This is a genomic window from Enterococcus sp. LJL120 (assembly GCF_054871765.1).
In genome coordinates this window covers 115,344-229,361 of the sequence record NZ_JBTXLV010000001.1, presented here as the reverse complement: position 1 = coordinate 229,361, position 114,018 = coordinate 115,344, and the positions used below count along the sequence as shown (strand labels likewise).

General features: G+C 41.3%; 122 protein-coding genes and 1 pseudogene (1 of these 123 cut by a window edge). 20 read left to right on the top strand and 103 right to left on the bottom strand.

What is annotated here, in order from left to right:
- Nucleotides 1–34: 34 nt before the first annotated feature.
- Nucleotides 35–1,240: an MFS transporter gene (locus tag ACYSNU_RS01160; protein WP_461735395.1), complete on the top strand. Its 1,206-nt coding sequence runs from the start codon at nt 35–37 to the stop codon at nt 1,238–1,240.
- 71 nt (nt 1,241–1,311) lie between these two features.
- On the opposite strand, the gene ACYSNU_RS01155 is transcribed toward ACYSNU_RS01160, so the two are convergent.
- From ACYSNU_RS01155 to ACYSNU_RS01130, 6 genes are read right to left on the bottom strand one after another with little or no spacing between them, the layout of a single operon-like run.
- The gene (locus ACYSNU_RS01155) at nt 1,312–1,971 is read right to left on the bottom strand and encodes a 3-oxoacid CoA-transferase subunit B (RefSeq protein ID WP_461735394.1); all 660 of its coding nucleotides are present in this window, start codon (nt 1,969–1,971) and stop codon (nt 1,312–1,314) included.
- Nucleotides 1,972–2,655 carry a CoA transferase subunit A gene (locus ACYSNU_RS01150; RefSeq protein ID WP_265455779.1) on the bottom strand — a complete coding sequence of 228 codons (684 nt, stop codon included), beginning with the start codon at nt 2,653–2,655 and terminating at the stop codon, nt 1,972–1,974.
- Nucleotides 2,656–2,664: 9 nt separating this feature from the next.
- Nucleotides 2,665–3,843, bottom strand: a complete 1,179-nt coding sequence (locus ACYSNU_RS01145) for an acetyl-CoA C-acetyltransferase (RefSeq protein ID WP_461735393.1) — start codon at nt 3,841–3,843, stop codon at nt 2,665–2,667.
- A 24-nt stretch (nt 3,844–3,867) separates the two neighbouring features.
- The gene (locus tag ACYSNU_RS01140; RefSeq protein ID WP_461735392.1) at nt 3,868–5,160 is read right to left on the bottom strand and encodes a CitMHS family transporter; all 1,293 of its coding nucleotides are present in this window, start codon (nt 5,158–5,160) and stop codon (nt 3,868–3,870) included.
- A gap of 10 nt (nt 5,161–5,170) precedes the next feature.
- Nucleotides 5,171–5,470: an AtuA-related protein gene (locus tag ACYSNU_RS01135; RefSeq protein WP_461735391.1), complete on the bottom strand. Its 300-nt coding sequence runs from the start codon at nt 5,468–5,470 to the stop codon at nt 5,171–5,173.
- 2 nt (nt 5,471–5,472) lie between these two features.
- Entirely contained in the window at nt 5,473–6,828 is a 1,356-nt protein-coding gene (locus ACYSNU_RS01130) for an acyclic terpene utilization AtuA family protein (protein ID WP_461735390.1), read from the bottom strand.
- A 223-nt stretch (nt 6,829–7,051) separates the two neighbouring features.
- On the opposite strand from ACYSNU_RS01130, the gene ACYSNU_RS01125 reads away from it, so the two are divergent.
- Nucleotides 7,052–8,392, top strand: a complete 1,341-nt coding sequence (locus tag ACYSNU_RS01125; RefSeq protein ID WP_461735389.1) for a sigma-54 interaction domain-containing protein — start codon at nt 7,052–7,054, stop codon at nt 8,390–8,392.
- Between the two features lie 10 nt (nt 8,393–8,402).
- Nucleotides 8,403–8,885, top strand: coding sequence for a DNA-deoxyinosine glycosylase (locus ACYSNU_RS01120; RefSeq protein WP_461735388.1), 483 nt, complete (start codon nt 8,403–8,405; stop codon nt 8,883–8,885).
- 166 nt (nt 8,886–9,051) lie between these two features.
- On the opposite strand, the gene ACYSNU_RS01115 is transcribed toward ACYSNU_RS01120, so the two are convergent.
- Nucleotides 9,052–10,227 (bottom strand): MFS transporter, encoded by a 1,176-nt coding sequence (locus ACYSNU_RS01115; protein WP_461735387.1) that lies wholly within the window; start codon nt 10,225–10,227, stop codon nt 9,052–9,054.
- A 518-nt stretch (nt 10,228–10,745) separates the two neighbouring features.
- Between ACYSNU_RS01115 and ACYSNU_RS01110 the strand changes: the two genes are divergently transcribed.
- From ACYSNU_RS01110 to ACYSNU_RS01100, 3 genes are read left to right on the top strand one after another with little or no spacing between them, the layout of a single operon-like run.
- Nucleotides 10,746–12,620, top strand: a complete 1,875-nt coding sequence (locus ACYSNU_RS01110) for a beta-glucoside-specific PTS transporter subunit IIABC (RefSeq protein ID WP_461735386.1) — start codon at nt 10,746–10,748, stop codon at nt 12,618–12,620.
- An 11-nt stretch (nt 12,621–12,631) separates the two neighbouring features.
- Entirely contained in the window at nt 12,632–14,032 is a 1,401-nt protein-coding gene (locus tag ACYSNU_RS01105; RefSeq protein ID WP_461735385.1) for a glycoside hydrolase family 1 protein, read from the top strand.
- A 16-nt stretch (nt 14,033–14,048) separates the two neighbouring features.
- A complete protein-coding gene (locus tag ACYSNU_RS01100; protein WP_461735384.1) occupies nt 14,049–14,900 on the top strand; it encodes a PRD domain-containing protein in 852 nt (283 codons plus the stop codon).
- Between the two features lie 255 nt (nt 14,901–15,155).
- Here ACYSNU_RS01100 and ACYSNU_RS01095 read toward each other — a convergent pair whose 3' ends face one another.
- The 10 genes from ACYSNU_RS01095 to ACYSNU_RS01050 form a co-directional block, all read right to left on the bottom strand.
- Nucleotides 15,156–15,386 (bottom strand): hypothetical protein, encoded by a 231-nt coding sequence (locus ACYSNU_RS01095; protein WP_461735383.1) that lies wholly within the window; start codon nt 15,384–15,386, stop codon nt 15,156–15,158.
- Between the two features lie 120 nt (nt 15,387–15,506).
- Nucleotides 15,507–16,265, bottom strand: a complete 759-nt coding sequence (locus ACYSNU_RS01090; RefSeq protein ID WP_461735382.1) for a hypothetical protein — start codon at nt 16,263–16,265, stop codon at nt 15,507–15,509.
- Nucleotides 16,266–16,277: 12 nt separating this feature from the next.
- Entirely contained in the window at nt 16,278–17,447 is a 1,170-nt protein-coding gene (locus tag ACYSNU_RS01085) for a DUF916 and DUF3324 domain-containing protein (RefSeq protein WP_461735381.1), read from the bottom strand.
- Nucleotides 17,448–17,776: 329 nt separating this feature from the next.
- Complete coding sequence (locus ACYSNU_RS01080) at nt 17,777–18,583, bottom strand: WxL domain-containing protein (protein WP_461735380.1); 807 nt, start codon at nt 18,581–18,583, stop codon at nt 17,777–17,779.
- Between the two features lie 18 nt (nt 18,584–18,601).
- Complete coding sequence (locus ACYSNU_RS01075) at nt 18,602–19,423, bottom strand: WxL domain-containing protein (RefSeq protein ID WP_461735379.1); 822 nt, start codon at nt 19,421–19,423, stop codon at nt 18,602–18,604.
- An 87-nt stretch (nt 19,424–19,510) separates the two neighbouring features.
- Nucleotides 19,511–20,314: a WxL domain-containing protein gene (locus ACYSNU_RS01070; RefSeq protein WP_461735378.1), complete on the bottom strand. Its 804-nt coding sequence runs from the start codon at nt 20,312–20,314 to the stop codon at nt 19,511–19,513.
- A gap of 29 nt (nt 20,315–20,343) precedes the next feature.
- On the bottom strand, nt 20,344–21,054 hold the full coding sequence (locus ACYSNU_RS01065; RefSeq protein WP_461735377.1) for a WxL domain-containing protein: 711 nt from the start codon (nt 21,052–21,054) through the stop codon (nt 20,344–20,346).
- Nucleotides 21,054–21,308, bottom strand: coding sequence for an LPXTG cell wall anchor domain-containing protein (locus tag ACYSNU_RS01060; protein WP_461735376.1), 255 nt, complete (start codon nt 21,306–21,308; stop codon nt 21,054–21,056). Before ACYSNU_RS01060 ends, ACYSNU_RS01065 begins: the two co-directional genes overlap by 1 nt.
- A gap of 12 nt (nt 21,309–21,320) precedes the next feature.
- Nucleotides 21,321–25,274, bottom strand: a complete 3,954-nt coding sequence (locus ACYSNU_RS01055; protein WP_461735751.1) for a pectate lyase-like adhesive domain-containing protein — start codon at nt 25,272–25,274, stop codon at nt 21,321–21,323.
- A gap of 34 nt (nt 25,275–25,308) precedes the next feature.
- Complete coding sequence (locus tag ACYSNU_RS01050; RefSeq protein WP_461735375.1) at nt 25,309–26,073, bottom strand: winged helix-turn-helix domain-containing protein; 765 nt, start codon at nt 26,071–26,073, stop codon at nt 25,309–25,311.
- A 1,180-nt stretch (nt 26,074–27,253) separates the two neighbouring features.
- On the opposite strand from ACYSNU_RS01050, the gene ACYSNU_RS01045 reads away from it, so the two are divergent.
- Entirely contained in the window at nt 27,254–28,780 is a 1,527-nt protein-coding gene (locus ACYSNU_RS01045; RefSeq protein ID WP_461735374.1) for a helix-turn-helix domain-containing protein, read from the top strand.
- Between the two features lie 102 nt (nt 28,781–28,882).
- On the opposite strand, the gene lepB (ACYSNU_RS01040) is transcribed toward ACYSNU_RS01045, so the two are convergent.
- From lepB (ACYSNU_RS01040) to ACYSNU_RS01010, 7 genes are all read right to left on the bottom strand, one after another.
- Entirely contained in the window at nt 28,883–29,806 is a 924-nt protein-coding gene (gene lepB, locus ACYSNU_RS01040) for a signal peptidase I (protein ID WP_461735373.1), read from the bottom strand.
- 287 nt (nt 29,807–30,093) lie between these two features.
- Nucleotides 30,094–30,705, bottom strand: coding sequence for a hypothetical protein (locus tag ACYSNU_RS01035; RefSeq protein ID WP_461735372.1), 612 nt, complete (start codon nt 30,703–30,705; stop codon nt 30,094–30,096).
- Between the two features lie 54 nt (nt 30,706–30,759).
- Complete coding sequence (locus tag ACYSNU_RS01030) at nt 30,760–31,500, bottom strand: HAD family hydrolase (protein ID WP_461735371.1); 741 nt, start codon at nt 31,498–31,500, stop codon at nt 30,760–30,762.
- 116 nt (nt 31,501–31,616) lie between these two features.
- On the bottom strand, nt 31,617–32,156 hold the full coding sequence (locus tag ACYSNU_RS01025) for a cysteine hydrolase family protein (RefSeq protein WP_461735370.1): 540 nt from the start codon (nt 32,154–32,156) through the stop codon (nt 31,617–31,619).
- Between the two features lie 54 nt (nt 32,157–32,210).
- Nucleotides 32,211–32,903, bottom strand: a complete 693-nt coding sequence (locus ACYSNU_RS01020; protein ID WP_461735369.1) for a 5'-methylthioadenosine/adenosylhomocysteine nucleosidase — start codon at nt 32,901–32,903, stop codon at nt 32,211–32,213.
- A gap of 49 nt (nt 32,904–32,952) precedes the next feature.
- Entirely contained in the window at nt 32,953–33,270 is a 318-nt protein-coding gene (gene macP, locus ACYSNU_RS01015; RefSeq protein ID WP_265455838.1) for a cell wall synthase accessory phosphoprotein MacP, read from the bottom strand.
- 24 nt (nt 33,271–33,294) lie between these two features.
- Nucleotides 33,295–33,867: an NUDIX domain-containing protein gene (locus tag ACYSNU_RS01010; RefSeq protein ID WP_265455839.1), complete on the bottom strand. Its 573-nt coding sequence runs from the start codon at nt 33,865–33,867 to the stop codon at nt 33,295–33,297.
- A gap of 234 nt (nt 33,868–34,101) precedes the next feature.
- Between ACYSNU_RS01010 and ACYSNU_RS01005 the strand changes: the two genes are divergently transcribed.
- Nucleotides 34,102–34,773, top strand: a complete 672-nt coding sequence (locus ACYSNU_RS01005) for a 5-bromo-4-chloroindolyl phosphate hydrolysis family protein (RefSeq protein ID WP_461735368.1) — start codon at nt 34,102–34,104, stop codon at nt 34,771–34,773.
- A gap of 120 nt (nt 34,774–34,893) precedes the next feature.
- Nucleotides 34,894–36,084 carry a toxic anion resistance protein gene (locus ACYSNU_RS01000; protein WP_461735367.1) on the top strand — a complete coding sequence of 397 codons (1,191 nt, stop codon included), beginning with the start codon at nt 34,894–34,896 and terminating at the stop codon, nt 36,082–36,084.
- Nucleotides 36,085–36,154: 70 nt separating this feature from the next.
- On the opposite strand, the gene ACYSNU_RS00995 is transcribed toward ACYSNU_RS01000, so the two are convergent.
- Together ACYSNU_RS00995 and ACYSNU_RS00990 are read right to left on the bottom strand one after the other, a co-directional pair.
- Entirely contained in the window at nt 36,155–37,435 is a 1,281-nt protein-coding gene (locus ACYSNU_RS00995) for a hypothetical protein (protein ID WP_461735366.1), read from the bottom strand.
- Entirely contained in the window at nt 37,436–37,921 is a 486-nt protein-coding gene (locus ACYSNU_RS00990) for an RNA polymerase sigma factor (RefSeq protein WP_461735365.1), read from the bottom strand.
- 134 nt (nt 37,922–38,055) lie between these two features.
- On the opposite strand from ACYSNU_RS00990, the gene ACYSNU_RS00985 reads away from it, so the two are divergent.
- Nucleotides 38,056–38,541: a cupin domain-containing protein gene (locus ACYSNU_RS00985; protein ID WP_461735364.1), complete on the top strand. Its 486-nt coding sequence runs from the start codon at nt 38,056–38,058 to the stop codon at nt 38,539–38,541.
- Nucleotides 38,542–38,630: 89 nt separating this feature from the next.
- Here ACYSNU_RS00985 and ACYSNU_RS00980 read toward each other — a convergent pair whose 3' ends face one another.
- The 10 genes from ACYSNU_RS00980 to ACYSNU_RS00935 all read right to left on the bottom strand — a co-directional run bounded on the left by ACYSNU_RS00980 (nt 38,631) and on the right by ACYSNU_RS00935 (nt 48,311).
- Entirely contained in the window at nt 38,631–40,028 is a 1,398-nt protein-coding gene (locus tag ACYSNU_RS00980; protein ID WP_461735363.1) for an amino acid permease, read from the bottom strand.
- A gap of 16 nt (nt 40,029–40,044) precedes the next feature.
- Entirely contained in the window at nt 40,045–40,908 is an 864-nt protein-coding gene (locus tag ACYSNU_RS00975; protein WP_461735362.1) for a GRP family sugar transporter, read from the bottom strand.
- Between the two features lie 114 nt (nt 40,909–41,022).
- A complete protein-coding gene (locus ACYSNU_RS00970) occupies nt 41,023–42,171 on the bottom strand; it encodes a glycerate kinase (RefSeq protein WP_461735361.1) in 1,149 nt (382 codons plus the stop codon).
- 113 nt (nt 42,172–42,284) lie between these two features.
- Nucleotides 42,285–43,313, bottom strand: a complete 1,029-nt coding sequence (sapS, locus tag ACYSNU_RS00965) for a two-component system sensor histidine kinase SapS (RefSeq protein ID WP_461735360.1) — start codon at nt 43,311–43,313, stop codon at nt 42,285–42,287.
- A gap of 40 nt (nt 43,314–43,353) precedes the next feature.
- Nucleotides 43,354–44,028, bottom strand: coding sequence for a two-component system response regulator SapR (gene sapR / locus ACYSNU_RS00960; protein ID WP_461735359.1), 675 nt, complete (start codon nt 44,026–44,028; stop codon nt 43,354–43,356).
- 351 nt (nt 44,029–44,379) lie between these two features.
- The gene (locus tag ACYSNU_RS00955; protein ID WP_265455859.1) at nt 44,380–44,586 is read right to left on the bottom strand and encodes a hypothetical protein; all 207 of its coding nucleotides are present in this window, start codon (nt 44,584–44,586) and stop codon (nt 44,380–44,382) included.
- Nucleotides 44,587–44,603: 17 nt separating this feature from the next.
- Complete coding sequence (locus ACYSNU_RS00950; protein WP_461735358.1) at nt 44,604–46,115, bottom strand: phosphohexomutase domain-containing protein; 1,512 nt, start codon at nt 46,113–46,115, stop codon at nt 44,604–44,606.
- Nucleotides 46,116–46,137: 22 nt separating this feature from the next.
- The gene (gene argR, locus ACYSNU_RS00945; RefSeq protein ID WP_461735357.1) at nt 46,138–46,590 is read right to left on the bottom strand and encodes an arginine repressor; all 453 of its coding nucleotides are present in this window, start codon (nt 46,588–46,590) and stop codon (nt 46,138–46,140) included.
- Between the two features lie 337 nt (nt 46,591–46,927).
- Entirely contained in the window at nt 46,928–47,686 is a 759-nt protein-coding gene (locus ACYSNU_RS00940) for an ABC transporter permease (protein ID WP_461735356.1), read from the bottom strand.
- Nucleotides 47,667–48,311 carry an ABC transporter ATP-binding protein gene (locus ACYSNU_RS00935; protein ID WP_461735355.1) on the bottom strand — a complete coding sequence of 215 codons (645 nt, stop codon included), beginning with the start codon at nt 48,309–48,311 and terminating at the stop codon, nt 47,667–47,669. The genes ACYSNU_RS00940 and ACYSNU_RS00935 overlap by 20 nt, the downstream gene beginning before the upstream one ends.
- 144 nt (nt 48,312–48,455) lie before the next feature.
- On the opposite strand from ACYSNU_RS00935, the gene ACYSNU_RS00930 reads away from it, so the two are divergent.
- Genes ACYSNU_RS00930 through ACYSNU_RS00920 form a run of 3 tightly spaced genes read left to right on the top strand, consistent with a single transcriptional unit; the run spans nt 48,456 to nt 50,874 of the window.
- The gene (locus ACYSNU_RS00930) at nt 48,456–49,487 is read left to right on the top strand and encodes a GtrA family protein (RefSeq protein WP_461735354.1); all 1,032 of its coding nucleotides are present in this window, start codon (nt 48,456–48,458) and stop codon (nt 49,485–49,487) included.
- Between the two features lie 33 nt (nt 49,488–49,520).
- Nucleotides 49,521–50,480 (top strand): phosphodiester glycosidase family protein, encoded by a 960-nt coding sequence (locus ACYSNU_RS00925; protein WP_461735353.1) that lies wholly within the window; start codon nt 49,521–49,523, stop codon nt 50,478–50,480.
- A gap of 19 nt (nt 50,481–50,499) precedes the next feature.
- On the top strand, nt 50,500–50,874 hold the full coding sequence (locus ACYSNU_RS00920) for a hypothetical protein (protein WP_461735352.1): 375 nt from the start codon (nt 50,500–50,502) through the stop codon (nt 50,872–50,874).
- Between the two features lie 56 nt (nt 50,875–50,930).
- On the opposite strand, the gene truA is transcribed toward ACYSNU_RS00920, so the two are convergent.
- The 33 genes from truA to rpsJ form a co-directional block, all read right to left on the bottom strand.
- Nucleotides 50,931–51,677 carry a tRNA pseudouridine(38-40) synthase TruA gene (gene truA / locus ACYSNU_RS00915; RefSeq protein ID WP_461735351.1) on the bottom strand — a complete coding sequence of 249 codons (747 nt, stop codon included), beginning with the start codon at nt 51,675–51,677 and terminating at the stop codon, nt 50,931–50,933.
- 141 nt (nt 51,678–51,818) lie between these two features.
- Nucleotides 51,819–52,616 carry an energy-coupling factor transporter transmembrane component T family protein gene (locus ACYSNU_RS00910; RefSeq protein ID WP_461735350.1) on the bottom strand — a complete coding sequence of 266 codons (798 nt, stop codon included), beginning with the start codon at nt 52,614–52,616 and terminating at the stop codon, nt 51,819–51,821.
- Entirely contained in the window at nt 52,606–53,475 is an 870-nt protein-coding gene (locus ACYSNU_RS00905; RefSeq protein ID WP_461735750.1) for an energy-coupling factor ABC transporter ATP-binding protein, read from the bottom strand. Before ACYSNU_RS00905 ends, ACYSNU_RS00910 begins: the two co-directional genes overlap by 11 nt.
- The gene (locus ACYSNU_RS00900) at nt 53,451–54,290 is read right to left on the bottom strand and encodes an energy-coupling factor ABC transporter ATP-binding protein (protein ID WP_461735349.1); all 840 of its coding nucleotides are present in this window, start codon (nt 54,288–54,290) and stop codon (nt 53,451–53,453) included. Before ACYSNU_RS00900 ends, ACYSNU_RS00905 begins: the two co-directional genes overlap by 25 nt.
- 355 nt (nt 54,291–54,645) lie before the next feature.
- On the bottom strand, nt 54,646–55,026 hold the full coding sequence (gene rplQ / locus ACYSNU_RS00895) for a 50S ribosomal protein L17 (RefSeq protein WP_265455878.1): 381 nt from the start codon (nt 55,024–55,026) through the stop codon (nt 54,646–54,648).
- Between the two features lie 21 nt (nt 55,027–55,047).
- Entirely contained in the window at nt 55,048–55,986 is a 939-nt protein-coding gene (locus tag ACYSNU_RS00890) for a DNA-directed RNA polymerase subunit alpha (RefSeq protein ID WP_265455880.1), read from the bottom strand.
- 79 nt (nt 55,987–56,065) lie between these two features.
- On the bottom strand, nt 56,066–56,455 hold the full coding sequence (gene rpsK, locus ACYSNU_RS00885; protein ID WP_265455882.1) for a 30S ribosomal protein S11: 390 nt from the start codon (nt 56,453–56,455) through the stop codon (nt 56,066–56,068).
- Between the two features lie 27 nt (nt 56,456–56,482).
- The gene (gene rpsM, locus ACYSNU_RS00880) at nt 56,483–56,848 is read right to left on the bottom strand and encodes a 30S ribosomal protein S13 (protein ID WP_265455884.1); all 366 of its coding nucleotides are present in this window, start codon (nt 56,846–56,848) and stop codon (nt 56,483–56,485) included.
- 17 nt (nt 56,849–56,865) lie between these two features.
- Nucleotides 56,866–56,982 (bottom strand): 50S ribosomal protein L36, encoded by a 117-nt coding sequence (gene rpmJ / locus ACYSNU_RS00875; protein ID WP_013773089.1) that lies wholly within the window; start codon nt 56,980–56,982, stop codon nt 56,866–56,868.
- 32 nt (nt 56,983–57,014) lie between these two features.
- Nucleotides 57,015–57,233, bottom strand: a complete 219-nt coding sequence (infA, locus tag ACYSNU_RS00870; RefSeq protein ID WP_010756460.1) for a translation initiation factor IF-1 — start codon at nt 57,231–57,233, stop codon at nt 57,015–57,017.
- Between the two features lie 182 nt (nt 57,234–57,415).
- Entirely contained in the window at nt 57,416–58,063 is a 648-nt protein-coding gene (locus tag ACYSNU_RS00865; RefSeq protein WP_461735348.1) for an adenylate kinase, read from the bottom strand.
- Between the two features lie 153 nt (nt 58,064–58,216).
- On the bottom strand, nt 58,217–59,512 hold the full coding sequence (gene secY, locus ACYSNU_RS00860; RefSeq protein WP_265455893.1) for a preprotein translocase subunit SecY: 1,296 nt from the start codon (nt 59,510–59,512) through the stop codon (nt 58,217–58,219).
- Between the two features lies 1 nt (nt 59,513).
- Nucleotides 59,514–59,954, bottom strand: a complete 441-nt coding sequence (gene rplO / locus ACYSNU_RS00855; protein ID WP_265455895.1) for a 50S ribosomal protein L15 — start codon at nt 59,952–59,954, stop codon at nt 59,514–59,516.
- A 32-nt stretch (nt 59,955–59,986) separates the two neighbouring features.
- Entirely contained in the window at nt 59,987–60,166 is a 180-nt protein-coding gene (gene rpmD / locus ACYSNU_RS00850; protein WP_265455896.1) for a 50S ribosomal protein L30, read from the bottom strand.
- 13 nt (nt 60,167–60,179) lie between these two features.
- Nucleotides 60,180–60,680 (bottom strand): 30S ribosomal protein S5, encoded by a 501-nt coding sequence (rpsE, locus tag ACYSNU_RS00845; protein WP_265455898.1) that lies wholly within the window; start codon nt 60,678–60,680, stop codon nt 60,180–60,182.
- Between the two features lie 21 nt (nt 60,681–60,701).
- Entirely contained in the window at nt 60,702–61,058 is a 357-nt protein-coding gene (gene rplR, locus ACYSNU_RS00840; protein WP_265455899.1) for a 50S ribosomal protein L18, read from the bottom strand.
- Between the two features lie 100 nt (nt 61,059–61,158).
- Nucleotides 61,159–61,695: a 50S ribosomal protein L6 gene (gene rplF, locus ACYSNU_RS00835; RefSeq protein WP_265455901.1), complete on the bottom strand. Its 537-nt coding sequence runs from the start codon at nt 61,693–61,695 to the stop codon at nt 61,159–61,161.
- A gap of 30 nt (nt 61,696–61,725) precedes the next feature.
- The gene (gene rpsH / locus ACYSNU_RS00830) at nt 61,726–62,124 is read right to left on the bottom strand and encodes a 30S ribosomal protein S8 (protein ID WP_265455903.1); all 399 of its coding nucleotides are present in this window, start codon (nt 62,122–62,124) and stop codon (nt 61,726–61,728) included.
- Between the two features lie 39 nt (nt 62,125–62,163).
- A complete protein-coding gene (locus tag ACYSNU_RS00825; protein WP_002288673.1) occupies nt 62,164–62,349 on the bottom strand; it encodes a type Z 30S ribosomal protein S14 in 186 nt (61 codons plus the stop codon).
- Between the two features lie 18 nt (nt 62,350–62,367).
- A complete protein-coding gene (rplE, locus tag ACYSNU_RS00820) occupies nt 62,368–62,907 on the bottom strand; it encodes a 50S ribosomal protein L5 (protein WP_265455905.1) in 540 nt (179 codons plus the stop codon).
- 25 nt (nt 62,908–62,932) lie between these two features.
- On the bottom strand, nt 62,933–63,238 hold the full coding sequence (gene rplX, locus ACYSNU_RS00815; RefSeq protein ID WP_461735347.1) for a 50S ribosomal protein L24: 306 nt from the start codon (nt 63,236–63,238) through the stop codon (nt 62,933–62,935).
- 35 nt (nt 63,239–63,273) lie between these two features.
- Nucleotides 63,274–63,642, bottom strand: a complete 369-nt coding sequence (rplN, locus tag ACYSNU_RS00810; protein WP_461735346.1) for a 50S ribosomal protein L14 — start codon at nt 63,640–63,642, stop codon at nt 63,274–63,276.
- A 69-nt stretch (nt 63,643–63,711) separates the two neighbouring features.
- Nucleotides 63,712–63,975 (bottom strand): 30S ribosomal protein S17, encoded by a 264-nt coding sequence (gene rpsQ / locus ACYSNU_RS00805; RefSeq protein ID WP_265455910.1) that lies wholly within the window; start codon nt 63,973–63,975, stop codon nt 63,712–63,714.
- 23 nt (nt 63,976–63,998) lie between these two features.
- Nucleotides 63,999–64,187 carry a 50S ribosomal protein L29 gene (gene rpmC / locus ACYSNU_RS00800; protein WP_265455911.1) on the bottom strand — a complete coding sequence of 63 codons (189 nt, stop codon included), beginning with the start codon at nt 64,185–64,187 and terminating at the stop codon, nt 63,999–64,001.
- Complete coding sequence (rplP, locus tag ACYSNU_RS00795) at nt 64,177–64,611, bottom strand: 50S ribosomal protein L16 (protein ID WP_461735345.1); 435 nt, start codon at nt 64,609–64,611, stop codon at nt 64,177–64,179. Before rplP ends, rpmC begins: the two co-directional genes overlap by 11 nt.
- A gap of 2 nt (nt 64,612–64,613) precedes the next feature.
- Nucleotides 64,614–65,270: a 30S ribosomal protein S3 gene (rpsC, locus tag ACYSNU_RS00790; protein WP_265455914.1), complete on the bottom strand. Its 657-nt coding sequence runs from the start codon at nt 65,268–65,270 to the stop codon at nt 64,614–64,616.
- Nucleotides 65,271–65,283: 13 nt separating this feature from the next.
- The gene (gene rplV / locus ACYSNU_RS00785; RefSeq protein ID WP_265455916.1) at nt 65,284–65,631 is read right to left on the bottom strand and encodes a 50S ribosomal protein L22; all 348 of its coding nucleotides are present in this window, start codon (nt 65,629–65,631) and stop codon (nt 65,284–65,286) included.
- Between the two features lie 23 nt (nt 65,632–65,654).
- Nucleotides 65,655–65,933 (bottom strand): 30S ribosomal protein S19, encoded by a 279-nt coding sequence (rpsS, locus tag ACYSNU_RS00780; protein WP_265455917.1) that lies wholly within the window; start codon nt 65,931–65,933, stop codon nt 65,655–65,657.
- 42 nt (nt 65,934–65,975) lie between these two features.
- A complete protein-coding gene (gene rplB, locus ACYSNU_RS00775) occupies nt 65,976–66,809 on the bottom strand; it encodes a 50S ribosomal protein L2 (protein WP_461735344.1) in 834 nt (277 codons plus the stop codon).
- A 38-nt stretch (nt 66,810–66,847) separates the two neighbouring features.
- The gene (locus tag ACYSNU_RS00770) at nt 66,848–67,138 is read right to left on the bottom strand and encodes a 50S ribosomal protein L23 (protein ID WP_265455920.1); all 291 of its coding nucleotides are present in this window, start codon (nt 67,136–67,138) and stop codon (nt 66,848–66,850) included.
- A complete protein-coding gene (rplD, locus tag ACYSNU_RS00765) occupies nt 67,138–67,761 on the bottom strand; it encodes a 50S ribosomal protein L4 (RefSeq protein WP_265455921.1) in 624 nt (207 codons plus the stop codon). Before rplD ends, ACYSNU_RS00770 begins: the two co-directional genes overlap by 1 nt.
- 28 nt (nt 67,762–67,789) lie before the next feature.
- Nucleotides 67,790–68,419, bottom strand: coding sequence for a 50S ribosomal protein L3 (rplC, locus tag ACYSNU_RS00760; protein WP_265455923.1), 630 nt, complete (start codon nt 68,417–68,419; stop codon nt 67,790–67,792).
- 27 nt (nt 68,420–68,446) lie between these two features.
- Nucleotides 68,447–68,755: a 30S ribosomal protein S10 gene (rpsJ, locus tag ACYSNU_RS00755; RefSeq protein WP_005880808.1), complete on the bottom strand. Its 309-nt coding sequence runs from the start codon at nt 68,753–68,755 to the stop codon at nt 68,447–68,449.
- A 511-nt stretch (nt 68,756–69,266) separates the two neighbouring features.
- Here rpsJ and ACYSNU_RS00750 point away from each other — a divergent pair.
- Entirely contained in the window at nt 69,267–69,506 is a 240-nt protein-coding gene (locus ACYSNU_RS00750; RefSeq protein WP_461735343.1) for a DUF3977 family protein, read from the top strand.
- 28 nt (nt 69,507–69,534) lie between these two features.
- Here the strand turns inward: ACYSNU_RS00750 and ACYSNU_RS00745 are convergent, their stop codons facing one another.
- Both ACYSNU_RS00745 and argF read right to left on the bottom strand, forming a co-directional pair.
- On the bottom strand, nt 69,535–70,104 hold the full coding sequence (locus ACYSNU_RS00745; RefSeq protein ID WP_461735342.1) for a histidine phosphatase family protein: 570 nt from the start codon (nt 70,102–70,104) through the stop codon (nt 69,535–69,537).
- A 570-nt stretch (nt 70,105–70,674) separates the two neighbouring features.
- Entirely contained in the window at nt 70,675–71,694 is a 1,020-nt protein-coding gene (gene argF, locus ACYSNU_RS00740) for an ornithine carbamoyltransferase (protein ID WP_461735341.1), read from the bottom strand.
- Between the two features lie 171 nt (nt 71,695–71,865).
- On the opposite strand from argF, the gene ACYSNU_RS00735 reads away from it, so the two are divergent.
- Both ACYSNU_RS00735 and ACYSNU_RS00730 read left to right on the top strand, forming a co-directional pair.
- Nucleotides 71,866–72,543: a response regulator transcription factor gene (locus ACYSNU_RS00735; RefSeq protein WP_461735340.1), complete on the top strand. Its 678-nt coding sequence runs from the start codon at nt 71,866–71,868 to the stop codon at nt 72,541–72,543.
- Between the two features lie 32 nt (nt 72,544–72,575).
- Nucleotides 72,576–73,466: a sensor histidine kinase gene (locus ACYSNU_RS00730; protein WP_461735339.1), complete on the top strand. Its 891-nt coding sequence runs from the start codon at nt 72,576–72,578 to the stop codon at nt 73,464–73,466.
- 37 nt (nt 73,467–73,503) lie between these two features.
- Here the strand turns inward: ACYSNU_RS00730 and ACYSNU_RS00725 are convergent, their stop codons facing one another.
- The 7 genes from ACYSNU_RS00725 to rpsL all read right to left on the bottom strand — a co-directional run bounded on the left by ACYSNU_RS00725 (nt 73,504) and on the right by rpsL (nt 80,615).
- On the bottom strand, nt 73,504–74,271 hold the full coding sequence (locus tag ACYSNU_RS00725; RefSeq protein ID WP_461735338.1) for an ABC transporter permease: 768 nt from the start codon (nt 74,269–74,271) through the stop codon (nt 73,504–73,506).
- A gap of 13 nt (nt 74,272–74,284) precedes the next feature.
- On the bottom strand, nt 74,285–75,190 hold the full coding sequence (locus tag ACYSNU_RS00720; RefSeq protein WP_461735337.1) for an ABC transporter ATP-binding protein: 906 nt from the start codon (nt 75,188–75,190) through the stop codon (nt 74,285–74,287).
- A gap of 390 nt (nt 75,191–75,580) precedes the next feature.
- Nucleotides 75,581–76,084 carry a GNAT family N-acetyltransferase gene (locus tag ACYSNU_RS00715; protein WP_461735336.1) on the bottom strand — a complete coding sequence of 168 codons (504 nt, stop codon included), beginning with the start codon at nt 76,082–76,084 and terminating at the stop codon, nt 75,581–75,583.
- Between the two features lie 110 nt (nt 76,085–76,194).
- Nucleotides 76,195–77,382: an elongation factor Tu gene (tuf, locus tag ACYSNU_RS00710; protein ID WP_265455940.1), complete on the bottom strand. Its 1,188-nt coding sequence runs from the start codon at nt 77,380–77,382 to the stop codon at nt 76,195–76,197.
- 134 nt (nt 77,383–77,516) lie between these two features.
- Nucleotides 77,517–79,601 carry an elongation factor G gene (gene fusA, locus ACYSNU_RS00705; RefSeq protein ID WP_265455941.1) on the bottom strand — a complete coding sequence of 695 codons (2,085 nt, stop codon included), beginning with the start codon at nt 79,599–79,601 and terminating at the stop codon, nt 77,517–77,519.
- A 63-nt stretch (nt 79,602–79,664) separates the two neighbouring features.
- The gene (gene rpsG / locus ACYSNU_RS00700; protein ID WP_265455942.1) at nt 79,665–80,135 is read right to left on the bottom strand and encodes a 30S ribosomal protein S7; all 471 of its coding nucleotides are present in this window, start codon (nt 80,133–80,135) and stop codon (nt 79,665–79,667) included.
- 66 nt (nt 80,136–80,201) lie between these two features.
- On the bottom strand, nt 80,202–80,615 hold the full coding sequence (gene rpsL / locus ACYSNU_RS00695; RefSeq protein WP_265455944.1) for a 30S ribosomal protein S12: 414 nt from the start codon (nt 80,613–80,615) through the stop codon (nt 80,202–80,204).
- A 378-nt stretch (nt 80,616–80,993) separates the two neighbouring features.
- Between rpsL and rpiA the strand changes: the two genes are divergently transcribed.
- Both rpiA and gpmA read left to right on the top strand, forming a co-directional pair.
- On the top strand, nt 80,994–81,668 hold the full coding sequence (gene rpiA, locus ACYSNU_RS00690; RefSeq protein WP_461735335.1) for a ribose-5-phosphate isomerase RpiA: 675 nt from the start codon (nt 80,994–80,996) through the stop codon (nt 81,666–81,668).
- 118 nt (nt 81,669–81,786) lie between these two features.
- Complete coding sequence (gene gpmA / locus ACYSNU_RS00685; RefSeq protein WP_461735334.1) at nt 81,787–82,473, top strand: 2,3-diphosphoglycerate-dependent phosphoglycerate mutase; 687 nt, start codon at nt 81,787–81,789, stop codon at nt 82,471–82,473.
- A 248-nt stretch (nt 82,474–82,721) separates the two neighbouring features.
- On the opposite strand, the gene lepB (ACYSNU_RS00680) is transcribed toward gpmA, so the two are convergent.
- The 25 genes and pseudogenes from lepB (ACYSNU_RS00680) to ACYSNU_RS00560 all read right to left on the bottom strand — a co-directional run bounded on the left by lepB (ACYSNU_RS00680) (nt 82,722) and on the right by ACYSNU_RS00560 (nt 111,418).
- Nucleotides 82,722–83,780, bottom strand: a complete 1,059-nt coding sequence (lepB, locus tag ACYSNU_RS00680; protein ID WP_461735333.1) for a signal peptidase I — start codon at nt 83,778–83,780, stop codon at nt 82,722–82,724.
- Nucleotides 83,781–83,894: 114 nt separating this feature from the next.
- Nucleotides 83,895–85,022 carry a DUF916 and DUF3324 domain-containing protein gene (locus tag ACYSNU_RS00675; RefSeq protein ID WP_461735332.1) on the bottom strand — a complete coding sequence of 376 codons (1,128 nt, stop codon included), beginning with the start codon at nt 85,020–85,022 and terminating at the stop codon, nt 83,895–83,897.
- Between the two features lie 80 nt (nt 85,023–85,102).
- Entirely contained in the window at nt 85,103–85,789 is a 687-nt protein-coding gene (locus ACYSNU_RS00670) for a hypothetical protein (protein WP_461735331.1), read from the bottom strand.
- A 23-nt stretch (nt 85,790–85,812) separates the two neighbouring features.
- Nucleotides 85,813–86,907 (bottom strand): DUF916 and DUF3324 domain-containing protein, encoded by a 1,095-nt coding sequence (locus ACYSNU_RS00665; protein WP_461735330.1) that lies wholly within the window; start codon nt 86,905–86,907, stop codon nt 85,813–85,815.
- A 173-nt stretch (nt 86,908–87,080) separates the two neighbouring features.
- Nucleotides 87,081–87,899 (bottom strand): WxL domain-containing protein, encoded by an 819-nt coding sequence (locus ACYSNU_RS00660; protein ID WP_461735329.1) that lies wholly within the window; start codon nt 87,897–87,899, stop codon nt 87,081–87,083.
- Nucleotides 87,900–87,969: 70 nt separating this feature from the next.
- The gene (locus tag ACYSNU_RS00655; RefSeq protein ID WP_461735328.1) at nt 87,970–88,785 is read right to left on the bottom strand and encodes a WxL domain-containing protein; all 816 of its coding nucleotides are present in this window, start codon (nt 88,783–88,785) and stop codon (nt 87,970–87,972) included.
- Nucleotides 88,782–89,099 (bottom strand): LPXTG cell wall anchor domain-containing protein, encoded by a 318-nt coding sequence (locus tag ACYSNU_RS00650; protein ID WP_461735327.1) that lies wholly within the window; start codon nt 89,097–89,099, stop codon nt 88,782–88,784. The genes ACYSNU_RS00655 and ACYSNU_RS00650 overlap by 4 nt, the downstream gene beginning before the upstream one ends.
- Before the next feature lie 14 nt (nt 89,100–89,113).
- A pseudogene (locus tag ACYSNU_RS00645) lies at nt 89,114–92,308 on the bottom strand (pectate lyase-like adhesive domain-containing protein); the annotation flags it as partial.
- Nucleotides 92,309–92,347: 39 nt separating this feature from the next.
- The gene (locus ACYSNU_RS00640) at nt 92,348–93,412 is read right to left on the bottom strand and encodes a pectate lyase-like adhesive domain-containing protein (protein ID WP_461735326.1); all 1,065 of its coding nucleotides are present in this window, start codon (nt 93,410–93,412) and stop codon (nt 92,348–92,350) included.
- Nucleotides 93,413–93,681: 269 nt separating this feature from the next.
- Nucleotides 93,682–94,407 (bottom strand): winged helix-turn-helix domain-containing protein, encoded by a 726-nt coding sequence (locus tag ACYSNU_RS00635; protein ID WP_461735325.1) that lies wholly within the window; start codon nt 94,405–94,407, stop codon nt 93,682–93,684.
- Between the two features lie 394 nt (nt 94,408–94,801).
- On the bottom strand, nt 94,802–95,914 hold the full coding sequence (locus ACYSNU_RS00630) for a tyrosine-type recombinase/integrase (RefSeq protein ID WP_461735324.1): 1,113 nt from the start codon (nt 95,912–95,914) through the stop codon (nt 94,802–94,804).
- Between the two features lie 851 nt (nt 95,915–96,765).
- Nucleotides 96,766–97,944, bottom strand: a complete 1,179-nt coding sequence (locus ACYSNU_RS00625; protein WP_461735323.1) for an iron-containing alcohol dehydrogenase — start codon at nt 97,942–97,944, stop codon at nt 96,766–96,768.
- A 79-nt stretch (nt 97,945–98,023) separates the two neighbouring features.
- On the bottom strand, nt 98,024–98,728 hold the full coding sequence (gene deoD / locus ACYSNU_RS00620; protein ID WP_461735322.1) for a purine-nucleoside phosphorylase: 705 nt from the start codon (nt 98,726–98,728) through the stop codon (nt 98,024–98,026).
- 21 nt (nt 98,729–98,749) lie between these two features.
- Nucleotides 98,750–99,568 (bottom strand): purine-nucleoside phosphorylase, encoded by an 819-nt coding sequence (locus tag ACYSNU_RS00615; protein ID WP_461735321.1) that lies wholly within the window; start codon nt 99,566–99,568, stop codon nt 98,750–98,752.
- A 234-nt stretch (nt 99,569–99,802) separates the two neighbouring features.
- Nucleotides 99,803–100,969: a phosphopentomutase gene (deoB, locus tag ACYSNU_RS00610; RefSeq protein ID WP_461735320.1), complete on the bottom strand. Its 1,167-nt coding sequence runs from the start codon at nt 100,967–100,969 to the stop codon at nt 99,803–99,805.
- Nucleotides 100,970–101,071: 102 nt separating this feature from the next.
- Entirely contained in the window at nt 101,072–102,025 is a 954-nt protein-coding gene (locus tag ACYSNU_RS00605) for an ABC transporter permease (protein WP_461735319.1), read from the bottom strand.
- Nucleotides 102,025–103,185, bottom strand: coding sequence for an ABC transporter permease (locus tag ACYSNU_RS00600; RefSeq protein ID WP_461735318.1), 1,161 nt, complete (start codon nt 103,183–103,185; stop codon nt 102,025–102,027). Before ACYSNU_RS00600 ends, ACYSNU_RS00605 begins: the two co-directional genes overlap by 1 nt.
- A complete protein-coding gene (locus tag ACYSNU_RS00595; protein WP_461735317.1) occupies nt 103,178–104,746 on the bottom strand; it encodes an ABC transporter ATP-binding protein in 1,569 nt (522 codons plus the stop codon). The genes ACYSNU_RS00600 and ACYSNU_RS00595 overlap by 8 nt, the downstream gene beginning before the upstream one ends.
- Nucleotides 104,747–105,066: 320 nt before the next feature.
- Nucleotides 105,067–106,179 (bottom strand): BMP family lipoprotein, encoded by a 1,113-nt coding sequence (locus ACYSNU_RS00590; protein WP_461735316.1) that lies wholly within the window; start codon nt 106,177–106,179, stop codon nt 105,067–105,069.
- Nucleotides 106,180–106,243: 64 nt separating this feature from the next.
- Nucleotides 106,244–106,642, bottom strand: coding sequence for a cytidine deaminase (locus ACYSNU_RS00585; RefSeq protein WP_461735315.1), 399 nt, complete (start codon nt 106,640–106,642; stop codon nt 106,244–106,246).
- Between the two features lies 1 nt (nt 106,643).
- Nucleotides 106,644–107,306 (bottom strand): deoxyribose-phosphate aldolase, encoded by a 663-nt coding sequence (gene deoC / locus ACYSNU_RS00580; protein ID WP_461735314.1) that lies wholly within the window; start codon nt 107,304–107,306, stop codon nt 106,644–106,646.
- Between the two features lie 11 nt (nt 107,307–107,317).
- Nucleotides 107,318–108,619, bottom strand: a complete 1,302-nt coding sequence (locus ACYSNU_RS00575; RefSeq protein ID WP_461735313.1) for a pyrimidine-nucleoside phosphorylase — start codon at nt 108,617–108,619, stop codon at nt 107,318–107,320.
- Between the two features lie 116 nt (nt 108,620–108,735).
- Complete coding sequence (locus ACYSNU_RS00570) at nt 108,736–109,773, bottom strand: LacI family DNA-binding transcriptional regulator (RefSeq protein WP_461735312.1); 1,038 nt, start codon at nt 109,771–109,773, stop codon at nt 108,736–108,738.
- A 455-nt stretch (nt 109,774–110,228) separates the two neighbouring features.
- Nucleotides 110,229–110,831 carry a class I SAM-dependent methyltransferase gene (locus ACYSNU_RS00565; protein WP_461735311.1) on the bottom strand — a complete coding sequence of 201 codons (603 nt, stop codon included), beginning with the start codon at nt 110,829–110,831 and terminating at the stop codon, nt 110,229–110,231.
- An 11-nt stretch (nt 110,832–110,842) separates the two neighbouring features.
- Complete coding sequence (locus ACYSNU_RS00560; RefSeq protein ID WP_461735310.1) at nt 110,843–111,418, bottom strand: SGNH/GDSL hydrolase family protein; 576 nt, start codon at nt 111,416–111,418, stop codon at nt 110,843–110,845.
- Between the two features lie 261 nt (nt 111,419–111,679).
- Here ACYSNU_RS00560 and coaA point away from each other — a divergent pair, with 261 nt between their 5' ends.
- Nucleotides 111,680–112,603: a type I pantothenate kinase gene (gene coaA, locus ACYSNU_RS00555; RefSeq protein WP_461735309.1), complete on the top strand. Its 924-nt coding sequence runs from the start codon at nt 111,680–111,682 to the stop codon at nt 112,601–112,603.
- 81 nt (nt 112,604–112,684) lie between these two features.
- Nucleotides 112,685–114,018, top strand: partial view of a glutamine-hydrolyzing GMP synthase gene (gene guaA, locus ACYSNU_RS00550; RefSeq protein WP_461735308.1) — the 5' portion only. 220 nt of this gene lie beyond the right edge of the window; only the first 1,334 of its 1,554 coding nucleotides appear in the window; the start codon lies at nt 112,685–112,687; the stop codon falls past the right edge of the window.

Below are 114,018 nucleotides of genomic sequence, written 5' to 3'. Positions count from 1 at the left end.
ATTAACAAAATTTATAAAGTTATTGGAGACTGCTATGAAAAATTATCAAAAAACTCTCTACGCTTGTTTCACAGGCTATATTGTTCAAGCTATTTTAAATAATTTTATTCCCTTATTGTTTTTGACCTTCCGCAGTCAATACGGAATTTCTCTGACCCAGATTTCATTGCTGATTTCAGGAAATTTCTTATTGCAGCTGGCAGTGGACTTTGCGGCAATCTTTTTTGTCGACCGGATTGGTTATCGGGTTTCGATTGTCTTAGCCCATTTGTTTGCTTTTATTGGCTTAGGAAGCTTGGCCATTTTACCCAATTTACTGCCAGATCCATTTATTGGCTTATTATTATCCGTTTTAATTTATGCGATTGGCGGCGGTCTATTAGAAGTCTTAGTCAGCCCAATTGTTGAAGCCTGCCCGACTGACAATAAAGAAAAAGCCATGAGTCTGCTCCACTCCTTTTACTGCTGGGGTTATGTTGCCGTGGTTTTAGTCTCGACAATTTTCTTTGCGATTTTCGGCATTGCCAATTGGCCGATATTAGCAGTGATATGGGCCTTAATTCCTCTAGCAAATATGTTTATCTTCACCAAAGTACCGCTGGCTCCAGTTGTGCCTGAGGGCGAAGTTAGCTTAAGCAACCGGCAGCTTTTTGGTTTGAAAAGTTTTTGGCTCTTTTTGGTGATGATGGTAGCCGCCGGAGCTAGCGAGCAATCCATCAGTCAGTGGGCCTCGACTTTTGCCGAGCAGGCCTTAGGTGTCTCCAAAGCGCTCGGAGATTTGGCTGGCCCAATGCTTTTTGCAATTATGATGGGACTTTCCCGTTTACTCTATGGAAAATACGGTGAAAAGCTCCAGTTAAATAAATTTATGCAGGCGAGCGGCTTTCTCTGTCTTGCAGCCTACTTGCTCGTTGGACTAAGCGGTAATCCAATATTTGGTTTTATCGGCTGCGCTCTAAGCGGTTTTTCGGTTGGCATTTTATGGCCAGGAACCTTCAGTCTTTCTTCTAAATATATTCGTAACGGTGGAACAGCGATGTTTGCCTATTTGGCTTTAGCGGGGGATTTGGGTTGTTCGATTGGACCGGCGCTAGTAGGAACCGTTGCCCAAAATTCTGGTAATTCATTACAGGCAGGGATTCTCAGCGGCAGTATTTTCCCAATTATGCTAGTTGCCTGTGTCTTTTTAGTTGGTGTGATGAGTCGTAGGCGGGCTAGTGTTGTGTTGAAAAAGGTTTAAATTTTCTACAAAAAAAGATTTACCTAACGTTGCCGGAAACATCTCAGGCAAGGCTGGGTAAATCTTTTTCTTTAGCTGATAGCTGTCAGCTTATTTTTTAAAGCCACCGTAAAATGGGCATCTGTTTTTTCTTGAATTTCCTCTAAACTGGAATTGTCATTGATTTCTGTTAAAGTCAGTTCTCCGTTGATAAATTCAAAAACCGCTAATTCGGTGACAATCATATTAACACAATTCATTCCCGTTAAAGGTAAAGTACAATCAGTTAAAATTTTGACTTTTCCCTTTGCGGTATGTTCCATGGCTACGATGACTTTTTTGGCACCGGAAACTAAATCCATGGCCCCGCCCATGCCCGGCACCATTTTTCCGGGGATAATCCAATTGGCTAGATTGGCTTTTTCATCCACTTGTAATGCGCCTAAGACGGTAAAATCAACGTGACCGCCACGGATTAAGGCGAATGATGTGGCGGAGTCAACAAAGGCTGCTGCTTGAGAAATTTGTGCCGGTTGACCACCAGCGTCGGTGACATAGGCTGGATCAAAATCGCCAGCATTGCCGGCACCGACAATGCCGTTTTCCGTTTGAATCGTCACGTCGACACCTTCAGGTAAAAAGCCGGGAATCATTGTCGGCAGTCCAATGCCTAAATTCACCAGAGCACCATCAATAAATTCTTCTGCCACTCTTTTGGCGATAATTTGTTTTGTTGTCAATTGCTTTTCCATTTAGCTCACCTTCTTTGCTGTGACAAAATCTACTAGGACTCCCGGCGTCACGATATTTTCTGGCTCAATCGCAGACACGAGATGATCGGCTTCAACGATTACTGTTTCTGCCGCTAAAGCCATCAGCGGGCCAAAGGTTCTCGTCGTTCCTCGATACCAGACATTGCCGCTTTCATCTACTTGAAAGCCGCTGATTAAAGCGATATCCGCTTTTAAAGGTCGTTGAATTAAATATTGTTTGCCATCTATTTCCGTTTTACCGATGGTATAACTTTGATCTTCAACGATTGTGCCCACGCCTGTTGGGGTAATGATTCCCCCAAGACCGGCACCGCCAGCGCGAATCATTTCGGCTAGAGAGCCTTGTGGAATTAAAATAACCTCCAGCTCACCAGCATTCATCTGCTGAGCCACTTCAGGATTTAAACCCACATGAGATGCAATTAAAGTTTTAACTTGATGATTATGAATCAGCTTCGCAATGCCGTAAAAGTCCTCCCCTTGAGGGCCAACGGGCATTGAAGCGTCATTGGCAATCACGGTTAGATCTTTAACTCCGCTAGCTGCCAACGCTTCAATAATTTTATGGGGGTTGCCACAGCCCATAAAACCGTTAATCATCAGCGTCGCACCGCTAGGAATTTTTGCCACGACTTCTGCAATCGAAATTTGTTTATTTTTCATTCGTTTCACCTAAACCTTTTCTACAATCAGAGCCGTTCCCATGCCGCCACCGATACATAAAGTGGCCAAGCCTTTTTTAGCCTCAGGTCGTTTTTGCATTTCATGCAGGAGGGTCACAACAATTCTGGCCCCTGATGCGCCGATTGGATGACCAAGGGCAATTGCCCCCCCGTTGACATTGGTGATTTCCGGATTAATTTTCAATTCCTGTAAATCAGCTAGTGCTTGCGCCGCGAAAGCTTCATTTGCTTCAACTAAATCCAAATCAGCCACCGTCAGGCCAGCTTTTTTCAAAGCATTTTTAGTGGCCGGCACCGGTCCCATGCCCATAATCGAAGGGTCGACGCCCCCTTGCCCCCAGCTGATAATTTTTGCCAAAGGTGTTAGTCCGTATGCTTCGACAGCTTCTTTTGAAGCAATGACTAAAGCTGCTGCACCGTCATTAATGCCAGAAGCGTTGCCGGCGGTCACCTTGCCATCTTTTTTAAAGGCTGGCTTTAGATTCGCTAATTTTTCGGCTGTTGTTTTTCGAGGGTGCTCATCGGTATCGACGACAATTGTTTCCCGTCGATTTTTAACAGTTATCGGGACAATCTCATCTTTGAAACGACCAGCTTCAATCGCCGCAAACGCTTTGTTTTGAGAATTAAGGGCAAAATCATCCATTGCCTTTCTGGAGAGCTGCCATTGTTCCGCAATATTTTCTGCGGTGATACCCATGTGATAATCATTGAAGGCATCCCAGAGACCATCATGAATCATTGTATCGACAAGCTCCGTATTTCCCATCCGGGCACCAAAGCGGGCCGTTTCTGAAACATAGGGCGCATTACTCATGCTTTCTGCGCCACCAGCGACAACAATTTGATTGTCACCAGCTAAGATTGAACGCAGACCTTCGATAATTGTTTTCATACCGGAACCGCAGACCATATTGATTGTGGTCGCCGGTACTTCTACCGGCAGGCCGGCTTTGATGGCAATTTGCCGTGCGACATTTTGCCCTTGTCCCGCTTGTAAAGTTGCGCCGAAAAAGACTTCATCGACAGCCTCAACTGGCACCTGACTTTTTTCTAAAACTTTTTCAAGAACAGCCGTCCCTAAATCAACGGTTTTTAAACTGCTTAACGCACCGCCGAAAGATCCGATGGGGCTGCGTAAAGCTGCTACAATATAAACTTCAGTCATCTAAATTTCTCCTTTACGTGCCAACTAAATGGCACCAGTGATAAGTCCTGATACTAAGATAATGATCGAGACCAGATAGGCCCATGGAATGGTTTTTCGTTGATGTTCCCCAAGGTCGATACCAACTAAGCCAATTAATAAGAAAGTTGCAGGTGTTAATGGGCTAATTGGAAAACCAGTCGTCATTTGACCGACAATCGCCGCATGACCGACGCTTAACGGATCAACGCCAACTTGAGCGGCGGTTGATGCCAAGACTGGTAAAATTCCGAAGTAAAAGGAATCTGGGTCAAAGAGTAAACTCATCGGCATCGCTAAAATTCCGACAACTAATGGCAGAGAACCGGCCATTGAAGCAGGTACGATTGAAACTAAACCATCCGCCATCGCTGTAATCATGCCACTGTTAGTCATGATACCAGTAAAAGAACCGGCCGCAAATAGAACGCTGGCCATCGTCAAAGCTTCGTTGCCGTGGGCTTTAATTCGTTGATTTTGTTCAGCAGGTGTGCGGTAGTTCACTAATAAAGCTAAACAGAAGGCAATCATAAAGACAGCTGCCGGTGGTAACACGCCGGAAATAATGGTAGCAATCGCAACGATAATTAAAATCAAGTTAGGAATAAACATTTTGGGCCGAGCAAATTCACTGGCCGTTGAAAATTCTGTGTGATCGAATTCAATTTCTTCAAAGCCACCTTCTGCAATTAAGCGGCGTTTTTCCCGCAGGCCTAAGTAACCAGAAATTACAATGGCCGCAACCATCCCGATACATACTGGGATAAACATCGTACCGTAAAAACTCATCGGCGAGTCAGCTTCCAAAGCACTCGCTGCCCGGATGACTGGTCCACTCCAAGGTAAAATATTGGCACCGGCTGCAATTGCAACGATTGTCGCTAATGTTGAACGGCGCATTTTTAATTTTTCAAAAATTGGTAAAAAGGCTGGTACTACAACTAAGAAAGTCACGGCACCTGAGCCATCCAAGTGAATAAACATGGCTAAAATGGCCATGCCGACTGCAATTTTTACGGGATCTTTTCCCACCACCCTCAAAATCCCCCGGATAATCGGGTCAAAGGTACCCGCATCATTTAAAACACCAAAGAATAAGACCGCAAAGATAAACATAACACCGGTGCCGGATATAGATTGAATCCCATCCAGCATAAACTCGCCGAGTTGCGGGCCGAAGCCCGCAAACAGCGCTGTTAGAACCGGTACGATAATTAAAGCCATAACTGGAATCATTTTTTTGCTCATGATTAACAGTAATAAGACGACAATTGTAATTATTCCCCAAATTGCTAACATAAGGAACCTCCTAAATATCCATTTCTAATAAAGCACTGCTGAGGGCTTTACCGTGGGTGTCAACTGCTAGCGAGCGAGTGACTCCGCCGCCCAAGGTATTGTCTAAAACAAAATTCAAAGCGTTTAATTGCGGTAATTCATAACGATCGACTTTGGTAGTGCCAAATTCACTAAACCATTCCATAACTTTTTCGCTCGTCACCGCGGCTTTAATCACTTCATAATTTCTTTCTTCATAGGCAATCAAAGAAATTGTCGAAATATTTCCTTTGTCACCAGTTCTTGAGTGTGCGATATTATATAATTTCATTTTTATACTTCCTCCCAAACTAATTCTAAACTTGGTAAATCTTCCGGAACTAAAACTGATGCCACTGAGACAATTGAAGTTACTTTGCCACGGGCGCCACCGCCAGCACTTGGTCCGTTAGTATATAGTGCTTCAACTTCTTGACCGACTTTAACGGCTAATGCTTTGTCGTGGGTTCTAGCAGCAATCCGCAAGCGAATTTCAGAAAAGCTCGGGTCACTACCTAAGAATTTATTGCCTAATTTGTCTTTGTAAAGACTATCGACGCCAATGTAATCAATCCGTAATTCTTCATAGTGATAACCTAATAATTCAAAACGTTTTTCGATAATCTCTGCTGCCAGCTGCGCCCGTTTTAAGGCGTTATGACCGCCGTAAGAAATCTCTCCTTCACCGATAAAGCCATCGGTATAACCAACGCTGACTTTTAAGCTGCCAGTACGAGCTTTACCCGTTGCTCCAGCAACTGCAACTCGATCGGTAGCAATTTCCGTCAGCGTAACTTTAGAAAAATCAGCGACTACATCTGGCGTCTGATAATTAGTTGGGTCTTGAATTTCATATAATAATTGTTCTGTGACCGTATCAACGGTCACTTCGCCGCCTTTATCGGACAGCTTTGTAATTACGATTTCGCCGTTTTCGCTCACTTCGGCAATTGGAAAACCTAAATTCCACAAATCCGCAACATCTTTGTATCCAGGATCAGCAAAGTAGCCGCCAGTCACTTGACCGGCACATTCTAATAAATGGCCGACGACCGTGCCTTTGCCGAGAAAATCAAAATCATTAAATTCATGACCAAATTCATGCATCATTGGGCCAATCACCAAAGCAGGGTCAGCAACCCGACCGGTGATAATAATATCCGCACCACCTGCTAAAGCCTCCGTAATTTTTTCGCCGCCGATATAGGCATTAGCTGATAAAATATTTTCTGCTAATTCAGCCAGCGGGCGACCGGTTTCCATCACCGGTTCATTTTTGAATTCAGACAATTTTTCAACAATATCATCGCCGATTAATGCAGCGATTTTCAAGCCTCCAACACCATGCTTTTCTGCTAGTTCTTTAACTTTTCTAGCGGCAAAAATGGGATTTGCAGCCCCCATGTTAGTGATGATTTTAACTGGGTGTTCTTTTAGTAGTGGTAAGATTTTTTCAAAGCGGTATTCCAATAATGGATTGTAGCCTTTTGTTTCGTCGGCCAATTTTTCTTTTTGCGCTAATGCGATGGTCCGTTCAGCCAAACATTCAAAGATAATATAATCTAAGTTGCCCTCCTTGATTAAATCCAAGGCCGGTTCAATCCGGTCGCCACCATAGCCTGCTCCTGAGCCAATTCTAATTGTTTTCATTTAGTTACTTCCTTTCAAGTTTTCTACACTTCACTATTAAGCAAGTAGCGTGCCAACTTTTTTTGAATAGAAATCAGGGTTTGCCGTATAGAATTATTTATAATTTCTAAAAAATTAGAACAAAATGGAAGCGATTACCTTGAAATCCTTTTCAAACCAAGTATAGTAGGAGTATGATTAGAAAATTCTAAAATTCTAGAATTTTAGGAAAGGTGGTTCCCAAATGAAAGTCTCACCAGAAACCCAATTAATTTTAAATGCGATTTATTCGCCTTTGTTGATGATTGACCCTGAAGGCGCGATAACCTTTGCCAACCAAGGCTATCAAAAAATGACCGATTTAATTCCCACTGAAATTATCGGCAAAAAATTAAAAGACGTCCGCCCTGATTCGCGTTTAACCGAAGTTTTAGATTTAAAGCATCCCCTGCTGACGATTCGAAGAGAAATTAAAGGCAAAGAATTTTTCACCAATCTCGTGCCAATTATCGAAAATAATCAAGTCATCGGGGCGATTTCCAGCTCAATTGAATCGACTGATTTAAAAATGTATAAAGAGCGGCTGCAAAAATCAGAAGTCACCATTAAACAATTAAAAAATAAAGTCTATGCCACCCGCTACACCTTTGACAGTATTCAAGGGCACTCCTCCGCCCTTTTAGCTACTATTCAACTGGCAAAAAAAATGGCCAAAAGAGATTCCACCGTCTTGATTCAAGGGGAGAGCGGCACCGGAAAAGAACTGTTTGCCCAATCAATTCACAATAGCAGCGAGCGGCAAAATGCGCCTTTCATCCCCATTAACTGTGCCTCGTTGAACACTGAAATGTTGGAGAGCGAACTGTTCGGCTACACTAGCGGGTCTTTTACCGGTGCTAAAAAAGAAGGTAAGAACGGTGTCTTTGTCGAAGCGGAAGGCGGCACGGTTTTTCTCGATGAAATTGGTGAGATGGATTTATCTGTCCAAACCAAATTACTGCGGGTTTTTCAAGAGCGGCGGATTCGTCCCCTTGGCAGTAGCAAGGAAATTCCTATCAATGTCCGAATTATTTGTGCCTCCAATCGAGACTTAGACGGGTTAGTAAAAAGTAAAAAATTCAAACATGACCTCTTCTTCCGTTTGGCAACTTTTACTTTAAATATTCCCGCCCTTAGAGAGCGCAAAGAAGATATCATCCCGCTGGCCGAATTTTTCCTAGAACGGCAAGGCTCCGCTATCATGATGGACAGCGCCTTTGAAGGCTTTCTGAAAGCCTATGAATGGCCTGGTAATATCCGCGAGCTGCAAAATGTGATTGAATATTGTAGCGTCATGACCACCAATGATAAGCTGACTACTGATTTGCTGCCAAAATATCTCGCCAATTATCAGCAGACGGCTGCGCCAACTACCGAATTGGCCGAAGAAGACATTATTCCTTTAAAGCAATATGTTAAGCAGAAGGAAAATGACTACATCGCAGAGCTTTTCAAACGCAACGGCACTGATATTGAAGGCAAGAAAAAAACCGCCAAGCAATTGGGCATCTCGCTGGCGACTTTGTACAATAAATTAGGCATCTAAGGAGTTCAATATGGAACAAGGTCTAGCACCGATTTACACTCAACAAACAGAAATACTAATTCTCGGCAGTGCCCCCAGCCAAATTTCGTTAAAAAAACAGCAATATTACGGCAATAACGGCAATCAATTTTGGAAAATTCTCTTTGAATATTTTGATTTGCCTTTATCGACCGACTACAATCTGCGGATAGAGGAACTATTGAAGCATCACTTGGGCCTGTGGGATGTCTATGCCAGCTTTAATCGAGCCGGCAGTTTGGACAGCTCCTTTATAGAAACTCAGCTGAATGACTTTCAAAAATTGCGGAAAGCAACTCCACATTTGCGTCTTATTGTTGCCAATGGTCAAAAAGCCTACAGCGAAATTTTGGCCCATGATTTATTTCCTGATTTGCCAGTGGTGAGTTGTCACTCTACTAGTGGGGCCAATAATGGAAATGCAGTGGCGCGGCGGGAACAGTGGTTTGAGGTGTTGGGGAAAAAGCTTACGTGAATTTAACTTGACAGAGCTTAACTTAGTCGAGCTTCATCTATATCATACCTTCACCGAATATATCGCAGGTGAAGAGCAAACTTGAATGTAAAAAAATCATTCAACAATCAGCAAAAACTACTGTTGAATGATTTCGTATTCTTCTCTCAAATCAACTCAAAATTTCTCAATAACTCTCCCAGCCCAATTTCTCGCCAACCTTTCCATACACATAAAATGAACTGCCCGCCAGTAAGGCCATAAATCCTAAAAAGAAATAAGCGGTTGTCATGGAAAAGGAATCATTTAAGGTACCAGCAATGATGGGAAACAAGGTCATGCCAATGGCGTAAATGGCTTGGAAAAAGCCCATTGCCGTTGATTTCTTTTCAGCTGGAACCTCCATCATGGCCTCGGAAGTCAGGAGTGAGAATAAAATACCGGTTGCCATACCAGGAATCAGCTGTAAAAAATAAATCAAGGCAACCGAAGGGCTTAAAGGAACGGCCACGCAATAAACCGCTAACAAAATGAAACTGAGAATAATCCAATTTTTCTTTGGTAATTTGTTGATGAAATCAGTCGAAGCTAAGCGGGCAAAAAAGACGGCGGCAACCATGTAAATTATTGAAGATATTCCCACTAAAAGACTTGAATCACTCAATGTTTGAATAATCTGATTGGTAAAAGACATCGTCGTTGACATCTGAATCCCTTGTTGGATAAGTGCCAATAAAGAAAACAATAACAAACGGCGATTTTTGCCAATCTGCAATAATTCCCCTAATTTGATAGTAGAAGGTTGACTTTTTTGATTGACAACAAAAAGTGAAAAGCCAAAACCGATGAGACCAGCGAGCAAACTAAAGAGACAAATAATTTGCATCCCCAACATGTTAAATAACAATGTGCTGGTGATAAAACCTAACAACATGCCTAGATTATTGGCCATGATGATTTTACTTGTTGCACTCGTTTGTTGCAGCTTAGAAAAATAACTTAGATATAAAACCATAAATGAAATCCAAGTAGCGCTGGCAAATCCAGATAAAATATTTGCCACTAAAAAGCCGATGCCGTCTGGACTAATTATTCGGATTAGTGATGCAAATCCCGCCAGTAAAACACCTATTGTGATGAAGAACTTATGATTGCCCCGCAAATCAGCCATGACTCCGACGGGTAGACGTAATAATAATTGCGAAATTCCGTAAGCGCCAACAATCATACCGACAAAATTTGTCGACACATTGATAGCTGCTAAGTATGGGGTTTGATAAGGAATATAAACATACTGGGCGAACCAGAATAAAATAACTATCAACAATATTAATTTAGGCTGTTTTTGACTTGTGATTTTCATAACAAATTCCTCCTCGATAAACTAGTGACTATCTTAACGGTCAGAAAAAGAATTTGCAAATCTTTTTTTAGGGAAAAATTCACGAAAAAATTTTTTCGGAAAAATCTTGACTATTTTTTGTAAGCGTGTTAATTTTGAATCAAATAAAACAAGATGCAGTTTGACATGTTACTGGTAAAGCAGGCAAGATCGAATGTACCTGAATGATATCCATGGGCGACCGATGGTGTTATTTAAGTATGTTTGATCTTTTTTTGTTAGCTGACATCATTTCCGCTGGCCAACGGAGCAAACCTGATTTTATTTTTTAGAAAAATATCGTTTTGCTTTTTATTTAACAAAAGCGCTTACTGTTTTGCAGCAACAGAAGTTGTAGCAATCTTTGAGAAGGCTTACCAACTTCAGCAAATGCTATACTCGAAAGCATCTCAGCAATGATTTTACTTATTCAAGCAGTCTAAAAAGAAAACAGCTCATGTTTTTACAAATAGTGTCTCTGAAAACAAGGAGGAACCCAAATGAACTACAAAGAAACAGCTCAAACAATTTTACAGCAAGTTGGCGGCAAGGAAAATGTCAGCGGCCTGACCCATTGTTTTACCCGTTTGCGGTTTAATTTGAAGGATAAATCAATTCCTGATAAGGAACAGATTTCCAATATCGAAGGAGTTATCTCAGTTGTCGAGAGCAGCGGTCAATATCAAGTGGTCTTAGGCAATAAAGTCGAAAAAGTCTATCAGGAATTAGAACCCCTTTTAGGTGATTTAGATCAGATGCCGGCGACGGAAGAAAAAGTCGGTTTCGGTACCCGCATTTTAAATGCAGTGGCGGCGATTTTTACACCGACTGTTCCAGCGATTGCCGCTTCAGGGATGTTAAAAGGGATTTTATCGGTAGCGGTAATTATTGCCAATAATTTTTATCAGACGGATATCACAACTTTTTCAACCTATACGATTTTAAATGCGACGTCTGATGCCCTCTTTTATTTTATGCCAGTCATCTTAGGCTACTCGGCTTCAAAAGTCTTCAAGTGTAACGAATACATTGCCATGATCGTCGGAGCAACCCTGTGTTATCCAGCGATTGTTGCGCTAATGACTGGCGATGCGGCGGTCACATTATTCGGCTTGCCTGTGACGCAAGCAAGCTACACCTCTTCAGTGATTCCGATTATTATTGCAGTATTTATTTTGTCTTATGTCCAACGCTTTTTGGATCGCGTTATCCCAGAAGTTTTAAAAATTATCATGGTACCGACCTTCTCACTGTTAGTTATGATTCCAGCAACGCTGTTGATTTTTGGCCCGATTGGCATTTACATCGGTGAATTCATCAACTTTATCTACTATTATATTATGGGACTTAGCCCGATTTTATTGGGTGCCTTTATTGGCGGTATCTGGTGTGTCTTGGTTATCTTTGGTGCTCACCGGGCGATTATTCCAATTGGGATTAATGATGTGGCTCAAACTGGTCGCCAAAATCTTTTGGCTTTTGCTGGTGCTGCTAACTTCTCACAAGCCGGTGCAGCCCTAGGAGTCTTTTTGAAAACAAAAAATAAAGGCTTGAAAACTGTCGCAGCCTCTGCAACAGTCACCGCCCTCTTTGGGATTACCGAGCCAGCGATTTATGGAGCCAACTTGCGTTTGAAAAAACCGATGATTTATGCAGTAATCAGCGGGGCTTTAGGCGGAGCTTTGATGGGCTGGGGTGGTTCATACGGAACAGCCTTTGCCAATCAAGGAATTTTAACCATTCCGGTTTATGCAGATGCGGGAACGAAAGCATTTGTTTGTTACTTACTAGGTTCAGCAATTGCCTTTTTCGGTGCTTGTGCCTTGACCGTCATTTTAGGCTTTAAAGATTTACCAGAAGACGAAAAGAAAAAAGCAGCAACCGTAACAGAAGCAACTTCAGAATATACTATTTCAGATACAGATTTAAAAACCTTGTCACCTGTTAAAGGGATGACAATTCCTTTAACTGAAGTTAAAGATGAAGTCTTTGCCTCTGGTGCAATGGGCCAAGGAATTGCCGTCTATCCAGAAATCGGTGAAGTTTTAGCCCCGATGGATTGCGAAGTCTCAGTCCTTTATCCAAGTTTGCACGCTATCGGTTTGAAATTAGATAATGGTATTGAAATGTTGATTCATGTTGGCATTGACACCGTTGAGCTCAACGGGAAATTTTTTGAAGGCTTTGTTAAAGCGGGTGACCACATTACCAAAGGAACTAAAATTGTCAGCTTTGATCTTGATAAAATCAAAGCAGCCGGCTATGATCCGACAACTTCGATTATTGTCACCAATACAGCGCAGTATCGAGCAGTTGGCTCAAGCCAGCAGGCAACCATTGATTTTGATGAAGACTTATTATTTATTCGAGAATAGGAGATTTTAAGATGAAACGTTTTGCAGATAATTTTTTATGGGGTGCCTCGTCCTCCGCTTTTCAAATTGAAGGCGGCTGGGACGCTGATGGCAAAGGGATGAGCGTTGCTGACTATAATTCTTTTAAGCGCTCTGCTATTCAGGCAGATAGCAAAGTAGCCAGTGATTTTTATCATCACTATCAAGAAGACATTCAGTTAATGAAGGAAATGGGTCTGAAGACTTACCGTTTTTCCCTTTCATGGGCCCGCATTATTCCTGATGGCGATGGTGAAGTCAACCAAGCAGGGATTGACTTTTATAATCAAGTGATTGATGCTTTATTAGCGGCAGATATTATGCCTTTCATTACCCTGTTTCATTTTGATTTACCCTTTGCCTTAGTTGAAAAATACAACGGCTGGGAAGATCGCCGCTGTGTGGAAGCTTTTCAACGTTACGCTCAGGTTTGTTATCAAGCTTTTGGTGACCGGGTGAAGGACTGGCAGGTCAATAATGAGCAGAATTTAATGATTCGAGTCAACGAGCGGATGAACATGTATGATGTAGCCCCAGAAGACGCTGAAAGAGTTCGAGCGCAGATGGATTATCATATGTTTGTCGCCCACGCCTTAGCCACCAGCGACTGTCACAAACTGGTGGAAAATGGTAAAATTGGACCAGCTGTTTCCTCAACAATGACTTATCCTAGTTCCAATCGACCTGAGGATGTTTGGGCTGCAAAAATGAACGATAATTTCAAAACCAATTACGGTTTAGAGATGTATTGCTTTGGAGATTATCCCGGATATTATAAAGAGTATCTAACTAAATGTGGTATCTATCCGAAAACACAACCAGAGGACGCCGCTATTTTAAAAGCGGCCAAGCCGGATTTTATTGCCTTAAATTATTATCGGACGCTAGTTGCCAGCTATCTGCCTGTCGATAAACAGCATCCCTATGGCACAAAAGAAAAAGATATCGATTTTGATTTGTATGGTTTCTTTAAAGTCGAACGCAACGAACATTTGGCCTCTTCAAAATACGGTGCCCAAATCGATCCAATGGGCCTGCGCCTAGTCTTAAACGAATATTATCGTCAATACCGTTTACCATTGATTATTACTGAAAATGGCTTAGGTACTCCTGATGTTTTAACAGAAGATGGAAAAATCCACGATGATTATCGCATTGACTATATCCGTGACCATATTGCCGCTTGTTATGATGCCATTCAAGATGGCGTTGAACTCTTTGGCTATTGTCCCTGGTCTGTTATGGATTTACTCAGTTCTCATCAAGGTTTCAAAAAACGGTACGGCTTTATTTTTGTCAATCGAGAAGACCATGAATTGAAGGACTTGGCCCGCATCAAAAAAGATAGCTTCTATTGGTATCAAGAGGTAATAAAACATAACGGCTTAGAATAAAAATGGAGAACACGCGATGCAAATACTGAAGGTTATGAATAATTCTTTAGTCCTCGCCCTCGATGAGACCGGCACTGAATGTGTCTTAATGGGCAAAGGCATTGGCTTTAAACAGTCCATCGGCAATCCCGTTGACGATGAGAAAATAGAAAAAGTCTTCCTATTAAAAGATAAAAAAGTCCTGCTGAATTTTGTTCAGCTAGCCAGTGAGCTAGATGATATCTATTTTCAGTTGGTGCAAAAGATTGTCGCTTATGCCCATGACACTTTTAAGATGGAAGTCATGGACTATCTCTACCTCTCCTTGTCTGACCACATTGCCTTTGTGGTCAGACGCCTGGAAAACGGAAATATCGGCGAAAATTTCACTTACATCGAAGTAATCAATCATCATCGGGAAGAATATTTGATTGGCAAGTTTGCCGTTCAATTAATCAATCAAGAATTGAACATTCAGCTACCAGAAAGTGAAGCTACCGCCATTGGTCTTCATTTTGTCAATGCCAAGCTCAACTCATCAGCTTTCCAAAAAGAGCAGGCGGTTGCCGCCCTCGTAAAAAATATCGAACGGCTAGTCACCCGCTCCTTAAATCTTGAGTTTGACAAGGACAGCTTTTCTTATTCCCGATTCTTAACTCATCTAACTTATTTTGCCGAACGAGTCTATGAAGAAAAACTTTTTGAAGATAAAGAATCCGAAGTCCTTTTTAAGTCTTTGCAGGAAAACATGCCTCAAGAAAGCCTCGCTATACAAAATATTCAGCAGTTTATCTTAACTAAGTATCACCAAGAGCTTTCCAAGCAAGAAAAAATCTATCTACTGGTTCATTTACATCGGCTTGTCAGTGAAGCCAATAACCACGCTTAAATGAATAATACAGTCTCAGCAGCATCTTTCAGACACATTAGCAAACTAGCCGAATAGTTTGCTGACCATCTTGAAAGAACTGCTGAGTTTTTTGTTTGATTAATATAGAAGATACCCTTCCTGTACGCGATTCGCTAAAATTTCAACGAACAAAAAACAACCACCCAAAAGCCTTAATCAGTAAACTGACCTGCTTTTAAGTGGCTGTTCAACCTTTTTATTTCGTTCATGCAACACCAAAACCGCTACATATGCTTAACCAAAAAATTCATCCATAAAATCATCGTATTCTTTTTGATCGTATTTTTCGAATTTGCCAGCTTCATGTAAAATCTTCTTGATTTCGAAAATCGCTTTGCGTTGTTCGGCCCAAGCTTTGATTCTGCTGTCAGTATCTTCGAATTTTTCTAAAGTAACATCCAATTTGTCGATTGTATCGGCAATTTTTTCTAAAGCTTTTTCTTCTTTTGCATCATAATTTGTCATGATAAAGCCTCCTCAAATTGGTTATCTTACACAAAATAGTATAATGCTTTTGCGCAGATAAGTTAAATAATATGATTCTTTTATGATAAACAGACTATTTTCAAATATTTTTTCTATATTCTAAGTCTGGCGTTCCAAAATAAAACTTGTTTGTGATAAAGCCTCACTGCGGACTCGTAAGTCCTGTGGAAACAGCTCATATTTGAAATCCTCTAAGGTGAAATAAAACATCCGCTCTAAATCGTTGGTAAAAGCTGAGGCAAGGGCTTCATCTGTGTATTGCAGCTTCAAGGTCTCATCATCTTCTGCGACAACCGTATATAAATTCTCCTGTTCCTTAACAGTTGCCAGCTCATCATCTGAAAGACCTTCCTTGTCTACGTCTAGATAGACAGAGACATTTTCTAAACGATAACGATTCGTTCCCGTTGCCTTCAAATCACCTTCAAAAACCATATTGATATAATCGGTATTTTGAACATTTTTGATGGTAAAACTGGTTTGCTCCTCCTTAACATCTAGCTGATAAGTCGGATTATCAGATGCAGTCCACGTTCCCATGATTTTGTTATGAAAGGGGTAAAAACGATAGATGCCAAACGCCAAGAGCAATAGCATCACGGCAATCGCCCCATAAATCAGTCGATAGACTTTTTTTGAAACAGTCGGTAGCTTAGCCAAGTTCTCATCAGAGATAAGTTCTTCATCTTCTGGTATTTCTTCGACTACTTCCGTATCTATCGGGCTGTCATTTTCAGCTGTTGTTCCATCAGACTTTGTTGAATCGGTTGCTGCTGTCTTTTCCTCTTGCAGAAGTTCTGCTTGTTTTTGCTGGTCTTTGGTTACTTCTTCTAATGATTTGTTTTCGTCATTTTTCATTGGTCAGCCCTCCTAGACATCATTTCTTGGGGGGCGTTTTTTTGAGGAATTCGACTTTTTTTGCGGTCCTTTTTTCCCCTGTATTTGTTGGCGCTTTTTACGTTCCCGCAGTTTGCGTCTCCGCAACGCTTCTTCCCGGCGACGACGATCTTTGCGTTTTTTCAAGTAAACTAATAACACAATCAAAAGAATTACTAAGCCTAAGATGGACAATCCGATAATGATATACAACAGCGTATTGTCTTCGTCTAAATCAATCGCTGATTCATTTAATTTTTTAGCTTCATCTGCTGTAATTTCAAAAGTCTGATCCCATTCCCAGTGCTGGCCAGTCGCTTCTGAATCGGCCGTCATCCGCAAGCGGTAAGTTCCCGCTTGGAAACGTTGACCTTCCCAACTAATTACATAATCAAAATGTGAATTAGGTGCAAAGCGATAGCCCGTGACATTGGCTTCATGTAACACTTCATCACTGCCATCACGGTAAACTTGCGCAGAATAAGTAATATCTTCTAAAACATTAGCTTGATTATTTTGCAGTGTCACCAAAACCGCATTTCTACCAGAAGTCTGGCCGGCTGCTACATTGAGTAAATCTAATTCTGCCGGTACTTCAGTATCTGTTTCTTGTAATTTCAAACCGACTGTATAAGCAATTTGATTTTTTATGGAGACACCCGAACCTGAATCAGCCGTTTCGCTTTCTTCATCTTCTGGCAAAGAGACCCGCACGGCGCCTAAAATCATACCATCAAAAGATTCTTCCGGCATATTAACTGACAATTGGGTTGAGACTGTGCTGTTAGCAGGCACGGTAACCGTCTCAGGCACCGTTACCAAATCGCTCATTCCAATCTGCAAAGTATTGTCCCGTTCATATTCCTCTCCCCGCAAGGAGTAATCAATCGAACCGGTCGAATTAGTCGTGGCATTGGTAATCGTCAAAGAAACCGTCTGCTCCTGATCTGAGCTATTGGTTAATTGCAGCTCTAAATCCTGCTGCTGTCCCGGTGTCATCCGCAAATCATAATAGGTGACATCTGATGCTTGATTTTCCGGCAGAATTGCTTTTACTGATACTTGTAAGTTATCAGATGCTGCTTGGGCTAATTGCGGCCAGCTGACAAAAAGCAGCGCCAAAAAGAAAATTCCTGCAAAGGCCTTAAAAATTTTGCTGTTCATGTAGAATGCTCCTTAAGTTAATCACTAGTATGTACAAAGAGATTGCACTTGAGTCAGATGAGACTGTGTCATTAGCCTTTTTACAGAGGAAATTTCAAACTAGATGGTTCGTAAATTCCAGTTCTGTTTTAACTAATGTCTCAGCCTCATTTTTTCTGTCAAAGGAAAAAAATGCTTTTCAGATCAAGAAAATTTAGTTACTTATCTGAAGGAAAGCACTGACTCAAAGCGGCAATCCCATTTCGCAGATTTTTAAAAATAAGTGAGAGAGACTTTTTATTCCATTGCTAGATTAAAATCTCAGCGGAAAACTTATCTTCTATCTGTTTTTATAAAGTATCGTCTAAACTCCAAGTCAGCGTTGAGCTGTAATTGCCGGCAATCATTTCATTCGAAGGCACGAACAATTGAACTTGGTCATTTGTTGTTGCAGTAGTATCAGTCGCAGCTGCATAGGCGTTATTGAATACTAATGAAGAAACAGAACCGTTTGATGTATTGCCAGTAGAAGTTGTTGTCTTCATTAATTCATAAGAGCTGCCTGGTGTTAATTCTACGTAATCACCAGAAATAGCCAAAGCTGACAATAGACTGCCATTAGTTACAGTTGTATTGTATTGTTGGTTATTTGTTGTTGTGAAGCCTGATAGACGAATCCGTGTGTTAGTTAAAGATGTTGTTGGTGAAGTTGGGCTATCTGCAAAAGTTGTCGCAGACAAGCTCACTTTAAAGTTGCTGCTTGCATTACCAGTCATATCTTGAACTTGCACAAATTGATAAATATTTCCGCCAGTACCAACAGAAGTGTCATCGTAAGTATAAGCGTGAATTTTTGAATCAATTACTTGGTCATAGGCTGTTGCTGAAACTGTGCCAAAATCAAAATTAGGTACCCAGTTAAAGCGTAAAGTTGCTGTAGTTGAACCATTTTTACCGTATGTTGCGTCCATCCCAATTTTATCGTTGTAAGTTCCTGGTTTAATAAATCCCTCAAAAGTTGGGTCAGTACCGGCAGTGATGGTCACTTTACCGTCTGTTGTTTGGCTGTCAGTTGAAGCAGCCAAAGCGCTTGGTGCAAAAGCGACAACGCCCAGTACACCTAAAGTTAAGCCTGTAATAATTTTATTTGCTTTCATTTTTTCATTTCCCCTTTTTTATAATGCGTCTGCTAATGTCCATGTGAAGGTTGCGGTGTATTCTTCAGCGTAGGCTACATCAGTTCCTGGTACAAATAGTTTCAAGCCTTCATTGGTTGTTCCTGTAACAGCGTATGGATTTGTAGCTGTTGTGTCATTTGGATTGTACTGTGATGTGCTTGAGAAAACTAAACTAGAGTCAGAACCGTTTGTGTTAGCACCTGTCATAATTGTCAAATCTTCTCCCAAAGTAGCTGAGACAGTTGTGTAACCTGTTGAGCCAATTGTTAAAGCTGTTGCTGTTGCTGTTGAACTCGTGTTAGCTTTTAATGAGTTATAAGCAGTGGCTGCGTAAATTTGTACGCGAGTGTTTGCTAAGTCTGGTGCTGTACTTGCTGTATCAGATGGTGAAAAGGCAGTCGTTTGTTGTAATGATAAGGTCCAGCTGTTGGTTGCTTGGGCCGTTTCATCTCTGACTTGGGCAAAGACAGGAATGTTGGTGCTTGTACCACCGTCAACAGTTCCAGTATTCCAAAGTGAATTGTAATATTTATCTTTTGTACTAACTTCCTGGGTACCAAAATGTAACGTCGGCACAGATTCAATTCTCAATGGCCCATTAGTATGACTGTTTTCACCTGGATCTGGTGTAACTGTATTGCCACCATCTTTATCATCTGGAGCTGTTGGATTGCCCCCTTCTGTACCGCTATCTGCACCTTTAAAAGTAACGTCGCCTTCTGTCGTTGTTTTGCCGACTTCTGCTGCTGCAGCTGGTAAGGCAAAGCTAACTGCCATCAATAAAGCAGCTGAGACTGTAACCCAATGTTTGATTTTCATTCTTCTTCCTCCGATTGATTTATTGTTAGACAGGAGAGCTAAACTTCCTGTGTTACCTTGAAGTTTAGCCGCCCTGATTAACGCCGATTAAAGCGTGTCGTTAATTGCCCAGTTCAGAGTGGTTTCATATTTGCCACTTGAAATAACTTGGTTAGCTGGGATAAACAATTTAACTCCTGGATTGGTTTCATCAGTATTTTTGTTTGCATAGCTTCCTAAAAGAACGTTATAACTACCTGCCCCGCTGCCAGAAGGTGCACTAACTAAAGTTGTCGCTGAGCTAGTCAAATCTGTATAGGCACTTGTTCCTGTGTTAGCTAAAGTGATTGCTGATGTGCTGAAGCCTTCAGTGTTAGTTACAAACATGTTTTGGATTGAAAAGACCACGTTTAATTGGTCAGCACTGTTTGTTGCATTGGTTAATTTTTGATTGTTAGAAACAGTCACATTCCAACCTTGTGTGCCCCCACGCAAATCACGCACTACAAAGAAGCTTGGACGAGTATGAGTGACTGTGGTATTGGCACCACTTGCATCTTGTTCTGTCACTGTTTGGTATTTAGCGTAGTAAGTGTTACCTGCGCTGCTATAGCTAATCGTGTGGCTACCAAAATCAAAGTCTGGCACATAAGCTAAACGCAAAGCGCCGGTTGTTGAACCGCCATCCCCGCCTCCAGGGTTACCTGGATCAACTGGAACTTCACTACCACCATCGCCATCGCCTGGGTCACCAGGTTCAGTGGTGCCGCCACCGCCGCCGCTAGTGTCTGCGTTGAATTCAACAAAACCATTTGTTGTTGTACTACCAGCTGCTGCTGCTGAGGCATTCACGCCACCAGCTAATGTCAAAAGACTCACTACGGCAAGCCCGCCTAAAACTTTTTTCTTCATGTAAATCTCCCCTTAACTTTTCTAAACTCTTATAAAGCTGCTTCAAAATTCCAAGTTAAACTTGTCGAATAACTGCCCGCTTGAATTTTATCTGTATTTGGAATGAACAAGCTGACACTTTGAGCTGCCTCTGAAACAGACCTTCCAAAGGTAATAATCCAAAAACCGGCTGTCTTTCCTTCGGCATCTTTAGCAATCGTGGCACTTTCTTGAGTGTCAGCAGCAATGGTCACTTGCTGTCCTAAAGTAATCGCCTCTTCGCTAAAGCCACCAGTAGAATTGGCTTGGATGTTTTTGAAGGTCATCGTAGCACCCGCAATTTTATTGCCGCTTTGACTAGCAAGCGACTGGCTAAACTTAGCTGTTAAATGCCAACCATTTTTGCTGCCGCTGCGGTCTAAAACTTCTACAAAATTCGGTACTTCATTAGTTGTGCCATCTACTCGAGTGACCGTTGGATTTTTGGCATAATAAGTCATATCGCCTGAGGCAATTTCATGACTACCAAATTGAAAATCGCTGGCATAAATAATGCTATAATCGCCGCTGGTTGCTGCTTTGTCAGTTTGAATCGGCAAATCTGGAAAGAGCGGGTCAACAGCCGTAACATTGTCAGTTGCGCCAGTCGTAAATTCGATAAATCCGTCAGTAGTTGTTTCATTAGTAGCCGGTGCTGGTGTGGCTGCCACTAAAAATGGCAGTCCCGCAGTTAGAGAAAGCACTAGATATCTTTTTTTCATCATGCACTCCTCCTCTTCCACCAGCGGTACAAGACAAAGGCAACCAAAGCTAATCCAATCAAAAATAATAATGATAAGGTGACTTCTCCGGTATTCGGCAATTTACCACCGGTACCTGGCAATACTTTTCCAGGAGAGGTAAAAGTAATGCCGATATTGCTGTCCATACTTGTGGCACTGGCAGTTAGCGGCAATTGGAAAATGCCGCAAAAGATTGCTGCCAAAGCCGATAATTTAGCAAACCGCTTTTTCATTTACACTCCCCCTTAATAAGTATCGTTCAAGCCCCATTGAATCGTGCCTTGATAATCACCGGTTGTTGTCGTGCCAGTCGGTAATAATAACCGTAGGCCAATTGCACCACTAGCCGACCAATTAATTGCTGTCGTCACCGGTACAGTACCTTCAGAAGGATTCGTCTGGGTAAAAATCGTCGTATCATTCGTACTGTCAATCGCTATTGGACTGCCAGAAGCCCCTTGATAATATAAAATATTTTTCAAGGTATTGGTGCCATTGGTAAAGTCGCTGGACATTTTAGCGGTGATACTCCAATTGCCACCTTGTGCGGTTGTTCCCGCTGCACGGGTATCGACAATTCCCATATCAAAATCATCCTCTGGTAAAACCGTCTGATCGATAAAGGAGATGCGAGTATCTTCAAATTTCAAAGCAGATGTCACATCACCAAATTTCAAGACTCCTTGGAAAGCAAAAGTCGCTGTTAAATCCGTGAAATTAATTGTCCCCGCCTGCCAATTTTCATCGGCTAACTGATAATAACCGGTGGCAATAATCGCTTGGATAAAACTCACCAAGTCTGCATCGTCGCTAATTGTCAGAGATGTGTCATCCTCTGGTACAGTAGCTGTGTAGGTTGTTGCTTGATTTGGTACCAAGTCTGCATTAATTGTCGCACCCGCTTCATTAACCATCGAAATCACGATGTCTTTGGAATAATTCTTAACCGTTAACGTTGTTGCATAAGTGGTCGTATTTCCGGCAGGATCAGTCAAATTAATTCCGACAGCATATTCGCCTTTTGTTAAGGTGCCTGTCCCATTGGTCAACCAAGTGTATGCATCCGCATTAGTAGTTGCCTGGTCAAAACTAATTGTAATGTCCGTTGGCAAGGTTAAAGTTGGATTCGTATCTGCTATCGAAGCCGAATCGACAAAGGCTGACGCTGCAATAGGCACATCATTGTAAGTAGTTTGCGCTGAAACTGTTCCAGTCGGTGGCGTCTTGTCTAGGACAATTGCCGTGACCTCTTCAGACTTCAAATTACTAAAAGCATAGACATGAATAACATTCTCCGCAGTGAAGGTTTTATCAATGCCCAATGTCGTCAAATCAACAGACCAATCTCCATTTGAGTCAGAAATAGTCGTATAATTTGCTCTAGTTGTAGCTGGCATTGTCGTATCTTCAACCGGTGAAGCAACATTATCAGCAGTCCCATTAGCTTTCGCTGAAGTGGTACCATTTAAGGCTTCTTCCCACACTCTGATATACGTTCCTGGAATTGCATAACCGCTCACCGTATGAGAATCAGCACTGGTCGGATTATCATTTGGTTCATTGTGGATGGCTACGCTAGGATTTAAAATTTGTGTAAATAAGACTCGCTGTTGACCACGGGTTGTAAAATTAGTTTTAAAACTATTTAAGGTTGCCGTTGTCATTGAGTTGGCAGCGGTAATCGTTGGCGTAATTCCCGAATAAGATAAATTCATACTGGACATCGGTTCATAGCCATAGGTGTAGCCGCCATCACCAGTGGTGCCGCTAGCTGTATTGCCACGGGTCCATTGGTAAACATTTTGAACGGAAACGCCTAAATTACCACCGGAATAAATCAAACCATTATTTGTCGCTGTTGCTGATGTCATAGTTGCTGTCCGCTGCAAATTAACTCTTTTAGCATCAGAAAATTGGAAAGTTGAACTAGACCCGCTGAAATACAAGAGACTTTGACTAGTTGAGGTACTATCACTTTTCACATCTAATGAACCATTTTTTCCGATAACGAAGCTAACATTACTCGTGGAATAAATCATATTAGTTGATGAAGCACCCATGCCTGTCCCAGTAACATTTAAAGTCCCATTCACATTGATTGACCCGCCACCCATATAAATCGGGTTGCTGGTATTATTATCGCCGCTGGTCGTATTATTCTGTCGATTTAAATTCACAGTAGCGCCTTCTTGAATATCTATCGAAGCCGTACTAGAATTCATACTGATAATCGCTGTTTGTGATGAGGTCGATGTACTGTTCAAATTGACAGTTGAACCTTCACCAACTGTTAAGCTTCCGCCACGGAAGGCAAAAACTGCACCAGTTCCGTCACCGGAAACTTGGGTACCTTCTCTAACGGCAGTCATTGTGACATTGTTTCCAATCGAAACATTCCCACCAGAATACAAATCAATTACCGGACCGCCTAAAGAAGACAGGTAGACATTGGCATTATCTTCAAACGTTGTCTGCCAAACACCCAGGGTCTGGTTATTTGAATAATCGACACTCCACTGATTGCCGTTGGTTCCTGAGCCGTCTGTCCGCAAAACATTACCGGCTTTACCTAATGGCGTATAAGTAGCCATCTGTTGAATATGGATATCGCCAGCAAAAATTGTTTGCGAATTTTCTGCTTGAATCAATTGAGCACCGTAATGGGTGAAGTTTTCAAACTTTTGCCAAGACTGTCTTTGATAAGTTGCGCTGATATCATTCAAGATAATTGCGCCCCAGTAATTTCCATGATAGAACGTAATATTTCTAAAAGTTTGATACCATAAGGAACCAAAATTTCCGCTACCGTTATTTGTCGTAGCATCACGGAAACAGAGAGTCACGCCCCCAAGATCAAGGGTGTAGCCATTACCTTCCACCACCATCTCTCTGGCTGAACCAGTCAATGTGATATAGGACCATGTCGTTGTTCCAGGCGCATTAGTCCTCGTTGAATCGGCGAAGACTGTTGTCGCTTGGTTATTTACATCCGGTAAAATTAAACCGCTGTATGTGACTGTTCCTCTTGGTAAAACAATATCTGTCACCAAATTAACAGTTGAAACACTTCTATTAGCAAAAGCTAAGTAAAATTCCTGCCAAGTTTTTACATCTTTGACATGGTTATAGCCTGTGCCATAAGTTAATTTGGAATTAGTCAGATAAGAGGCTGTCGTAATCCCTTGTGTACCAGCTGCTGTTAAAACTGGATAGAAAAATGGTGCATAAGGATTGGCTGATTTAACATTGATATTTTGCATCGTAATATTCCAATAACTGGAGGTATTAACAGAAGCATTAGTAAAGCCAATACCTAAATTACCAAAATCAAAAGTATAGCCGCCGCCATCAATGACGACTGTTCTGGAAATTTGCGCTTTTGTTACATAGAGATAGCCATAAGCTGAACTAAGGTCTACAGAAGTTTTATCGAAAACCCCATGAGTATCTGTTATTGTTCCTGAAAGACTGATATTTGCACCTAAAACAATTTGCGATACTGAAGCATCACCAAAGGCTGCTACAAACTCATCCCAAGTTGTGACAGTCGTTGCGCTAGCTAACGCTATTGCGCGAGTCGTTGGAGCTTCAACTGACATAGTTGCTGTTTCATCTTCTGAATCAGTTACCTTCGCCTCACCAACCTCGACAGTCACCGCTTCTGAACTTTCAGTCAAATTAGCATCTTTGACCTGCAGTTGATAGCTGCCAGCTGCCGTAGCTGTTAAACGAATGCCTACTTCTGTTGCTGAGGCGTCAACGGAAATTTTCAGCTCGCGGCTGTTTTCGTCAAAGGAAAATTCTGGCAATGCCCCGGTGTAATCCATTTCAGTCTGCCATTCATTTTGAATGGTTTGATCAAAACTGATCCCCTCTGGTAAAACCATCGTATATTCCCGCTTGATGGAAACCTCGCTTGAGCTGGTTTCTGTTAAAGACTGAGATTGATCAACATATGGAAGGTCGGTATTTTCAGTGGTCACAATCTCACTAATTGACCGCTGATCGCTGATTTTCACTGTAAATTGCTCGTCGGCAGCTAGTTCTTCGGAATCAAATTCAGTCGTTAAAGACAATGACTGCTCTTGGGCAAAAATCCCACTGATTCCAAAGGCTAATTGATAGCCGATGACGGACACAATTGACATCAGTGCCAGCAATTTGACTAACAGAAAAGCTTTCTTATTTTTATTCTTCATTTCATTCACTCTTCCCTCCTTTTAAAACACAGCATTAGGGAAATATTTCCAAATAGTTGCTGCCGCTATTTGGTGCTGCTTGATTGTTTTGGCTTAAATACCCCAACATTTCATCGGAAATCCGATAGCCTTTTTTCCAATGGGTTTCGATGCAGCCACTTGGAAAACCAGCTGCATGAATTTTTAGGCGAATCCGGCTCACTAATTGGGATAGCTGGGCTAAATGTGATTCAGTCGGACCGCTTTGCCATAGACGAGCGGCGACTTCCTTCCGTGTCAGAAACTGACCTTTTTCTTGATACAGCAATTTGAAAAGTTTTCGTTCACGACTAGAAAGACTGTCTTGGATGGCCTCGATTGATGTTTCAAAAGTCGTCCCTTGAGACAAATCATTGCGACCATTAACTCCCGACAGCTCCGGCAAGCAACGCTGTGCCTTTAAGATTTCTGATAAGGCTTCCCGCAATTCCTTTAAAGAACTGTCGGGTTTTAGCCAAGCATCGACGCCTCTTTCCTGCCAATAACGAGTCGTTTCTTCTGAAGGAACCTCAGAATCAATTCTAAAAATTATTTTTTCAGCAACTTCCCGATGAGCCAATGCAGCACTTAATGTTTCATCTGCAATTGATTCACTGAAGAAAACTAAATTGACGAGATTTAAAAAGCGAAAATCATTCTGATAGAGGATTTGATGCAAGATATCGGTCGAACACAGCACCTCGTAACCCAAAGTCGTCAAATTTTCCCGCAATTCTTGGTTGATCATGTAATTTTGCGTCAAAATTATTATTTGTTTCACTCGTTAACGCCACCTGTTCTGTAATTTATTGGTGAGACTGTGACAGTAGTCTGTTAAACAGATAAAATCCCAAACTATCTTGCATACGTCGCTATGGTTCAGGGTTCCATAAGACAGGAAATGCGTGTTTCTGCAATCCAGTCGGTCCTGTTCCCAAAGTGACAATATTTAGTAGTTCTTATTAAATATTGTTCGGAAATTTCGATTCTGTCTTAACTAATGAAATAGCCTCAGAATTTCTATTGTGAGCGTGATGGTTGTGCAAAAGTCATGATAAAAAATATTGAAAAACGGGAAATTAAACAAATAGTTTTCATTAGCTGCTGCCGAAAAAATTTTAGCCAGCAAATTAACGCTCTTTTTGAGGAACACCTCGCTTTTCCTATTTTAAATAGGAGGTTGTGCCCAAAATAATTAAAACAGAAGCAAACTCCTTGAGTAATATGCAGCAAGCAAAGTGGAATACTGCAATTAAAGGACAATAAGTAGTCATATCCTTGAAGTATTCCTATAATCGCAAAGTTTTTTCTGTAAGAATTCTGGTGGCACAGCCGATAATCCAACAACTCCCCTCCTTTCAAGTTAAAAAATAATTATGTAAAATACAGTTTTTTTTAAATTCATTTAATTTCGAAAGTAAATATGCTTTTTTTGAAATTTCATGAAAATAGAAATTAAACTCTTTTTAGCTCCCAAAACTTTGCGGTATTTCTTATTTCGCTCAAAATAAAAAAACTAATATCAGGAAAAAATTGTTAACTTTATGCACAAACTAAAAAATCCCATCCCTTATTTTTTAATTTTATTAACTTCCTCCGTCTATTTTTATTCTAATTGAATTTTTTCTGAATTTTTTTCATAAAAGGGCAGATTAGCTGACCTTAAATGGAAGAAATAAGGTGCCTTACCTAACTTATTATGGAAAGTAGCTGAAAATTTACTAATTATCTATGAGAAATTCTTTAAAAGTGAGGATTTACCATTTTCTTCTGACAAATAATAAGCCGTTACCAACTTTATTTTAAGGAGAGCAGAAAATTGATAAATTTTTTGTCAACTTATAGCCATTGCCCCAATTGAATGGCTAGTTTTTTTATGGAGGGAGGGGTAGACTATCCTACTGAGTACTTTTACTAAAAGCAGTCAGGTAATCAAAAAATTCTTTTTGGGAGGGATTCCAATGGAGTTAACGCAAATTTTAAAGGTGCGTGACTTTGAGTTGATGCGCTTATTGGAATATTTGGAGCAGCAGGATGGTGCTGTGAAGAAAAAGGATGTCTGCGAGGCCCTAGATATTTCAACTAAGAGCTTGCGCAACTTGATTCAGATGATTCAAGAGGATTTCAGCGGTGATATTATCTGTGTCAATCAACTGCAGGAGCTGCAGGTTCTTTATCAGCCGGACTCTTCTTTTCTAGCCTTAAAACAAAAGATTTTCCAACATTCCGTCAGCCATCAAATTCTACTGGCGATGCTGCTGGATCCAAAACTGACGATTGAAAAATTAAATCAGCAGCTTTTTTTAAGCACCTCTAGTATTAACCGGCGCTTAACGAAGCTAAGAGGTTTGTTAGCAGATTATAAATTATCATTAAAGCATTTGAAGATTGTCGGACCGGAGTTACAAATTCGCTTATTCTATCTGGCATATTTTGAAGAGATTTATAGTCCGACAGCCACGATTTTCCCCCATAACCAGCAGGTCGTGAATTTTCGCCAAGGGATTGCCGATTTATATGAGCGTCAGGATAAAATGAAATTAAGCACCTATAATCAATATCGCTTAGAGTTAATTTTATATATTTCCTATTACCGTTCCTTTTTCCAACAAAAGGAAGAACAGGATTATCAAGAGCTGGTCGATTTACCTTATCCTGAGCACTCGCCTTATTTACGGAAAATCTTATTGGCAAATAAGGATAAGTTTCCGGCAAAATTGATGACCCAGCACGAATTGGGCTTGTTGCTGCAGTTTGCCTTTTGTCTGCCGCTCGTTTCCCATGATGGTCGCTTATATCAAAAATTTGTTCGTCATCAATCCCACAAGGACACCTTGCTTTATCAGGTCTACCAATATTCTTTAAAGATATTGGCGCCGCTTTTTCAAACGGTGACAGATATTGATTACCGCAAACGGCTCCACAACATGCTCTTTAGCATTCTTAATACGGGGCTTTTATTTTCCAGTAAACTGACGGTGCAAAATAATATCGAAGGCACCTTAGAGGACATCCGAGATAATGGCGCTTTGCCGCTGATGAAATTTTTAACTGTGAGTATTCATCAAATTAACCAATTTGTTGCCAGCAAAGGACTCCATCCGATTAATTTACTGTATTTACGGGAAAAATTAGGGATTTTAATTTTCCAAGCGGATATGTATACCAATACTCAAATTAAGGTGGGTTTGTTCTTCGGTAGAGATATATATTACGCTCAAGTCAGCTTTGACTTTTTGAAGAGTCGGCTGAAAATTAATCCGGGGCTGCAGTTTTATAATCTGCTGCAGGAGGAACATGCCTGTGATTATCTGGTTACAAATGATGCCCTTTTTGCAGAGGAAAATCGCCATAAATTTAAAGATTGCTTTATCATTGACATTCAAAACACCATGCCAGATACTGAAAAAATCTGCGAATGGCTCTATGAAATCTTGATTGAAGAGCATAATAAGCGCTATTTAGCATTAGGCTATGGCGAGATGTAAATTTGGACAAAAAAATAAGACTGAGATTCAAATACGAAGCAGAAAAGTCCTCAGCAGGAAACTTGTTGAGGACTTTTCTGAAGTATAGAATCTCAGTCTTTTTTATTCGATTTTCCCAAAGCGGTCAAAGGGGAATAAAATCCATTCGACTTTGCCGACGATGTTGTCAGCAGGAACTAGACCAAATTGGCGGCTGTCGACAGCCATCGTGCGGTTGTCCCCTAAAACTAAATAGTAATCGGCTGGAATAATCTCAGCGGCATTGCTATTGGCTAAGCTTGGTGTCGCTTCAATAATCTCGCTCATGGTGAAATTATTTTCCGGTGCCAGATAAAAACTACTGTTCACGCCTTCGTAGAAATCCTCTGTTACCCACTGATTGTCAACGTAGAGCCGACCATTTTCGTAGCGGACGGTTTCTCCCGGCAGCCCAATCACCCGCTTCATGCCAATCTGCGAGGTATCTTCTGGACTTTGCAGAAGGACAATATCAAAGCGCTCTAAACCTAAGCTGTTGGTTTCGTCCGTTTCATCGGCGGTCAATTTGCGGTAGATAATCGACTCTTGATTGTTCAAGGTCGGATTCATATCGTCACCGGCGATTTCCCCCCGGCCAAAGAAAATCATAAAGATAATCGAACCGGCAATCAAAACCAAAAAGAACAGGGTAGAAAAAATCGATAAGATAATTTTCCACCAGCTGCGACGTTTTTTCCGGGGAGCTGGGCGCCGTTTGTTAGTTTTTCTTGGCTTTTTCTTAATATTTTGTTCTCTAGCTGAATTTTTAGCGTTTGATTTTTTAGTTTTTTTTGAAGACTGCGTTTCAACAGCAGTCGAAGTTGGCCGTTTTTTTGATTTAGCCGTTGCCGGTCTGCCTGATTGGCTGCTGGTTTGCTTTCCAGAACTTTTTTTTGAACTCGGTTTTTTCTTTTTTGAAGCAGTTGGCTTTTGGCCCGCTTTTTTTTCTCTTGGCTCAGCCGTGTTAGCAGCTGGGCGCTTTTTTTTCGATGATTGATTTTCAGACATCCATTTGCCGCCTTTTCTATCTGCATAGATTTATTCTTACTCTCATTATGCCCTAGATGAAGGAAAAATGGCAAGTCCACCTTAATCTTCAAAAAGGCTGCCATTGCTGAAATCTTCAATCAATCAGCAGGCTTGTACCAAAAAAATTTTCATATTGCTACTTTTTGAAAATTGACGATAAGAATTTAAAGACTTAACGAATAAAATAGCGGCCTCAAAAGTTAGTGAAGTTGTCTAACTTTTGAGGCCGCTATAAATTTATTTTGACTTTCTTACCAAAAAGCTACCTAGTCCTTCAGCATTGCTTCATACTGATAAGGCTGCAGGTTTAAGCTTTTTTTGAATTGTTCAGTCAGCTGTTTGAAATTTTGATAGAGCTGTTTTTCAAGGGCTGTTTCTTGAATTTCAGTGTGAATCTTTGCTAATAATTCTTGCCGTTGGCTGACGCGGGATAAAACATGTATCACCATCAAATTAGCTGCATATTCACTTAAATAATTATCATATAACAACACTTGAATCGGTAAACCTTGTTTGACCACTTCACCAAGGGTTTGTTTCATGCCAGCTAAAACTGGCGCTGTCGCTTTTTCATCCACGGTAAAATGATCCAATTCCTCTAGCAAAAATTGTTCGCTGACCTCATCATATTGACCATCTTTTATTCGTTGCACAAAACGGTTAATTAAAATCACGCCGCCATTCATGACGCTCAAGAGTTCTTTACTGACATAGTCCAGCTGCGCTTCGGCACTTGGATATTTTTCAGGAATTGCCTCTGTATCTTTAGCAATCGCCTGAGCTAAAGGCTGCATAATTTCCGGGCGGGTATAGATTTCTTCTGCATATTGGGTGGCTAAATTTTCGCCAATTACTTCTAATTCATCAACTGCGTTCATCTTCTGAACCCCTTTCATTTCGCTAATTATAAGTTACTTTGGCATTTTTTACGACTATTTGTACTTTGTAGTCTCTACCGCTAATAATTCTTTGATGAGGGGCAGTAAGTCTGCGACATCTGTCACAGTAAAATCAGCTGAAATCTTTTGGGTTGCCGGTTGCCGCCGGCGGTGATTGAGCCAAATCACCCGCCAGCCAGCAGCCTTAGCGCCGATGACATCATTGTCAAATGAATCACCGATGTAAATCGTTTCTGCGGCCCGAATGTTTAGCTTCGCTTCGGCGTATTTGAAAATTCGCCGGTCAGGCTTGGCCAGTTTGACTTCACCGGAAATGAAACAGTTTTTTGCTGGGATATAGCGGGCCAGTTGCAGCTGTTTTATTTTAGCCTGTTGCCGCTCACTGGGGCCATTGGTAATTACCCCCATAGTCAGCTGCCGATCTTTTCCCAATTGTAAAACTTGGCGAATTGTCGGTGATAATTGGATATGCTGTAAAAATTGGCTGTAGCTTTGCTCAAAGGCCAGCGCCTGCTTTTCAGAAATCGGCTGTTGAATGGCAGCCATTGTTTCTGTGATGCGATAGACCCGCATCTCCCAGAGACCCAATCGCCCTTTTTCAAAGTCTTCAAAGACGACATCACTAAAATGTCGATGCAGTTTATACAATTCTTCTAAACTGGCATTATCCGTTTGCGCTGCCAACGCTGAAAAATTTTTCTCAAAGGCCAAACGAAAAGGGTCCAGCTGGTCGTAGGCCGTGTCATCAATATCAAAAACTAAATTTAAACTCATCTAAACATCCTTCTGCTGTGAAATAGGCAGAGACTGCCCCATTTTTAATAGCACCACAATTCTTTTTTCTTTTGCGGGAGCTATTATTTATGCTGCAGTCTCTATTTTTATTTTTATTAAACTAAGTCTGCTCCAAGCGTTCCTTCGAAATGTCTCAACGCCCACTCGTGACCAACTGGATCGAAACTGGCCACGGCATTTTGATGAATTACAATCCGATAGCCTAGATTATAGGCATCGACTGCCGTATGGAGCACGCAAATATCTGTGCAAACACCAACTAGATGCAACTCAGTAATTCCCCGCTCCCGCAGGCGAATATCCAAGTCGGTTCCGCTAAAAGCCGAGTAGTGACGCTTGTCGGTCCAATAAATTTTGTCTTGCTGCTCATTGTAAACCTCCTGCAAACGACCGAACAGTTCCCGCCCCTTGGTACCAGCTAGGTTATGGGGTGGAAATAATTTCATCTCAGGATGGTAGGAATCACCAATATCATGTCGGTCGACCGCCATCACCACAAAATCACCTTGAGCGATAAAATCTTCGGTTACTTTAACAAGTGCCGGTTCTATCGCTTGGCCCGCCGCTCCGGTGGTCAAAGCGCCATCGTCGGCGACAAAATCATAGGTGTAATCAATGACTACTAAGCCCTTCATAAAAAATCCTCCTATTATAAGTCTATTAAATTTTAAACAATCAAATGAATGCTTTTAGACAATCGTGTGGACAAATTTTAAGACCATTTCCGCCGAGCGCTTGCCAGCCTCTAAAATAAATTCATCAAAGCTTTGCGTGGCTGCTTGGTCGGCCGTATCGGAAATCGCCCGCAGTACCAGAAAAGGAATCTTAAATTGAGCGGCCGCTTGAGCAATCGCCGCCCCCTCCATCTCGCAGGCTAGCGCATCGGGAAAGTCAGCTAAAATCTGTTTAATTTTAGCAGTATCATCGATAAAACTATCGCCTGTCACAATCAGACCGGTTTTGACAGTTAGCTGAGTCGCATTGGCAGCCTTCGTCATTTCTTCTATTAAATACTTGCTGGCCTCATAATATAAAGGCATCCCCGGCAGCTGTCCTTTTTGATAACCAAAGCCGGTGACATCAACATCATAATAGGCAACTTTATCTGAAATCACTAAGTCGCCAACGGCAAGACCTTGGCCGATGCCACCGGCCGAACCGGAATTAATCACCATATTGACGCCGTATTGCTGAATTAATAAAACGGTGGTGACCGCCGCCAGCACCTTGCCGATGCCTGAGCGGACAACAATCACTTCATGTTGACCAATTGAACCGGAAATAAACAAGGCTCCGCCTCTTTCCCATGAAATTGGCCGTTCAATATTTTCTCGCAATGCTTTAATTTCTTCTTCCATCGCACAAATAATTCCTATTTTCATCATGAATCTCCTATCTTGTATAAGTCGTTTTTTCAGCTAAACAGTCAACCTAAACCAAAAAGACAAAGGCCATAACAATCACTAATAAAATAAAGACGATGACAATCGCTTTATTTAAAAAATGATTGCGTTCACGGGACTTGGCTTTCTCGCCGCTGCGGGTTTTCGTGATGGGTTGATTTTTTTTGCTTTCCTTGCGGTAAAACTTTTTAATCTGCTTTTCTTCCCGCTGATATTCTTTAGCCGCCGTTTTGCGAACCTGCTGCTGCTGCTGTTGCGCGGCCTGCTGACGTGCTTCGGCCGCCTGTTGTTCTAACTCCCGCCGCTTGCGCAGTTCACTGCGGGTAATAAGTGGTTCTTTGGCCACAGCCAGACCTCCTTCATTGATAGTTTAAGCGTGCTGCTTTTTTAGTAATTGTAATTCGTAATAAGTGACCGCGTAAATCGTTTTGGCGTCATAAATTGCGCCGCTTTTTACAGCGGCTTTTAACTCTGCTAGCGTCATCGCCACTAATTCAATCACTTCATCTTCATCTTGGGGGAGCGGATTTTCTACTTTAACTAAGTCTTCTGCTAAATAGATATGTAAGACTTCGTTAGCAAAGCCTGGCGACAAAGCCATTTCCGCTAACTTTTGCCAACTGTGGGCCCGAAATCCCGTCTCCTCTTCCAATTCTCTTTTCGCCGTTTCATCGGGATGACGGCCTTCATCTTTCTCAATTTTTCCAGCTGGAATTTCCAGCATAATCCGTTCTAAGGGCTTACGGAACTGGCGCACTAAGAGCATGCGACCGTCTTCTAAAATGGGAATCACAGCAACACCGCCGGGATGGAACACCAGCTCCCGCTTTGCTGTATCGCCATTGGGTACTTTGACTGTATCTAAGTATAAATCAATAATCGCTCCGTGATAAATTTCTTTTCGCTCCAGCGTCTTTTCTTCAAAATCCTGATAGTTTAACACAAGCTGTCACCTGTCCTTTTCAAATCTTTTCTCATTGACCATAGTTTACCACAGAAAATTGTTATAAATTTCCTAAATCCCAAAAATCAACCTTTAGACTGATACTATTTCTTAAGCTATCTATGCTAAAATATAATCATTAAAGGGAATCATTGCCATGACTTTTTCATGACAATTACGTGAAATAAAAGTAGTTTTACGATTCCCACAGGCAGAATAAAGGAGGGGATTCTATTGAAAAAATTTGGAACTTTCAGGCTCATTCTAATATTAATCGTCTTTGTGCCACTAGTGGCTATCTTTCAAGATGAATTGTTTGGCCTCATCTTTTCCGGCGTCATCATCTTAGCTGTTTTATACTGGATTGGGACTCGGCTTGGCAATAAAGGAAAACGAAAACCAGAGGAAATGCCAATCATGACCAAGGAAAAAGAAGATCGCTATGAACAATTAGGCATGACCCCTAGCGAAATCGAATTGTTCCGGTCAACGATGAACGTTGCCAAAGGACAAATTGATCGGGTTCAAAGAAACACCGCCCAGTCGTCGAAATTAAAAGCCATTGATTTGCGTCATGATACGGTTAAAGCCGCCAAAGCTTTATTTAAAGAATTGGTGAAGGAACCAACACGCCTGCATGATGCCAGTCATTTCCTTTATACCCATTTGCCGAATATGGCAGATTTGACTGACAAGTATTTGGAAATCAATCAGCATGAAGTCAAAAGTAAAGAGGCCTTTGCAAAACTTGAAGAAAGTGCCCAAGTGATTGATCAACTGTCGCTTTTAATCGTCCAAGACTATCAACAATTTGTCGCTGATGATTTAGAAGAGCTAGATGTTGAAATTTCCATTGCAAAACAAAGTCTAAACAGGGATAATAAGTTGAAGAGCGAGTTAAAGTAGACCTGCTGAAATAATTAAGCTAGCTTTTCGGAGCTAGCTTTTTCTTTCAATCAGGCTTGATTTTCAAAAGCAACCTGCACCAACTTAAATATAAATTGAAGAAACACGGAGGAAAATGATATGGCAGATGACAAGTTACCAACTTCGCAACCGACAAATACCTTAGAGGATTTATTAAACAATCCTTTTTCAGCGCCGGTGGTCAATGAATTGACCGACCACCAAAAACAGGAGATCAACATGCTGCAGGAGCAAAAAATTGCTCCCCGCTTAATTGATAAATTATCACCGGAGTATCAGCATCAGGCCCAAGAATTAGCCAATAAAATTGATGTCAATGATTCACAGGCGGTCATCACTTATGGCTCAGCAGCGCAAACCAAATTAGGCGAGTTTTCTGAATCGATGCTCAACCACGTGCAAGCCAATGATATTGGCCCCGTTGGCGATTCCTTAACTGAGTTAATGTACCGCTTAAACGAAGCCAATCCAGATGAATTACGGGCTGGCGAAGGCAACTTTTTCCAAAAAATGTTTGGTAAGGTGAAGCAATCGATTTATGAAGTGACCGCCAAATACCAAAAAATTGGCGCCCAAATTGATAAGATTGCCGTCAAACTAAACAAAGAAAAAGATGGCTTAATCAAAGATAATCTGATGTTAGAACAGCTTTATACTAAAAACAAAGATTATTTTGATGCCTTGAACATCTATATTGCTGCTGGCGAATTGAAGATGGAGGAATTGCAGACCAAAACAATTCCTGAAGCGATGACCAAAGCCAATGAAACCGGCGACCAGATGGACGTCCAAATCGCCAATGACTACAGTCAGTTTTTAGACCGCTTAGACAAGCGGACCCATGACTTGCGAATTGCTCGGGAAATTACCATCCAACAGGCACCACAAATTCGCCTGATCCAAAATACCAATCAGGCATTGGCGGAAAAAATCCAAGCTTCGATTAATACGGCAATTCCTTTATGGAAAAACCAAGTGGTCATTGCTCTGACCCTCTTGCGTCAAAAAGATGCGGTTACAGCGCAACGTCAAGTCTCTGAAACGACCAACGAACTCTTGAAGAAAAATTCAGAGATGCTGAAAATTTCCGCTATCGAAACCGCCAAAGAAAACGAGCGAGGCATCGTCGATATCGAAACACTGCAAAAAACCCAAAACGATTTGGTGGAAACCATCCAAGAAACCTTGCGTATCCAACAAGAAGGCAAGCTGAAACGCCGCAATGCCGAAACCGAACTCGTTCAAATGGAAGAAGATTTGAAACAAAAATTAATGGAATTAACACAGTAAGACATAAAATCCCCCGCAAGTTCATTGAAGAGCTTGCGGGGGATTTTTAATTTTGTCCCTATATATAATCTTAATAGCGGAACATTAAAACATCCACTAAATTCGCTGTATAGAAATTATCACCATTGACAAAGTCGGCATACAAATCCTTTGGCAAAGCAATCAACAGACTATCAAATTTCAAATCACCTGTTTCAACCGCTTCAATCAAGTTATCATAATAAGCCTTATCACTGGCTGCTTGGTCGAAATCTTCTCCATATAACTCTTCATAGAAATCCGAAGCTGGATAGCGATAAGTATCCAGACTGTCCTCTTGATGATCGACTAAATACTGCAGATTTGAACTGAGATATTGTCGCAATTCTTCTTCCGTTTGATGTGCGCCAAACTCTCCATTCAGCCGAAATAATTTAGGATAGTCCTCCTCCAGCTTATTTTGATATTCCGAATCGTAAATTTGACTTTGAACATAGAGGTTCCCCACAGTCTCGACTGTTGACTGAGGTCGGCCAAAACGGACACCAACGTGAAAAGAAGACGGCATATATTCACCACTATTAACACTAGGCTCGACAATCTTGCCGGAATAAAACGTAATTTCCGGGTGGTTGTTAATCAATTCTGAAACTGCTGCCCAGCTTTGAGCCTTTGGTCTGACTTCTAATTTGACCCAAGCTGAATCAGGCAAGTCCGCAATTCTTGAAGCCAAATCATCTGCGCCGGAAAATTCAGTGTCTCCTGTCAAATTTACCTCGGCTAAAACACCACCGTAATAATTAGCATCACTACTGCCGTAATTTGTTTCATCCTGTAATTGATTACGGTTCAAAGTATACATTCTAGGAAAATAAGACTGAGTAAAGTCGTCGATAAAACTTTGTGAAATTTGATAAGTCCCCGCTCCACTATGAAAAGCATATGTCGACACTAACCGATTTTCAGAAACATTCACTTGATTTAAGACCCGCTGATACACTTCAAAATCGCTCGGCTGATAACGCTCATAAGAAGAGCCTTCAACTTGCCCTTCAGCCGGATTATAATAATAGCTATCAATCGCTTTTGGGACTAAATACACGCCACCACCAACTATCAGCGAAACCACAACGATGACCAGTGCCACCATCTTGAGATAACGGCGGCGAATTTTTTTCTTGACATCTTTTTCCTGTTGAGCCTGCTCCTGTTGATTTTTTTCGTAGTCTTCTAGGGCCGCCAGTTCCTCTTTTTCTAGCAAATCATCAAAAAGACTGGCAGCATCCGCCATTTCCTGTTCAAACGCTTGGGCTTCTTCTGGTGACATTTGATAATTCCGATATTTTTCTAAACGCTCCCGATAATCTTTCATTTATAATCGCTCCTTTAACTGTTTTCTCCCACGATGCAACAAGACTTTGACATTATTTGGCTTGAGCTGCAAAAATTCAGCGATCGTCTGAATCGGCATCTCCAAAAAGTAATAAGCCAACAAAATTTCTTGATAAGGGTTTTTTAACTGCTGAATTTTTTGAAAAAGGGCTTCCCGTTCATTAGACTGAATAAATTCCTCCAAGAGGTCAGCTGTGGTTCCTTTATATTCCTTTTTTAAATACTTAACTAATTTTTTCTTGTTTTTTTCCTTACGCTGGCCGTCATAAAAATAGTTGCGCATCACTCGAAACAGCCAGCCGCGATAATTATCACTGCTTAAGGAATCATAAATCAATAGGAAGCGGTAAAAAGCTTCCTGCACTAAATCCTCCGCTTCAAAGCGGGAATGTGTCAATGAAATCCCATAAAGCAGCAGAGCCGGATACTCTTTTTCAAAGAGCTCCTCAATCCACTTTTCACCCATTTACTCCCCCCTTATCCCTTGATTTCCCCTTTTCACAGTAACAACGTTTGAGTTGCCAGATGGTTACAAATTTTTGCGATTATTTTAAAAAAATCTGTACATGGTATAATTATAGCGAATATGGGAGGGCAAACATGAATTTTTCAGCAGATTATCAAAAAAGCTCTACAGCCATTACTGTTCAAAAAGAAAATGGCACGCTAGTAGACTACTATTTACGGCAAAATTTTGAAGTCCATTTTAATACTTTGCCAAAAAAGTTGACCCAAGAATGGCACGCTCATCAATATTTACAGGAAATTATTTTCGTCTTAACAGGTGGTTTAGCTGTTGAAATTTTTGAAAGCAATCAGACGATAAAAAGGATTGAACTAGCCCCTCATGATTTAATTACGATGAATAACAGCTTGCATCGAGTGATAAATCCCTTCGAGGAGGCTTGCCAGTTTATTGTCTTTCGTTTTATTCCCAAGCCGGCTGACTACGGCAGAGATATTACCAAAGATAAGCTGTGGTTTTCTGATGAGGAAATCGCCAAACTAAGTCAGCCCAGCTTTAAGCTTGCAAACCTTCAAGAATCCGAAAAGAAGCACTATCTGAAAACTCTTTTTCAAAACTAAAAAACTCAAAAATCAATTGGTCTGTCTGAATCCCAAAAGTTAGCTTTTGGGTCGCTTCATCAATACAGCCTTTGATTTTTGAGTTTTGTTTACTTATTATTCGTTTTCTTTTGTTCTAAACCTAAAGCGCTATGCTGGTAGCCATAGCTAAAATAGATGATTAAGCCGATGACGATGGCAATGCCATAGACAATCCAAGTAATTGCTTGAAAACGCAGCATCAATACAATTGAAAAAATAATGGACAATATCGGTAAAACCGGACCAAACGGCACTTTAAATTCGCCGGGTTTGGCAGGTCCAATGACTTTATTTAGGCGTAAAATACCAAAAGCCATTAACAATAAATGACTCAGAGCAGCGATATTTGTCAGCTCCGCCAAAATAGACAAAGGAAAAATCCCTGCAAAAAACATCGCCACTACACCAGCGGCAATGGTCGCGTTTTTCGGTGTCCGATGCTTTGAATCAATCAGCCCCATTTTTTTCGGCAGCAGACCATCTTTACTGATGGCAAACAGCAGTCGTGCTAGTGAGTACATCATTGCAATCGTCACTGATAGCAGTGTCAAAATGGCACCCACCGAAATAATGGAACCCACCACGCCGTGACCGACATAACGCATCGCAAAGGCTACTGGATCTTGAACGCCCAATTCAGTAAACGGCACAATTCCTGTTAAAATCAATGTCACGACAATATAGAGAACTGTCGCAATCGCAATTGACCCGATAATTCCCCGCGGAATATCTTTTTGCGGATTTTTAACTTCTTCGGCGGCCATTGCCACCGCATCGAAGCCTAAAAAGGCAAAAAAGACCAAAGCTGCACCGTCAATCACACCAGAGACACCCATCGGCATAAAGGGCACCCAGTTTTCAGGTTTCACAAAGAAAACACCTAAAATTATAAATAAAGCAATAATTGCAAATTTTACATAGACCATTAAATTATTCAACCGCAGGGCTTTTTTTGCCTCCAAAGAAACCCACCAGGTGACAAAAATCAAGACCAACACAGCGATTAAATCAACATAAGTTCCATTTTGCGGATTATAGGCGCCGCTTAAAAATTGCGGCAGCTGAATCTCCAGACTGGTCAAAAAGCCCCGCACATAACCTGACCAACCAGAAGCCACTGAAGAGACAGCCAGCATAAATTCTAAAATCAAAAACCAGCCGGCTAACCAAGCGATAAATTCCCCAAAGACGATATACATATATGCGTACGGACCGCCCAACGCCGGCACCCGCGAAGCAAATTCCGCAAAACACAAACCGGACAAAACCACTACAACGGCCGCCAATAAAAAGGATAAACTTAAAGCGGGTCCAGCGTAGGCTTGGGCCGCTTCACCGGTGACAACAAAAATTCCGGTCCCGATGATGGCGCCGATACCCAAAAAGATTAAGTCTTTGGTCTTTAATTCTTTTTTCATGCCACTAGTGCCTGTGGGCATGATTGCTTTTTTTCTAAATAAATCCATCTCTACATTTTTCTCCTTACGCCCGCATGTAGCCTAATAAAATTCCGCCAGCGATGATTGATAAGCAGCCAAAGATTACAAACAGCAGCTCTTTTTTAGTTTTACGTTCATGCAAAATAAAAATTCCACCTAATGTCGAAATAATGATTCCCATTTGCGACAAGGAGAAGGAAACCGCTAATCCTAAAGTTTGGACCGTCACTAGCAAACAAACATTTCCCAAGCCCCACATTAGACCGCTAATCATATTTTTCCAAACGTATTGATTAAGCGTCAGCTTTTTGGCGGCAAAGGAAATTGCACCGATATTCATCCCGATACTCATCGGTAAAATAATCGCCAGAGCATCTAAATTAGCCCACGTCACAATAATTGTATAGGCGCCATAGCCGAGGGTCGAATAAACCAATGCCCGCAAACCTTTGCCAAAATCCAGCATTTTATCAGGCGTCCGTGGTTGGCTTTGATCATCTTGGCGGGCGGTTAGATACGCACCTAAGACTAATAAAAGCAAGGCGGCAATGCCCAGCACAAAATCTTTTGTACGGGTCCATTCATGAAATAAAACAGCGCCGGCAATTGTATTTAACACCAATTGCATGCCGGTTGACATCGGCAGACCGACTGAAACACCTAGATGCTTCATCGCATGAAACTGGCCGTTCTGTCCAGCCGACCAGCAGATGCCCACCACAACACCGATGATAATTGTCCACCAGGTTAAAACCGGCCGCACGATTATAAAAACAACTGACGCAAAAAGCAGCGCTCCTAGAGTCATCCCCAATGTCTGCTGATTGGCTGTGCCGCCGATTTTGCCGCTGACTAAACCAACACTACCCCACATCACCATCGGTACTAACGCAATTAAAAAGTCCATTTTTATTCCTTTCAAAAAAGCCGTCGCCCTTTTGAAAACGACGGCTGTCTGCTTTTACTCACTTTGGCAGTTTACCAGATAGCGGGAGGCGGGACAAGGGGTTTTCCTGAAACCCTAAGAATCCCGTCGAATGCCACTAAATAAATAGCTGCGAATCGCTGTTTCACCTGCAGCAGCTAGATTCTCTGCCACTGAGTCAAGCGCTTCAGTTAAAGTCTGGGGCCGATAAATCGCAGCAATAACTAAATCTATACCCATTGGATAAACTCCCGAAATATCTCCTTGATAACTGCCGACAATTGCGACAACTGGCAGCTGGAATTTTTTTGCTAGACGAGCGACACCCAGCGGTGCTTTACCTTCAAGAGACTGACTATCCAACCGGCCTTCACCAGTGATCACAAAGGCAGCGTCTTTGATTGCTTCTTCAAAATTTAACAAATCTAAAATTTCGGTGATGCCTTGAGTGACCTCTGCCCCTGCAAAGGCCAACAAGCCTGCCCCTAAACCGCCAGCCGCTCCACTGCCGGGCTCATCAGCAACTTTTAAACCTGTTGTCTGGAAAATTAATTGACCATAATGTTCTAGCCATTGATCAACTTTGGCGATGTCATTTTTCTGAAGGCCTTTTTGCGGACCATAGACAGCGGTTGCGCCATTTGCACCAGTTAAAGGATTAGCCACATCTGCCAAAATTTTAATCGTGGCCTTTTCGATTGCCGGATTAAGACCACTACTATCAATTTCCGCTAAATTTTCCAAGCCTTTTGCTCCCGGCAAAATTTCGTTACCCATTGTATCTTTAAAGGAAACACCTAAAGCTTGGGCCATCCCGACGCCGCCATCATTGGTGCCACTGCCGCCCAGTCCTAAATAAATAGTTTTCGCACCTGCTTCAATTGCCGCTAACAACAATTCTCCTACTCCATAGGTACTGGCCTGAAAAACATCGTCACTCTCGGGATTAATCAAAGCCAAGCCGCTTGCCTCTGCCATTTCGATTACAGCTTGCTGGTTGGGCAATAAGCCGTAACAGGCAGTCACTTTTTTTCCTAGCGGCCCCCTCACAACAACTTCTTTAATTTGACCCTGCAGCCCTTGAACTAAGGCTTCCACAGTTCCTTCCCCGCCATCGGCAATCGGAATTTCTTGAATTTCAAGTTGCTGATTAACCTGTCGAATTCCTTGAGCAACCCAAGAAGCTACTTGACTGCTCGTACCGCTCCCCTTAAATGAATCCATCGCAATAATAATTTTTTTCATTTGCCTGACCTCCAAAATAAAAAACTTATGACCTAAAGCTGCTTCAACAAAAAAAGAATCAAACTGACTCCCTTTCGTTGAAGAAAAACATGCTTGTGTCATAAGTTTCGCAATTACCGCTCCTCCTGATAATACCGCAACTTAGGAAAAGCTAGCGTCATGGTGGTGCCTTGACCGACTGTCGATTGGACCGACAGTTTTACGTTTAGCTTTTCTGCTAAGTTATAGGCCAAGTACAAGCCTAACCCAGTTGAATGCTGTTCGCTACGACGGCCATTTTCACCGGTAAATCCCTTATCGAAAATCCGTTTGACATCTTCACTGGGAATTCCGATGCCGTTGTCTTTGACGGATAATTGAATGCCGTCAGGGGTGTTCTCCATTAAAATCTGAACTTCGCCGTTGACTGGCGTATATTTTATTGCATTAGACAGTAGCTGCCGAAAAATATAGCTGAGCCATTTGGCATCCGTCAGCACTTGATAATCTTCTCCGAGAATCTCCAATTTCAAATTCTTTTGGATAAAATGATTGACTTGACTGCGGACCACCGGCTGAACTAATTCTTTTAAAGAATATTCTTGAATCAGATAATCCTTAGAAAATGTATCTAGGCGGGCGTAATACAGCACTTGCTCAACGTATTCATCAATTTGGGCAATCTCATCCTCTAACAGCAGATATTTTTCATCAGAAATATCATCTTCAATGCTGCGGAGAATCAAGCCGGCTGCCGCCAGTGGCACTTTGATTTCATGCACCCAGGAATCGATATAATCCTTTTGATCCTGCTGCTTTTCCACTAGGTCCTGCATGGTCTGCTGATGCTCCACCAACAGATGGTTGATATAATTTTCGACTAAAATTTCTTCATTGTTCTGACCGTCATCAAAAAATTCCTGCAGGACATCTTCGGCCTCCTCAGTCATTTTGAGACGGCGCCACCAATGCCGGCGGGCTAAATAATAGCCGCCCAGAAAAATCAGCAATAAAAAGCCCTCTAATAACGCCAGATAGCCAATGATTGACCAATCCACATACAGACTGGGGGTTAGCCACATTAAAAAAATCGTCAAGACGACAAACAGCAGCCAGCCGATGATAATCAGCCAGCGGTCCTTGAGATATTGCCAAAAACTCATTCGATTCCCGCCTCTTTCACTTGTTGTCCATTTTTTTCAATCAAGGCACAAGATATCCTTGGCCAACTTTTGTTTCAATATAGCCCTTCATGCCGGCTTCCTCGATTTTTTTCCGCAGACGATTGATATTGACCGTCAGCGTATTGTCATCGACAAAGCGCTCATCCTCCCACAAGGCCCGCAACAATTTTTCTCGGCTGAGAATCTTGCCATGTTTTTTCATTAAAATATATAATAGTCGGTATTCATTTTTGCTGAGGTCAACAATTTGACCGTTGATTTCCATGCTGGAATTATCAATATTTAGAGTTAAGCCGTTATGGGCCAACGTTTCAGCACTGCCTTCAGAATAATCATAAGAGCGCCGCAAAAGCGCATTGATTTTCGCTACTAGCACATCAATTTGAAAGGGTTTAGTGATAAAATCGTCTGCCCCCATATTCATTGCCATAATCATATCCATATTGGTGGAACGGCTGGAAATAAAAATAATCGGCACCTTGGAGACATCGCGGATTTTTTGGCACCAATAATAACCGTCAAACACCGGTAAATTGATATCTAGTAAAACCAATTGAGGCTCTTCTCGTTCAAAATCCAGCAATACATCATGAAAGTCAGTTGTGCCAAAGGTAGTAAATTCCCATTTCTCCAACTCCTCCATCACCAAGTTGCGAATGACCGCTTCATCTTCTACAATCATTATTTTCGCCATCTCAATTGCCTCCTGTTTCTATTAAGACCTGTCTGGAATCCATGTCACTGCCAGTTAGTCAAAAAATTTATCCTCATCAATAAATAACTTGTTTTAGACAAGCTGTCCAAGCGATTAGTTTGTTGACTTGCTTTTACTGCAAATTTCGATTGGCTTCTTCAGTATTTCTTTAGACAAAATAAATTTCCTGCAACAGTCCTGAATTTCTCACATTTCACTTTATTTCTACACCTATCATAGTATCAAAATTTTCGCTATTTCGCTAATAGACCGCTGTTTTCTGAAAAAAAGAGTCCTGCTCTTTACTAACTTTTAAATAACTGGCAAAAGTTAGTCAGCAGAACTCATTTTTTAAAATGCCGGCAGAAAGCCGACCTCAGCTAAGCGCATCACGACGATGACAATTAAGCCAATCAGAATCAGACTCATATTGACACCAAAACAGATGGCAATTTTTTCACTGGTTTGGCGTTGTTTGCCAAATTTCATCGTCAAGGCCACGATAAAATTCGTGCCGTATAAAAGTAGCGTTAAAGGTAATAAAATTGCTTTGACCAACTCCATCACTTCCTTTTTTACTGCACGTATGCAGTCAAGTTTTCTGAGTTGACCTTGTCGATTGGCGCAAAGAAAGCTTCTAATACAGTTAGAACTTTGCGATTGTTGCCGGCGATGTCATTTTCAACTTGTAAAACGAGTAACGGCTCATGTAGGCTCATCCGTAGCAAGAACCAGCCGCTGCCGTATTCTCCACTAACACTAAAGCGGACACCTTCATCATTTTCTGGATCCAAGGTGAAACCAGCTTTTGCGGCTAAGTATGCCGGTAGGTCGGCAATCACCTTTTCTCCGATTGGGCGATAATCATTGGCCTCCAATTTAAAACGAAATTCAATCGTTTCTGCCGGTTGCTTTAATTCGGCAATCAACTGATCAATCGTGCGACCCTCTGCCTTTAATTTCGGCAAGAGCATCAAAATTTTAGCAATTACATAGGCGCCATCATCCAAGAAATAATTTTCCTTGAAGGCTGCGTGTCCACTGGTTTCAATCGCCAGCTGGCAATCGACGCCGGCTTCGTTTAGCTCAATCGCTTTATTAATAACATTACGGTAGCCGGAAATATAACGGACTTGAATCCCGCCTTTGGCTTCGATAAAGTCCTTCAAGTGATTGGTGGTCGGTGAATTGGTCACAATCCGGGTCCCCGGATGTTCCGCTAAAACGATAGTGGCCAAGACCGCAATTAAATTATTGCGGTTGATCACCTCGCCGTTTTTCGCCACCACAGCCGAGCGGTCGACATCGGTATCAAAGATAACACCTAAGTCCGCCTGCTGATCCAAAACTGCCTGTTGAATACTAGCCATCGCTTCTTTATTATCCGGGTTTGGAATATGATTTGGAAAATTGCCGTCTGGTTCTAAAAACTGCGAACCCTTCGTGTCAGCCCCCAGCGGTGCCAAAACTTTTTCAGCAAAATAGCCACCCGCACCATTGCCGGCATCCACAATAATTTTCATACCAGCAAGCGGCTGCTCTTCAGTGGTCTGCATCCCTTGCCGAATTTTGGTCACCAAATCAGCCGCATAAGGCGTTAACAAATCAGCCTCTGTAACAGAGCCCGTCTGGCCATTTTTATTTTCTTTAATATGGGTCAAGATAAAACGAATATCGCTTTTTTCAGCACCGCCGGCCGGACTAAAAATCTTGATGCCGTTAAAATAAAACGGCAGATGGCTAGCCGTCAACATCACGCTCGCATCACATTGAAATTGGTCAAACTGGGTCGCCATAAACATTGCCGGTGTTGTCGCCAAATGAAAATCAATCACATTGATGCCCTGTTCGACTAAGCTATCAATTAAGGCCTGCTTTAAAGCAGGGCCGCTTAAGCGACTGTCGTGGCCGATACCGATTTTTAATTGACCGGCTTGATAATCTGCTTCTCTAGTTTCCCGCAGCCAGCTGACTAAACCTTTGGCAATCTCAGTTACCGCAGCCGGTGTCAAATTCGCCGTTTCCTCTGCTGTCGTAATCGCAATTCCCCGAATATCTGAACCATTTTGTAACGCTTCCAAATTCATACTGTAAGCCTCCAAATTTTTTTTAGCGCATTGCGGATAAACGAGCCGCTACCTGCGCTGCTTCTTCATTATTGTGACAAATAATTAAAATTGTATCGACACCGGCAATCGTTCCGGCAATTTCCGGATAATTGACTTCATCCAGCCAATTAGACACCACATCAGCACTGCGTAAATTCGTTTTTAAAATCAGTGTAAAATGAATTTGTTCTAAACTCAGCATTTCCTCTTTGATGGAGGCCGCCAGTTTTTCCTCCATGCCCGTCTCAGTCGGCTGATTGAAAATGCCATAACGCACATTGCCGCTATTGTCATGGTCTTTCACAATTCTCAATTCCCGAATATCCCGGGAAATAGTCGCCTGCGTTGCGTCGACGCCAGCTTTTTTCAAAAGCTGAATAAGTTCCTCCTGCGACCCCACATTTTGTTGGGTAATAATTTGTTTGATTAAGGTATGACGGTCACTTTTTTTCATAAACTTCTCCCTGTTCCTTAGAATAGTTAGATTTTGCAGCTTAGTCTGCTTTTTTTAAGAGGCTGTGACATTAGTTAGAACAAAGCCGAACTTTACAAACGATATTTAGTAAAAACGACTAGATATTGTTAATTTGCGATTCGGACCTACTGAACCGTAGAAGTAAATATAGCAAAGTTCGGGATTCCACCTGTTAAGATGACTAATTCACAGGCTTTTTTTACTCGGTTATGCAGCCTAATTAGTTAAGGCTGTCCCGCTTGAAATAATCAAAACAGCCTGAGCTTTCTCAGATATTATATCAAAAAAGCTCAGACTATTGGTACTTTTTACTGAATTAAATTTTTAGTTGTTGGCGACTATTAAAATAGTCGCGGTATGCTAAGTAGCCCGCAATAAACGAACCTAAGCCGGTGGCCGATAAAAGCATAAAGACTACCATAATTTGATATTTAATTGCCTGAACTGGGTCGACACCGGCAAAGATTAAGCCACTCATCATTCCCGGCAAGCTGACAATCCCCATGGTTTTAGCCGAATCAATGGTCGGCTGCATCGCCGTTTTAATGCTGCCCCGCAAAATCGGCAGCGAAGCCAGCTTTACCTCAGCGCCCAATGCTAATTTTTCTAAGACCTGTTGCCGCTGGTCGTGATACTGGGTTTCCATCGAGCGGTAACATAAGCCGATTGCCACCATTGAATTACTGGCAATCATTCCTGAGATGGGCACCATTTGAGAGGGAATAAAATTAATTGCCCCCGCCAAAACTAACATGCCGAGGGTAATGCCGGTACTAGCAAAAATTGCCCCAAAGGAATAGGCAAAGCCGTGCTCTAATTGTGGATTGCGTTTGCCAGCATTCCACGCCGCATTGAAAATAATCACCAAAATCATCGCCGCCGTCAAGAGAACGTTATCGACTTTAAAAATATATTGCAGCACATAGCCGACAACAATCAATTGAATAATCGCCCGCAGCACACTAATTAAAATATCTTTCGTCAGCCCCAGCTTTTCTTTGCTGCTGATAAATAATGAAACACAAACCAGTAGTGCCGCTGTCGCCAAGGCGAAATTAGAAACGTTTAAGTTCACTGATTTTTCCTCCTTCAATTGTCAGCAGCTGTTTGGCTGCTGCGATTTCCTGACGGTCATGGGTCACTTGCAAAATCGTAATGCCCTCTTGATTGCTATCAGAAATCAACTGCCAAACGATTTGCTGACTCACCTCATCTAAGCCAGTCGTCACCTCATCTAATAACAAAACTTTTGGCGGAAACATCAGATTGCGGATTAATGCTACCCGCTGTTTCTCCCCGCCGGAAATTTCATTGATGGATTTTTGTAGGTAGCTTTTGCCTAAAGCTACTCGGTCCAATAATTCAACCGCCCGGCCTTCATCATAAGTTTCTCCCCTGATTTCAAAGGGAAAGCGCAAGTTATCCACCACCGTTTCCCCAAATAAGGCCGGCTGCTGAAAACAATAGGAAACTTCCCGTCGATAAGTTACCGGATTAAGCTCCGCTAAATCTCGGTCCTCAAAAAGAATCTTGCCGCTGGTGGCGGTCAGTAAACTCGCCACAATTTTTAAAAGCGTGCTCTTACCGCCGCCAGAAGGTCCCGAAATCGTTAAAAAATCGCCTTTGGCCACCGCAAAAGAAATATCTGCCAAAATTGTCTCTCCGCCGGCTACAAAGCCGACTTTTTCAAGTTGTATCATCTGTTTACTGATCCTTTCTGTTTCAAAGTCTCTTCAAGTATACCGAATTTTTAACCTTTCAGCGACCTTAACCTTTAAGTCCCTTTTAAGTTAGATGTTTATACTAAACACTATGCTAAAGGAAAATTCCCAGGAGGTGACGTGATGCCAGCTATTTTATTAATTCCGATTTATCAACCGACCGCCAAAACTTTGGCGTTTGTGCAGGAGCTGAGCCAGCAAATTGCGCCGATTGTCGTGGTGGACGACGGCAGTGGGCCCGCTTATCAAGCAGCCTTTCAGAAAATCGAGTCTCTAGGTGTTGAGGTCTTGACTTATCCTGACAATCTTGGCAAAGGACACGCTTTAAAAACCGGCTTCAAATTTATCAAAGAAAATTATCCTGCTAGAAGCGTCGTCACCGCTGATGGTGATGGGCAACATACTATTTCGGATATTCTCCAAATGCTCCAACGAACTGAAAGCTTACGGGACCAGCAATTTCTTTTAGGTGTCCGTAGTTTTTCAAAGGCCACCACACCCGCGCGGAGCCTATTTGGTAACCGGATGACCTCCATGATTTATTATCTGAGCTCAGGAATTCGTTTAGAAGATACCCAAACGGGACTAAGAGGATTTCCCAGCGCTAGTCTGCCGGATTTATTGTTAATCAAAGGACAACGCTTTGAATATGAGATGAATCAGCTTTTAGAATTACCGCAGTCCGACTATCAAATAGAAACCTTGCCGATAGCCACCGTCTATGAAGAAAAAAATCATCTTTCTCATTTTCGAACTATCCAAGATTCTTTTTTAGTCTATCGCCCACTCGTTTCCTTTTTACTTTCGTCTTTGTCTTCGGCTTTAGTTGATGTGAGCCTATTTGTTTTAATTGCTGCAATTTTTGGGCAGCAGGCGCAAATGCTGCTGGTGGCCACCGTCACGGCCCGCATTTTATCGGGAATATTCAATTATCAAGTTAATCGCAAACTAGTTTTCCAAAATAAAACCAACATCAAGCAATCCTTTTGGAAATACAGTCTGCTGTTTGGCAGTCAATTGCTATTGAGCTGGCTGGGAGTCACTCTCCTCAGCTCTGTGATTCAATCCATTCTTATCAGTAAACTAGTGATTGATTTCATCTTATTCTTTTTCAGTTTCTCCATTCAAAAACGGGTTGTTTTTACGCCCCGTTAGTCCATTTATTCCTGTAAATTTAAGAGGTGTCTTATGAAAAAAAAGTTTTTTAAACGAAAATATCTCTGGGCCGGTTTAGCCTGTTTGCTGATTGCCGGTGGTGACGGCTTTGTACTGTTAAAGGCGTTTGTCTTACCTGAAGCTGGCGTTTCAGTCGCCGAAGCTGAAGCGGCTGTGGCAACCACAACCGCTGATACTACCAGCACCAGTTCCACAACGACTGATAGCTCGACTGATTCCAGTAGCTCCTCAGAGGCAACCATCACTGATACCAGCTACAGTGATGACAATATCCAAATAGCTATCACTGAAGAAGTCGTTGACAACACGACTGTCTATGTCGTCGATATTCAAGTTAGCGACGCTAGCTATTTGCAAACAGCTTTAGCCCAGGGAACTTACGGCCGCAATATTACCGAAACGACTTCCGCTATCGCCGAGGATAACGACGCCATTTTAGCCATCAATGGCGATTATTACGGCTTCCGTTCAACCGGTTATGTGATCCGCAATGGCGTTTTATATCGCGATACCGCCGGCGACAGTGACCAAGAGGATTTAGTAATTGACAGCGACGGCAATTTTTCAATTATCAATGAATCTGAAACCAGCGCCGCCGATTTACTGGCAGCTGGCGCTCAACAAGTCTTGTCCTTTGGCCCGACATTAATTGAAGACAGCACTATCGCTGTTAGCGAATCCAGTGAAGTCGGTCAATCCATGCAAAGCAATCCCCGCACCGCCATCGGTCAAATCAGTGAAAACCATTATGTGATTGTCGTTTCAGAAGGCCGCACCGACGATAGTGAAGGCTTAAGCCTCTATCAATTAGCTGAAGTCTTTGAAGGCCTCGGTGCAACCACCGCCTATAATTTAGACGGCGGCGGTTCAACAACACTTTATTTCAATGGTGAAGTCGTCAATCAAACTGTTGGCGGTAGCGGCGGCTCCAGCGAACGAGCCGTCAGCGACATTTTATATTTCGGCTATTAGCCTAGAAGGGAAGATTTACATGAAACTAAAACGCACAATTATCGGTTACCTAAGTATTACAGCCTTTCTTTTTGTCTTTCAGCTCATCTATCATCGCTTTAGTCATGGCGTCACCTCAATCGGTTTAGAGTACGTTTGGGTGATTCCTTTAATCGGCGGGCTGCTGATTATTCTTTTAAACGGACCTTTAAAAACCCTCAATAATCGGTTAGCTTTTAATCTCTACAATATCGCTTTAGCAGTCTGTATCAATGCCGTGATTATTCAAGGAATTCTTGATATTGCCGGCAGCGACACACCTTATTTAAGATATTATTACTTTATTGCTCTACCGATGCTAGCGTTAAGTTTAGTTTTCTTTGTTGGTGACCGCTTGTTTGTGAAGGTGAAATAAAAAAAAGCCAATCTACAACTTATTGTTAAACAATGGTTGCAGATTGGCTTTTTCCGTTACTCATACTTCACTTCTTTTAAATACAATCCCTCTGGATGCGCCGTTGGGCCGGCTGCATTTCGATCTTTGGCGGCGATAATTTTTGGCAGGCTGTCGACAGCCATGCGGCCATTGCCGATTTTTAATAAAGTACCAACTAAGATACGAATCATTTTGTATAAAAAGCCATCTCCGCGAAAAGTGAAAAGCAATTCATCACCAGTGGCATTAACGGTCATCTCGGCTTGATAAATCGTCCGCACTTTTTCTTCAACGGAACTACCAGTTGCACAAAAGGAAGTAAAGTCATGGGTTCCCAATAAATCCGGCAACGCCTGCTGGATTTTATCCAAGTCAAGCGGATAAGGATAAAAGCTCGCGTAAAAACGGCGGAAGGGACTGCGGGGCTTGCCGATGTCAACCCGAAATTCATAGGTCTTTTCGATAACATGATAACGAGCGTGAAAATCATCTTTAACAATTGCTACTTCCCGGCAAGCAATGTCCTCTGGCGTTTGCGTGTCTAAAGCATAGCGCATTCGCTCCAAAGGGCGCTCCTCAGGATGATCAAAATGAATCACCTGACCGATGGCATGGACTCCTGCATCTGTTCGTCCTGAGCCAAAAATGGTAATTCCTTGTCCGTTATTCATCATCTTTAAAGTTTTCTCTATTTCCCCTTGGACAGTCCGACCATTGGGCTGGTTTTGAAAGCCGTTAAAATTTGTGCCATCATAAGCAATAATTGCTTTGTATCGTACCATTTTGTTCATTCCTTTATTAATTTATAAAATAAAAAATCCGAAGCCATCCAAGATTTCACAGGTGATGATAACCTGGCGGCAAAATGTTAACAATGCCTTCCCTCTCAGATAGTTCGGATAACTTGTTGACTAAAATTTTTTTTAATAGCGTAAGAAAAGCAGAGCACAAGTCAGCGCTGCAAACACGAAAACCACTATTGTATCTCGTCCATGCCAATGAAGCACACGATATTTTGTTCGGCCTTCGCCGCCTTGATAACCACGAGCCTCCATTGCCGTGGCTAAATCATCGGCTCGTTTAAAGCTGGAGACAAAGAGCGGAATCAGTAATGGCACGACCGCCTTCATTTTATCAATCAGATTGCCCTCGCCGAAATCGACACCACGAGCCCGCTGAGCGTTCATAATTTTTTCCGTTTCATCCATCAAGGTTGGCACAAAACGCAGAGCAATCGACAGCATCAATGAAATTTCATGGACTGGAAAACGCACCACCCGCAACGGACGCAAAATATATTCAATTGCGTCAGATAATTCTAAAGGCTGCGTTGTTAACGTCAACAAAGTAGACATAAAGATAATCAAAACGAAGCGGCAGAAAATCATCACCCCGTTAACTACACCGAGATAAGTTAAACTGAAAATGCCCCAGCTCCAATAGACCTCACCGCCACGGGTGAAAAAGATTTGCAATGCAACGGTAAAAAGCATTAAAAAGAGCAGCGGACGTACGCCACGAATGAAAAAGCGCAGGTCAATCTTTGAAAGTAAAATAGCAAAGATGGTAAAACTCCCCATCAGCAAATAAGTTTGCCAATTATTTGCCAGAAAGATAATGCCGATAAAATAAAAACTTGCTAGTAATTTAGCCCGCGGATCTAAACGGTGAATCAGTGAATTCCCCGGAATAAAGCGGCCTAAAATTAATTTATTCATCATGGGCGTCACCTCCAGCCAGCGCAACAATATCACGGGCTAGTTCGTCAGCGGTTAGCGGCAATTCAGCAAATTGAATGCCTTTGGCTGCTAATCGTTGGGCAAATTCAGAAGCCGTTGGGACGCCTAATTGTTTGGCCTTCAGCCATTCGATATCCGCAAAAACTTCTCTTGGCGTGCCATTTTTCACAATTCGGCCCTTTTCGAGAACATAAACATAATCTGCAAAATCAGCAACATCATTCATTAAATGAGTTACGAGGACAATCGTCAAATTTTTCTTTAGATGCAGCTCATTAAACATCTGCATCATTTCACGACGTCCCTGTGGGTCAAGACCGGCTGTCGGCTCATCTAAGACTAAAACTTCTGGTTCCATTGCCAAGACGCCGGCAATCGCCACACGTCGCATTTGTCCACCAGATAAGTCAAAGGGTGACCTTTCCATATAGGTTTCGTCTAATCCAACTAATTCTAGCATTTCTTTCGCTAGAACTTTTCCTTCTTCTTCACTAACACCAAAGTTTTTAGGACCAAAGGCGATATCTTTGGCAACCGTTTCTTCAAATAATTGAGCTTCTGGAAATTGAAAGACAATCCCGACTTTTTTGCGAATCGGTATTAAATTTTTATTATCTGTAGTAGCGATAATCTCTCTTTCGCCAATCCAAACTTTCCCTTTGGTTGGTTTGACAAGCGCATTTAAGTGTTGCAGTAAAGTCGATTTGCCACTGCCGGTATGACCAACAATCGCCGTATAAGAGCCCTCTTTAATTTCTAAATCTAAATCAAATAACGCGGCTTGTTCAAAGGGCGTATTGGGTTGATACGTAAAGCTTACTTCTTCAAAACGGATGTCCATAGCCACTCAACCATCCCTTCTTCAGTTAAATACTCTTGGGGAACGGCAATTCCTTGTTCCTTCAAGGCAATTTTTAGTTTTTCGGGAAATGGCAGGTCCAAGCCCAATTCAATTAATTCAGGGCCAGCAGAAAAAATTTCTTCCGGTGAACCTTCTTTAATCAGTTCCCCCTGACGCATGACAAAGACCCGATTGGCATTTGCCGCTTCGTCAATATCATGGGTGATTGAAATCACCGTCAAATTGCTTTCATCCTTAATTTCCTTAATGGTTTTGATAACCTCTTCTCGGCCTTCAGGATCTAACATACTCGTCGCTTCATCTAAAATAATAATATCTGGACGCAACGCAACCACACCAGCAATCGCAACCCGTTGCTTTTGACCGCCGGACAGTCGAGCAGGTTCTCTGGCAGCAAAATCGCTCATGCGAACCTTTTGCAGCGCATCCTTGACTCTCACTAGCATGTCTTCTCTAGGAACCCCTTGATTTTCCATACCAAAGGCGACATCGTCCTCCACTGTGGCCCCAACAAATTGATTGTCGGGATTTTGGAAGACCATGCCAACCATTTTTCGAAGACTCCAAATGTTTTCTTCTGATAAAATATAGTCGCCGACTTTGACAGAACCAGATTCTGGCAGCAATAAACCGTTGATTGTCTTAGCTAAAGTTGATTTGCCGGAGCCATTGTGACCGATAATCGCCACCCATTCTCCCCGGTTTATTTCGATGCTGACGTCGTTTAAGGCGTAGCTTGAATCGTCTTCTTGATATTTAAAACGAATATTCTCAAGTTGAATAATCGGATCCATTAGACTTCCTCCGTCCACAAATTTTCCTGTTATTATTTCATCATAAACTGTGGAATATAGCAATCTTTTGTTCTTACAAAATAAAATAAAGTGCTTTTTTACACCTAACTGTCATGACAGGTTTGCTAGGTATAAAAAAACACTTTATGATGAGTGCCAAGAGGCTGTGACGCTGCCTCAAACTATTTTCTTCTCCGTGTTTGCTGTAAAAAGCAAACTTACCAAGATACTAGCAATTGGATAATCAAGCTTGAGACAATTTGGTCACAGACTCTGGCGCCGAGCTAGACTCGGAGTAAAACTCCAACATCATAACACTCTATGCTCACATCTATAAAGTGACAGCAGTGTGATTTTAAACTAGTTCTAAAACAACCATTGGGGCGCCGTCGCCGCGTCTTGGTTCAGTCTTCAAGATACGAGTGTAGCCGCCTTGGCGTTCAGCATAACGAGGTGCAATATCGTTAAACAACTTTTGTAAAGCTGTTTCCACAACGATTTTTTCATCTTCTTCACGTACGCTGGCAACTTCGTTACGAACGAATGTAGCTGCTTGACGACGAGCATGAAGATCTCCACGTTTGCCTAAAGTAATCATTTTTTCCGCTGTTGAGCGAACTTCTTTCGCACGAGCTTCAGTCGTTACGATACGTTCGTTGATCAACAAATCGGTAGTTAAATCACGCAACATTGCTTTACGCTGACTAGATGTGCGTCCTAATTTACGATAACTCACGGGGATTATCCTCCTTTGGGATTAGTCTTCTTTACGTAAACCTAAACCTAAGTCCATCAATTTTGCTTTGACTTCCTCTAATGATTTGCGGCCCAAATTACGAACTTTAATCATTTCTGGTTCAGATTTATTAGTTAATTCTTGTACAGTGTTGATTCCGGCACGTTTCAGACAGTTATATGAACGAACAGATAAGTCTAATTCTTCAATTGTCATTTCCAACATTTTTTCTTTTTGAGTTTCTTCTTTTTCAACCATGATTTCAGCGTTTTTCGCTTCGTCAGTTAGGTTAACAAAGATGTCTAAATGTTCAGTCATGATTTTTGCAGCTAAACTCATTGCTTCTAATGGTTCAATTGAGCCATCAGTCCAAATTTCCATCGTCAATTTATCAAAATCATCACGACGGCCGACACGTGTATTTTCAACTTGGTAGTTGACACGGTTTACCGGGGTGTAAATAGAATCAACTGGAAGCATACCAATTGGCATATCTTCACGTTTGTTTTCATCTGCTTGGACATAGCCCCGTCCTGGTTTAACCGTTAAACGAGCATGGAAGGTTGAACCTTCAGCTACTTCACAGATAAATAAATCTTTGTTTAGGATTTCAACATCGCTGTCCACGAGAATATCGCCGGCAGTGACGGTTGCTGGTCCTGTGATATCAATTTCAAGGGTTTTTTCTTCTTGGGTGTAAAGCTTTAACGCTAAGCCTTTGATGTTCAGAATGATTTGCGTCACATCTTCTCTCACACCTTTAACAGTTGAGAACTCATGCAATACGCCATCAATTTGAATATTGGTGATAGCGGCACCCGGTAAAGAAGATAATAAAATACGACGTAGGGAATTCCCTAAAGTAGTTCCATAACCTCTTTCCAGAGGTTCAACGATGAACTTTCCGTAATCCTTTTTCTCATCAATCTTGGCAATTCTAGGTTTTTCAAATTCAATCATTCTTATCTTTACCCCTTTCAAAACGAAACGTCATTAGTTCAATGATGTTATTGCAAGCACTCAAAATGAGCTGCACCTATTAAACACGACGGCGTTTTGGAGGGCGGGCACCATTATGAGGAACTGGTGTAACGTCACGAATTGCTGTTACTTCTAGTCCAGTTGCTTGTAGTGAACGAATAGCTGCTTCACGTCCTGAACCAGGTCCTTTAACTGTTACTTCAACGGTTTTTAAGCCGTGTTCCATCGCTGCTTTGGTAGCAGTTTCGGCTGCCATTTGAGCTGCAAAAGGAGTTGATTTCTTGCTTCCTTTGAAGCCTAATGAGCCAGCTGATGACCAAGCGATTGCGTTACCGTGAACATCAGTGATCATAATAATAGTATTGTTGAATGTTGAGTGGATATGTGCAATCCCAGCTTCAATATTCTTTTTGACACGACGTTTACGATTTACTTTCTTTGCTGCCATGAAGTGTTGGCCTCCTTTACTTAAGAATTATTTTTTCTTACCTGCTACTGTACGAGCTGGGCCTTTACGAGTACGTGCATTATTTTTCGTGTTTTGTCCACGAGTTGGTAATCCACGACGGTGACGAATCCCACGGTAAGAACCGATTTCCATCAATCGTTTGATGTTTAAGTTCACTTCACGACGAAGATCACCTTCAACTTTTAATTTATCAACTTCTGCACGGATAGCATCTGTTTGTTCGTTAGTTAAATCTCTAACGCGAACGTCTTCAGAAACACCAGCATTAGCCAATACTTTTTTCGCAGTAGTGTTACCAATCCCAAAAATATAAGTAAGGGAAATTACTACGCGTTTATCACGAGGAATATCTACTCCTGCAATACGAGCCATACTTTATGACACCTCCATTATCCTTGACGTTGTTTGTGTTTTGGATTTGCTGAGCAAATCACCATAACCCGTCCATTACGACGAATTACTTTACAATGTTCACACATCGGTTTTACTGATGGTCTTACTTTCATGATAATACCTCCTGTGGTTTTACGGAGTACAATTATTTGAAGCGGTAGGTAATCCGGCCACGACTCAGATCATAAGGAGACAGTTCAACTGTCACCTTGTCACCGGGTAAAATACGAATGTAGTGCATCCGAATTTTGCCTGATACGTGAGCGAGTACTTCGTGTCCATTTTCCAATTCCACTTTAAACATTGCATTCGGCAAAGTTTCGACGACTGTACCTTCGATTTCAATCATATCATCTTTTGCCACGCATAGTACCTCCTTGTACTTGTTTCGTGATTTACACGATAAAACGGCGGAAACAGCTGCTCCCACCTACATTTTCAACTTGACTACTTCTATTTGACTAGAAGTCGGACTGACATATTCTATCATAGACCGCTACATTTGACAAGAGAAACCAAACGCAAGTCGGTTGCGGGCTAGCTGGGCTATTTGTCAATGATATGTTTGACATCTGCAAATACGTCATCAATTGGACGGTTCCCATCAATTGTTTGTAATAAGCCTAGCTCTTGATAGTAAGCCAAGATTGGTGCGCTACTTTCAATATTAACAGCTAAGCGGTTTTTAACAGTTTCAGGTTTGTCGTCTTCCCGTTGGAAAAACTCATGCCCACCGCAACGATCGCAGGTATCTTCGACTTTTGTCGGGTTAAAAATCTTATGATAAGTCGCCCCACAATTACGACAGATATAGCGACCTGCCAAACGTTCAACTAAAATATCTTCTGCGACATGAATTTCAATGACGCCGTCGATTTTTTTGTTTAAGTCTTTTAGCATTTGATCTAATGCTTTTGCTTGGTCGATAGTCCGGGGAAAGCCATCTAAAAGGAAACCATTTTTGGTATCATCTTCAGCTAAACGTTCTTTAACAATGCCGTTGGTTACTTCATCAGGAACCAAATCGCCTTTGTCCATAAACGCTTTTGCCTGTAATCCAAGAGTCGTTTCATTTTTGATTGCAGCTCGGAACATATCGCCAGTCGAGATTTGCGGAATCCCATAAGCATCAATAATTTTTTCAGCCTGAGTTCCTTTACCAGCTCCAGGCAGTCCCATTAAAATGAGATTCATCAGTGCTCCTCCTTCATTCCTTTGGCTGATTGTTTAACCAATCAGCAAAGTCTCTGCAGTGAATGTCTTGGCCTTCAACTAACCTCCGCAACACCCTCTGGGAGAAGATTCTCCCATCATGTGTTTAGGCAGCGAGAAATTCTCGGTAACTGATTAGTTGATAAAGCCGACGTACTTGCGTTTCAACAATAAACCTTCTAATTGTTTAGCACTATCTAACGCAACTCCGATAATGATTAGTAAACTTGTTCCCCCAAGTCCGATTGATGAAGGAAGATCCCACAACATCGAAGCAATGATTGGTAACAAGGCTACTAAGCCTAAGAAGACTGAGCCGACCGTACTTAAACGCATTAACAAACTAGATACATATTCTTCAGTACCTTTACCAGGTCGCACGCTAGGAATATAGCTGCCTTGTTTTTGCAAGTTTTCAGCTAATTTCTCAGGGTTGACTTGGACAAATGCATAGAAGAATGTAAAGGCAACAATCAATACTGTGTAAAGAATAGCGCCGGGTACCGTTTGATAATTGAAGATTTGTGAAACGATATCGTACCAGCCAGCATCGCTAAAGGAATTTCCGAACGCTTGTAAAAGCGTACCAGGTAAAGTCACAAATGAACTGGCGAAGATTACTGGGATAACGCCGGCAGCATTTACTTTTAATGGTAGATAACTGCTAGTTGGTGCTCCAGCAACCCGTTTGGTATATTGAATTGGAATTTTGTATTCCGCTTGCTGTACATAGGTTACGATGGTCACGATAATTAACACAGCAACTAAAATCAAAGCGATAAAAATTGCGCTTTGCCAGATTTTTGATTGGTCGATATTTACAAAGTATTCATTGTAAATTTCTTTAATACTCTCTGGCAAACGTGAGATAATTCCCGCAAAGATAATCATCGATACGCCATTACCAATACCTTTTTCGGTGATTTGTTCCCCCATCCAAGTGACAAACATTGTACCAGCAGTCAGGATTAACCCGATTGTGACATATGTTTCCCAATTGGTTGAAGTAGTAACGCCAAATGACGTCAACGAGTTCAAACCGATGGTCAAGGTCAGCGATTGCGCAAAACCGATAATTAACGTAAGATAGCGGGTCATCTGATTTAATTTACGACGACCGACTTCCCCTTGCTTGGACCATTCCACAAATTTGGGAACAATGTCCATCTGCAATAATTGAATAACGATTGATGAAGTGATATATGGGGAAACACCCATAGCGAAGACTGAATATTGTTGCAACGCACCACCACTCGTCAAACTTAACATACTCAAGAAGGGCAGATCAGCAATTTCCTGTAAACGACTAGCGTTGACACCAGGAACGGTAATATGGGCTCCAATTCGAAATACGATTAGAATAAATAAAGTAAAGAATATTTTGTTACGAATATCTTTAACTTTAAATCCGTCTCTCAAGAGTTTGATCATATTAGATCACCTCGATAGAACCACCAGCAGCTTCAATTGCTTGTTTAGCTGCTTCAGAGAATTTAGCTGCTTTAACAGTAAGTTTTTTAGTTAATTCACCATTAGCTAAGACTTTAATGCCGGCTTTTTCGTTTTTCACGATTCCAGCTTCCACCAAAGCAACTGGTGTAACTTCAGCACCATCCTCAAAGCGGTTTAACACATCTAAGTTAATAACTGCATATTCCTTACGATTAACATTAGTAAATCCACGTTTTGGCAAACGACGGAATAAAGGAGTTTGTCCCCCTTCAAAACCAAGTCTCACACCGCCACCTGAACGAGCTTTTTGCCCTTTTTGTCCACGGCCGGCAGTTTTACCATTACCTGATGAAGTTCCGCGACCAACACGGTTACGCACTTTACGAGAACCTTCTGCAGGTTGTAATTCATGAAGTTTCATTAATTGGCACCTCCTTAATCATCTAAATATTTTTAGACTTCTTCAACGTCCACTAAATGTGAAACAGTATTTACCATGCCTTTGATAGCATCGTTAGCTGGTTTAACAACCGTGCTGTTGATTTTACCTAAGCCTAAAGCTTTCACTGTATCACGTTGGTTTTGAGGACGTCCAATAACACTGCGTTTTAATGTAATTTTTAATTCAGCCATTACTTTGTCCTCCTTAACCGATTAATTCCTCAACAGATTTGCCACGCAATTGCGCAACTTCTTCTGCCCGTTTTAATTGTTTTAAACCATCAATTGTTGCGCGAACAACGTTGATTGGTGTGTTAGAACCTAATGATTTAGATGTGATATCTGCTACCCCAGCTAACTCAAGGACGGCACGAACTGGTCCACCAGCTGCCACTCCAGAACCTTCTACAGCAGGCTTCATTAAAATGCGGCCGCCGCCGAAGACACCGATAACTTCGTGAGGGATAGTTGAACCAACCATAGGTACTTCAACTAAGTTTTTCTTCGCGTCTTCAATTGCTTTACGGATAGCTTCAGGAACTTCTTGAGCTTTACCAGTACCAAAGCCAACATGTCCGTTTTTATCTCCGACAACAACTAAAGCAGCAAAACGTAAACGACGTCCACCTTTAACAACTTTAGTTACGCGGTTAATCGCAACTACGCGGTCTTCTAATTCCAAATGTTTTGGATCGATATAAACCATGAATGGTATTCCTCCTTCTTCCTAAAATTCTAGTCCATTTTCGCGAGCTGCTTCAGCTAAAGCTGCTACACGGCCATGGTAAAGGTATCCACCACGGTCAAAGACTACTTGTTTTACACCTTTGGCAGCAGCACGTTCAGCAACTAATTTGCCGACAGCAGCCGCTTGTTCAGTTTTAGTATCACCTGAAATTTCTTTTTCTAAGGCTGAGGCACTTGCTAGCGTCACACCCGCTACGTCATCAATTACTTGCGCGTAGATGTTTTTGTTAGAACGGAAAACGTTCAAGCGTGGGCACTCAGCAGTACCAGAAATTTTGTTGCGGACACGTTGATGTCTCTTTTGACGTGTTTTATTCTTGTCTGGTTTTGTAATCACAATTTTCACCTCTTGAAATAAGCTAGCCTAAGCCGCTTTGGGTAGCCTCTGAAAGCTGACAAGCTTCAGAAGACTCCCGCAATTTATTAATAAACTGCTATTATTTACCAGTTTTACCTTCTTTACGACGAACATATTCGCCAACATAACGAATACCTTTGCCTTTATAAGGTTCTGGCGGACGAACGCCACGAATGTTTGCAGCTAATTCGCCAACATCTTCTTTATTAATGCCTTTCACAATAACTTGTGTGTTGGCAGGTACTTCAACTGTTACGCCAGCAGGTGGAGTGATTTCAACAGGATGAGAGTAACCAACGTTCAAGACAAGTTTTGTTCCTTGCAATTGAGCACGGTAACCAACCCCGATTAATTCAAGGGCTTTTTGGAAGCCTTCGGAAACACCAACAACCATGTTATTGAAGTTTGCACGGCTTGTACCGTGAATAGTTTTCATTTCTTTGCTATCGTTTGGACGAGTAAATGTAACTTCGCTGCCTTCGATATTCATTGTAATATCAGAAGAAAATGGACGAGTTAATTCACCTTTAGGTCCTTTAACAGTGACGTCATTACCTTTTTGAGTTACTTCAACTCCAGCAGGCAAGACTACTACTTTATTACCAATACGGCTCACTTAGGGCACCTCCTTGTTTGTAAAATTAAATTACCATACGTAAGCTAAAACTTCGCCGCCAATATTTTTGGCTCTAGCTTCTTTATCAGTGATAACACCTTCAGAAGTCGATAGGATTGCGATTCCTAAGCCGTTTAAGACTTTTGGTACTTCGTTAGATTTAACGTAAGCACGCAAACCTGGTTTTGAGATACGTTTCAAGTTAGTGATAACCCGTTCGTCGTTTCTACCATATTTAAGAAATACGCGGATCACGCCTTGTTTGTCATCTTCAATATATTCCACATCGCGGATGAAACCTTCGTTTTTCAAGATTTCAGCGATATCATGTTTAATTTTTGATGCAGGTACTTCTAATGATTCGTGTTTTACCATGTTGGCATTACGAATGCGAGTTAAGAAATCTGCAATTGGATCTGTCATGACCATTGAGTGATTTACCTCCTTCTTGCGAGTTGTAAGTTGTTTTTACCAGCTAGCTTTCTTCACGCCGGGAATTTGTCCTTTATAGGCAAGTTCGCGGAAGCAAATACGACATAGGTGGAATTTACGATAAACAGAATGTGGACGTCCGCAACGTTCGCAACGAGTGTATGCTTGTGTTGAGAATTTTGCAGGGCGTTTGTTTTTTGCAATCATTGATTTTTTAGCCATGTAGTTCGCCTCCTATAATTATTTTTGGAATGGCATGCCTAATTGTGTTAACAACTCACGAGATTCTTCATCTGTGTTAGCTGTTGTTACAATAACGATGTCCATACCGCGTACTTTATCTACTAAATCATAATCAACTTCTGGGAAGATTAATTGTTCTTTAATACCTAAAGTATAATTTCCCCGGCCGTCAAAGGCTTTATTACTGATACCGTGGAAGTCACGAACCCGTGGTAATGCTACGGAAACCAATTTATCTAGGAATTCGTACATTCTTTCGCCACGTAGGGTAACTTTGGCACCGATTGGCATTCCTTCACGTAAACGGAAGCCAGCGATTGATTTCTTCGCTTTCGTGATCAAAGGTTTTTGACCAGAAATTAAAGTTAATTCTTCCACTGCTTTATCAAGATTTTTAGCGTTTGATACCGCATCACCAACCCCCATGTTGATGACGATCTTTTCAACTTTAGGTGTTTGCATAACTGAGCTGTAGCTAAATTTTTCCATCAAAGATGGTGTTACTTCTTTAAGATACTTTTCTTTAAGGCGGTTCATTCCTTAGAGCCCTCCTTTCCTATGATTATTTATCTAATACTTCACCGGTTTTTTTAGAAACACGGACTTTTTTGCCATCAACGTCTTGGTAGCCAACACGGCCAGCAACGCCATTAGCGTCTAGGACCATTACGTTGGAAACATGAATCGGTGCTTCCGTTTCAATGATCCCACCTGCAACAGCTTGAGAAGGTTTTTGATGTTTTTTAACAACATTGACGCCTTCAACGATGACTTTATCTTTTTTAGGAAAAGCTTCTAAAACGACGCCTTCCTTATTTTTGTCTTTACCAGTGATAATTTTAACCTTATCGCCTTTTTTAACAAACATGTTAGATTCGCACCTCCTTATGGTTAAACTTCAGATTATAATACTTCTGGTGCAAGGGAAACGATCTTCATGAAGTTGTTTTCCCGCAATTCACGAGCAACTGGTCCGAAGATACGAGTTCCACGAGGGCTTTTATCATCACGGATGATAACTGCAGCATTTTCGTCAAATTTAATATAAGAACCATCAGCACGACGAGCGCCTGATTTAGTCCGAACGATTACGGCTTTAACGACTTCACCTTTTTTGACAACACCACCTGGCGTTGCTTGTTTAACTGTAGCAACAATCACGTCACCGATATTTGCAGTTTTGCGTCCTGAACCGCCTAACACTTTAATAGTTAGAATTTCACGAGCGCCTGAATTATCAGCAACCTTTAAACGGCTTTCTTGTTGGATCACGGTTGAATCCTCCTTTCTCATTCAAGGAAATAAGTTTTTGAAAAACTTAATATAGGAAATTCGTGGTTATTAGATAATAACTGCTTCTTCGACAACTTCTAACAAACGGAAGCGTTTGGTAGCTGACAATGGACGAGTTTCCATAATACGCACGATGTCGCCAACTTTTGCAGTGTTGTTTTCATCATGTACTTTGTATTTTTTAGAGTAATTCATGCGTTTGCCGTAGATTGGGTGATTCTTCTTAGTTTCGACAGCAACTGTAATAGTTTTGTCCATCTTATCAGATACCACGCGTCCTTGGTAAACTTTGCGTTGATTTCTTTCAGTCATACGAGTAATGGCCTCCTTCCGAATTAGTTAGCTTGTTCACGCAAAACAGTTTTGATGCGTGCAATCGATTTACGTACTTCTTGAATACGTGCAGTGTTTTCTAATTGACCTGTTGCTAGTTGGAATCTTAGATTAAACAATTCTTCTTTTAATTGTTTTTCTTGATCAAGCATTTCGGCAGTGGTTAACTCTCTGATTTCTTTAACCTTCATTCGATTCACCACCCATTTCCTCACGTTTTACGATCTTAGTTTTAACTGGTAATTTGTGAGAAGCAAGACGTAATGCTTCGCGAGCAACATCTTCAGGTACGCCAGCGATTTCAAACATGATTTTGCCACGTTTAACTGGTGATACCCAACCTTCAGGTGCCCCTTTACCAGAACCCATACGTACCCCAATAGCTTTGGCAGTATAAGATTTGTGAGGGAAAATTTTAATCCATACTTTCCCACCACGTTTCATGTAACGAGTCATTGCAATACGGGCTGCTTCAATTTGGCGGTTAGTGATCCAGTGAGATTCTACAGCTTGTAAGCCGAATTCACCAAATGATACTTCTTTACCACCTTTAGCTTCCCCACGCATTTTTCCGCGGAATTCACGACGGTGTTTTACACGTTTAGGTACTAACATGATTAATTCCCTCCTTTCTCAGTGTTCTTTTTAACTGGCAAGATTTCGCCACGGTAGATCCACACTTTAACTCCTAGTTTTCCGTATGTTGTGTCTGCTTCTTCCCAAGCATAATCGATATCGGCACGAAGAGTGTGCAATGGAACTGTTCCTTCTGAATAGCCTTCGCTACGAGCGATATCTGCGCCGTTCAAACGACCAGAAACTTGAGTTTTGATCCCTTTAGCACCAGAACGCATAGTTCTTTGAATCGCTTGTTTTTGGGCACGACGGAATGCTACCCGGCTTTCAAGTTGACGGGCAATGCCTTCGCCGACTAATTTTGCATCTAAATCAGGTTTTTTGATTTCAATGATGTTGATATGAACTCTTTTACCTGTTAATGTGTTTAATTCTTTTCTTAGGTTTTCGACTTCAGATCCGCCTTTACCGATAACCATTCCTGGCTTAGCTGTGTGGATTGAAATGTTTACGCGATTTGCAGCGCGTTCGATTTCAACGGTTGACACAGCGGCATCAGCAAGTTTAGTAGCGATAAATTTACGGATTCTTAAATCTTCGTGTAAGAACTCAGCATACTCTTTTTCAGCATACCATTTTGCATCCCAATCACGGATGATGCCTACACGCATTCCAATTGGATGTACTTTTTGACCCACTGATTATCCCTCCTTATTTTTCGGATACAACAACTGTAATATGACTTGTACGTTTGTTGATTGGTGATGCTGAACCTTTGGCACGTGGACGGAACCGTTTCATAGTTGCGCCTTCGTTGACAAATGCTTCAGATACCACTAAGTTTTCGACATCTAAGTCGAAGTTATTTTCTGCGTTAGCAACTGCGGACATCAAAACTTTTTCGATGATTCCCGCTGATTTGTTAGGGGTGAATTTCAAAATTGAAATTGCATCCGCTACGCTTTTCCCTCTGATAAGGTCAATTACTAGACGTGCTTTACGAGGTGAAGTGCGAACTGTTTTAGCAGTTGCTTTTGCTGATGTGATTTGTTCTGCCATTAGACTGTTTCCTCCCCTCAAAATTAGCGTCTAGTTTTCTTATCGTCAGCCGCGTGACCGCGATAAGTTCTAGTTGGTGCAAATTCACCTAATTTATGTCCTACCATGTCTTCTTGGATGTAAACTGGTACGTGTTTACGTCCATCATAAACAGCGATAGTGTAGCCTACAAAACTTGGAAAAATTGTTGAACGACGAGACCAAGTTCTAATAACTTTTTTCTTTTCAGCACCTGCTTGAGCTTCAACTTTCTTCATTAAATGCTCATCAGCGAAAGGTCCTTTTTTCAAACTACGACCCATGGTGAACCTCCTCTCAAAATTTGAAACACATGGTCAAATAGATTATTTAGCTTTGCGACGACGAACGATAAGTTTGTCAGAAGCAGCTTTTTTATTACGGGTTTTGTAACCAAGAGCTGGTTGGCCCCAAGGTGAAACTGGTGCTTTCCGTCCGATTGGCGCTTTACCTTCACCACCACCGTGTGGGTGATCGTTAGGGTTCATTACGCTACCACGTACAGTTGGACGTTTACGCATCCAACGAGAGCGACCCGCTTTACCGATATTGATTAATTCATGTTGTTCGTTACCGACAGAACCAATTGTTGCTCTAGCTGCTGCCAAGATCATGCGAACTTCACCAGAGTTCAAACGGATTAATACGTATTTGCCTTCTTTACCAAGTACTTGAGCACTTGTTCCAGCTGAACGAATCAATTGTCCGCCTTTACCAGGTTTCATTTCAATGTTGTGAATCACAGTACCCACTGGGATATTTTCTAATGGAAGTGCGTTTCCTACTTTGATATCGGCTTCTGGTCCAGATACCACAGTCATGCCCACTTCTAATCCTTTAGGTGCTAAGATGTATGCTTTCACTCCATCTTCGTAATGAACTAACGCGATGTTAGCAGAACGATTTGGATCATACTCGATTGTTTTAACATGTGCGACAACGTTATCTTTATTACGTTTGAAGTCAATCATGCGGTATTGGCGCTTGTGGCCGCCACCTTGATGACGAACAGTAATACGTCCGTTGTTGTTACGACCGGCATTGTTTTTCAAAGGATGTAACAATGTTTTTTCAGGTGTTGAAGTTGTGATTTCAGCAAAATCAGAACCTGTCATGTTACGACGGCCGTTTGTCGTAGGTTTGTACTTTTTAATCGCCACGTCTTATTCCCTCCTATATAGTAAATTAGTCAATCAGCTTATTCAGCTTCGAAAATTTGGATTTCTTTTGAATCAGCAGTTAAAGTAATGACTGCTTTCCGACGTTTTCTAGTATAACCAGCGTATTTGCCCATCCGTTTGAATTTAGGATGCACGTTGATAATGTTTACGTTGGCAACTTTTACTCCGTCAAAGGCAGCTTCAACAGCTTGTTTCACTAAAGTTTTGTTAGCGCGGGTATCCACTTCAAAAGTGTATTTCTTTTCGTCCATGGCAAGCATAGATTTTTCAGTGATAACCGGGCGTTTGATTACGTCTAATAAGTTCATTATGCAAGCACCTCCTCAATTTGAGTAAGAGCAGTTTGCGTTGCTAACATTTTATCGCTAGAGACTACATCTAAAACGCTAATGTTGTCAGAGAAGACAACAGAAACATTTGGTAAGTTACGAGCTGATAAAGCAGCAAAGTCATTGTCAGTTTCAACAACTACCAATACTTTAGAGTCAATAGCTAATTTAGCTAATACTTCTTTGAATTCTTTTGTTTTTGGTGCTTCGAAGGCTAATCCTTCAACTGCTACCAAATTATTTGCAGCAACTTTTTCTGATAATACAGATTTCATTGCTAAACGACGAACTTTTTTAGGAAGTTTGTAGCTGTAAGAACGTGGTGTTGGTCCGAAGACTACGCCACCTCCACGCCATTGTGGTGAACGGATTGAACCTTGACGAGCACGGCCAGTTCCTTTTTGACGCCATGGTTTGCGACCACCGCCACGAACGGCACTGCGATTTTTAACAGCGTGTGTTCCTTGTCTTAATGAAGCGCGTTGCATGATGATGGCATCGTAGACAACACTTTCATTAGGTTCGATTCCGAAGATTTCTTCATTTAATGTGATTTCGCCATTTTGGCTACCATCTTGTTTGAATAATGCTACATTCGGCATTCCTTAGTTCCTCCTTCCTCTACTTAAATTATTTAGCTTTCACAGCTTGTTTGATTGTGATTAAAGATTTTTTAGCTCCTGGAACATTTCCTTTAATAAGGATAACGTTACGGTCTAAGTCAACGCGGACAATTTCCAAGTTTTGGATTGTAATGCGTTGGCCGCCCATCCGACCAGCAAGCTTTTTATTTTTGAATACACGGTTAGGTGCAACTGGACCCATTGACCCAGGACGACGATGATAACGAGAACCGTGAGCCATTGGTCCGCGGCTTTGGCCGTGGCGTTTAATAGCACCTTGGAATCCTTTACCTTTTGACGTACCTGTCACATCAACGATATCTCCTGCTTGGAAAATATCTACCTTAACTTCTTTTCCTACTTCATATTCTCCTAGCTCAACATCTTTGAATTCTCGAATGAAGCGCTTAGGAGCCGTGTTTGCTTTTGCAACATGACCTTTCGCAGGTTTGTTTGCCAATACTTCACGTAAATCTTGGTAACCAACTTGAACAGCTTCGTAGCCGTCATTTTCCATTGTCTTCAGTTGTAATACAACGTTAGGCGTAGCTTCCACTACAGTTACTGGAATAAGTTCACCAGATTCAGTAAAGATTTGGGTCATCCCCACTTTTTTCCCTAAGATTCCTTTGGTCATGAGTACACCTCCATCTTAATTAGATTTTTATAGTTTGATTTCAATGTTTACACCAGATGGTAAGTCAAGCTTCATTAAAGCATCGACAGTTTTTGGTGTAGGATTCACAATGTCAATCAGACGCTTGTGAGTACGCATTTCGAATTGTTCGCGTGAATCTTTGTATTTATGAGTCGCACGAATAACTGTGTAAAGACTGCGTTCAGTTGGTAATGGAATTGGACCAGACACGCTAGCTCCAGTTCTTTTTGCAGTTTCCACGATTTTATCCGCTGATTGGTCTAAAATACGGTGTTCATACGCTTTTAAACGGATACGAATTTTTTGTTTTGCCATCTTGTTCCCTCCTTCGCCTATTTTGAAAAGTAGACATAGCTCCACGAAAATCTCCGACAAGCACGTTCGTGGCAAAGCGCCCGGGCGTGTCGCAACCTCTCGTTTCAAAGCCGGCAGAATTATTTTTATCCTGCCAGTGCTGAGTACATACCTGTAAACAGCGCCTTTGTCATTATATTATAGAAAAAGCTTCAAAGCAAGTATTTTTTTCAGAAAAAGCCAGGATTTACAAGCATTTTCAAAACCTTGGATTCTCTTTAGTACACCATGAATATATATAAGAGGAGAAACTTTTTTTAAACTTGCATGAACACTTTTAAAATAGTCTTTTAATTAAACTTCGAGTTGTCTCAAAAAAACACACCTGTATAAATGAGTTTTTATTCCTTCGTAGATAAAAAAATTCTCAGTGATTTTTACGCTGAATAACGATCTTCTCTATTATAATAGAAGAAACTTGTTTATGAAGAGGGCAAACAAGTACTTTTTAATGATCAGAAGAGGTTGCCAGATGAAAAAATATTATGAAATTGGCTTTGGTAATACTTGGTGGTGCCGGACAGAAATCGAGCAAGCTGACGGCAGCGAAGAGGAAATGAAGGGCTTTGTCGGTGAATTAAAATTTGTTTCCTGCTATCTCAGAATTTGGCTAGGGAAAAAGGTCGTAATTCTTGATTCAAAAGAGGGACTAAAAATTTCCACAAAATCCCGACGAGCTGTCAAATTAATTTTTGGGATACAGTCACTGTAAAAGCAACTAGGATTACCAAAAATTTTACTTATTTAGATGACTCATTCGCTAATAAACTAGCGGAAAAATTAAGCAATTTTCCTGTATCTGAGAACTCCCCTAAAAAGACATCAGGCATCTGGAGCTGCTTAAAATCTTGATAGCCAAATTTTCCGCCGGTGATTTCTTTAAACAGACAGGCTAAAGCAGTCCCATGTCCAGCTATTATAATATTACCAGAAGAAGTCGCCAGAATTTCTGAAAAAATCTGGCTCATGCGTAGAGTCACTTCAGCCAAAGATTCCCCTCCAGTTAATTTATAAGAAAAGTCTTGCCATTGGGCAGCGGTGAAGCCGTCAAAATCAGTTAACCAAGAGCCGATTGCTCGTTCCTGCAAAGCTGTATTTTCAGTGATTGGCAGATTATAATAGGATGCTAGCGGTCGAACTGTGGCTTGCGCCCGTTCGTAAGGACTTGTATAAATGTGTTGAATGACAACTTCAGAAAACAGTGGCACTAGCTTTTCAGCCAGCTTAGTCCCCTCTTTTGTCAAAGGGGCATTTTCAGAGTGCACCCGGCTATCACGAATAGAATGTCGTATAAAATATACTTGCCGCATTATTTATCACCTCGCTATTAATATCTAGCTGATATCTATAGATTCATTGCTTTGATTATACTACAAACCTCTCATTCAATTTAACTCTATGATGCATTGAAATCTTACGTTAGTTGAGCTACCTTCCCTTTAGATCGTTGAAAAATGGGGAAAACTATGCTATATTTAAGTTGCGACGTGTAAAAACTAATGAGCACAACATGAAAGCCCTACTCGTGGAGGAGTAGGGCTTTACTTTTCACCAGTGGCGACACTACTGGCGCATGGGTTAATCCAGCAACTGCTTAGTCATCTTTACGATTAGTTAACCAATAATCGAATAGTGAATTCACTATTCCGACGATAACACCAGTTACAATCGGACAGAGGACCAGTGTAAAAACTAATTTCAACACACAACACCTCCTTACGGGGCAGTTGCCTGTGAATTAGCTTTTCCATTATAAATTACGCAGCAACGCCTTTTAACCCATGAATGTCTCAATAAAAAGCTGTTTCCTATTTAGAAATCCTTTTGCCAACAACAAAGGTTATTGGTAAAGAATTTTATAGGAAACAGCTTTTTTAGTTTTAAACTTTTGGAATAAATAAATTTCCTAAGGTCGCCGCCATAATCGCTTTAATCGAATGCATCCGATTTTCAGCCTGTTCAAACTGTTTAGCAAAAGGACTGTTGAAAACCTCATCAGTGATTTCCATCTCAGTCAGGCCAAAATCTTTAAAAATTTTCTGGCCATACTCAGTTTGCGTATCATGGAAGGCGGGCAGACAATGCAAAATAATCAATTTGCCTCCTTGATTGCCAGTTGCCGCCACCATCTCACTGTTAATTTGATAAGGCTGCAGTGCTTCAATCCGTTCAGCGAATTTATCTTCTTCCCCCATTGACACCCAAACATCGGTATACAAAACGTTAGCCCCTTTGACACCCGCTTGAATATCGTCAGTAATCAACAGCTGGGCCCCAGAATCTTTTGCAAACCCTTGGGCTAGTTCAACAATTTCTTTAGCTGGTTGGAGGGATTGGGGTGAAACAATCCGCATGTGAACACCTAAAATGGCGCCAGTCACTAAAAGACTATTTGCCATATTGTTACGCCCGTCTCCGACATAAGCAAAAGTAATATCAGTTAGACTACCAAAATTCTCTTTCACCGTCATGAAGTCAGCAATCATCTGAGTCGGATGCCACAGATCAGTTAGGCCATTCCAGACCGGCACTCCAGAATATTTCGCTAAGTCCTCGACAACTTGCTGGTTGAAGCCGCGAAACTCAATTCCATCAAACATGCTACCTAAAACCTGAGCGGTGTCGGCAACGGATTCTTTTTTACCTAGTTGAATATCCTGTGCACCTAAAAATTCCGGATGGGCGCCTAAGTCATTGGCTGCAACCGTAAAAGCGGCCCGGGTTCGTGTCGATGTCTTTTCAAATAATAATGCAATATTTTTCCCTGCTAAATATTGGTGGGGAATATTTTTTTGTTTCAATTCTTTTAAATGCAGCCCAAAATCAATCAAGTACAACAATTCCGCTTGGCTAAAATCTTTTTCAGCTAAAAAACTTTTTCCTTGAAAAATCGAATTCATAATTTCTACCTCTTTATTTGTTTGTTTATACATTATTATACATAAAAAAACTTAAATATCCAGTATTTTTAAATAATTATTCAAATGGAAAATATTTCACTTTTTAGAATGTGGTATTGGTGTATTTCGTGCTAAAATGTTAATCAAAATGGTTGAAAAAGGTTGGCGCAAATGAAAAAAATACTAGTGATTGAAGACAATAATGAATTAAATGAAATGCTGGCTACGATTTTAGCGGATGACTACCATGTTCAACCGGCCTACTCAGGGACTGAAGGCTTGCTGTATTTTCAACAAGATGAGTTTGATTTAGTTTTGCTGGATCGGATGCTGCCGGGAAAAGACGGCAGCGAAGTCTTGGCAGAGATTCGCAATCATTCGCAAATACCGGTTATTTTTCTGACGGCCTTAACAGATCAGCAGGAAATCTCTCAACTTTTACTGGCTGGGGCCAATGATTATCTGACCAAGCCTTTTAATATTGATGAGTTGAAGGCTAGAATTATCGTGCAATTGCGAAATCAAGTGGCTGTCCCTGCAGAAGAAGCGGAAACTAGTCACTGCTACAAAAATTTGACTCTGTTACCAGATACCTTTGAACTGAAAAAAGACGAAACAGTCGTGGCCCTTAAAAAGAAAGAGTTTGAAATTTTCACTCTCTTATTGAAACATCCAAAAAAAGTTTACACGAAAGAAATGCTCTATGAAGAGATTTGGGGCGAGGCCTATTATGGGGATGAAAACACCATCAATGTCCACATCAGCAATCTGCGAAAAAAAATTAAGCAATTGGATGATACTGAGCCCTATATTGCAACTGTTTGGGGCATTGGTGTCAAACTTGCCTAGTCCTTTTAAAAACTTCAAAAGGAGGAAATTCGATGCTGTGGTTGATGACAGCAATTGCCCTAATCTTATTGGCGATTCTAGCAGTAGTCTTATCAGAATTAAAAAAATACCGTGATCAATTGGCTATCATTATTGAAAACGAGACCAATTTGGAATTAAAAACCCATTCCCGTCTGCGCTCTTTTCAGCAGATTGTTTTATTGAATAATCAAATGATTCGTAATCATAAACAAGCACGCCATCAGCTGGTCAACGAGACAAAGCAGTTAGAACAAGCAATCCATAATATTTCCCATGACCTGCGAACCCCTTTGACGGTGGCGGGAGGCTATGTGCAGCTCTTGGAAAAGGATGCTCAGGCAACAGAAAAGCAACAGGAGCTGCTGAGAAAAATCTCAACGAATTTAGGCACAGTGGAGCAACATTTAGAACAGCTCCTCAATTATCAACGGCTCATTGAAGATCAAATCCAGCCGACATTTGCCGAAGTGAATGTTTCTCGTTTATTGCAAGAAGAACTACTGAATCTCTACCAATCCTTTGTGGAGGTAGATATTGAGATGACCGTTGATATTCAACCTGAGCTTAACTTGATTACTGATAGTAAGCTATTGCGGCGGATTTTTCAAAATATTTTAGGAAATATTTTAAATCACGGGACTGAGGCTGCCTCACTACAGCTAAAAGAAAGCGGAAATCAACTAATGTTAACTGCAGAAAATCATTTAGCCACGCCAATTCTTCATCCTGAAAAATTAACAGAACGCTTTTACACAGAGGATTTGTCCCGTCAAAGCCAAAACTCTGGGCTTGGTCTTTTTATTGTGAAGGAACTGGTAGTGCGCTTATCGGGAAAAATGACCCTTCAAGCACAGGCTGAAAGCTTTAAAGTTACAATTGTTTTTCCCAAAAAAGCTCAATAAAATGGCGAGAACAATGATTCGTTCTCGCCATTTTATTTTATAAATCCTGCTTATTGAAAATCCGATTGGAAAGACTTAAGCATAGCACCATTGTAATAATTGAACCTGCAAAAGCTGGCAGCATATCACTAAAGTTACTCAAAGTTCCGCTGACCAAGCTATCCATTCCCCCTTGGAAGTCGATAAAATCCAAGATTTTCCAGTCTTGTTTAAAGATGTGCACCGTATTGATAATCGTTGGCAAAATGATTGCTAGAATAATACAGACAGCCGTGTTCTTTGTTAGGTAAAGAACGATAATGATTAAAGAAGAGATAGCTGCTAACATTAACAAGAGTCCAAACATATAGTAGACAAGGGTTGCAACTTGTTCACCATTTTCAAAGCCGGCTCCACCAACGATGGTGCCGACAACAAAGCTGACTGCCATAATCCCTAAGATTTGAGCGAATAAAACCGTCATAAAGCTGATAAATTTCCCAAAGAAGAAGCTAGTGCGGGAAACGCCGACAGTCACGATATTTTTCAGCGTTCCTTTAGAATACTCACTACCCAATACTAAAATGATCAAAGGAAGCATGAAGTAAAGTAACATTGAAGTCAGACTCAATTGAATTGCCGTAAAGCCGGTAATACTTGAAACAGAGTTCCCGCTAGTCGCAGATTCGCCGTTGACCGTGACCATTGTGACAGTCGACATTGAAAAAATAGCGATTAAAGTAAAAACAAAGACCACTGCTTCGGTAATCCAAAAACTCTTAGTGTGCAACAACCGATAAAAATCCCCACGAATAAAATTAAACATATTTTCCACTCTCCTAATTCATCACTAATTCTTTAAAGTAAGTTTCTAAGCTTTCGCCCTCAAGGGAAATGCCATCAATTGCCAAGTCCGCCATCGTCAATTCCCGCACGATTTGGCGAATCGGTGTTTCCAGTTGATAAACATTAAGCTGATGTTGTCCGACAACCTTACAATCCTCAATCGCCATTTGCCCCAAAGTCTGCAAAGCTTTTTTAACATCGTCAACTTCAATTTTAATAAAGGCTTGGGCCTTCAAATCAAATTCGTCTTTGGTCATCTCCTGCACTAGCAAGCCATCTTTGATAAAACCAAAACGGGTAGCTACTTGATACAATTCCTCTAGGATATGACTAGAAATCAAAATCGTCATGCCTTCCTCTCGGTTGAGCTTTAGTAAAAGCTCCCGAAACTCGACAATCGCCACCGGGTCCAAACCATTAATTGGTTCATCCAAAATCAGAAAATCTGGTTTATTTAATAGGGCAATTGCTAAACCCAGCTTTTGCTTCATCCCTAGAGAGAAGTTTTTATATTTCTTTTTGCCGGTATCCTCTAAATCAACGAATTTCAACGCTTTGGCAACTGCATCTTTTTCAATGACCCCGTTAATTTTGCAGTAATATTTCAAATTTTGCTCGGCCGTCAGCTGGTCATAGGCGACTGGTGTTTCAATAATATTCCCTACCCGCTTCAGCTCTTTGATATACTCTTTTTCGTTTTGATTACCAAACAATTGAATGTTGCCACTACTCGGCTGAATCATCCGCACGATAGTTTTAAGTAAGGTCGTCTTCCCCGCACCATTACGACCAACCAAGCCATAAATATCACCTTTACGAATTGTCATAGTGATATCCTGCAGAGCCAGCTGCTTGCCAAATTTTTTATTTACACCCGATAGATTTAAGATAGTTTCCATTTTTAACTCCTCCTTGTTTACAAGAACATCATATCAAGTCTTCCTAAATCAGCTCTTAACTAAATGTTAATTGATTCTTAACTGCAAAAAACTAAATCTTAATTTGTTGTATACAAAAAGACCGCACTATAAGTTCTACAGAATCTTTCAGCAATCTTCCATTTGTGATGGCGTTTCTAACATCTGCACAAAGAGTGATTCATAGCTGCCTTTAAGAGCAGCTTGTGAGATTGTCTGATTCCATTAGAACTGATAATCCAGTCTGATTTAGTTTTTATTAGTCAAGTTTCAACAAAGTGGGACTTATATTTTTGAAAACAACCGGCGGGTAAAAAAGATTCTATAAAACCTTTCACGGCATCCATATGCGCCCAGTCAGGTTGTCAATTATTAAATCATTTTCCCGAAATAGACGAAGAAGACTTCCTCATCCAAAAATGAAAATGTTTCAGAATCTTGATGTGTACATTGAAAGCCAGTTTTAGTTAAGACTTTTTGTGAGGCAAGATTGTTATTGGTAGTATAAGCTAGGATTTTTTTTAAGCCTAAAGTCTGCGCCTCAATTGAAATCAATTCAACTGCCTGCGTTGCCATGCCTTTCCCAAGGCTGGCTTCACCAATGCGATACCCTAGTTCAGCACTTTGTTGCTGCCAATTGCAATCTGTTAAATTTATCCTTCCAATTACCTTGTCAGCTTCATTTAAAATTAAATAGAAGAAAGATCGCCGGTTATCTTGTTCCATCAGCAATGCCTCATTTCGTTGTTGAAATGCTTCTGGTAAAAAATAGTCATCCCCACGATCTGGGATATGCTGACGAAAAAAATTTCGATTTTCTTTTTCAAATGCCAGTAGTTCTGGAAACTTTTCGATCGATAATGGAACCAGTCGCATCTTCATTTCCTCCTTTTACTATAAAAAAAGCGTCAGAATCTATCCCGGGGATAAATTCTGACGCATACGTCCGATCACAATGTTGCTTTAAAGGTTCAACTTAAAATGAATTAAGCTTTGATTGTAGTTACAACGCCTGAACCAACAGTCCGTCCGCCTTCACGAATAGAGAAACGAGTTCCGTCTTCGATAGCGATTGGGTGGATTAATTCAACTTCCATAGTTACGTTATCACCAGGCATTACCATTTCAGTACCTTCTGGCAATTCAACTACACCAGTTACGTCAGTTGTACGGAAGTAGAACTGAGGACGGTAGTTAGTGAAGAATGGAGTGTGACGTCCGCCTTCTTCTTTTGATAAAACGTAAACTTCAGCAGAGAATTTTGTATGAGGTGTGATTGTACCAGATTTAGCTAATACTTGACCACGTTGGATGTCTTCACGAGCAACCCCACGTAATAATGCACCAATGTTGTCGCCAGCTTCAGCGTAATCCAACAGTTTACGGAACATTTCAACACCTGTTACAGTAGTTTTAGCTGTTTCTTCAGCAATACCAACGATTTCAACTTCGTCACCAACGCGAACTTGTCCACGTTCAACACGACCAGTTGCAACAGTTCCACGACCAGTGATTGAGAATACATCTTCGACTGGCATCATGAAAGGTTTGTCAGTATCACGAACTGGAGTTGGGATGTATTCGTCAACTGCAGCCATTAATTCTAAGATTTTTTCTTCGTAAGAAGCGTCGCCTTCTAAAGCTTTCAAAGCAGAACCAGCAACAACTGGAGTGTCATCACCTGGGAAGTCATATTCAGACAATAAGTCACGAACTTCCATTTCAACTAATTCTAATAACTCTTCGTCATCAACCATATCAACTTTGTTCAAGAAAACAACGATGTAAGGTACACCAACGTTACGAGATAACAAGATGTGTTCACGAGTTTGAGGCATAGGACCATCAGCAGCAGATACTACTAAGATCGCGCCGTCCATTTGTGCAGCACCAGTAATCATGTTTTTAACGTAGTCCGCGTGTCCTGGGCAGTCAACGTGAGCATAGTGACGTGCGTCAGTTTCGTATTCAACGTGAGCAGTTGAGATAGTGATTCCGCGTTCGCGTTCTTCAGGAGCGCCATCGATTTGATCGTAAGCCATCGCTTCTGCTCCGCCTTTTTTAGCTAAAACAGTTGTGATTGCTGCTGTAAGAGTTGTTTTACCATGGTCAACGTGTCCGATAGTACCAATGTTAACGTGTGGTTTAGAACGGTCGAATTTTTCTTTTGCCATTTTAATTTGTTCCCCCTAGGTTTTTAAGTTAATATTTTTTGATAGGTAGAACCGTCCTGGCAAGGACAGCTCTCCCTCTATCGCAATTTTAGAATGATTGTCAAAAATGTGACAACCAAGCTTAAAAGCTGGTATTACTCAGATTTGCCGCCGTTTTTCTTGATGATTTCTTCTTGAACAGACTTAGGCACATCTTCGTAATGGTCAAAGGTCATTGTAAATGTACCACGACCTTGAGTTGCTGAACGTAAAGTAGTTGCATAACCAAACATTTCAGCCAATGGAACCATCGCACGAACTACTTGAGAGTTTCCGCGAGCTTCCATACCTTCAACACGACCACGACGAGCAGTTACGTGACCCATAATATCACCTAAGTAATCTTCTGGGATAACAACTTCAACGCCCATGATTGGTTCAAGGATAACTGGATTAGCTTTCTTAGCAGCCGCACGCAATGCCATTGAAGCGGCAACACGGAAGGCTGTTTCATTTGAATCGACATCGTGGTAAGAACCGTCGTAAAGTTTTGCTTTGATATCAACCATTGGATAACCGGCTAAAACACCGTTCTCCATAGAATCCTTCAAACCAGCTTCAACGGCTGGGATGTATTCACGAGGAACCACACCACCGACGATAGCATTTTCAAATTCAAAGCCAGCGCCTTCTTCATTTGGAGTAAATTCAATCCATACGTGACCGTATTGACCTTTACCACCAGATTGGCGGACGAATTTACCTTCCGCTTGAGTAGAAGCACGGAATGTTTCACGATAAGATACTTGAGGAGCACCTACGTTAGCTTCCACCTTGAACTCGCGACGCATACGGTCAACGATGATGTCCAAGTGAAGTTCGCCCATACCAGCGATAATTGTTTCGCCAGTTTCCGGATTAGTTTCAGCCCGGAAGGTCGGATCTTCTTCAGAAAGTTTTTGTAGCGCTGTACCCATTTTATCTTGGTCAGCTTTTGATTTAGGTTCAATCGCAACTTGGATAACGGGTTCAGGGAATTCCATTGATTCAAGAATAACTAAATTCTTTTCATCAGATAAAGTATCCCCAGTTGTTGTATCCTTCAAACCAACTGCCGCAGCGATATCTCCAGCGTACACTTCAGAGATTTCAGAACGAGAGTTTGCGTGCATTTGTAGGATCCGTCCAACACGTTCACGTTTACCTTTTGTTGCGTTTTGGATGTATGATCCTGATTGTAAGACACCAGAATACACACGGAAGAAAGTTAAACGACCTACGAATGGGTCAGTCATAACTTTAAAGGCTAAAGCAGAGAAAGGAGCGCTGTCGTCAGCTGGACGTTCAACTTCTTCATCTGTCTTAGGGTCGATACCTTTGATTGCTTCGATATCTAATGGTGAAGGTAAGTAATCTAACACGGCATCCAATAATAATTGAACCCCTTTGTTCTTGAAGGCAGAACCACAAAGGACTGGGTAAAATTCAACGTTAACGGTTGCTTTACGGATACCTTCTTTTAGTTCAGCTTCAGTGATTTCTTCGCCTTCTAAATATTTCATGGTTAAATCTTCGTCTGTTTCAGCAACAGCTTCGATTAACTTTTCACGCCATTCAGTTGCTAATTCTAAGTAATCAGCAGGAATGTCGGTTTCTTCAATTTCAGTACCCAAGTCATTGACATACATTTCAGCTTTCATTTTGACTAAGTCAATAATTCCAGTGAAATCATCTTCAGCGCCGATTGGGATTTGAATTGGATGAGCATTTGCTTGTAAACGATCGTGTAAAGTTGTTACAGAGTATAAGAAATCTGCCCCAATTTTATCCATTTTGTTTGCAAATACAATCCGGGGAACACCATAAGTAGTCGCTTGACGCCAAACAGTTTCGGTTTGTGGTTCAACCCCAGACTGAGCATCAAGAACTGTTACAGCACCATCAAGAACCCGCAATGAACGTTCTACTTCAACTGTGAAGTCCACGTGTCCAGGAGTGTCAATGATGTTGATACGATGACCTTTCCATTGTGCAGTCGTCGCAGCTGATGTGATAGTGATACCACGTTCTTGTTCTTGTTCCATCCAGTCCATTTGAGAAGCTCCTTCATGAGTTTCACCAATTTTATGGATTTTACCAGTATAGTACAAGATCCGTTCAGTCGCAGTTGTTTTACCGGCGTCAATATGGGCCATGATACCGATGTTACGAGTGTTTTCTAACGAAAATTCTCTGGCCATTCTACTTTTTTCTCCTCTCTGTATATCGAGTGTATAGATAAGATTTTCTTGAAAAAGAAAATCTTACCAACGATAATGTGCAAATGCACGGTTGGCATCAGCCATTTTATGTGTGTCTTCACGTTTCTTAACTGAAGCACCAGTGTTGTTAGCGGCATCCATGATTTCTTTCGCTAAACGCTCTTCCATAGTGTGTTCACCACGAAGACGCGCATAGTTAACAATCCAACGAAGACCTAAAGTTGTGCGACGTTCTGGACGTACTTCAACTGGGACTTGGTAGTTTGAACCCCCAACACGACGTGCTTTAACTTCTAGCACGGGCATAACATTTTTCATAGCTTGTTCAAAGACTTCTAATGGATCATTACCAGTAGATTCTTTGATGTTGTTAAAAGCATTATAAATGATATTAGCAGCTGTTCCGCGTTTTCCGTCAACCATTACACGGTTGATTAAGCGAGTTACTAATTTTGAGTTATACATTGGATCTGGTAAAACATCACGTTTTGCAACAGGACCTTTACGAGGCATCCGTAACTCCTCCTTCCGAAATAATCTCTTCTATTATAATATTGTTAGTTTCACTAATAATTGAAATTAAGCTTTAGGTCGTTTAGTACCATATTTAGAACGACTTTGTTTCCGATCGTTTACACCGGCAGTATCCAAAGCGCCACGAACGATATGGTAACGTACCCCTGGTAAATCTTTAACCCGTCCACCACGCATCAAGACAACACTATGTTCTTGAAGATTGTGGCCGATACCTGGGATATAAGCAGTAACTTCGATTAAGTTAGACAAACGAACACGAGCATATTTACGTAAAGCTGAGTTCGGTTTTTTAGGTGTCATAGTTCCCACACGAGTTGCTACCCCACGTTTTTGAGGTGAATTGATATCTGTTTGGACCTTCTTAAAACTGTTATATCCTTTGTTCAAAGCTGGTGAATTAGATTTTTTCACCTTTGACTTACGAGGTTTACGTACTAATTGATTAATTGTAGGCATTCCTTGTTTTCCTCCTTCCTCGATTCGCTCACTAGACCCACACATCCAGGTGGTTCTTTTATGGCGATAAAAAATAATGCATTCTCTGCATTCTTCATCAAGCGTGTACTTTAACACAGTCAGCACGTCTCAATAGAGAGACCTGTAAACAAAGCACCTTTGATAGAATATCATGGTTTTTTTATGCTGTCAACGACTCTTTAAGATTTTTTGCGATTCCTCAGAAACTTTTTATTCTTATGGGACTTATTTCCCTTAGCTACCCCTTTTTTTCCACGGAAAAATATGGAGAATATCTACTTTTGATACTGTTTTTTCAACTGGAAAACGCTACAATAGACTGGAGTCTTATATAAATTATTTGAAGGGTGTGCACAGATGAATTTAAAAGAGATGGTAGGCATTGAGGCCGCTAAGTATGTAACTGATGGCATGATAGTCGGTTTGGGAACCGGCTCGACAGCCTACTATATGGTAGAAGAAATTGGTCGGCGAATGAAGGAGGAAGGCTTGAAGATTACTGGAGTGACTACTTCTAAAGCTACTGAAAAACAAGCGTTAGGCTTGGGAATCCCTTTGAAAAGCATTGATGAAGTTACTCACGTTGATTTAACGATTGACGGCGCTGATGAAGTGGATTCCGATTTTTCCGGCATTAAAGGCGGCGGTGCAGCTTTGCTCTTTGAAAAAGTTGTCGCAACCTATTCCCGTCAAAACATTTGGATTGTCGATGAATCCAAAATAGTAGCAAAATTAGGGAAATTCCCTTTACCGGTTGAAGTTGTGCCTTATGGTCATCAACAGCTTGTTACTTTATTTGACCAAAAAGGCTATGAACCAAAGTTACGCAAAAATGATGCTGGACAAGTCCTAGTCACTGATGGCGGCCATTACATCATCGATTTGCATTTGCAGCAAATTAATGACGTCCCTGCCCTCGCTCAGGAATTAGACACCACAGTGGGCGTCGTCGAACATGGTCTTTTCATTGGTTTAACTGGCAAAGTCATCGTTGGTTATCCAGAAGGTCCCAAAACTCTCGAAAAAAGATAGTTAAAAATTTCTCAAAGTCGTGATTTTGCCGATTTTTCAATGGTAAAATCAGCAAAAGTTTTGTACAATAGATGAGGAATTGAAATTTTCAGAAAAAATTTTAAAGGAGATTTATCACATGCCAAAATTAGTTTTTTCTCGTCATGGTCTTAGCGAATGGAATGCTTTGAATCAATTTACCGGTTGGGTTGACGTTGACCTAGCTCCAGAAGGTGTTGAAGAAGCCAAAGAAGGCGGCCGTAAAATTAAAGAAGCCGGCATCGAATTCGACGTAGCCTACACTTCAGTTTTAACGCGTGCCATCAAAACTTGTAACTACATCTTAGAATACTCTGACCAACTTTGGGTGCCAACTGTTAAATCTTGGCGCTTAAACGAACGCCACTATGGAAAATTACAGGGCTTAAACAAAAAAGAAACCGCTGAAAAATACGGTGACGAGCAAGTTCACATCTGGCGTCGTTCTTATGACACTTTACCTCCACTTTTAGAAGCAACTGATGAAGGCTCTGCTGCCAAAGATCGCCGCTACTCCATGTTAGACCCTCGCGACGTTCCTGGAGGCGAAAACTTAAAAGTTACTCTAGAACGTGCGTTACCTTTCTGGCAAGATCAAATTGCCCCAGCTTTATTAGACAATAAAACTGTCTTAGTAGCAGCTCACGGTAATTCTTTACGTGCTTTAGCTAAACATATCGAAGGCATCTCTGATGATGATATCATGGACCTTGAAATCCCAACAGGCCAACCATTAGTTTATGAATTAAACGATGATTTAACTGTTGCGAAGAAATACTATTTGTAAGATTAATATGAATTAAAAAAGTTCGCCGGAGAAGATATTCTTCGGCGAACTTTTTTAGCTTTCAAGTGCTTGAGAGTGCTGCATTACCTAAACTCTCAAATACATCAACATTTGAAGCACATGAGTCAAGTCTTTTTAGAATATTCATAATACAGAAAAAAGCTAGCCTCTTAAAACTAATCAACAATTTTCAACAGAGAAAAATTGCCACTCTCATAATAAAATCTTCCATTAATTCAGCTGTAAAATCAAAAGAACCTCACTCCTGTAAAAGGCAGAATCCTCAGCGACACCACTCCCACCAGCTGCTCTTTGGTAATCAATCCATAACTGCGACTATCTGCCGCATAAGGACGGTTGTCCCCAAGCACGAGATAGCAATCCTCCGGAAGAGCGGGCAGCTTAATTAAAGTCTGTAAAGTAAAATCCTGCGTATATTGGCTGCCATTTTTTTGGGTTTCGTTAATCTCATCAATAATGAAGGGCTCATTTTTTAATTCGCCGTTGATACGTAATTCATCGTCTTGATAAGTCACAGTGTCTCCAGGTTTGCCAATAACTCTGCGAATTTGCAAGCTATTGCCCTGCTGAAAGGCCACAAGGTCCATCGTGTTGATTTCTTTGGTTCGGCGAATAATCACTGTATCACCATTGTGCAAAGTGGGCATCATACCATACCCCTTCATGCTGCCAATAGTAAGTAAAAAAGAGCCGATAAGAAAAAAAATCAGAGCTGTTCCCATAAAAACTAACACAAAATCACGAATTAAGGTTGTTGAGTTCTTTTTCTGTTTTTGCGTCGTGCTGTTCTTTCTTTTTTTTCCAAGCTTTTGTGAAGTAGAAGTAGTTGTTTTAGGTCGTTCCTTTTTGGGATTTTTTTTTCTAGGAAAATTCTGCTTGAGATTTGCTTTATGAGGCGATTTTTTTTTAGAAAGCTTTTTTTTAGAAAGCTTTTTATCTGTCGTTTTCTCAGCCTTTTTTGGTCTGTTCGCTCTTGGCTTTTTTTTCTTAGCCCTTAAAAGATCGTTTAGTTCCTCAGTGGGGATATATTGGTTTGTGGGCTCCTTTTCTTTTAGAGATTTATTCTTTTGCCTATTCACACTTGATTGACTCGTGCGCTTTTTTCTTTTTGAAGTAGTCTGCTTAACTACATTTTTAGCAGTAGCGTTGGAGCTTTTCTTACTTTTTTTTACATTTTTCGGAGGCTTCGTTTTCTTCTTTGAAGCGGCCGGCTGCTGCCCGATTTTAGTAGTTGTTTTGCTCTTTTTTGTGCTTTGAACTAAGGGCTCTTTTTTACCTCGCCTCATCTACTTTGCCTCTCCTCTTCTGCCAAATAATTCCGCAAGATTTTTGTTACGGCAACTGTTCACAAACAGCCTAAAAAAATAGTAGTCCACAACAATCGTCATAAATAGAAAATTTCAATGAGAGTCTGGTTTTTTCCTTCTATTTTTGTTTTTCTGTGCAGCTGTTTTTCTCAAATATCTAACAAAGAAAAATACACCAACCACAATCAACACAAAACCCAGTAACAGTCCGACTATCACCTGCCAATTTTGTTCATTGCCATCAAGTAGACCAACTGTCCGTTCGTTGTATTGATTGGCATCCCCGTCTGTAATAGCGAAGGACTCCTGCCATTCCCAGCTTAATTCACCGGCTGTAATTTGAATATTGGCAACATACTCGCCGGCTTGCATCGTTCCTTCTTCAATCGGCACGGGAAATTCAATTAAGGAATTAGGAGCCATCCGCATTTGCGTTTTTTTGGTTTCATAAAGCACAGCTTGACTGTCAGCAGTCGCAATTTGAACTGCCACCGTCATGTCATTAACGAATGTTGCGGCTACATTAGAAAAATTAATAAAGACAACATTTTGACCGCTGCTTTGTCCGCCATAGGCTTGGTTAAACTGCAGGTCCGGTGGGATTACTTCAGTGTTTTGCTGTAAAACAATCGGTATTAAGTAGGCATATTGATTGAATATTTGTGAAGTCGCTTGGCTATCGGTCGTTTCATCAGCGACTTGATTTTGCCGCATCAATTGTAAGCCCCCTACAATGACACCCGTCAATTTTTCTGGCACCATCTGAATTTCAAGTTCTAAAGTTTTTGTCTCTCCTGCCGCAAGAGTTAGGCTGTTAGGTCCGCTGACCAGCTCTTCAAAGCTATATTTCAAAGAATCATCCTTTGGGAGGTCATTTTTGCTATACTCAATATTGCCGCTGCGATTCGTTTTCGCACCATTTAAAGCAACTGCAATATCAATACTTTCAGCGCCAGGATTGGTTAAAACAATTGAGACAGTCTGTTTTTCCTCAGGGGTTAAAACTAGATCATAATAACCGAGCGTTTGATCCGTTTGATTTTCAGGGTAGACCATCGTAAAGGTGAAGCCCATCGCATTGGCTATATCTTGCGAGGCCGCTGCTGAATTCTCGGTATTGGTAGCCAAAGCCTTGATGGGAACAAAACCAATCCATAAAAACAAACTGCAGCACAGGCTGATAAGCAGTTTTTGAAAAATTTTATGCCGAAAACAATTCATGTTCTCCTCCTTAGAAAATTTCCTTTAAGAAAAAACAGCAAAACAGCTCAAGTGAGTTGTCTGCTGTTCGTCATCTTGCATTACTGGCTTTGTTGGGCAGTAATCTCTTGGTCTAACATATCCTGATCGACCTCATAATAGCTGAAAGCAGCCTCCTCTAAGCTGGTAATGCGTTCTAAACTGCTAGTGTAGGTTGCGGCTAAATCTGGATTGCCATAGAATTCACTGACCTGCCGACTGGCATTAATACCCAGTTCACCAATTGCGGCATAATAGCGATTCAAGACACTCTGCCCCTCAACAGTATTTAAGCTGCTGGCATTTTTACTGCCATAACTGGCTAAGCTAGTTGCCAAATACTGCAAATTGCGGGTCACTGCATCTTCCTCCCCTTCACCGTTTGCCGCTTCTGTCAGCTGCGTTTCAAAGGTGTGCACCAAAAAATAAGACTGAACCACCGCCTCGGCATCGTCTGAGGAAAGGTTTGTGGACTGATAGTACATGCCATACGCCGTTCCCCCGCCGAAAATAAAGGTGATAACAAGAAAAATTATCAAAGACCGCAAAGCACTATTTTTTTGACGAAGATAACGCTGGCGCAATTTTTCCCAGCGGCGGCGACGCTTTTTACTTTTAGGCGGTCGTTTGCTGAGCTTTGATACTTTTTTTTGACGACTAATTGTTAAATAAAGAAAAATTAGAGTAAAAATGCAGGCAATAATCGCTACTGCGATGCCAATAATAATCAGCCATTCTAAAATTGTCATGTCTATCCCCTAACTCTTCTGTGTCATTTTCTACGTGGTTGGCCCTTTTTGATGACTTTCCTTTTGCTGGCTTTTTTATTTTTTCTGATTTGGCGGATCACTAATACTGCCAATAAAATGACAGCTAGCACCCCGCCGACAATTGCTGCCACTAAACGCCAGTCCAAGCCACGATCTTGGGACAGTCCTACATCTAATGCATTAAATCGATCTGCTTCATCCTCGGTGATTTCAAAATCCTCGGTCCATTCCCAGGACAAATCACCAGCGTAGGCTTTAACATGAGCCGTATACATGCCGGCGACCATCCGTTCCCCATTCATGCTGATTGGAAAAGCAATTGAACTGTTTGGCGCCATCCGCATTGCTGTTTTGCGGGACTCCCACAGGATGGTTTCGCTACCCTGTTCACTAATTTGAGCGTCAATTGTCAAATTATTCGTATAAGTTGCAATCACATTTGACAGGCTGACAAAAATCGTATTGCGGAAATTTTGCTGTTCCGCGTAGGCCCGATTAAATTGCAAATCCGGCTGTAATTCTGTCATATTTTCCCGCAATAAAACGGATATCGAATAGGAGTAGCGATTATTCACAACCCCACCACTGCCTGAACTAGCTGTTGCTTCAGAGGTGCTCGGCGTTAAAGTCACACCCCCCGCAATAACGCCGTCGTAAGCGACTTCCGGCATCTGCAAAGCTAAATCTAGTGAGACCGTAGAATTTCCTGGTATCTCCAATGTTTCCGGCCCAGTAATTAAATTGACAAAATCATATTGCAAAGACGGATCGTTTTCAATGTTGGTTGTGCCATATTGAATATTACCTTGACTACTAGTTTTGGCACCATTATAAGCTAAATCCACCGTCACGCTTTCACTGGAACCATTGGTCACCTGAATTGAAATTGTCTGCTGCTGATTAGGCGTCATCATCAAATCAAAATAACTTAGGCGCGTATCCGTTTGATTATCAGGATAGACTGGTTCAATGCCCAAGCTCGGTCCATTTACTTCACTTTCAGAGGCCACAGTAGCCAGCGGTAGAGAAAAGACTACCGTCAAGAATCCCAAAATACTGACAAGAATCAGTCCTAATATGCGTTGTTTATTTTTCATTTTTCGTCCTCGAGTATCTGTAAAATTTTTAAAAAGCCAATTGCTTTATGTACAAATTTGAAAAGACAAACCTGAAACAATTTCTCTTAAAAATTGTTTCAGGTCAGCTGAGATTTTTTAAGCTTTATAAAAAGCTGCGTAATCTTTAAACAAAGCTTTTATCTTCAAATAGATTAAGCGTTGTAGCCTAATGTCCAAGTGATTTCAGCAGTATAAGTGTCTTCTACTAAACCAGCACCAGTTGGAACATATAGGCTAACGGAGTTGCCAGAGGTATCAGCAGAGCCATTAGTAGAGCCCCATGCCAATGTCCAAGAACCACGACCTGTCAAATCACCAGTCGTTGCTTCTTCTGCTACAACGATTGGTGTGGCAGTGCCTTGTGCGTCATAGCTTAAGTTAAATGTTGCTGCTGAAACATTCGGTGCAGGCGTTGCTGCATTGTTATCCAAAGTTCCAACGATTGGATTTGTATAACGAATTTCTGCTGCTGACATCACTTTAGAGTTTGTTGTAGATGAAGAAGTAAATGGACTAGTCATCTGAGCGCTAATTGTGTAGCCGGCATTCCCTGATGCCCGGATATCACTCCAAGTGATGAAGTTACCCCGAGTTACTGGAGTCCCAGCGTCTGTGTTGTCTTCGCGATTCATCAAAGTTCCTGTAAAAGCAGGTGCATTAACAGATTGTGCTTTGTTGCCAGTGTTGATTTCAGGGAAACGTAGTTGAGTAGCACCGACCATCCCGATTGTTTGATCGGTCGCTACTGTTGATAACACTAGTTCTGTTGCAGCAGGAAAGATTGCATTTGCTGGTACTTCTGGATCGGGAATGGCATCCGTAGTAGGATCAATTGTTCCTTGTTTAACATCAACTGTTCCTTCTGATGTTACATCATGTGTTTGCGCTGTTGCCCCTGTTGCCAATGGTGCCACTGTCATTGCCCCAATTGCTGCTATTAAAGCAGCTGCACTTAACCGTTTAAATTTCATTTTTTGTTCCTCCTATTTTATGGTTTTTATTTACAAATGGAGAGTTTCTCCAGTTTGTCTAAAGTTAGTTTTATTCAGTCGGTCCTGCAATTAAACTCCAAGTCAAGGTGGTTGTGTAATTGACTGGATAAATCTGCGTACCAGAGGGAATAAATAGTTTGATTGCTGAATTGCTATAAGCCTGTTTGTTGTAGGTGTCATCCATAACCGCGGTTCCATCTGCATCTGTTAAAGCAGTCAACGTATTTGTTTGATTGCTTGTATTTTCAGCTGACGCCCCAAAAGCAATGGTATAAACCCCTTTACCTTGGGTAGTACTGGCAGTTGCAACAGTATAGCCCACATTAAATTCAGAAATTTTAATCGTGTCTCGCGTCACCACTGGCAGTCCTTTTCCGTCAGCGCTGTTTGCCCAGCCGTTATCAAAAGAAAGATAAGCTCCGGCTAATTCCTGCTCTGAAAGAGTTTGAATGACTCGATTATTAAACTGACTATCTTGGGCCACCTGTAGCTCCCAACCTGAACTGTCCTTTCGCTGATCGGTCACCTGCACATAATAACCACGGGGTCCAGTCTCACTATGAAATAGTTGCGCCAGTGAATGAAATTCCTTGTCCCCGTCTGTCAACTCTACAAGTCCGAAATTAAGACTTGAAACAAAATCAAATCTTAGCGGCCCTTCAGTAGATGGGCCTTCCCCGGGGTCAACATTTGCTCCGGGATTTTCGGGATCAACCGGAATCGTTACCCCAGTATCCAAAACATCAACAGTGCCGTTTCCAGATAAATTACTTTCAGAAGCTGCCCTCACTGGCTGTCCTGTATAAAACAGAGCTAGCAATGAAAGGCTACCAAGTAGAACAGTAATAAAACGTTTGAATTTCATCGCTGCTCCTCCCTTCCTTTTTTTCTACGATAGAAAAGGAAAAGCAAGAGTAAAATTAAAACACCGGCACCAGCGATACCATAATTTCTGATGACTTCACCAGTCTGGGGAAGCTTGCCTCCTGTTGAAGGCAGCGACCCGGTTGTTGAACTGCTAGAGCTTGTCGAAGGTGCTGTCGATTCTTCATAAAACGTAATGCCACCTTCAACAGTCACTTGTCCAGCTCCGGTAGCGGCTTGATTTTCGCCAGCAGCTCCGAACGCTCCCCAGAAAACCACCTTCAGGCTTAGGAGAACTAATACTTTGTTTTTCATACGCTCCCGCCCTTCTATGGTGTGCCTGTTGTAATCGTCCAAGTGATAACCCCCTTGTAACTACCAAGTTTAGAGCCGTCACTGCCTGCCTGCATATAAACCGGATCAGCCATCAGTTTCAAACCGGGTGCTGTTTGCGGAGTAGTTCCTGATGTACGCCAGCCATCTGAAAGGTTCAGCGTGCCACCGCTGCTGTTACTGGTGATAATTTGAGCGCCCGTATCAATATCTAAAGTATGCTCAGTGCCATCAGTATCCCGATAAATTAAAGCTCGTTTCATTACCGCATTCGTCACATTGTTGGTTAAATCCGTAGTCACTTCTGCCGACAGACTCCAACCAGCCGTCTTATTTGCCCGGGTATCCGTGACAATTAAATCATCGCCGGAAATCACCGGTGTATCGAGCCGCTGTGGTTGCGCATTGAAAGCCAAATCACCGAAGGCAAAGGAAGTCGGTACCGATTTAATAATTAGTTGACCCTGAGCCGTATAGGTAATCTCTTGATCCACATCTCCAATGTAAAAATTCCCCTCATCCGTTCCGTTTGGCAGTGTCACTGAGGCATAGCCTGCCGCAAGTAACGCAGCTTTTTGCGCCTGAACTTTAGCAAACGTATCCGAAGTCAAATCAAGATAATCGCCAACAAAAATATCTGTGACAATATCACTTGTCGGATCTTCACTAGCCGTTAAGGTGTAATTATCTAACACTTGACCTGACTCATCGGCGAATAAAATGGTGAGTGTGGAGTTCATATTGATGATATAAACCGTCGTCACATCGCTTACTCCAGTCAACCCAGTTGCAGCTTTAGGCATAATCGTCACAGGGTATGGCGTGTTCATCGCTAAGTTCCCACGATCTGTCAAATTACCTAAATCCGTCACATCAAAATCTGTATAGTTTGTCCATGTTTCCTTGACACCATCAGAAATTTTATAGGCCTCTAGTGTGACATTTTGTAAAATATAATCTGCTAAAGCAGTATCAGCCAAGCCCCGAACTGTAGAATATTCTATATCCAAAGGAGAACTAACCGTCATTCCTGCAGATTCTGGATAGACCACCAAAATAGCCGCAATCGTTCCTTCGTTTAACGCGTTATCATATACATAGATTGGAACTTCAATTCCAGAATCATCGGTACCAGCCTGTAAAGCATTCTCAGCCGAAGGTCGGTCTGCATAAGCATAAGTAAAAGTTTGTGGCAATGGATTCGTATCTGTAACCGAAGTGGTGTCCACAAAATCACTAGCGTGTGGTAAAGTCTCTCCAACATAGCTGTAATAGGTTAGCCCTGTACCTTGTGGCGCCGTCTTATCCAATACATCCTTCTCGACTTCTTCTGACTTAAGATTATAAAAGCCATACACATGAATTTTATTTTCTGCAGTGAAGGTCTCACTAATTCCTAAATCTTCCAAGTCAATTGTCCAATTACCATCAGAATCTGCCGGAACTTGATACGTATAATTCGCACGAGTTTCTGGATCCATATTGGTATCTTGGACTGGTGTTAAAACATTATTGGCTTGGTCTACTGTTTTAGCAGAATTTGTACCATTTAACGCTTCCTCCCAGACCCGCAGATAAGTTCCCGGCCTTGCGTATCCGCTAATCGTATGAGAATCCGTTTGCGCTGGATTATCATTTGGCGAATTGTGGATAGCAACTTCCGGATTAGGAATCTGTGTAAACAGAATCCTTTGCTGTCCTCTTGTCGAAAAATTATTATAAAAATTTTGCAAAGTGGTCGTGTACATCGAGTTTGCCGATGTAATACTTGAGGTATAGCTGCTAAAACGAATATTCATGTTTGACATCGGCTCGTATTGGTAAGTAGAGCCACCGTCAATATCACCATCAGCACCAATATTTCTGTTACCTAATGTCCATTGATAGACATTTTGGACAGAAACATTCAACGTTCCAGAATAATAAATCAAGCCATTATTTGTGGCTGAACCGGAATTTATCGTATTAACTCTTTGCAGATTTACTCGTTTTGCATCCGAAAATTGGAAGGTGGAAGAACTACCGCCAAAACGAATGAGATATTGTCCGATAGAGGTGCTATCACTTTGAATATCCAAGCTACCATTTTTTCCAATGATGAAGCTGACGCTACCATCTGAATAAATCATATGAGTAGTCGTAGAGCCCATGCCTGTCCCAATAACATTCAATGAGCCTCTAACATTAATGGAGCCAGCACTCATGTAGATTAAATTATTATTCGCATCATTTAAGGAGTTAGGACCACCTTCACGTTTTACATTAACTGTGGCTCCCTCTGCGACATCAATTGATGACGAGGAATTACTCATGTAGATTACGCCTCGGTAAATTGCAGTAGAGGTACTTAATAAATTAACGGTTGAATTGGCTCCAATCGTCAAATTACCTCCCCGCATATCGAGGACCGAATTGTAGCCGTCTCCAGAAGTCCCACTTCCCTCTCGAGTTGCAGTTAAAGTTACATTTTCACCAATCGTTACATTACCAGAATTCATTTGTAGGACAGGTCCGCCTAAAGAAGACAACGTTACATTTGCATTATCTTCAAATCTTGATTCCCATACGGCTAAAGTTTGATTATTAGAATAATCAACATGCCAACTATTTCCATTAGTCCCTTCACCGTCAGTTCGAATCGGCAAACCGTCTTTACCTAATGCTGTATAACTAGCCCGCTGTTCAATTTTGACATTGCCGGCAAAAATTGATTGCGAAGCAACCGCTTGAATTAGCTGAGCACCGTAGTGAGTAAAGTTTTCAAAGCGTTGCCAACACTGTTTCTCAAAAGTATCATCGAGGTCGTTTAAAATGATAGCGCCCCAATAATTACCATGATAAAACGTGATATTCCGGAAAGTTTGATACCAATGGGAGCTAAAATTCCCATTACCGTTATTTGTCGTTGCATTACGGAAACATAAAGTTACCGCTCCGAGGTCAAGGGTATACCCATTTCCTTCTACAATCATTTCTCTAGCTGAACCTGTTAATGTTACATATGACCAAGTAGGAGTGCCCGGATTATTCGCTCTGGTTCCGTCTGCAAAAACAGCTGTTGCTTGGTTAGTCACATTGGGTAATATCAAATTACTGTAAGTGACAGTGCCCCTTGGCAAAACTATATCAGTCACTAAATTCACAACTGAAACACTGCGATTAGCAAAAGCTAGATAAAATTCTTGCCAATTTTTAACATCCTTAACATGGTAATAGCCATCACCATAGTTCTAACTCGATCTAGTCAGATAAGAACTCGTAGAAATTCCACCGTTTCCCGCACCAGTTAAGACTGGATAGTAGAATGGTGCATAAGGATTGGCTGATTTGACGTTAATATTTTGCATCGTAATATTCCAATAGCTGGAAGTGTTAACAGATGCGTCAGTAAAACTAATGGCTAGATTACCAAAATCAAATGTGTACTTTCCGCCATCGATGATAAGATTTCTTGAGATTGCTGCTTTAGACACAAATAGATAACCATAACCAGTCGATAAATCTACGGAACTGTTACTAAATACCCCGTAATTATCTGTTAATGTCCCAGATAATGTTATATCGTTGCCCAATGTAATCTGGTTAATGCTGGTATCCCCTAATGCCTCAACAAATTCATCCCAAGTTGTCACAACTTGAATAGCTTGTGGGTCGGTTATTAAAGGTTGAACTGCTAAATTAGTTACAGTTCCTTTGGGTTTAATCTCCTCGAATTCCTCCGCTTCACCCACAACCACCGCCAGCTTTTCCGAATCCGTCAGCATAATGTTTTTATCGGCGACGCTTATTTCGTATTCTCCAGCAGTTTCAGCGGTCAAACTTAAGGCCAGCTTGGTTATCGAAGCGTTAACTGTGATATCCAAAATGCGGGTCTCTTGGTCAAAATGAATGACCGGTGTGATACCTGAAGCAGTAGCGGCTGTCAACGTAGCTTTTTCAGCCGTTTCGTCAAAGGTGATTCCTTCTGGCAAAGTCATGCGCCATTGTCGACTAACTGAGGCTGCATTCGCTGCATTTTCAGCAGCTGTGATATCCCCTGATTTGTCGACAAAGGGTACTTCTGTATTTTCAGTTGTTGCGATGTCGCTTTCATCGCGACTATCGGAAATCGTTACGACGAACTCATCTCCAGCCTTTAACTGGGTTAAGTCTTCCTCTGTAGATAAGCTCAACTCCTTTGGTGCCGCAAAAATTTCCATTGCTCCGGAAGAAAGCTGAACAATAGTTACCGCAATCAACGAAAATACTGCAATAAAATTGATTAAGAGTAACCAATGTTTTTTTCTATTTTTCATTTCATTCACTCTTCCCTCCTATCTTTTTTTGTTTCCGTGAAAGCATCACACTCCCCAAGAAATTAGCAGCCCACTAGATAGAATTGCAGCTGCTTAGTAACCAACAACGCCCCCTTTCCGCTTAACCTGTAAATTATCTCTATCACCAATAGAGAAATTTTATTTTTAAACATGACCTGCATGTCTAAAAGCAGATTGAAAAAAATCATTTACCCAAATTGAACAGCCTTTCTTTGACTGACCCCACGATAGCTGTCTAAGCATTTTCCTTAAATGGATTTCGTGGCGGCATAATTGGAAATGCTCTCGCAAAATTGATTTTTAAAGGCATATCCCTTATTCCAATGGGTTTCGATTAGGCCCTCATTTAAGCCCAATTTATGCATTTTCTTTTTCAAGCGGCCGACAATTTGCGATAATTGAGTCAAAGAAGAATTAGATACCCCCTGTGTCCACAGTAATTTGCTGAGTTCGATTCTGGTAACAAATTCCCCATTATGCTCATATAAAATATCAAAAAGCTCCCGTTCCTTTTTGGACATCGCCGAAATCAAAGCTGTCACTGAATGAATCGAAATCTCTTCTTGGGGTTCTTCACTCCGTTGCGGATAAACGGTTGCAAAAATTTTAATTGCTTTCGTGTCCGCTAAGGCCTCCCGTAATTCATTTAAGCTCATTTGTGAATTGAGAATTTTTACCGCCCCATGGTCAGTGGGCCCTTCAATAGTCTCTTCAGCAATCTGCTGCTCATCGATTCGATAAAAACTCAAGCGATCAGAAGTCGCAAATTCAAGAACACTAGCTACCTCCTCGTTGGAAATACTTTCGCTGAAAATGACTGTCTTAAAAAAATCAAAAACAGACGCTTCTTGTTTTAAAAGAAAACTTTCTAGCAGCTGATTTGAGCAAAAGACTTCATAGCCGAGTTGCTGAATTTTATTTTGCCAAGCAATGTCGATAAAAATATTTTTGGTTAGTAAAAGAATTTGTTTCATTGGATTCCCTCCGTTAAGTAACTTCCTGGGTCGATTTACAATCGGTTTCTAAAATTAAATTGCCGAGATACTTTTTATTCAAAAAACTGCGAAAAACCTTTATAAATCAAGCCTTTTCTTCTTATAACTATGTATTATAGGAAGTATTCGTCATACCAACTCCAACAAGAAGTTTAAGAAAACATAGACGGCTGAAATGACGGTTTAAACTGGCAATATTTCAGGCCTTTTTTGCAGCACAAAAAAAGCCGTGGCAAGCGCCACGGCTGAAATACCCAGAACTCCATATAAACTATTGAGATTTTTTTCTACTAAAAAACCACATCAATTCCAGTAATAAAAATAAGTCCATGGAAACAAAATCTATTTCAAAAACTAAAAAATTTGTGTCTCTTCAATTTCTTTCCTTAAAAATGAAATTGATTTTCTGCATCTCCTTGATTCGTTGCTCCATCAAAGAATCACTATAAGTATCTAAAGTTAATTTGATTGACTGATGCCCCAAAATTTTGCTCAAGCTAGCAATGTCCATCCCTTGCTCCAAGCATCTAGTCGCAAATGTATGTCGCAATACATGAAAATGAATATCTGAAAAATCCGTTTCAGCAATCAGATTTTTAAAGCGCAGGCCGATAATTCGCGGCTCTGCAATCCCATTGACTGTTGACACGACCATCTCATGATCTAGTTTTCGATACGGCAGCAAGTATTCCTTCAAAGTATCCGCTAGTGGAACTAGACGTCTTGAATATGTAGTTTTTGGCGAATCGATAATCAGCTTAGTTTTTAATTTTTCAGCGGCATCATTTTTTATCCTTATCACAGTTTTATCCACTTTAATCATCTGCTCGTTAAAATTGATATCTTCCCATTTCAAGCCACTGATTTCGCCAATTCTGAGGCCAGTATACAAAGAAATCATAATCGGTAAGCCATGACGACTATTTCTGGCCAACTGCTCCAGTTCCTGTTGTTGGGCTAAACTTAACGCCGAAATATTGCGTTTTTCTTGTTTAGGCAAAACGACTTTATTAGCAATTTCTTGGTGTAGATAATCCCGTTTAACAGCTTCCTTCAAGGATTGCTTAACCAGACTAAAAATTAATTGGATACTACTGCCGCTCAGACCTTTATCAGACAAACCATTCACAAAATTTTGCAAGACAAATTCATCCAACTCCACAAAAGAAATATGGCCTAGCACTGGTAGGATATGGACCTGTGCAATTCGTGTATAACTGGAATCGGTTGAATTTTTTATGCGTTTTTTTAATAACGGATAAAATTCATTCGAAAACCAGTCTCCATATGTTCTTTTGTGAAAAGGTGTTTTCTTCTTGGTAAATGCGTTGACCTTCAACATCAACAAACTGTCCTTGACCTCATCATATTTTTTTCCGTAGACATAACCGTATACGATTTTATTCTCAGCAGTACGACCCTTAATATAGCGCCCTTCCCACCGGCCATCTTTTCTTTTGTAAATATTTTCTCCACGCTTTACCATAATAATTTCCCTTTCTTTCTTGACGATTCTCTTGACGGCTTAAAGCTATTCTTGTCATTTAATTTCATCATGATATCAACAAAATCCTATACATAATAACAAATTTTACGCAACAATGTTCAATAAAAATCGAAAAAAAAGGTAATTTAATCAATTGACAAAAAAATCATCATACTTTCAATAAATCGAAAAAAATTCTTCAAAAATCACAATAATTTATACGAAATAAGATTGATAATAAATTTAATTACATTTAGAATTAAATTAACGGAATTAGAAATGGAATATTTTATTATATTTCCTATAATACATAGTTATAAGAAGTATTTTATAACTTTTGAAATAAAATACTATTTCAATAGTATTGAAAACATTTATTTTCATACTGAAAAAATTATCTATTCTTTTATCCCCTTGCTTTCCCTCCTAAGTTTCATCTATCGAAAACTGGGAGTCATAAAACACCTGCCTGCTGCTGTTTCTGAATTTTTACACCGGCAATCAAATTTCAAACTATGATTAACTTTGTTACTGGAAGTTCTCTACATTAAAAAAGGCGAGCCATCTATTAAAACTTTCGCCTTTTTAGCAAAAAAACATGATAGGAATTATTTGTAGTGACCTATTACTACTCTTTTAAAGTTTTTTGATTGCATCATAATTGCAATTATCTTTGCTACTTTTTTTGAGATTTTATTCTTCATGAAGTTTGGATGGAGTTTTGTGAACAGCTACGATGGTTTGCTGTGGAAAATTTTGCTTAACCTAATTATACAAGCTCTTATTTTTTTAATAAACTGCACAAAAAGCCCGTGGAAATCCTTGAGAGATTTCCACGGGCTTTTAAATTTTTACAAATAGTTAGATGGTGTTAGACAGTCTTCGTAAATCGCTTGTACATCAGCCGCTGTTAGTGGCACGTATGCATTTTTTTCAATGCTACTGTGGGCCACAGCTCCTTGGGCCATCTCGGAAAATTTTTCTTCATTAATGCCAACCTCAGGTAAAGTCATCGGAATCTCGCAAGCGACAAAGTAATCATATAATTTTTGAATGCCTTCAAGTGCTGCTAGGTGGTCAACACTTTCCTGCACATCCCAGACATTACGAGCGAATTGTGCAAATTTCGCTTCAGTATCTGCGTTTAAGGCAAACTTCATCCAGCGAGGCGTCAAAATAGCTAGGCCAACGCCATGGGTAATATCATAATAGGCACTTAACTCGTGCTCCATTGGATGACAAGACCAGCTGCCGCCTTTGCCGCCACCAGTCAAACCATTTAAAGCCCAAGTGCTGGCCCACATTAGATTTGCTCTGGCATCGTAATCATCAGGAGTATCTAAGGCAATCGGGCAATTCTTAATTACAGCCCGCATCAAACCTTCAGCAGTAAAATCTTGCACATCAGCACCAGTAGTTTCACTAAAATAATTTTCAATCAAGTGGCTCATAATATCTGCAGAACCTGCCGCCGTTTGATATTTAGAGACTGAAAACGTCAAGCTCGGATCCAAAAAGGAAGCTTTTGGCAAAAAATTCCAGCCGTGAACCCCTAATTTTTCATTGGTAGCCATATTGGAAATGACCGCCCCACGATTCATTTCACTACCAGTTGCTGCCAGAGTCAAAATATCTACCAGTGGAATGGTTGGCCCTTTATAATTGCGGGCTTTAACAAAGTCCCACGTTTCCAAATCAGAAAGAGCAGCCCCTGAAATAACCTTGGCGCAGTCAATCGTTGAGCCACCGCCGACTGCTAAAATGACATCAATATCATGTTCTTGACATAATTTTGCGCCTTTAGCGACAGTTTCCACACGGGGATTAGGCTCGACTCCAGCCAATTCTGTGACGGTAAATTCTTTTAAGACAGTTTGCAGCTTGTCGTAAAGACCATTTTTCTTAATACTGCCACCACCATATACTAGTAAAACATTTTGACCAAATTGACTTAAAACTTCTGGCAGCTCGTCTAAACGATCTTTGCCAAAACGGACATCGGTTGCTACATCAAAACGAAAATTATTCATCTTTGCATTCCTCCATTTCCATTTAATGATAACGAAAAAATAGACAGTTGAAAAGCATTTCAACTGTCTATATCCATATTTAACTAATCGCTACTTCTAAACCGACCTCAATCATTTCATTGAAGGTCATCTGCCGTTCTTCGGCTGTGGTTTCTTCGCCGGTGATGATGTGATCTGAAACGGTCATGATACCTAATGTTTCTACATTGAATTTTGCTCCAAGGTAATACAAGGCGGCCGCTTCCATTTCAACACCTAAAACACCTAACTCAGCGAGTTGCATCGTTTCTGCCATATCATCTTTGTAGAAGGTGTCTTCTGAAAGCACATTGCCGACATGAATGTTAAAGCCTTTTGCTTTTGCAACTTCATAGGCCTTCATCAATAAATTGAAATCAGCAATCGGTGGAAAATGGAACATTTGGAAATTTTTTTCAATCATGGAGGAGCTAGTGGCGGCAGCTTGCGCTAAAATCAAATCCCTCACATGGACATCTTTTTGCAATCCACCGCAAGTACCGACGCGAATAAGTCGTTTAACTCCATATGAATTAATCAATTCATGGGCATAAATTGTTGCAGATGGCATACCCATGCCGGTTCCTTGGACAGAAACCCGCTCGCCTTTGTAGGTTCCGGTATAGCCTAACATGCCCCGCACATTATTGTATAAAACCGGCTCAGTTAAAAAGGTTTCAGCAATATATTTGGCCCGTAATGGATCACCGGGCAGTAAAATTTTATCAGCAATTTCGCCTGCTTTGGCTTCAATATGAACGCTCATTCGCTTGATTCTCCTTAAATTTTATAAGACAGCTAAAGTTTCTTTGACTAATGCTTTAAATTCTTCTTTTACTCGCTCGGTCGTTTCCACTACTTCGGCATGGTTCAAGTTTGCCTGCATTCCTGCGGCCAAATTGGTGATGCAAGAAATCCCCAGCACTTTTAACCCAGCATGAACTGCCACGATGACCTCAGGGACTGTTGACATGCCGACTGCATCACCGCCAATTGTGCGAACAAACCGGATTTCTGCTGGTGTTTCATAAGTCGGACCAGAAAAGCCGACATAAACGCCTTCTTTAATGTGCAAACTGCGGGCTTCCGCCACTTCTTTAGCTTTCATGCGGTATTCATGATTGTAGGCTTGACTCATGTCAGGGAAGCGAGGGCCTAAGTTTTCATCGTTTGGTCCGATTAGTGGATTGTTACCCATGTAATTAATATGGTCGGTGATTAGCATTAAATCCCCGGGCGCAAAGTTTTGATTGACGCCACCACAAGCATTGGTGACCACCATCGAATGGGCCCCTAATTCTTTCATAACTCTCACTGGATAGGTGACAGTCTGCATTGAATGGCCTTCATAATAATGAAAACGTCCCTGCATGGCTAAAACGAACTTGCCAGACAATTTGCCATACACCAATTGGCCAGCATGACCAACCACCGTTGAGATTGGAAAGTGGGGAATTTCCTCATAGGGAATTACGATAGCATCTTTAATCTCCTCAGCCAGTTCACCTAACCCTGAACCTAGAATTAGGCCGAAGTCCACCTCGCCAACACCTAAATGACGAATAAACGCCGCTGTTTCCTGCAATTTTTTTTGTAAGTTTTCCATGAATACCCTCCCATTTTTATTTCAATCAAACATGGTTGTGAGATAGTTTTGACCAGAGTTATAGTTAGCGAATTCGCAATCAAAAAAAACTAAAAATGTTTTTCATTAATAATTAGCATTTACTGAATAGTGGTAATCCTTGCGCTTTGTCCCCGCGACTGATTACATCACCGAGACAAAGACACTTCGATGCGGATAATATCTCTGGAAAAACTATATCATAGCCATATATTTTTATTTTAAATCAGCTAAAAAGCTTTGACCATTTTCAGTTGCTGGTACAGCGAAGTTTTCGGCAATCGTTGCAGAAATATCGGCATAATGGCCTTGTGGTAAAGCTCCTTGACCCTTGAATTGTTTGCTGAATACTAAAAGAGGCACATACTCCCGTGTATGATCAGTTCCCGGGAAAGTGGGATCGTTGCCGTGGTCAGCCGTAATCATCAGCAAGTCGTCTTCTTTCATTGCGGCAATGATTTCCGGTAGGCGCGCATCAAAATCATCAATGGCTTGTCCATAGCCAACAACATCCCGCCGATGGCCAAACAATGCATCGAAGTCAACTAAGTTGGTGAAGCTTAGCCCAGTGAAATCTTGAGCCATCACCTTCAATAATTGATCGACACCGTCCATATTACTTTTCGTGCGAACAGATTCTGTAATCCCTTGACCATTGAAAATATCGTTGATTTTCCCAACTGCGATAACATCTTTGCCGGCTTCTTTTAAAGAATCCAAAACAGTATGACCAAAAGGATCAAGCGCATAATCATGGCGATTAGCAGTTCTCGTGAAATTACCGGGTTCGCCAACATAAGGCCGAGCAATAATTCGACCAATCATGTAAGGATCGTCCTTCGTAATGTCTCTGACGTATTGGCAGATGCGATACAATTCGTCTAAAGGAATAATATCTTCGTGGGCGGCAATTTGCAGCACTGGATCAGCTGATGTATAAACGATTAAATCGCCGGTTTTCATTTGGTGTTCACCGTAATCATTAATTACCGCTGTTCCACTATATGGTTTATTACAGACCACTTTACGGCCGGAAAAATCTTCAATTTGTTTTAGCAATTCATCAGGAAAGCCATTTGGGAAAACCCTGAAAGGTGTTTTGATATTTAAGCCCATAATTTCCCAGTGACCAGTCATGGTATCTTTGCCGACTGAAACTTCTTCTAATTTTGTTGCATAGCCTTGATGATTTTTTACATCCGCCACGCCTTTTAAAGGACGAATCGTGCCTAGGCCTAGCTGTTCCATATTGGGAATGGTTAGACCGGCAACTTCTGCGATATGGCCTAAAGTATCTGAGCCGACATCGCCGAATTTATCAGCATCTGGCGCTTCACCGATACCTACAGAATCCATGACTACTAAATGTACACGTTTAAACATTTGTTTTCTTCCTTTCACTTTTTAAATATTGGTCCCTTTAGCCAAATAAAAGGGCGTAACTAAGAAACATGTCCCTTAGTCCCACCCTTATATCATAAACAATTATTTAGATTTAATATAGTTTTTACCACCGGCTTTAGGTCCAGACGCCTTGCCTAAGAATAAGACGAGAACTAAAATCGTCAAGACATATGGTGCCGCCTGCAGATAGACTGCCGGAATCGATGAAATAATTGGTAAATTGGAACCAGCGATACTGATGTTTTGGGCAAAGCCGAAGAAAATCGCAGCCCCCATTGCACCTAGAGGATTCCATTTTCCGAAAATCATAGCAGCCATCGAGATGAAACCTTGACCGGAAATCGTTGTTGCAGCGAAGCGACCGGCAATTGATTGAGCAAAAATTGCCCCACCCATACCGCCGAGGAAGCCAGAGATTAACACGCCTGAATAACGCATTGCGTACACATTAATCCCTAAAGTGTCGGCTGCCTGCGGATTTTCACCAACAGACCGCAATCGCAAACCAAATTTTGTTTTAAAAATGACAAACCAAGCAATGATTGCCACAATAATCGCAAAATATGCCGGTAGCGAAGTCGAACGGAAGAAAATATCGCCAATCACCGGAATATCACTTAAAACAGGGAAAGTAAAGTAACCAAAACGTTGGCTGATACTATCTGTTTGACCTTTGCCATATAAAACTTTCACCAAGAATACAGCTAGCGCAGGTGCCATCAGGTTAACCACGGTACCGCTAATAATATGGTCAGCCCGCAGATTAATTGTCGCCACTGCATGAAGCAGTGAGAAAATCATTCCGATAAAACCGCCGAAGAGCATCGCTAGCCACGGTGTCCACGCACCAAAGGACGAAGCAAATTCGATATTAAAGACAGTGGCACTAAAAGCCCCCATTACCATAATACCTTCAAGACCGACATTAACAATCCCGCTACGCTCAGAGAAGGTCCCGCCCAAGGCCGTCAAAATTAGCGGCGTGGCATAAATCAAAGTTTGGGTAAAAATTGAAGCAATCGTTGAAATATCCATTAGAGGGTCCCTCCTTCTTGACTTTCGTCATCAGGTTTACTTTCAATCTCTGTAACAATTTCGACTTCTTTTTTATTGCGGCTAGTCTTCGCCAATAAGAAGCGAATCAAGTAGCTGATGGCAATAAAGAAGATAATTGAAGCAATCACGACATCGACTAATTCAGTTGGAATGCCAGCAAATTGCATGCCTTGTCCACCTAGTTTTAAGATACTGAATAAAATTGCTGATAATAAAATTCCGATTGAGCTACCGCCGCCTAAGAGGGAAACAGCCATCCCATCAAAACCAATACTCAATGAAGCACTTTGGGTGAAGAAGTATTCGTAGGTACCTAAACCAAGAACGACACCACCTAAACCGGCTAGCGCACCGGAAATCACCATTGATACAACGATTGTTCGTTTGCTGCTCATCCCAGCATATTCAGAGGCAAAAGGATTCAACCCAACAGAACGAATCTCATAACCTAGAGTTGTTTTCTTCATTAAGAACCAGACAACAATCAAGAAGATAAAGGCCAAGATAATCCCTAAATTCAAGCGGGAACCGTTGGTCAATTCTGATAACCAGCTGGCTCTCAAAGAACCGTTGGAACCAATCTTTGTTAAAGTCTGTGTCACACCTTTATTACTCATCAAATTTTCGCCCATAACACTATTGGCTAAATAATTTCCTGTATACAAGAAAACATAGTTCAGCATAATCGTCACGATAACTTCACTGGTTCCAAAGAAGGCCCGTAAAAGACCTGGAATTGCAGCTGCTGCTGCCCCTGCTAGAGCTCCAACAATTACTGCTAGTGGTAAAATCACTAACCGTGGCAAATCACCAAAGGCTAGCGCAACCCACATACTCGCTACCCAGCCGCATAGTGCTTGACCAGAAAGCCCGATATTGAAGAAACCGGCAGAACTAGCTACTGCAAATCCAAGAGCGGTGAAAATCAATGGACCGGCGGAAACAAAAATTTCGCCGATACTTTTTGGATTTAAAGCACCTGTGCTCTGATCTAAAAAGGCTGTCGAAAACATCGTCTGATAGCCGGCGATTGGATCATAGCCAAAGATTGCCATGATAATGGCGCCTAGAATAAAACCTAAGATAACAGATAAAATCGGCACCAGTATATTTCTGATTTTTTCAGCACGATCATTCACCTGAGCCACCTACTTCCACTTTTGCTAATTCTTGGCGTGCTTCTTCTAAAGAATATCCCGCCATCATCAAGCCTAATTCATTTTCTGAAGTTTCTGAGGCGTTGACAATTCCGACAATTTGACCGGCATGAATTACCGCAATCCGATCTGAGACATTTAAAATTTCATCTAATTCAAAACTAACTAATAATACCGCTTTGTCTTTATTTCTCTGTTCAATCAAGCGTTTATGAATATACTCAATCGCCCCAACATCTAAACCACGAGTTGGTTGAGCGACAATCAAGAGGTCCGGATCACGATCCATTTCCCGAGCAATGATTGCCTTTTGCTGATTTCCCCCAGACAATGCTTTAGCTGGAACAATTTCGTTAACAGTCCGTACGTCATATTCTTCAATTAATTCTCTGGCATGCTCATTTAAATTGCCATAATTCAAAATACCGTTTTTACTATTTGGTTCTTGGTAATACGTTTGCAACGCCATATTTTCGGCCAGTGTCATCTCTAAAACTAATCCGTATTTGTGACGGTCTTCCGGTACATGACCGACACCTTCTTCTGTGACTTTGCGGGGTTTAAAATTGGTCATGTTTTCCCCTTTGATGGTCACCGTGCCACTCTCGACTTTTCGTAAACCGGTAATGGCTTGCACCAATTCTGATTGGCCATTGCCATCAATTCCGGCAATGCCCAGCACTTCACCAGCTCTTACCTCAAGACTGAGATTTTTAACTGCTTCTAACCCACGATTTTCCTTAACTGTCAGCCCCTCAACCGCTAAGACAACTTCTTTTGGTTTAGCTGGTTGCTTTTCTGTCTTAAAGGAAACGCTCCGACCCACCATCATATCCGCTAATTGTTGAGAAGAAACATCCTTGACATTCACAGTCTCAATACTTTTACCACGGCGGATAACGGTACAGCGGTCTGCTACTTTTTTGATTTCATCCAGCTTATGGGTGATTAAAATAATCGATTTACCTTCTTTAATCAAGCCATGCATGATTTCAATTAATTCATCAATTTCTTGGGGCGTCAACACAGCGGTCGGTTCGTCAAAGATTAAAATATCCGCACCCCGATATAGGGTTTTTAAAATTTCAACCCGTTGTTGCATACCTACCGAAATATCTCTAACGTAGGCTTTCGGATCAACCGCTAAATTATAGTGTTCTGATACTTTTTCAATCTCACCGATGGCAGATTTTTGGTTTAAAATCCCCACTTTGGTAGGCTCACTGCCGAGAATAATATTTTCTGCAACAGTAAAAGCGTCAACCAGCATAAAGTGCTGATGGACCATCCCGATACCCAGACGATTGGCTGCGGTCGGACCATTAATGACAACCTTTTGGCCATTCAAAAGAATATCGCCAGAAGTTGGTTCCAACAAGCCGGATAGAATATTCATCAGCGTTGACTTACCCGCACCATTTTCCCCTAGCAAAGCATGAATTTCGCCTTTTTTCACCTGAAGATTGATGTTGTCATTGGCTTTGAACTCGCCAAAAGCCTTTGTGATGTGGCGCATTTCAATCACATAGTTTTCTTGAGGCAATTTTTTCACTTCCTAACAATTTTTTTCCCGAGAAACAAACAGTAATTTTAGGTCTTGATAAAAAATCAATAATTGCAAAATGACCTGCTAAGGAATTTACCCTTACCAAAAAAGATTTAGCTAAGTAAATCTTTTTTGGTAAGGGAGGTTGTCTCTTCCATCCCCTTAAAAATTGAAGGCTCTGCCAAAATGTATCAGCGGTTAGTATAATGATAAGCTACTGCTGCGGATTGTTTATGAACCGCAGCAGCAACTACATTATTCGTTAAGCCTTTATTTCAAAAAATAGAAACTTCAACCTCTTTTTATATCAGTAAAAATTATTCTGCAGGTGTTTCAGAGACAGTTACATCTCCATCAATGATTGCTTGTTTAGCAGTATTGATTGCTGTCATAGCTTCATCAGAAAGGTTGCCTTCAGTGATATCAACACCACCATCTGCTAAACCATAGTATAAGTGTTCGCCTCCAGGGAAATCATCGTCTAACGCACGGTTAGCCAAATCTTCCACGGCAGCTCCTACACCTTTAAGTGTTGAAGTCAATGTTAAGTTCGCAGCATTACCATCAGCATCAGTATAGTCACCATCTGCTTCTTGGTCACGGTCAACACCGATAACCCAAACTTTATCGCCTTCGCCGGCTTCGTTCAAAGCAATTGCTTCTTCAAAGACCCCAGCACCAGTACCACCTGAAGCATGATAAATTACATCTACGCCACTGTTGTACATAGAAGCAGCGATAGCTTTACCTTTGGCAGGATCACCAAATGAAGCAGCATATTCAACTTTTACTTCAATATCTTTGCCTAATTCTTCAGCAGCAGCCGCAACGCCTTCTTCAAAACCAGCTTGGAATCGGTCAATTACGACACCTTCTTCACCACCGATAAAACCAACTTGGTTAGTTAAAGTAGTGTAAGCAGCTCCATAACCTGCTAAGTAAGCTGCTTCATTATCTCTAAAGGTTGCTGAAGCGACATTGTCCATGTCGTCGATGATACTATCGACAATAACAAAGTTTGTATCAGGATTTGCTGCAGCTCCCGTACTGACGGCATCTTCTAATAGATAGCCAATCCCGAAAATTATTTTAAATCCTTGCGAAACAGCCGAGTCAACGTTTGTTGTGTATTCAGATGCGTCATTTGATTGAATATAAGCGTAACCGCCAGTACCTTCTGATAAGCCGTGTTCTTCGCCCCAAGCAGTCAAACCTTCCCAAGCAGATTGGTTAAAGGATTTGTCATCAACTCCACCGATATCCGTGATAACAACTGCACTGTGTTCTGCATCAGTTGTACCACCACTTGATGCAGTACCGCCTGATGAGTCAGTTGTGCCACTTGAGTTGTTTCCTCCGCCACAAGCTGCTAGCGTCAACGTTAATGCCAAAGTTGCTGCGCCAAGACCAAATAATTTCGCTTTCTTCATTACTGTAAAGCCCCCTAAATAAGTTTTTTTATTTTCAACAGTCAAAGACTGATTGAATACTGAATTATAAATCCTTATCCGTAAAAGCATAAGGCAGCAGTTGCCCCACTGTTGTCTCTTTTATACTATCATTATCCCCTAAGAGTGTCACCGGCATATCCGGTGAACAAAATTCCGCCATCACTTGCCGGCAGGCACCGCAAGGAGAAATTGCTTCCGGTGTATGCCCGGCAACCACCAGATGTTTAAACTCCCGCTTGCCTTCTGAAACAGCTTTGAAAAAAGCTGTTCGTTCCGCACAGTTGCTTAAACCAAATGAGGCATTTTCGATATTAATTCCTTGGTAGATTTCATCTTCCGTTGTTACAAGACAAGCACCTACTGGAAAATGGGAATAAGGAACATAGGCATGATCCAAGGCTGCTAAAGCAACATCTAGCCATTCTTGTTTTGCTGTGGTCATCTTAATACCCCACACCAGTTTGTCCGGCCATAATAGCAACGCCGGCACTGGTTCCAATCCGAGTCGCGCCAGCTTCCACCATTGCTAAAGCTTCGGCTTCATTGTGAATACCCCCAGAAGCTTTGACTCCCATATCTGGGCCAACTGTTTCTCTCATCAAACGAACATCTTCGACTTTGGCTCCGCCAGTTGAAAAGCCAGTCGACGTTTTCACAAAATCAGCGCCAGCTGCTTTGGCTAATTCGCAGGCTTTAATAATTTCGTCCTTTTCTAAAAGGGCCGTTTCAATGATCACCTTGACTAAAGCTCGGTCTTTGGCCGCTTCAACGACAGCTTCAATATCCTTTTGAACCTTGTTGAAGTGTTCTGATTTTAAAGCACCGATATTAATCACCATATCGACTTCATCCGCCCCATTTTGAATGGCGTTGGTTGTTTCGTAGGCCTTCACCTCAGAAGTATTAGCCCCTAAAGGAAATCCAATAACGGTACAAACAGCAACAGGTGCTCCTTGTAATTTTTCTTTTGCTAGAGCTACCCAAGTTGGGTTGATACATACTGAGTAAAAAGAATACTCCTTGGCTTCTTCAATAATTCGTAAAACATCCGCCTCAGTGGCATCTGCTTTTAAAATTGTGTGATCGATTAAACGATTCAATTCCATGTTGTCCACTCCTAATCTGTGATAATGCCGTGCAGTAACGGCGGTTCTTCAGTTGGTCCGCCAATCGTCACGTTTTGATACAATAATTCTTTGACATCCGCAATATCTTCTGTGTTGCTGTAAATCGTCATCAAAGATTCGCCGGCTTTGACCTGATCGCCGACTTTTTTATGGAGCATTAAGCCTACGCTGTGATCAATCTCGTCTTCCTTCGTCTTGCGGCCAGCTCCCAACATCATTGCAGCAATGCCGATTTCATTGGCCACTAAACGGTTGACATAACCGTCTTTCAAAGCGGGCAATTCAATTTGATACTGTGCTGTCAATAATTTTTCCGGTTGTTCAATCACGCTGACATCGCCGCCTTGATTTTGAACCATCTCTTTGAATTTTTCAAAAGCCTTGCCACTGTTCAACGCTTCCTCCAGCATTTCCCGAGCAGCTTCCAGCGTATCCGCTTTTTCAGCCAAGACAACCATTTGGCTACCCAAGGCATAACACATTTCAACTAAATCTGCTGGGCCATGACCCTTCAAGGTATTAATAGCTTCGACAACTTCTAAACTATTGCCAATCGCTTCTCCTAATGGCTGAGACATATCTGAAATGACCGCCATGGTATTGCGGCCAGCTAATTTTCCAATCCGCACCATGGTATGAGCAAGTCGTTTGGCATCATCAATATTTTTCATGAAGGCCCCATCACCGGTCGTCACGTCTAATACAATGGCATCTGCGCCGGCGGCAATTTTTTTACTCATAATCGAACTGGCGATTAAAGGAATCGAATCAACCGTGGCCGTCACATCCCGCAAAGCGTAAAGTTTTTTATCGGCCGGCGCTAAATCACCGGACTGGCCGATGACTGCCACATGACTTTCATTGACAATCCGGACAAAATCTTCATCGCTGATTTCAACTTTAAAACCAGGAATCGCTTCTAATTTATCTAGGGTACCTCCAGTATAACCTAAACCGCGGCCGGACATTTTAGCCACCGTGGCTCCCACACTGGCAACTAAAGGCGCCAAAATTAAGGTAGTTGTGTCTCCCACCCCACCTGTTGAATGTTTATCCACTTTAATCCCGTGCAATTTGGAAAGATCGATTACATCACCAGAATTTGCCATCGCCAAGGTCATTTCGGTAATTTCCTCATCCGTCATATCCTGATAATAAACCGCCATTAAAAAAGCGCTCATTTGATAATCGGGAATTGTACCATTCGTGTAGTTTTCGATAATGAAAAGAATTTCAGCTTTGCTTAATTCGTGGCCGTTTCGTTTCTTTTCAATCAAATCTACCATTCGCATAAAACTCTGCCCCCTAACTTCAAAAATATTATACACAAAAAATCTAAAAGGTAAACCACTTTAGTAAAACATTTTACTAAAGTCCCAAAAAGAAAACTGAAAAGAATTGTTTTCACTCAGATAGTAGTCTCTTTTGGAACCGCTGTCAATGGTTTTATGCTTTCCCGAATGATAAACTCCGTGTCAAAAATCTTATTTGGTACCCGACTATGAGGAAAATCTATTTTATCAACCAAGAATTTTGCCCCATAAAAGCCGATATCAAAGCTTGGCTGCAAAATTGTCGTGAGAGAAGGCACTAAATAATTAGAAATTTCTAATCCATCAAATCCAATCACCGAAAAATCTTCCGGAATCTTTTTACCAATCTCATGAATTGCTTGGTAACAGCCAATCGCCATTTCGTCATTGCCGCAGAAAATAGCGGTCAATTCAGGATTTTCAGCTAATAAATTCTTAGCCGCTTGATAGCCGCCTTCGATTGATAGACTGCCGTTTGACAAATAATTTTTCCTAAAGGGAATCTCGTGGTCCTTCAAAGCATGCTGATAGGCTGTCTGCCGTTCAATCAGCTGATAATAGCCCTCTTCTTCCTTCAACATGCCAATATGCCGATGACCATACTCGATTAGCTTGCTGATAGCCCGATAAGCCCCCTCGTACTCTTTCACAATCAAGCGGCCGCCCTTGCGCTCATTAATCCCCCGGTCAATCAAAACCAGTGGTGTCTTCGCAAAAAAGCCGCTGTCTAAAGCCTTTCCTTCAGGCAAAACATTGGGTGTCGCCAGTAAAATCCCATCCACAGAACGATGAACTAGCTCCTCAATGTATTTTTCTTCCCGAGCTTTACTGTTCTTGCTATTGCAGAGCAAAATCATATAGCCCAGCGGATTTAAGTAACTTTCGACCCCTTCAATAACTTTTGAGAAAAAGAAATCTGTGACATCTGGCACAATCATGCCAATTGTTTTTGAATGGCGCTTAATCAAATTGGAGGCAAAATAATCTGGCTTATATTGATACTTTTCAACAATATCCAGTACCTTTTTACGGGTTTCCGGACTAAAGCGGGCCCCTTTATTATTTAAAATTTGTGAAACTGTAGTAATCGAAACCCCCGCCATCTCGGCGATTTCTTTAATCGTCAGTTTCATTGCCAACTCCCCCTGTTTCCTTTTGATTAGGTGTGATAAATTTTAAAACCATTCCAACTGCAAAAGCAACTTTCCCCTAATCAAACCAATTTATTAAACTGATTGCAACTTTGGCTGCAATCACAAACTCACTGGTTAACCGAATAAGATTTTTATTCGGCTAAGCCTGTACCTAAAGCAGTCAATTTGCAATTCAGAAAATTCTGATTCTGCTGAAAATAAAATTGATTGTCTTTTATCCGCTTTCAGTTTATCAAATTTTAAAAAAAATACTAGAGTCAGTTTTCTAGTTTTCATGACGAATCGCTAAAAAAATTGAGATTACTTGATGTATTTGCCTTTGATTCTGCGCTTAGTTTTATATATGTGTATGTGCTGAAAAAATTTTAACGCATATTCAACTGAAAAGTAAAACTCCCTCAAAAGTCAGACAACTTTTGAGGGAGTTTACCACACTATTCTTTATAACTTTTCAAAATGTAATAGCCTTTATCTTTGGTGACAATTTCTACGTTACCGAAGACTTCTGCCATTTTTTTCTCAGCGCTGGGTGCGCCTTGCTTTTTTTGAATCACGATTGTCAGCGTGCCGCCAGTTTTTAATAATGGCTTAGCCTCGCTAAGGATTTCATGAACTACTTTTTTTCCAGCACGAATTGGTGGATTACTGATAATTGCTGCATAGTTAGTTTGGTGCAGCGTTTCATAAGTATTAGAAGTGTGGATATCCACATTGTTCAGCTGGTTGGCCGCTGCATTTTTTTCAGCCAGCTCAACAGCCCGCTGATTGATATCCACCATTTCAACGGTTTTCCCACTGGCTTTGGCCAATGCTAAACCAATTGGTCCATAGCCACAGCCGACATCCAACAAAGTCCCATCAGGTAACTCCTGCCAGTCAAAGGCCTCCAGCAAAACCCGGGAACCGTAATCGACAGTATTGCGGGAAAAAACGCCGCTGTCGGTTGTAAATTGAAACTCATGGCCGAGAAGTGCAAAGCGCCAACTTTCAAACTGATGCGCTGTCTCTGGATTTTCTGAAAAATAATGATTTGCCATATCCTGCCCCTTTAATTTGCTTGCTGTGCTAGTAAATATTCTTTGATGTCCCGTGCCACTAACGCGGTGAAAAAGTCATAGCCCTCTTCAGAAAAATGAAGACCATCCTCCTCTAAAAACTGATCACGTCCGGGATAAGCCGCCATATAGTGATTCAGATCAATGAAGGACAAAGCTTTTTCACCAACGGTTTTGGCTGCCGCTACATATTGTGCCAACACAGCTTCCGATACAGTTTTAACATAGCTCGGGCCGACCAACAAGACTTTTTTAGCGGCACCAAGCTCAGCCACCATTTTTTCCAAATTGGCCTGATAATCAGCCACTGCTACTTTTTGTTTCGTCAAATCATTGTCTCCGAAAAATACCATGACGAAGTCAGCAGATTCAGCAACTTTTTTTACTTCAGCCAAACGAATAACACCATCAACTGATGTATCTCCATTGACCCCGTAATTTTCAAATACATAGCCGGGAAAACCCATGTCGCCTAGATGTTTGGCTGCTAATTTTTCAACAATATCCGTATTTTGATTATCTAAATATCCTGCGGTGATGCTATCACCAAATAATACAACTTTTTTCATAAAAAATTCCTCCTCAGATGAATAAATATTTTTATTTTTTGTGGGCAATTGTGTAGCGGTTGTGATTAATTAATGGTTAAACTAACCTTTTTAAATCGACAAAATTTCAGCAATCAAAAATCAGCCAACTGCTCTACGTTATTTCTTGTTAATCATATCACGCAGAAGACCTTTCACAAAACAAAAGTATTCTAATTAAACATGGGAGAATGGCGAATTTTATGGTAAAATACAGCAGTATAACCGAATTTGGAGGGTCCCATGGACAAACGGATGAATTATTACAAAATTGGACGGGGAGAATGGCAGGATTTCTACGTCAACGGCAAGGTGCCGCTCACCGCAGAAGAACTAGAAAATATCAAGAGTTTCAACGACCAGATTTCCATTCAAGACGTTGAGGATATCTATGTGCCGCTGACCCACTTGATTCAATTGTACAGAAAAGAATACGAATCATTGACCTTAAGTAAAGGTCTCTTTTTGCACAGATACCTGCGGGTGCCGCCGTTTATCATCGGAATTGCCGGCAGTGTCGCAGTTGGCAAAAGTACCACTGCCCGTCTGCTGCAAACGATTTTATCCCGCACCTTTAGACGCCGCAATGTTGAACTAATCACCACTGATGGCTTCTTATATCCCAATAAAGTTTTAGCCGAAAAAGATATTATGGACCGCAAAGGCTTTCCCGAAAGTTATGATATGGAAAATTTGATCAGTGTGTTAAATCGGGTCAAAAGTGGTGAGGAAAACATTGAACTTCCGCTGTATTCGCATTCCGTCTACGATATTATCGATGGTGAATATGAGTACATCAACTCGCCTGATATTTTAATTGTTGAAGGAATCAATACGCTGCAGCTGCCTGCTAACCAACAAATTTATGTCAGCGACTTTTTCGATTTTTCAATTTTTGTCGATGCCGATTCTAGCGTCATTGAAAAATGGTATCTGGATCGCTTTGAAGCCCTGCTGGATTCCGCCTTTTTAGACCCGTCAAATTACTATTATCAATATGCCATCGGCAAACGGGAAGACGCTCTCGACATGGCCAAAGGCGTTTGGAAAAATGTGAATTTGAAAAATTTAGAAGAATATATCTTGCCTACTCGTGAGCGGGCCGATATAATTCTTCATAAATCTGAACACCACATCATTGATGAAATCTATCTGAAACGTTATTAAATTAAAATTTCTTTCAACTGATGTTGCAACTAGCTTTAAAAGGTTCGCCTTTTGAAATAAATAGGAAATGGAGTAGATAGTGTGACCCAAGTCGATATGACCAGCGTTGAAAAAATAATCGTGCTAGATTATGGCAGCCAGTACAACCAATTAATTACCCGCCGCATCCGGGAGTTCGGGGTTTTCTCAGAATTATTAAGCCACCGTATCACCGCCGATGAAGTTCGTAAAATGAACCCCAAAGGAATAATTCTTTCCGGCGGCCCCAATAGCGTTTATGATGAGAATGCATTTCGCATTGATCCAGAAATTTTAGAATTAGGCATTCCCGTTTTAGGTATTTGTTATGGTATGCAATTGATTACCTATACGTTAGACGGCAAAGTCGAACCTGCTAAAAACCGTGAGTATGGCAAAGCTGAACTGGAAATCATCGCTGACGATGCTGTTCTTTTTGCCAGCACCCCTAAAAAACAAACCGTCTGGATGAGTCACGGTGATTTGGTCACTGAAATTCCGACTGGTTTTGAAGCTGTCGGCACCAGCAAAGACTGTCCTATCGCATCTATCCAAGATACAAATCGTAATTTCTACGGCGTCCAATTTCACCCAGAGGTACGCCATTCAGAATATGGCAATGATTTATTACGTCATTTTGCCTTTGATGTCTGCCATTGCACTGGCGACTGGAGCATGGGCAATTTCATCGATATGGAAATCGCCAAAGTCCGTGAAAAAGTCGGCGACCGCAACGTCTTATTAGCCTTGTCCGGCGGTGTCGATTCCAGCGTAGTTGGTGTCCTTTTACAAAAAGCTATCGGCGATCAATTGACTTGTATCTTTGTTGATCACGGTTTGTTACGCAAAGACGAAGCCGAACAAGTGATGGAAAGTCTCGGCGGCAAATTTGGCTTGAATATCATCAAAGTCGATGCTCAACGCCGCTTCTTAGATAAATTAGCCGGCGTGTCTGATCCAGAGAAAAAACGCAAAATTATCGGTAACGAATTTATCTACGTTTTCGACGATGAAGCTTCAAAACTGCAGGGCATTGACTTCTTAGCTCAAGGCACATTGTACACTGATGTCATCGAAAGCGGCACGGAAACAGCCCAAACGATTAAATCCCATCACAATGTTGGCGGCTTGCCAGAAGACATGCAATTTGAATTAATCGAACCCTTAAATACCTTGTTTAAAGATGAAGTCCGGGCCTTAGGAACTGAACTTGGCATGCCCGATTCCATCGTCTGGCGCCAGCCCTTCCCTGGTCCTGGCCTAGCGATTCGTGTCCTCGGTGAAGTCACCGAAGAAAAATTAACAATCGTCAGAGATTCCGACGCCATTTTAAGAGAAGAAATCGCCAACGCCGGCCTTGACCGTGACATTTGGCAATACTTCACCGTCCTCCCCGG

What these genes read in the sequence shown, in the direction of transcription:
- ACYSNU_RS01160 (WP_461735395.1), top strand. Translation starts at nt 35, where the DNA reads ATGAAAAATTATCAAAAAACTCTCTACGCTTGTTTCACAGGCTATATT.
- ACYSNU_RS00665 (WP_461735330.1), bottom strand. Translation starts at nt 86,907, where the DNA reads ATGAAAAATAAACAACGCATATTAGGACTGATTCTTGTCAGTATTTTG.
- ACYSNU_RS00745 (WP_461735342.1), bottom strand. Translation starts at nt 70,104, where the DNA reads ATGCGGCAAGTATATTTTATACGACATTCTATTCGTGATAGCCGGGTG.
- lepB (WP_461735333.1), bottom strand. Translation starts at nt 83,780, where the DNA reads ATGAGGCGAGGTAAAAAAGAGCCCTTAGTTCAAAGCACAAAAAAGAGC.
- ACYSNU_RS01030 (WP_461735371.1), bottom strand. Translation starts at nt 31,500, where the DNA reads ATGAGTTTAAATTTAGTTTTTGATATTGATGACACGGCCTACGACCAG.
- ACYSNU_RS01145 (WP_461735393.1), bottom strand. Translation starts at nt 3,843, where the DNA reads ATGACTGAAGTTTATATTGTAGCAGCTTTACGCAGCCCCATCGGATCT.
- ACYSNU_RS00720 (WP_461735337.1), bottom strand. Translation starts at nt 75,190, where the DNA reads ATGGAAACTATCTTAAATCTATCGGGTGTAAATAAAAAATTTGGCAAG.
- rpsG (WP_265455942.1), bottom strand. Translation starts at nt 80,135, where the DNA reads ATGCCTCGTAAAGGTCCTGTTGCAAAACGTGATGTTTTACCAGATCCA.
- ACYSNU_RS01060 (WP_461735376.1), bottom strand. Translation starts at nt 21,308, where the DNA reads ATGAAAAAGCGGTTTGCTAAATTATCGGCTTTGGCAGCAATCTTTTGC.
- ACYSNU_RS00735 (WP_461735340.1), top strand. Translation starts at nt 71,866, where the DNA reads ATGAAAAAAATACTAGTGATTGAAGACAATAATGAATTAAATGAAATG.
- rpmC (WP_265455911.1), bottom strand. Translation starts at nt 64,187, where the DNA reads ATGAAGGTTAAAGAAATCAGAGAGTTAACCACTGCCGAAATGCTTGAT.
- rpmD (WP_265455896.1), bottom strand. Translation starts at nt 60,166, where the DNA reads ATGGCTGAATTAAAAATTACATTAAAACGCAGTGTTATTGGACGTCCT.
- ACYSNU_RS00585 (WP_461735315.1), bottom strand. Translation starts at nt 106,642, where the DNA reads ATGACCACAGCAAAACAAGAATGGCTAGATGTTGCTTTAGCAGCCTTG.
- sapS (WP_461735360.1), bottom strand. Translation starts at nt 43,313, where the DNA reads ATGAGTTTTTGGCAATATCTCAAGGACCGCTGGCTGATTATCATCGGC.
- rpsS (WP_265455917.1), bottom strand. Translation starts at nt 65,933, where the DNA reads ATGGGTCGTAGTTTGAAAAAAGGACCTTTCGCTGATGAGCATTTAATG.
- ACYSNU_RS00615 (WP_461735321.1), bottom strand. Translation starts at nt 99,568, where the DNA reads ATGGAAAACTTACAAAAAAAATTGCAGGAAACAGCGGCGTTTATTCGT.
- ACYSNU_RS01135 (WP_461735391.1), bottom strand. Translation starts at nt 5,470, where the DNA reads ATGAAATTATATAATATCGCACACTCAAGAACTGGTGACAAAGGAAAT.
- ACYSNU_RS00725 (WP_461735338.1), bottom strand. Translation starts at nt 74,271, where the DNA reads ATGTTTAATTTTATTCGTGGGGATTTTTATCGGTTGTTGCACACTAAG.
- ACYSNU_RS00625 (WP_461735323.1), bottom strand. Translation starts at nt 97,944, where the DNA reads ATGAATAATTTTCGTTTTGATGTAGCAACCGATGTCCGTTTTGGCAAA.
- ACYSNU_RS01100 (WP_461735384.1), top strand. Translation starts at nt 14,049, where the DNA reads ATGCAAATACTGAAGGTTATGAATAATTCTTTAGTCCTCGCCCTCGAT.
- argR (WP_461735357.1), bottom strand. Translation starts at nt 46,590, where the DNA reads ATGAAAAAAAGTGACCGTCATACCTTAATCAAACAAATTATTACCCAA.
- ACYSNU_RS01125 (WP_461735389.1), top strand. Translation starts at nt 7,052, where the DNA reads ATGAAAGTCTCACCAGAAACCCAATTAATTTTAAATGCGATTTATTCG.
- ACYSNU_RS00920 (WP_461735352.1), top strand. Translation starts at nt 50,500, where the DNA reads ATGAAACTAAAACGCACAATTATCGGTTACCTAAGTATTACAGCCTTT.
- ACYSNU_RS01000 (WP_461735367.1), top strand. Translation starts at nt 34,894, where the DNA reads ATGGCAGATGACAAGTTACCAACTTCGCAACCGACAAATACCTTAGAG.
- ACYSNU_RS00570 (WP_461735312.1), bottom strand. Translation starts at nt 109,773, where the DNA reads ATGAAACTGACGATTAAAGAAATCGCCGAGATGGCGGGGGTTTCGATT.
- ACYSNU_RS01115 (WP_461735387.1), bottom strand. Translation starts at nt 10,227, where the DNA reads ATGAAAATCACAAGTCAAAAACAGCCTAAATTAATATTGTTGATAGTT.
- coaA (WP_461735309.1), top strand. Translation starts at nt 111,680, where the DNA reads ATGGACAAACGGATGAATTATTACAAAATTGGACGGGGAGAATGGCAG.
- rplP (WP_461735345.1), bottom strand. Translation starts at nt 64,611, where the DNA reads ATGTTAGTACCTAAACGTGTAAAACACCGTCGTGAATTCCGCGGAAAA.
- ACYSNU_RS01080 (WP_461735380.1), bottom strand. Translation starts at nt 18,583, where the DNA reads ATGAAAGCAAATAAAATTATTACAGGCTTAACTTTAGGTGTACTGGGC.
- rpsM (WP_265455884.1), bottom strand. Translation starts at nt 56,848, where the DNA reads ATGGCTCGTATTGCAGGAGTAGATATTCCTCGTGATAAACGCGTAGTA.
- ACYSNU_RS01105 (WP_461735385.1), top strand. Translation starts at nt 12,632, where the DNA reads ATGAAACGTTTTGCAGATAATTTTTTATGGGGTGCCTCGTCCTCCGCT.
- ACYSNU_RS00635 (WP_461735325.1), bottom strand. Translation starts at nt 94,407, where the DNA reads ATGAAACAAATTCTTTTACTAACCAAAAATATTTTTATCGACATTGCT.
- ACYSNU_RS00730 (WP_461735339.1), top strand. Translation starts at nt 72,576, where the DNA reads ATGCTGTGGTTGATGACAGCAATTGCCCTAATCTTATTGGCGATTCTA.
- ACYSNU_RS00970 (WP_461735361.1), bottom strand. Translation starts at nt 42,171, where the DNA reads ATGAAAAAAATTATTATTGCGATGGATTCATTTAAGGGGAGCGGTACG.
- ACYSNU_RS00985 (WP_461735364.1), top strand. Translation starts at nt 38,056, where the DNA reads ATGAATTTTTCAGCAGATTATCAAAAAAGCTCTACAGCCATTACTGTT.
- ACYSNU_RS01140 (WP_461735392.1), bottom strand. Translation starts at nt 5,160, where the DNA reads ATGTTAGCAATTTGGGGAATAATTACAATTGTCGTCTTATTACTGTTA.
- rpmJ (WP_013773089.1), bottom strand. Translation starts at nt 56,982, where the DNA reads ATGAAAGTAAGACCATCAGTAAAACCGATGTGTGAACATTGTAAAGTA.
- ACYSNU_RS00640 (WP_461735326.1), bottom strand. Translation starts at nt 93,412, where the DNA reads ATGAAAAATAGAAAAAAACATTGGTTACTCTTAATCAATTTTATTGCA.
- ACYSNU_RS01130 (WP_461735390.1), bottom strand. Translation starts at nt 6,828, where the DNA reads ATGAAAACAATTAGAATTGGCTCAGGAGCAGGCTATGGTGGCGACCGG.
- rpsE (WP_265455898.1), bottom strand. Translation starts at nt 60,680, where the DNA reads ATGGTTTATATCGATCCAAAACATTTGGAATTAGAAGACCGCGTAGTT.
- ACYSNU_RS00670 (WP_461735331.1), bottom strand. Translation starts at nt 85,789, where the DNA reads ATGACAATTTTAGAATGGCTGATTATTATTGGCATCGCAGTAGCGATT.
- ACYSNU_RS01155 (WP_461735394.1), bottom strand. Translation starts at nt 1,971, where the DNA reads ATGGAAAAGCAATTGACAACAAAACAAATTATCGCCAAAAGAGTGGCA.
- ACYSNU_RS00630 (WP_461735324.1), bottom strand. Translation starts at nt 95,914, where the DNA reads ATGGTAAAGCGTGGAGAAAATATTTACAAAAGAAAAGATGGCCGGTGG.
- ACYSNU_RS01150 (WP_265455779.1), bottom strand. Translation starts at nt 2,655, where the DNA reads ATGAAAAATAAACAAATTTCGATTGCAGAAGTCGTGGCAAAAATTCCT.
- rpsL (WP_265455944.1), bottom strand. Translation starts at nt 80,615, where the DNA reads ATGCCTACAATTAATCAATTAGTACGTAAACCTCGTAAGTCAAAGGTG.
- ACYSNU_RS00605 (WP_461735319.1), bottom strand. Translation starts at nt 102,025, where the DNA reads ATGGATATTTCAACGATTGCTTCAATTTTTACCCAAACTTTGATTTAT.
- ACYSNU_RS01025 (WP_461735370.1), bottom strand. Translation starts at nt 32,156, where the DNA reads ATGAAGGGCTTAGTAGTCATTGATTACACCTATGATTTTGTCGCCGAC.
- rpsQ (WP_265455910.1), bottom strand. Translation starts at nt 63,975, where the DNA reads ATGACTGAAAGAAATCAACGCAAAGTTTACCAAGGACGCGTGGTATCT.
- argF (WP_461735341.1), bottom strand. Translation starts at nt 71,694, where the DNA reads ATGAATTCGATTTTTCAAGGAAAAAGTTTTTTAGCTGAAAAAGATTTT.
- deoB (WP_461735320.1), bottom strand. Translation starts at nt 100,969, where the DNA reads ATGTTTAAACGTGTACATTTAGTAGTCATGGATTCTGTAGGTATCGGT.
- ACYSNU_RS01065 (WP_461735377.1), bottom strand. Translation starts at nt 21,054, where the DNA reads ATGAAAAAAAGATATCTAGTGCTTTCTCTAACTGCGGGACTGCCATTT.
- rplV (WP_265455916.1), bottom strand. Translation starts at nt 65,631, where the DNA reads ATGGCAGAACAAATCACATCAGCAAAAGCAACTGCTAAAACAGTTCGC.
- rpsH (WP_265455903.1), bottom strand. Translation starts at nt 62,124, where the DNA reads ATGGTCATGACAGATCCAATTGCAGATTTCTTAACTCGCATTCGTAAT.
- ACYSNU_RS00660 (WP_461735329.1), bottom strand. Translation starts at nt 87,899, where the DNA reads ATGAAATTTAAACGGTTAAGTGCAGCTGCTTTAATAGCAGCAATTGGG.
- sapR (WP_461735359.1), bottom strand. Translation starts at nt 44,028, where the DNA reads ATGGCGAAAATAATGATTGTAGAAGATGAAGCGGTCATTCGCAACTTG.
- ACYSNU_RS01085 (WP_461735381.1), bottom strand. Translation starts at nt 17,447, where the DNA reads ATGAACAGCAAAATTTTTAAGGCCTTTGCAGGAATTTTCTTTTTGGCG.
- ACYSNU_RS01020 (WP_461735369.1), bottom strand. Translation starts at nt 32,903, where the DNA reads ATGAAAATAGGAATTATTTGTGCGATGGAAGAAGAAATTAAAGCATTG.
- ACYSNU_RS00715 (WP_461735336.1), bottom strand. Translation starts at nt 76,084, where the DNA reads ATGCGACTGGTTCCATTATCGATCGAAAAGTTTCCAGAACTACTGGCA.
- ACYSNU_RS00950 (WP_461735358.1), bottom strand. Translation starts at nt 46,115, where the DNA reads ATGAATTTGGAAGCGTTACAAAATGGTTCAGATATTCGGGGAATTGCG.
- ACYSNU_RS00905 (WP_461735750.1), bottom strand. Translation starts at nt 53,475, where the DNA reads ATGGACATCCGTTTTGAAGAAGTAAGCTTTACGTATCAACCCAATACG.
- ACYSNU_RS00565 (WP_461735311.1), bottom strand. Translation starts at nt 110,831, where the DNA reads ATGGCAAATCATTATTTTTCAGAAAATCCAGAGACAGCGCATCAGTTT.
- ACYSNU_RS00650 (WP_461735327.1), bottom strand. Translation starts at nt 89,099, where the DNA reads ATGAAAAACAAAGTATTAGTTCTCCTAAGCCTGAAGGTGGTTTTCTGG.
- ACYSNU_RS00990 (WP_461735365.1), bottom strand. Translation starts at nt 37,921, where the DNA reads ATGGGTGAAAAGTGGATTGAGGAGCTCTTTGAAAAAGAGTATCCGGCT.
- ACYSNU_RS00975 (WP_461735362.1), bottom strand. Translation starts at nt 40,908, where the DNA reads ATGGACTTTTTAATTGCGTTAGTACCGATGGTGATGTGGGGTAGTGTT.
- ACYSNU_RS00560 (WP_461735310.1), bottom strand. Translation starts at nt 111,418, where the DNA reads ATGAAAAAAGTTGTATTATTTGGTGATAGCATCACCGCAGGATATTTA.
- rplO (WP_265455895.1), bottom strand. Translation starts at nt 59,954, where the DNA reads ATGAAACTTCATGAATTACAACCTGCAGAAGGTTCTCGTAAAGTGCGT.
- deoD (WP_461735322.1), bottom strand. Translation starts at nt 98,728, where the DNA reads ATGAGCGTTCATATTGAAGCCAAAGCAGGCGAAATTGCTGATAAAATT.
- ACYSNU_RS01120 (WP_461735388.1), top strand. Translation starts at nt 8,403, where the DNA reads ATGGAACAAGGTCTAGCACCGATTTACACTCAACAAACAGAAATACTA.
- ACYSNU_RS00995 (WP_461735366.1), bottom strand. Translation starts at nt 37,435, where the DNA reads ATGAAAGATTATCGGGAGCGTTTAGAAAAATATCGGAATTATCAAATG.
- ACYSNU_RS00770 (WP_265455920.1), bottom strand. Translation starts at nt 67,138, where the DNA reads ATGAACTTATTAGACGTAATCAAACGCCCGGTTATCACTGAAAAATCT.
- ACYSNU_RS00930 (WP_461735354.1), top strand. Translation starts at nt 48,456, where the DNA reads ATGCCAGCTATTTTATTAATTCCGATTTATCAACCGACCGCCAAAACT.
- ACYSNU_RS00675 (WP_461735332.1), bottom strand. Translation starts at nt 85,022, where the DNA reads ATGAATTGTTTTCGGCATAAAATTTTTCAAAAACTGCTTATCAGCCTG.
- ACYSNU_RS00925 (WP_461735353.1), top strand. Translation starts at nt 49,521, where the DNA reads ATGAAAAAAAAGTTTTTTAAACGAAAATATCTCTGGGCCGGTTTAGCC.
- ACYSNU_RS00890 (WP_265455880.1), bottom strand. Translation starts at nt 55,986, where the DNA reads ATGATTGAATTTGAAAAACCTAGAATTGCCAAGATTGATGAGAAAAAG.
- ACYSNU_RS01090 (WP_461735382.1), bottom strand. Translation starts at nt 16,265, where the DNA reads ATGAAAAATGACGAAAACAAATCATTAGAAGAAGTAACCAAAGACCAG.
- rpsK (WP_265455882.1), bottom strand. Translation starts at nt 56,455, where the DNA reads ATGGCAGCAAAGAAAGTAAATCGTAAACGTCGTGTCAAAAAGAATATT.
- ACYSNU_RS00900 (WP_461735349.1), bottom strand. Translation starts at nt 54,290, where the DNA reads ATGGATCCGATTATTCAACTTGAGAATATTCGTTTTAAATATCAAGAA.
- ACYSNU_RS01095 (WP_461735383.1), bottom strand. Translation starts at nt 15,386, where the DNA reads ATGACAAATTATGATGCAAAAGAAGAAAAAGCTTTAGAAAAAATTGCC.
- ACYSNU_RS00575 (WP_461735313.1), bottom strand. Translation starts at nt 108,619, where the DNA reads ATGCGAATGGTAGATTTGATTGAAAAGAAACGAAACGGCCACGAATTA.
- rplX (WP_461735347.1), bottom strand. Translation starts at nt 63,238, where the DNA reads ATGTTTGTTAAAAAAGGCGATAAGGTTAAAATTATCACTGGTAAAGAC.
- ACYSNU_RS00910 (WP_461735350.1), bottom strand. Translation starts at nt 52,616, where the DNA reads ATGATGAATAAATTAATTTTAGGCCGCTTTATTCCGGGGAATTCACTG.
- ACYSNU_RS01035 (WP_461735372.1), bottom strand. Translation starts at nt 30,705, where the DNA reads ATGAACGCAGTTGATGAATTAGAAGTAATTGGCGAAAATTTAGCCACC.
- rplE (WP_265455905.1), bottom strand. Translation starts at nt 62,907, where the DNA reads ATGAACCGCCTTAAAGAAAAGTATCTTAAAGAAGTAACACCATCTTTG.
- ACYSNU_RS00825 (WP_002288673.1), bottom strand. Translation starts at nt 62,349, where the DNA reads ATGGCTAAAAAATCAATGATTGCAAAAAACAAACGCCCTGCAAAATTC.
- gpmA (WP_461735334.1), top strand. Translation starts at nt 81,787, where the DNA reads ATGCCAAAATTAGTTTTTTCTCGTCATGGTCTTAGCGAATGGAATGCT.
- truA (WP_461735351.1), bottom strand. Translation starts at nt 51,677, where the DNA reads ATGGTACGATACAAAGCAATTATTGCTTATGATGGCACAAATTTTAAC.
- rplD (WP_265455921.1), bottom strand. Translation starts at nt 67,761, where the DNA reads ATGCCGAATGTAGCATTATTCAAACAAGATGGTAGCCAAAATGGCGAA.
- tuf (WP_265455940.1), bottom strand. Translation starts at nt 77,382, where the DNA reads ATGGCAAAAGAAAAATTCGACCGTTCTAAACCACACGTTAACATTGGT.
- ACYSNU_RS01055 (WP_461735751.1), bottom strand. Translation starts at nt 25,274, where the DNA reads ATGAAGAATAAAAATAAGAAAGCTTTTCTGTTAGTCAAATTGCTGGCA.
- rplC (WP_265455923.1), bottom strand. Translation starts at nt 68,419, where the DNA reads ATGACCAAAGGAATCTTAGGGAAAAAAGTGGGGATGACCCAAATCTTT.
- ACYSNU_RS01070 (WP_461735378.1), bottom strand. Translation starts at nt 20,314, where the DNA reads ATGAAGAAAAAAGTTTTAGGCGGGCTTGCCGTAGTGAGTCTTTTGACA.
- ACYSNU_RS01075 (WP_461735379.1), bottom strand. Translation starts at nt 19,423, where the DNA reads ATGAAAATCAAACATTGGGTTACAGTCTCAGCTGCTTTATTGATGGCA.
- ACYSNU_RS01110 (WP_461735386.1), top strand. Translation starts at nt 10,746, where the DNA reads ATGAACTACAAAGAAACAGCTCAAACAATTTTACAGCAAGTTGGCGGC.
- ACYSNU_RS00750 (WP_461735343.1), top strand. Translation starts at nt 69,267, where the DNA reads ATGAAAAAATATTATGAAATTGGCTTTGGTAATACTTGGTGGTGCCGG.
- ACYSNU_RS00935 (WP_461735355.1), bottom strand. Translation starts at nt 48,311, where the DNA reads ATGATACAACTTGAAAAAGTCGGCTTTGTAGCCGGCGGAGAGACAATT.
- rpiA (WP_461735335.1), top strand. Translation starts at nt 80,994, where the DNA reads ATGAATTTAAAAGAGATGGTAGGCATTGAGGCCGCTAAGTATGTAACT.
- ACYSNU_RS00865 (WP_461735348.1), bottom strand. Translation starts at nt 58,063, where the DNA reads ATGAATCTCATTTTAATGGGACTGCCTGGAGCTGGTAAAGGAACTCAG.
- deoC (WP_461735314.1), bottom strand. Translation starts at nt 107,306, where the DNA reads ATGGAATTGAATCGTTTAATCGATCACACAATTTTAAAAGCAGATGCC.
- rpsJ (WP_005880808.1), bottom strand. Translation starts at nt 68,755, where the DNA reads ATGGCAAAACAAAAAATTCGTATCCGTTTAAAAGCGTATGAACACCGT.
- ACYSNU_RS00590 (WP_461735316.1), bottom strand. Translation starts at nt 106,179, where the DNA reads ATGAAGAAAGCGAAATTATTTGGTCTTGGCGCAGCAACTTTGGCATTA.
- ACYSNU_RS00655 (WP_461735328.1), bottom strand. Translation starts at nt 88,785, where the DNA reads ATGAAATTCAAACGTTTTATTACTGTTCTACTTGGTAGCCTTTCATTG.
- ACYSNU_RS00980 (WP_461735363.1), bottom strand. Translation starts at nt 40,028, where the DNA reads ATGGATTTATTTAGAAAAAAAGCAATCATGCCCACAGGCACTAGTGGC.
- ACYSNU_RS01045 (WP_461735374.1), top strand. Translation starts at nt 27,254, where the DNA reads ATGGAGTTAACGCAAATTTTAAAGGTGCGTGACTTTGAGTTGATGCGC.
- fusA (WP_265455941.1), bottom strand. Translation starts at nt 79,601, where the DNA reads ATGGCCAGAGAATTTTCGTTAGAAAACACTCGTAACATCGGTATCATG.
- secY (WP_265455893.1), bottom strand. Translation starts at nt 59,512, where the DNA reads ATGATCAAACTCTTGAGAGACGGATTTAAAGTTAAAGATATTCGTAAC.
- lepB (WP_461735373.1), bottom strand. Translation starts at nt 29,806, where the DNA reads ATGTCTGAAAATCAATCATCGAAAAAAAAGCGCCCAGCTGCTAACACG.